General features: G+C 67.3%; 118 protein-coding genes and 1 tRNA gene (1 of these 119 cut by a window edge). 58 read left to right on the top strand and 61 right to left on the bottom strand.

Annotated features, from left to right (window positions below):
- Positions 1-156 precede the first annotated feature (156 nt).
- Positions 157-627 carry a MaoC family dehydratase gene (locus tag FCF25_RS03000; protein ID WP_117595308.1) on the top strand — a complete coding sequence of 157 codons (471 nt, stop codon included), beginning with the start codon at positions 157-159 and terminating at the stop codon, positions 625-627.
- On the opposite strand, the gene FCF25_RS02995 is transcribed toward FCF25_RS03000, so the two are convergent.
- Together FCF25_RS02995 and FCF25_RS02990 are read right to left on the bottom strand one after the other, a co-directional pair.
- A complete protein-coding gene (locus FCF25_RS02995) occupies positions 624-968 on the bottom strand; it encodes a hypothetical protein (protein ID WP_137047289.1) in 345 nt (114 codons plus the stop codon). The genes FCF25_RS03000 and FCF25_RS02995 overlap by 4 nt on opposite strands.
- 57 nt (positions 969-1,025) lie before the next feature.
- Positions 1,026-1,259: a hypothetical protein gene (locus FCF25_RS02990; protein WP_137047288.1), complete on the bottom strand. Its 234-nt coding sequence runs from the start codon at positions 1,257-1,259 to the stop codon at positions 1,026-1,028.
- A gap of 244 nt (positions 1,260-1,503) precedes the next feature.
- Here FCF25_RS02990 and FCF25_RS02985 point away from each other — a divergent pair, with 244 nt between their 5' ends.
- The 3 genes from FCF25_RS02985 (at position 1,504) to FCF25_RS02975 (ending at position 3,421) form a co-directional block, all read left to right on the top strand.
- Complete coding sequence (locus FCF25_RS02985) at positions 1,504-1,818, top strand: MTH1187 family thiamine-binding protein (RefSeq protein ID WP_117594689.1); 315 nt, start codon at positions 1,504-1,506, stop codon at positions 1,816-1,818.
- 169 nt (positions 1,819-1,987) lie between these two features.
- Complete coding sequence (mch, locus tag FCF25_RS02980; protein ID WP_117594688.1) at positions 1,988-2,929, top strand: methenyltetrahydromethanopterin cyclohydrolase; 942 nt, start codon at positions 1,988-1,990, stop codon at positions 2,927-2,929.
- 3 nt (positions 2,930-2,932) lie between these two features.
- Positions 2,933-3,421, top strand: a complete 489-nt coding sequence (locus FCF25_RS02975; protein ID WP_137047287.1) for a hypothetical protein — start codon at positions 2,933-2,935, stop codon at positions 3,419-3,421.
- A 16-nt stretch (positions 3,422-3,437) separates the two neighbouring features.
- Here the strand turns inward: FCF25_RS02975 and FCF25_RS02970 are convergent, their stop codons facing one another.
- Both FCF25_RS02970 and FCF25_RS02965 read right to left on the bottom strand, forming a co-directional pair.
- Positions 3,438-3,785, bottom strand: coding sequence for a hypothetical protein (locus FCF25_RS02970; protein WP_137047286.1), 348 nt, complete (start codon positions 3,783-3,785; stop codon positions 3,438-3,440).
- A gap of 113 nt (positions 3,786-3,898) precedes the next feature.
- Entirely contained in the window at positions 3,899-5,560 is a 1,662-nt protein-coding gene (locus tag FCF25_RS02965; RefSeq protein WP_137047285.1) for a GTPBP1 family GTP-binding protein, read from the bottom strand.
- Positions 5,561-5,602: 42 nt separating this feature from the next.
- Here FCF25_RS02965 and FCF25_RS15925 point away from each other — a divergent pair, with 42 nt between their 5' ends.
- Positions 5,603-5,737 carry a hypothetical protein gene (locus tag FCF25_RS15925; RefSeq protein ID WP_256360029.1) on the top strand — a complete coding sequence of 45 codons (135 nt, stop codon included), beginning with the start codon at positions 5,603-5,605 and terminating at the stop codon, positions 5,735-5,737.
- A 37-nt stretch (positions 5,738-5,774) separates the two neighbouring features.
- Here the strand turns inward: FCF25_RS15925 and FCF25_RS02960 are convergent, their stop codons facing one another.
- Entirely contained in the window at positions 5,775-6,275 is a 501-nt protein-coding gene (locus FCF25_RS02960; RefSeq protein ID WP_137047284.1) for a J domain-containing protein, read from the bottom strand.
- Between the two features lie 109 nt (positions 6,276-6,384).
- On the opposite strand from FCF25_RS02960, the gene FCF25_RS02955 reads away from it, so the two are divergent.
- From FCF25_RS02955 to FCF25_RS02950, 3 genes are all read left to right on the top strand, one after another.
- Complete coding sequence (locus tag FCF25_RS02955; RefSeq protein ID WP_137047283.1) at positions 6,385-6,573, top strand: hypothetical protein; 189 nt, start codon at positions 6,385-6,387, stop codon at positions 6,571-6,573.
- Positions 6,570-6,707, top strand: coding sequence for a hypothetical protein (locus tag FCF25_RS15480; protein WP_168191195.1), 138 nt, complete (start codon positions 6,570-6,572; stop codon positions 6,705-6,707). Before FCF25_RS02955 ends, FCF25_RS15480 begins: the two co-directional genes overlap by 4 nt.
- A 105-nt stretch (positions 6,708-6,812) precedes the next feature.
- A complete protein-coding gene (locus FCF25_RS02950; RefSeq protein ID WP_137047282.1) occupies positions 6,813-7,454 on the top strand; it encodes a hypothetical protein in 642 nt (213 codons plus the stop codon).
- 45 nt (positions 7,455-7,499) lie between these two features.
- On the opposite strand, the gene FCF25_RS02945 is transcribed toward FCF25_RS02950, so the two are convergent.
- The 3 genes from FCF25_RS02945 to ppc form a co-directional block, all read right to left on the bottom strand.
- Positions 7,500-8,645: a glycoside hydrolase gene (locus tag FCF25_RS02945; protein WP_174786366.1), complete on the bottom strand. Its 1,146-nt coding sequence runs from the start codon at positions 8,643-8,645 to the stop codon at positions 7,500-7,502.
- A gap of 137 nt (positions 8,646-8,782) precedes the next feature.
- Positions 8,783-9,580: an orotidine-5'-phosphate decarboxylase gene (gene pyrF / locus FCF25_RS02940; RefSeq protein ID WP_137047281.1), complete on the bottom strand. Its 798-nt coding sequence runs from the start codon at positions 9,578-9,580 to the stop codon at positions 8,783-8,785.
- A gap of 102 nt (positions 9,581-9,682) precedes the next feature.
- Positions 9,683-12,379, bottom strand: coding sequence for a phosphoenolpyruvate carboxylase (ppc, locus tag FCF25_RS02935; RefSeq protein WP_137047280.1), 2,697 nt, complete (start codon positions 12,377-12,379; stop codon positions 9,683-9,685).
- A gap of 250 nt (positions 12,380-12,629) precedes the next feature.
- Here ppc and FCF25_RS02930 point away from each other — a divergent pair, with 250 nt between their 5' ends.
- Positions 12,630-13,466: a ubiquinol-cytochrome c reductase iron-sulfur subunit gene (locus FCF25_RS02930; RefSeq protein WP_117594679.1), complete on the top strand. Its 837-nt coding sequence runs from the start codon at positions 12,630-12,632 to the stop codon at positions 13,464-13,466.
- A gap of 202 nt (positions 13,467-13,668) precedes the next feature.
- On the opposite strand, the gene FCF25_RS02925 is transcribed toward FCF25_RS02930, so the two are convergent.
- The 3 genes from FCF25_RS02925 to FCF25_RS02915 form a co-directional block, all read right to left on the bottom strand.
- A complete protein-coding gene (locus FCF25_RS02925) occupies positions 13,669-13,938 on the bottom strand; it encodes a ubiquitin-like small modifier protein 1 (protein ID WP_137047279.1) in 270 nt (89 codons plus the stop codon).
- A gap of 160 nt (positions 13,939-14,098) precedes the next feature.
- Positions 14,099-15,325, bottom strand: a complete 1,227-nt coding sequence (locus FCF25_RS02920; protein ID WP_254425883.1) for a potassium transporter TrkA — start codon at positions 15,323-15,325, stop codon at positions 14,099-14,101.
- Positions 15,322-16,572 (bottom strand): potassium channel family protein, encoded by a 1,251-nt coding sequence (locus FCF25_RS02915; protein WP_137047278.1) that lies wholly within the window; start codon positions 16,570-16,572, stop codon positions 15,322-15,324. The genes FCF25_RS02920 and FCF25_RS02915 overlap by 4 nt, the downstream gene beginning before the upstream one ends.
- A gap of 116 nt (positions 16,573-16,688) precedes the next feature.
- Here FCF25_RS02915 and FCF25_RS02910 point away from each other — a divergent pair, with 116 nt between their 5' ends.
- Complete coding sequence (locus tag FCF25_RS02910; protein ID WP_137047277.1) at positions 16,689-17,864, top strand: NAD-binding protein; 1,176 nt, start codon at positions 16,689-16,691, stop codon at positions 17,862-17,864.
- A 111-nt stretch (positions 17,865-17,975) separates the two neighbouring features.
- On the opposite strand, the gene FCF25_RS02905 is transcribed toward FCF25_RS02910, so the two are convergent.
- Positions 17,976-18,707, bottom strand: a complete 732-nt coding sequence (locus FCF25_RS02905; RefSeq protein ID WP_137047276.1) for a nucleoside phosphorylase — start codon at positions 18,705-18,707, stop codon at positions 17,976-17,978.
- Between the two features lie 60 nt (positions 18,708-18,767).
- A complete protein-coding gene (locus FCF25_RS02900; protein WP_117595305.1) occupies positions 18,768-19,139 on the bottom strand; it encodes a helix-turn-helix domain-containing protein in 372 nt (123 codons plus the stop codon).
- Positions 19,140-19,253: 114 nt separating this feature from the next.
- Between FCF25_RS02900 and FCF25_RS02895 the strand changes: the two genes are divergently transcribed.
- Positions 19,254-19,775: a hypothetical protein gene (locus tag FCF25_RS02895; RefSeq protein WP_137047275.1), complete on the top strand. Its 522-nt coding sequence runs from the start codon at positions 19,254-19,256 to the stop codon at positions 19,773-19,775.
- A gap of 45 nt (positions 19,776-19,820) precedes the next feature.
- Here the strand turns inward: FCF25_RS02895 and FCF25_RS02890 are convergent, their stop codons facing one another.
- From FCF25_RS02890 to FCF25_RS02880, 3 genes are all read right to left on the bottom strand, one after another.
- Positions 19,821-20,333, bottom strand: coding sequence for a hypothetical protein (locus FCF25_RS02890; RefSeq protein WP_117594673.1), 513 nt, complete (start codon positions 20,331-20,333; stop codon positions 19,821-19,823).
- A 76-nt stretch (positions 20,334-20,409) separates the two neighbouring features.
- Positions 20,410-21,273 (bottom strand): carbohydrate kinase family protein, encoded by an 864-nt coding sequence (locus FCF25_RS02885; protein WP_117594672.1) that lies wholly within the window; start codon positions 21,271-21,273, stop codon positions 20,410-20,412.
- A 92-nt stretch (positions 21,274-21,365) separates the two neighbouring features.
- Complete coding sequence (locus FCF25_RS02880; RefSeq protein WP_137047274.1) at positions 21,366-22,172, bottom strand: DUF63 family protein; 807 nt, start codon at positions 22,170-22,172, stop codon at positions 21,366-21,368.
- A 123-nt stretch (positions 22,173-22,295) separates the two neighbouring features.
- Here FCF25_RS02880 and deoC point away from each other — a divergent pair, with 123 nt between their 5' ends.
- From deoC to FCF25_RS02865, 3 genes are all read left to right on the top strand, one after another.
- Entirely contained in the window at positions 22,296-22,931 is a 636-nt protein-coding gene (gene deoC, locus FCF25_RS02875; protein WP_137047273.1) for a deoxyribose-phosphate aldolase, read from the top strand.
- 2 nt (positions 22,932-22,933) lie between these two features.
- The gene (locus FCF25_RS02870) at positions 22,934-23,686 is read left to right on the top strand and encodes a winged helix-turn-helix transcriptional regulator (RefSeq protein WP_117594669.1); all 753 of its coding nucleotides are present in this window, start codon (positions 22,934-22,936) and stop codon (positions 23,684-23,686) included.
- 279 nt (positions 23,687-23,965) lie between these two features.
- Positions 23,966-26,227 carry an amino acid permease gene (locus FCF25_RS02865; protein WP_137047272.1) on the top strand — a complete coding sequence of 754 codons (2,262 nt, stop codon included), beginning with the start codon at positions 23,966-23,968 and terminating at the stop codon, positions 26,225-26,227.
- A gap of 23 nt (positions 26,228-26,250) precedes the next feature.
- Here the strand turns inward: FCF25_RS02865 and FCF25_RS02860 are convergent, their stop codons facing one another.
- Entirely contained in the window at positions 26,251-27,444 is a 1,194-nt protein-coding gene (locus FCF25_RS02860) for a PQQ-binding-like beta-propeller repeat protein (RefSeq protein ID WP_137047271.1), read from the bottom strand.
- A 135-nt stretch (positions 27,445-27,579) separates the two neighbouring features.
- On the opposite strand from FCF25_RS02860, the gene FCF25_RS02855 reads away from it, so the two are divergent.
- The 4 genes from FCF25_RS02855 (at position 27,580) to FCF25_RS02845 (ending at position 31,413) form a co-directional block, all read left to right on the top strand.
- Positions 27,580-28,830, top strand: coding sequence for a tRNA (N(6)-L-threonylcarbamoyladenosine(37)-C(2))-methylthiotransferase (locus tag FCF25_RS02855; RefSeq protein WP_137047270.1), 1,251 nt, complete (start codon positions 27,580-27,582; stop codon positions 28,828-28,830).
- Between the two features lie 84 nt (positions 28,831-28,914).
- Entirely contained in the window at positions 28,915-29,679 is a 765-nt protein-coding gene (locus FCF25_RS02850; RefSeq protein ID WP_174786365.1) for a hypothetical protein, read from the top strand.
- 67 nt (positions 29,680-29,746) lie between these two features.
- On the top strand, positions 29,747-30,748 hold the full coding sequence (locus tag FCF25_RS15475; RefSeq protein WP_117594665.1) for a hypothetical protein: 1,002 nt from the start codon (positions 29,747-29,749) through the stop codon (positions 30,746-30,748).
- A gap of 71 nt (positions 30,749-30,819) precedes the next feature.
- The gene (locus FCF25_RS02845; protein WP_117595303.1) at positions 30,820-31,413 is read left to right on the top strand and encodes a S26 family signal peptidase; all 594 of its coding nucleotides are present in this window, start codon (positions 30,820-30,822) and stop codon (positions 31,411-31,413) included.
- Positions 31,414-31,490: 77 nt separating this feature from the next.
- On the opposite strand, the gene FCF25_RS02840 is transcribed toward FCF25_RS02845, so the two are convergent.
- Together FCF25_RS02840 and FCF25_RS02835 are read right to left on the bottom strand one after the other, a co-directional pair.
- Entirely contained in the window at positions 31,491-32,423 is a 933-nt protein-coding gene (locus tag FCF25_RS02840; protein ID WP_137047269.1) for a cation diffusion facilitator family transporter, read from the bottom strand.
- Between the two features lie 108 nt (positions 32,424-32,531).
- A complete protein-coding gene (locus tag FCF25_RS02835) occupies positions 32,532-33,071 on the bottom strand; it encodes an HIT domain-containing protein (RefSeq protein ID WP_137047268.1) in 540 nt (179 codons plus the stop codon).
- Between the two features lie 278 nt (positions 33,072-33,349).
- On the opposite strand from FCF25_RS02835, the gene FCF25_RS02830 reads away from it, so the two are divergent.
- Positions 33,350-33,547 carry a hypothetical protein gene (locus tag FCF25_RS02830; protein WP_117594662.1) on the top strand — a complete coding sequence of 66 codons (198 nt, stop codon included), beginning with the start codon at positions 33,350-33,352 and terminating at the stop codon, positions 33,545-33,547.
- Positions 33,548-33,734: 187 nt separating this feature from the next.
- Here FCF25_RS02830 and map read toward each other — a convergent pair whose 3' ends face one another.
- A complete protein-coding gene (gene map, locus FCF25_RS02825; protein WP_117594661.1) occupies positions 33,735-34,625 on the bottom strand; it encodes a type II methionyl aminopeptidase in 891 nt (296 codons plus the stop codon).
- Positions 34,626-34,865: 240 nt separating this feature from the next.
- Between map and FCF25_RS02820 the strand changes: the two genes are divergently transcribed.
- Positions 34,866-36,308, top strand: coding sequence for a hypothetical protein (locus FCF25_RS02820; protein WP_137047267.1), 1,443 nt, complete (start codon positions 34,866-34,868; stop codon positions 36,306-36,308).
- Positions 36,309-36,412: 104 nt separating this feature from the next.
- On the opposite strand, the gene FCF25_RS02815 is transcribed toward FCF25_RS02820, so the two are convergent.
- Both FCF25_RS02815 and FCF25_RS02810 read right to left on the bottom strand, forming a co-directional pair.
- Positions 36,413-37,261 carry an isoaspartyl peptidase/L-asparaginase gene (locus FCF25_RS02815; protein ID WP_117594659.1) on the bottom strand — a complete coding sequence of 283 codons (849 nt, stop codon included), beginning with the start codon at positions 37,259-37,261 and terminating at the stop codon, positions 36,413-36,415.
- A 119-nt stretch (positions 37,262-37,380) separates the two neighbouring features.
- Positions 37,381-38,184: a hypothetical protein gene (locus FCF25_RS02810; protein ID WP_117594658.1), complete on the bottom strand. Its 804-nt coding sequence runs from the start codon at positions 38,182-38,184 to the stop codon at positions 37,381-37,383.
- Positions 38,185-38,605: 421 nt separating this feature from the next.
- Here FCF25_RS02810 and icd point away from each other — a divergent pair, with 421 nt between their 5' ends.
- Positions 38,606-39,865 carry an isocitrate dehydrogenase (NADP(+)) gene (gene icd / locus FCF25_RS02805; protein WP_117594657.1) on the top strand — a complete coding sequence of 420 codons (1,260 nt, stop codon included), beginning with the start codon at positions 38,606-38,608 and terminating at the stop codon, positions 39,863-39,865.
- A 338-nt stretch (positions 39,866-40,203) separates the two neighbouring features.
- Here icd and FCF25_RS02800 read toward each other — a convergent pair whose 3' ends face one another.
- The 5 genes from FCF25_RS02800 to FCF25_RS02780 all read right to left on the bottom strand — a co-directional run bounded on the left by FCF25_RS02800 (position 40,204) and on the right by FCF25_RS02780 (position 43,948).
- Positions 40,204-40,464, bottom strand: a complete 261-nt coding sequence (locus tag FCF25_RS02800) for a lipoyl domain-containing protein (protein ID WP_137047266.1) — start codon at positions 40,462-40,464, stop codon at positions 40,204-40,206.
- Entirely contained in the window at positions 40,461-41,525 is a 1,065-nt protein-coding gene (locus tag FCF25_RS02795) for an alpha-ketoacid dehydrogenase subunit beta (protein WP_137047265.1), read from the bottom strand. The genes FCF25_RS02800 and FCF25_RS02795 overlap by 4 nt, the downstream gene beginning before the upstream one ends.
- Positions 41,525-42,565, bottom strand: coding sequence for a thiamine pyrophosphate-dependent dehydrogenase E1 component subunit alpha (locus tag FCF25_RS02790; RefSeq protein WP_137049341.1), 1,041 nt, complete (start codon positions 42,563-42,565; stop codon positions 41,525-41,527). Before FCF25_RS02790 ends, FCF25_RS02795 begins: the two co-directional genes overlap by 1 nt.
- A 213-nt stretch (positions 42,566-42,778) precedes the next feature.
- Positions 42,779-43,117 carry a cupin domain-containing protein gene (locus FCF25_RS02785; protein ID WP_117594654.1) on the bottom strand — a complete coding sequence of 113 codons (339 nt, stop codon included), beginning with the start codon at positions 43,115-43,117 and terminating at the stop codon, positions 42,779-42,781.
- Positions 43,118-43,147: 30 nt separating this feature from the next.
- Positions 43,148-43,948 carry a YihY/virulence factor BrkB family protein gene (locus FCF25_RS02780; protein WP_137047264.1) on the bottom strand — a complete coding sequence of 267 codons (801 nt, stop codon included), beginning with the start codon at positions 43,946-43,948 and terminating at the stop codon, positions 43,148-43,150.
- Between the two features lie 135 nt (positions 43,949-44,083).
- Here FCF25_RS02780 and FCF25_RS02775 point away from each other — a divergent pair, with 135 nt between their 5' ends.
- Positions 44,084-44,611 (top strand): DUF5817 domain-containing protein, encoded by a 528-nt coding sequence (locus FCF25_RS02775; protein ID WP_137047263.1) that lies wholly within the window; start codon positions 44,084-44,086, stop codon positions 44,609-44,611.
- A 14-nt stretch (positions 44,612-44,625) separates the two neighbouring features.
- Here the strand turns inward: FCF25_RS02775 and FCF25_RS02770 are convergent, their stop codons facing one another.
- Entirely contained in the window at positions 44,626-44,805 is a 180-nt protein-coding gene (locus tag FCF25_RS02770; protein ID WP_137047262.1) for a hypothetical protein, read from the bottom strand.
- A 77-nt stretch (positions 44,806-44,882) separates the two neighbouring features.
- Entirely contained in the window at positions 44,883-46,097 is a 1,215-nt protein-coding gene (gene hmgA / locus FCF25_RS02765) for a hydroxymethylglutaryl-CoA reductase (NADPH) (RefSeq protein ID WP_137047261.1), read from the bottom strand.
- A gap of 102 nt (positions 46,098-46,199) precedes the next feature.
- Between hmgA and FCF25_RS02760 the strand changes: the two genes are divergently transcribed.
- Positions 46,200-47,762 (top strand): amidohydrolase, encoded by a 1,563-nt coding sequence (locus FCF25_RS02760; protein ID WP_137047260.1) that lies wholly within the window; start codon positions 46,200-46,202, stop codon positions 47,760-47,762.
- A gap of 230 nt (positions 47,763-47,992) precedes the next feature.
- Here the strand turns inward: FCF25_RS02760 and FCF25_RS02755 are convergent, their stop codons facing one another.
- Both FCF25_RS02755 and FCF25_RS02750 read right to left on the bottom strand, forming a co-directional pair.
- The gene (locus tag FCF25_RS02755) at positions 47,993-48,802 is read right to left on the bottom strand and encodes a formate/nitrite transporter family protein (protein ID WP_198665713.1); all 810 of its coding nucleotides are present in this window, start codon (positions 48,800-48,802) and stop codon (positions 47,993-47,995) included.
- A gap of 166 nt (positions 48,803-48,968) precedes the next feature.
- On the bottom strand, positions 48,969-49,889 hold the full coding sequence (locus FCF25_RS02750; protein WP_137047259.1) for a helix-turn-helix domain-containing protein: 921 nt from the start codon (positions 49,887-49,889) through the stop codon (positions 48,969-48,971).
- 131 nt (positions 49,890-50,020) lie between these two features.
- On the opposite strand from FCF25_RS02750, the gene FCF25_RS02745 reads away from it, so the two are divergent.
- Positions 50,021-50,284 carry a hypothetical protein gene (locus FCF25_RS02745; protein WP_137047258.1) on the top strand — a complete coding sequence of 88 codons (264 nt, stop codon included), beginning with the start codon at positions 50,021-50,023 and terminating at the stop codon, positions 50,282-50,284.
- 34 nt (positions 50,285-50,318) lie between these two features.
- Here the strand turns inward: FCF25_RS02745 and FCF25_RS02740 are convergent, their stop codons facing one another.
- Positions 50,319-51,287 carry an alpha-ketoacid dehydrogenase subunit beta gene (locus FCF25_RS02740; protein WP_117595300.1) on the bottom strand — a complete coding sequence of 323 codons (969 nt, stop codon included), beginning with the start codon at positions 51,285-51,287 and terminating at the stop codon, positions 50,319-50,321.
- Positions 51,280-52,353, bottom strand: a complete 1,074-nt coding sequence (pdhA, locus tag FCF25_RS02735) for a pyruvate dehydrogenase (acetyl-transferring) E1 component subunit alpha (RefSeq protein ID WP_137047257.1) — start codon at positions 52,351-52,353, stop codon at positions 51,280-51,282. Before pdhA ends, FCF25_RS02740 begins: the two co-directional genes overlap by 8 nt.
- 37 nt (positions 52,354-52,390) lie before the next feature.
- Here pdhA and FCF25_RS02730 point away from each other — a divergent pair, with 37 nt between their 5' ends.
- Positions 52,391-52,777, top strand: coding sequence for a hypothetical protein (locus FCF25_RS02730; RefSeq protein ID WP_137047256.1), 387 nt, complete (start codon positions 52,391-52,393; stop codon positions 52,775-52,777).
- Between the two features lie 27 nt (positions 52,778-52,804).
- Here FCF25_RS02730 and FCF25_RS02725 read toward each other — a convergent pair whose 3' ends face one another.
- Both FCF25_RS02725 and FCF25_RS02720 read right to left on the bottom strand, forming a co-directional pair.
- Positions 52,805-53,110, bottom strand: coding sequence for a hypothetical protein (locus tag FCF25_RS02725; RefSeq protein ID WP_137047255.1), 306 nt, complete (start codon positions 53,108-53,110; stop codon positions 52,805-52,807).
- A 245-nt stretch (positions 53,111-53,355) separates the two neighbouring features.
- Entirely contained in the window at positions 53,356-54,156 is an 801-nt protein-coding gene (locus FCF25_RS02720; RefSeq protein ID WP_137047254.1) for an aldo/keto reductase, read from the bottom strand.
- Positions 54,157-54,275: 119 nt separating this feature from the next.
- On the opposite strand from FCF25_RS02720, the gene FCF25_RS02715 reads away from it, so the two are divergent.
- Positions 54,276-55,604: a trans-acting enoyl reductase family protein gene (locus FCF25_RS02715; protein WP_137047253.1), complete on the top strand. Its 1,329-nt coding sequence runs from the start codon at positions 54,276-54,278 to the stop codon at positions 55,602-55,604.
- Positions 55,605-55,610: 6 nt separating this feature from the next.
- Here the strand turns inward: FCF25_RS02715 and FCF25_RS02710 are convergent, their stop codons facing one another.
- The gene (locus FCF25_RS02710; protein WP_117595299.1) at positions 55,611-56,327 is read right to left on the bottom strand and encodes a PHP domain-containing protein; all 717 of its coding nucleotides are present in this window, start codon (positions 56,325-56,327) and stop codon (positions 55,611-55,613) included.
- Positions 56,328-56,613: 286 nt separating this feature from the next.
- Here FCF25_RS02710 and pyrG point away from each other — a divergent pair, with 286 nt between their 5' ends.
- The 3 genes from pyrG to FCF25_RS02695 are packed head-to-tail and all read left to right on the top strand — an operon-like array spanning position 56,614 to position 59,554.
- Positions 56,614-58,260 carry a glutamine hydrolyzing CTP synthase gene (gene pyrG, locus FCF25_RS02705; protein ID WP_137047252.1) on the top strand — a complete coding sequence of 549 codons (1,647 nt, stop codon included), beginning with the start codon at positions 56,614-56,616 and terminating at the stop codon, positions 58,258-58,260.
- Positions 58,260-59,177: a glutamine-hydrolyzing GMP synthase gene (gene guaA / locus FCF25_RS02700; RefSeq protein ID WP_117594640.1), complete on the top strand. Its 918-nt coding sequence runs from the start codon at positions 58,260-58,262 to the stop codon at positions 59,175-59,177. Before pyrG ends, guaA begins: the two co-directional genes overlap by 1 nt.
- Positions 59,178-59,236: 59 nt before the next feature.
- The gene (locus FCF25_RS02695; protein ID WP_137047251.1) at positions 59,237-59,554 is read left to right on the top strand and encodes a CTP synthetase; all 318 of its coding nucleotides are present in this window, start codon (positions 59,237-59,239) and stop codon (positions 59,552-59,554) included.
- A gap of 7 nt (positions 59,555-59,561) precedes the next feature.
- On the opposite strand, the gene FCF25_RS02690 is transcribed toward FCF25_RS02695, so the two are convergent.
- Complete coding sequence (locus FCF25_RS02690) at positions 59,562-59,927, bottom strand: hypothetical protein (RefSeq protein WP_117594638.1); 366 nt, start codon at positions 59,925-59,927, stop codon at positions 59,562-59,564.
- A 130-nt stretch (positions 59,928-60,057) separates the two neighbouring features.
- Here FCF25_RS02690 and FCF25_RS02685 point away from each other — a divergent pair, with 130 nt between their 5' ends.
- The 6 genes from FCF25_RS02685 (at position 60,058) to FCF25_RS02660 (ending at position 64,304) form a co-directional block, all read left to right on the top strand.
- On the top strand, positions 60,058-60,375 hold the full coding sequence (locus FCF25_RS02685; protein ID WP_117594637.1) for a cupin domain-containing protein: 318 nt from the start codon (positions 60,058-60,060) through the stop codon (positions 60,373-60,375).
- Positions 60,376-60,450: 75 nt separating this feature from the next.
- On the top strand, positions 60,451-61,437 hold the full coding sequence (locus FCF25_RS02680; RefSeq protein ID WP_117594636.1) for a beta-ribofuranosylaminobenzene 5'-phosphate synthase family protein: 987 nt from the start codon (positions 60,451-60,453) through the stop codon (positions 61,435-61,437).
- Between the two features lie 94 nt (positions 61,438-61,531).
- A complete protein-coding gene (locus tag FCF25_RS02675) occupies positions 61,532-62,368 on the top strand; it encodes an HTR-like protein (protein WP_137047250.1) in 837 nt (278 codons plus the stop codon).
- A gap of 39 nt (positions 62,369-62,407) precedes the next feature.
- Positions 62,408-63,181 (top strand): hypothetical protein, encoded by a 774-nt coding sequence (locus FCF25_RS02670; protein WP_137047249.1) that lies wholly within the window; start codon positions 62,408-62,410, stop codon positions 63,179-63,181.
- Complete coding sequence (locus tag FCF25_RS02665) at positions 63,174-63,950, top strand: hypothetical protein (protein WP_137047248.1); 777 nt, start codon at positions 63,174-63,176, stop codon at positions 63,948-63,950. The genes FCF25_RS02670 and FCF25_RS02665 overlap by 8 nt, the downstream gene beginning before the upstream one ends.
- A 30-nt stretch (positions 63,951-63,980) precedes the next feature.
- Positions 63,981-64,304, top strand: a complete 324-nt coding sequence (locus FCF25_RS02660; RefSeq protein WP_137047247.1) for a transcription factor S — start codon at positions 63,981-63,983, stop codon at positions 64,302-64,304.
- A 1-nt stretch (position 64,305) separates the two neighbouring features.
- Here the strand turns inward: FCF25_RS02660 and FCF25_RS02655 are convergent, their stop codons facing one another.
- Entirely contained in the window at positions 64,306-64,902 is a 597-nt protein-coding gene (locus FCF25_RS02655) for an alpha/beta hydrolase (RefSeq protein WP_394347883.1), read from the bottom strand.
- A gap of 76 nt (positions 64,903-64,978) precedes the next feature.
- On the opposite strand from FCF25_RS02655, the gene FCF25_RS02650 reads away from it, so the two are divergent.
- Both FCF25_RS02650 and FCF25_RS02645 read left to right on the top strand, forming a co-directional pair.
- Complete coding sequence (locus FCF25_RS02650) at positions 64,979-65,818, top strand: PspA/IM30 family protein (protein WP_117594630.1); 840 nt, start codon at positions 64,979-64,981, stop codon at positions 65,816-65,818.
- Positions 65,819-65,913: 95 nt separating this feature from the next.
- Positions 65,914-66,960, top strand: a complete 1,047-nt coding sequence (locus FCF25_RS02645; RefSeq protein ID WP_117594629.1) for a hypothetical protein — start codon at positions 65,914-65,916, stop codon at positions 66,958-66,960.
- A gap of 12 nt (positions 66,961-66,972) precedes the next feature.
- Here FCF25_RS02645 and FCF25_RS02640 read toward each other — a convergent pair whose 3' ends face one another.
- The 5 genes from FCF25_RS02640 to FCF25_RS02620 all read right to left on the bottom strand — a co-directional run bounded on the left by FCF25_RS02640 (position 66,973) and on the right by FCF25_RS02620 (position 71,143).
- Positions 66,973-68,016 (bottom strand): dipeptide epimerase, encoded by a 1,044-nt coding sequence (locus FCF25_RS02640; RefSeq protein WP_117594628.1) that lies wholly within the window; start codon positions 68,014-68,016, stop codon positions 66,973-66,975.
- Positions 68,013-69,056 carry a DUF1611 domain-containing protein gene (locus FCF25_RS02635; protein WP_137047245.1) on the bottom strand — a complete coding sequence of 348 codons (1,044 nt, stop codon included), beginning with the start codon at positions 69,054-69,056 and terminating at the stop codon, positions 68,013-68,015. Before FCF25_RS02635 ends, FCF25_RS02640 begins: the two co-directional genes overlap by 4 nt.
- Before the next feature lie 95 nt (positions 69,057-69,151).
- Positions 69,152-70,045 carry a Vms1/Ankzf1 family peptidyl-tRNA hydrolase gene (locus tag FCF25_RS02630; RefSeq protein WP_137047244.1) on the bottom strand — a complete coding sequence of 298 codons (894 nt, stop codon included), beginning with the start codon at positions 70,043-70,045 and terminating at the stop codon, positions 69,152-69,154.
- 102 nt (positions 70,046-70,147) lie between these two features.
- A complete protein-coding gene (locus FCF25_RS02625) occupies positions 70,148-70,492 on the bottom strand; it encodes a DUF5802 family protein (RefSeq protein ID WP_117594625.1) in 345 nt (114 codons plus the stop codon).
- A gap of 117 nt (positions 70,493-70,609) precedes the next feature.
- The gene (locus FCF25_RS02620; RefSeq protein WP_117595298.1) at positions 70,610-71,143 is read right to left on the bottom strand and encodes a peptidylprolyl isomerase; all 534 of its coding nucleotides are present in this window, start codon (positions 71,141-71,143) and stop codon (positions 70,610-70,612) included.
- 506 nt (positions 71,144-71,649) lie between these two features.
- Between FCF25_RS02620 and FCF25_RS02615 the strand changes: the two genes are divergently transcribed.
- Positions 71,650-72,624, top strand: a complete 975-nt coding sequence (locus tag FCF25_RS02615) for a succinylglutamate desuccinylase/aspartoacylase family protein (protein ID WP_137047243.1) — start codon at positions 71,650-71,652, stop codon at positions 72,622-72,624.
- Positions 72,625-72,638: 14 nt separating this feature from the next.
- On the opposite strand, the gene FCF25_RS02610 is transcribed toward FCF25_RS02615, so the two are convergent.
- Both FCF25_RS02610 and FCF25_RS02605 read right to left on the bottom strand, forming a co-directional pair.
- The gene (locus FCF25_RS02610; RefSeq protein ID WP_137047242.1) at positions 72,639-73,907 is read right to left on the bottom strand and encodes an amidohydrolase; all 1,269 of its coding nucleotides are present in this window, start codon (positions 73,905-73,907) and stop codon (positions 72,639-72,641) included.
- 164 nt (positions 73,908-74,071) lie between these two features.
- Positions 74,072-75,133, bottom strand: a complete 1,062-nt coding sequence (locus FCF25_RS02605; RefSeq protein ID WP_137047241.1) for an anthranilate phosphoribosyltransferase — start codon at positions 75,131-75,133, stop codon at positions 74,072-74,074.
- Positions 75,134-75,280: 147 nt separating this feature from the next.
- Here FCF25_RS02605 and FCF25_RS02600 point away from each other — a divergent pair, with 147 nt between their 5' ends.
- From FCF25_RS02600 to FCF25_RS02575, 6 genes are all read left to right on the top strand, one after another.
- Positions 75,281-75,892 carry a GNAT family N-acetyltransferase gene (locus FCF25_RS02600; protein ID WP_168191194.1) on the top strand — a complete coding sequence of 204 codons (612 nt, stop codon included), beginning with the start codon at positions 75,281-75,283 and terminating at the stop codon, positions 75,890-75,892.
- A gap of 119 nt (positions 75,893-76,011) precedes the next feature.
- Positions 76,012-77,118, top strand: a complete 1,107-nt coding sequence (locus FCF25_RS02595; protein ID WP_137047239.1) for an Lrp/AsnC family transcriptional regulator — start codon at positions 76,012-76,014, stop codon at positions 77,116-77,118.
- A complete protein-coding gene (locus FCF25_RS02590) occupies positions 77,115-77,591 on the top strand; it encodes a GNAT family N-acetyltransferase (RefSeq protein ID WP_137047238.1) in 477 nt (158 codons plus the stop codon). The genes FCF25_RS02595 and FCF25_RS02590 overlap by 4 nt, the downstream gene beginning before the upstream one ends.
- Before the next feature lie 64 nt (positions 77,592-77,655).
- Complete coding sequence (locus FCF25_RS02585) at positions 77,656-77,991, top strand: ferredoxin (protein WP_117594618.1); 336 nt, start codon at positions 77,656-77,658, stop codon at positions 77,989-77,991.
- Between the two features lie 86 nt (positions 77,992-78,077).
- A tRNA-Leu gene (locus FCF25_RS02580) sits at positions 78,078-78,162 on the top strand.
- A gap of 121 nt (positions 78,163-78,283) precedes the next feature.
- Complete coding sequence (locus FCF25_RS02575) at positions 78,284-78,478, top strand: hypothetical protein (protein WP_117594617.1); 195 nt, start codon at positions 78,284-78,286, stop codon at positions 78,476-78,478.
- A 434-nt stretch (positions 78,479-78,912) separates the two neighbouring features.
- Here FCF25_RS02575 and FCF25_RS02570 read toward each other — a convergent pair whose 3' ends face one another.
- The 5 genes from FCF25_RS02570 to FCF25_RS02550 form a co-directional block, all read right to left on the bottom strand.
- On the bottom strand, positions 78,913-80,772 hold the full coding sequence (locus FCF25_RS02570; protein ID WP_137047237.1) for an ABC transporter ATP-binding protein: 1,860 nt from the start codon (positions 80,770-80,772) through the stop codon (positions 78,913-78,915).
- A gap of 63 nt (positions 80,773-80,835) precedes the next feature.
- Positions 80,836-82,191 carry an LLM class flavin-dependent oxidoreductase gene (locus FCF25_RS02565; protein WP_137047236.1) on the bottom strand — a complete coding sequence of 452 codons (1,356 nt, stop codon included), beginning with the start codon at positions 82,189-82,191 and terminating at the stop codon, positions 80,836-80,838.
- An 85-nt stretch (positions 82,192-82,276) separates the two neighbouring features.
- Positions 82,277-82,564, bottom strand: coding sequence for a winged helix-turn-helix transcriptional regulator (locus FCF25_RS02560; RefSeq protein WP_117594614.1), 288 nt, complete (start codon positions 82,562-82,564; stop codon positions 82,277-82,279).
- A gap of 134 nt (positions 82,565-82,698) precedes the next feature.
- A complete protein-coding gene (locus FCF25_RS02555) occupies positions 82,699-83,946 on the bottom strand; it encodes a carboxylate--amine ligase (protein WP_137047235.1) in 1,248 nt (415 codons plus the stop codon).
- A 75-nt stretch (positions 83,947-84,021) separates the two neighbouring features.
- A complete protein-coding gene (locus FCF25_RS02550; protein ID WP_137047234.1) occupies positions 84,022-84,405 on the bottom strand; it encodes a hypothetical protein in 384 nt (127 codons plus the stop codon).
- 105 nt (positions 84,406-84,510) lie between these two features.
- On the opposite strand from FCF25_RS02550, the gene FCF25_RS02545 reads away from it, so the two are divergent.
- Positions 84,511-85,011, top strand: a complete 501-nt coding sequence (locus tag FCF25_RS02545; protein WP_117594611.1) for a DUF5813 family protein — start codon at positions 84,511-84,513, stop codon at positions 85,009-85,011.
- Between the two features lie 54 nt (positions 85,012-85,065).
- Here FCF25_RS02545 and FCF25_RS02540 read toward each other — a convergent pair whose 3' ends face one another.
- Positions 85,066-85,296: an Lrp/AsnC family transcriptional regulator gene (locus FCF25_RS02540; RefSeq protein WP_117594610.1), complete on the bottom strand. Its 231-nt coding sequence runs from the start codon at positions 85,294-85,296 to the stop codon at positions 85,066-85,068.
- Between the two features lie 2 nt (positions 85,297-85,298).
- Positions 85,299-85,985, bottom strand: a complete 687-nt coding sequence (locus FCF25_RS02535) for a TrkA family potassium uptake protein (protein ID WP_117594609.1) — start codon at positions 85,983-85,985, stop codon at positions 85,299-85,301.
- 95 nt (positions 85,986-86,080) lie between these two features.
- Here FCF25_RS02535 and FCF25_RS02530 point away from each other — a divergent pair, with 95 nt between their 5' ends.
- Together FCF25_RS02530 and FCF25_RS02525 are read left to right on the top strand one after the other, a co-directional pair.
- A complete protein-coding gene (locus FCF25_RS02530; protein WP_117594608.1) occupies positions 86,081-86,314 on the top strand; it encodes an Lrp/AsnC ligand binding domain-containing protein in 234 nt (77 codons plus the stop codon).
- A 56-nt stretch (positions 86,315-86,370) separates the two neighbouring features.
- Positions 86,371-87,324 (top strand): M48 family metallopeptidase, encoded by a 954-nt coding sequence (locus FCF25_RS02525; RefSeq protein ID WP_137047233.1) that lies wholly within the window; start codon positions 86,371-86,373, stop codon positions 87,322-87,324.
- 28 nt (positions 87,325-87,352) lie between these two features.
- Here FCF25_RS02525 and FCF25_RS02520 read toward each other — a convergent pair whose 3' ends face one another.
- Positions 87,353-88,399: a thiamine pyrophosphate-dependent dehydrogenase E1 component subunit alpha gene (locus tag FCF25_RS02520; protein ID WP_137047232.1), complete on the bottom strand. Its 1,047-nt coding sequence runs from the start codon at positions 88,397-88,399 to the stop codon at positions 87,353-87,355.
- A 138-nt stretch (positions 88,400-88,537) separates the two neighbouring features.
- Here FCF25_RS02520 and FCF25_RS02515 point away from each other — a divergent pair, with 138 nt between their 5' ends.
- Positions 88,538-88,846, top strand: a complete 309-nt coding sequence (locus tag FCF25_RS02515; RefSeq protein ID WP_117594605.1) for a hypothetical protein — start codon at positions 88,538-88,540, stop codon at positions 88,844-88,846.
- A gap of 183 nt (positions 88,847-89,029) precedes the next feature.
- On the opposite strand, the gene tmk is transcribed toward FCF25_RS02515, so the two are convergent.
- Positions 89,030-89,626: a dTMP kinase gene (gene tmk / locus FCF25_RS02510; RefSeq protein ID WP_137047231.1), complete on the bottom strand. Its 597-nt coding sequence runs from the start codon at positions 89,624-89,626 to the stop codon at positions 89,030-89,032.
- A gap of 152 nt (positions 89,627-89,778) precedes the next feature.
- Between tmk and FCF25_RS02505 the strand changes: the two genes are divergently transcribed.
- The 6 genes from FCF25_RS02505 to FCF25_RS02480 all read left to right on the top strand — a co-directional run bounded on the left by FCF25_RS02505 (position 89,779) and on the right by FCF25_RS02480 (position 95,934).
- Entirely contained in the window at positions 89,779-90,672 is an 894-nt protein-coding gene (locus FCF25_RS02505; RefSeq protein ID WP_137047230.1) for a complex I NDUFA9 subunit family protein, read from the top strand.
- 273 nt (positions 90,673-90,945) lie between these two features.
- Complete coding sequence (locus FCF25_RS02500) at positions 90,946-92,127, top strand: tubulin/FtsZ family protein (RefSeq protein ID WP_174786364.1); 1,182 nt, start codon at positions 90,946-90,948, stop codon at positions 92,125-92,127.
- Positions 92,096-92,902 carry a hypothetical protein gene (locus FCF25_RS02495; protein WP_137047229.1) on the top strand — a complete coding sequence of 269 codons (807 nt, stop codon included), beginning with the start codon at positions 92,096-92,098 and terminating at the stop codon, positions 92,900-92,902. Before FCF25_RS02500 ends, FCF25_RS02495 begins: the two co-directional genes overlap by 32 nt.
- 16 nt (positions 92,903-92,918) lie before the next feature.
- Entirely contained in the window at positions 92,919-93,539 is a 621-nt protein-coding gene (gene cofC / locus FCF25_RS02490) for a 2-phospho-L-lactate guanylyltransferase (protein WP_137047228.1), read from the top strand.
- A gap of 224 nt (positions 93,540-93,763) precedes the next feature.
- On the top strand, positions 93,764-94,906 hold the full coding sequence (gene cofG / locus FCF25_RS02485; RefSeq protein WP_137047227.1) for a 7,8-didemethyl-8-hydroxy-5-deazariboflavin synthase subunit CofG: 1,143 nt from the start codon (positions 93,764-93,766) through the stop codon (positions 94,904-94,906).
- A gap of 113 nt (positions 94,907-95,019) precedes the next feature.
- Positions 95,020-95,934, top strand: a complete 915-nt coding sequence (locus FCF25_RS02480; protein WP_117594599.1) for a mechanosensitive ion channel family protein — start codon at positions 95,020-95,022, stop codon at positions 95,932-95,934.
- 31 nt (positions 95,935-95,965) lie between these two features.
- Here the strand turns inward: FCF25_RS02480 and FCF25_RS02475 are convergent, their stop codons facing one another.
- The 3 genes from FCF25_RS02475 to FCF25_RS02465 form a co-directional block, all read right to left on the bottom strand.
- Positions 95,966-96,523: a metal-dependent hydrolase gene (locus FCF25_RS02475; RefSeq protein ID WP_137047226.1), complete on the bottom strand. Its 558-nt coding sequence runs from the start codon at positions 96,521-96,523 to the stop codon at positions 95,966-95,968.
- Positions 96,524-96,542: 19 nt separating this feature from the next.
- Positions 96,543-97,937: a 7,8-didemethyl-8-hydroxy-5-deazariboflavin synthase subunit CofH gene (gene cofH, locus FCF25_RS02470; protein WP_137047225.1), complete on the bottom strand. Its 1,395-nt coding sequence runs from the start codon at positions 97,935-97,937 to the stop codon at positions 96,543-96,545.
- 93 nt (positions 97,938-98,030) lie between these two features.
- Entirely contained in the window at positions 98,031-99,719 is a 1,689-nt protein-coding gene (locus tag FCF25_RS02465; RefSeq protein WP_137047224.1) for a thiamine pyrophosphate-binding protein, read from the bottom strand.
- A gap of 328 nt (positions 99,720-100,047) precedes the next feature.
- On the opposite strand from FCF25_RS02465, the gene FCF25_RS02460 reads away from it, so the two are divergent.
- Positions 100,048-101,064: a phosphoribosylaminoimidazolesuccinocarboxamide synthase gene (locus FCF25_RS02460; protein WP_137047223.1), complete on the top strand. Its 1,017-nt coding sequence runs from the start codon at positions 100,048-100,050 to the stop codon at positions 101,062-101,064.
- A 23-nt stretch (positions 101,065-101,087) separates the two neighbouring features.
- On the opposite strand, the gene FCF25_RS02455 is transcribed toward FCF25_RS02460, so the two are convergent.
- The gene (locus FCF25_RS02455; RefSeq protein WP_137047222.1) at positions 101,088-102,068 is read right to left on the bottom strand and encodes a formyltetrahydrofolate deformylase; all 981 of its coding nucleotides are present in this window, start codon (positions 102,066-102,068) and stop codon (positions 101,088-101,090) included.
- Positions 102,069-102,370: 302 nt separating this feature from the next.
- On the opposite strand from FCF25_RS02455, the gene purS reads away from it, so the two are divergent.
- A complete protein-coding gene (gene purS, locus FCF25_RS02450) occupies positions 102,371-102,625 on the top strand; it encodes a phosphoribosylformylglycinamidine synthase subunit PurS (protein WP_137047221.1) in 255 nt (84 codons plus the stop codon).
- Positions 102,626-102,680: 55 nt separating this feature from the next.
- A complete protein-coding gene (purQ, locus tag FCF25_RS02445; protein ID WP_137047220.1) occupies positions 102,681-103,355 on the top strand; it encodes a phosphoribosylformylglycinamidine synthase I in 675 nt (224 codons plus the stop codon).
- Between the two features lie 115 nt (positions 103,356-103,470).
- Here purQ and FCF25_RS15920 read toward each other — a convergent pair whose 3' ends face one another.
- From FCF25_RS15920 to FCF25_RS02435, 3 genes are all read right to left on the bottom strand, one after another.
- Positions 103,471-103,593 carry a hypothetical protein gene (locus FCF25_RS15920; protein WP_256360028.1) on the bottom strand — a complete coding sequence of 41 codons (123 nt, stop codon included), beginning with the start codon at positions 103,591-103,593 and terminating at the stop codon, positions 103,471-103,473.
- A 213-nt stretch (positions 103,594-103,806) separates the two neighbouring features.
- A complete protein-coding gene (locus FCF25_RS02440; RefSeq protein ID WP_137047219.1) occupies positions 103,807-104,877 on the bottom strand; it encodes an archaeosine biosynthesis radical SAM protein RaSEA in 1,071 nt (356 codons plus the stop codon).
- A 123-nt stretch (positions 104,878-105,000) separates the two neighbouring features.
- The gene (locus FCF25_RS02435; RefSeq protein WP_137047218.1) at positions 105,001-105,429 is read right to left on the bottom strand and encodes a VanZ family protein; all 429 of its coding nucleotides are present in this window, start codon (positions 105,427-105,429) and stop codon (positions 105,001-105,003) included.
- 174 nt (positions 105,430-105,603) lie between these two features.
- Between FCF25_RS02435 and FCF25_RS02430 the strand changes: the two genes are divergently transcribed.
- Positions 105,604-105,625, top strand: partial view of an aldehyde ferredoxin oxidoreductase family protein gene (locus FCF25_RS02430; RefSeq protein ID WP_117594589.1) — the beginning only. 1,910 nt of this gene lie beyond the right edge of the window; 22 of the gene's 1,932 nt are visible here — the first part of the coding sequence; the start codon lies at positions 105,604-105,606; its stop codon lies beyond the right edge, outside the window.

Here is a 105,625-nt window from a genome sequence, read left to right as displayed (position 1 = left end):
GCCCGCCCAGCGACGAGCAGACACCGGGCCGTCGCGGTCCGCGGGGCCGGTCGATGCGGTCGTACGCCAGTCGCGGCGAGGTCGGCGCGACCCGCCGCGACGCCGCTCGTTCGTCGATACCGGAACGGTAATTCCGTCAGCGAACCGTCGTTCGGTATGGAACCCGACGCCGCCACCTCCACCCGACAGTACTACGAGGACCTCGACCCGGCGGGTCGCTGGGAACTGGAGACGGCGACGTTGACGAGAGACGACATCGTCGCGTTCGCCGAGCAGTACGACCCGCAACCGTTCCACGTCGACGAGGACGCGGCGCGCGAATCGATGTTCGGCGAACTCATCGCGAGCGGTCTCCACACCTACTGCGTCTGCAACCGACTGGCAACCGAGGCGTTCTTTCAGCGGGTCGCGTTTCTCTGCGGCCGCGGCCTCGACGACTTCCGGTGGCACCGCCCGGTTCGACCCGGCGACACCCTCTCTGGGTGGGTCGAACTCGGCGAGATGCGCGTCTCCGACTCCGACCCCGAGCGCGGCTACGTCGACGTCGAAATCACGGGCGTCAACCAGCGCGAGGAAGTCGTCATCTCGTGGACCGCACACGCGCTCGTCGCCCGACGGCCGCGTTAACGCCGTTCGTCGTCCGGTTCGAGTCGGTCGTCGAACCCGGATTCGTCGCCAGCGTCGTCGCTCGGGAGCGTCGCGTCCTCGTCGACGCCGAGCGAGAGCGTCTCTCCGGTCTCGATTCGCGCGAGGTCGTCGAGTTCGCAGAGCGATGCGACCGCCGACTCCGGGACCCGCACCAGCACGGCACAAAACTGTAGGTCGCGCTCGACGGTACCGCCGGCCTCCCGAACGGTCGATTCGAACGCGTCGCGGTCCGCGCCGCCGTCGAGTTCGACGACGAGCGTCACCTCCTCGCCGTCGATGGGGTCGTCGCGCATCCGACGCACGGGGTGTGAGAGGTACATACTGAATGCAGTTCGGTCGCGCACAAAAACGAGCCCGGTTCCAGTCGGGCGAAGCGGTCAGTCCTCCGTCCAGTAGTACAGATCCTCGCGCGGCGCGTCGCAGTTCGAGCAGGCGACGGGGAACGCCTCCAAATCACCGGTCTCGCCGCAGCGGTGACAGCGCCAGACGAGGTACGCTTCGCCGAACGCGGAGCTGCTGAGTCGTTCGTTTCTGACGACCGAGCGTCGGGGAATCGCGCCGGCGGCGGTCGAGTCGCTGGTCCGTGTTCGAGATGAGTGAATCGTGTCCATCGGTACCTATACACAGTGTGCGGTGATAAAACGGCGACTCGTCGGAACCGAGGATATCCGAAACGGCTGGAGCAGTGAGAGCGGTGAGAGCGCCCCAGGACGGCCAACTACTCCTCGTCGCGGACTCGACACGGTCACCGTCGAGTTCAACTGCGCTCGCCGGCGCGAGAACGGAAACGAGACCGCTCGGCTCGCCGACGAGATCGACCCGCAAAGTTAGGACGCTGGCTGCAGACCCCCCGGTATGACCGTCATCGCACTGCTGAGCGTCGCACCAGTGACAGAAGAGAGCATGGCCGCCGACGTGGCCGACGCCGTCGCCGCGCTCGACGAGTTCGACGTCGAGTACGAGACGAATCCGATGGGAACCGTCGTCGAAGCCGCGGACGTCGAGACGCTGCTCGACGCCGTCGCCGCCGCACACAACGCCGTCGACGCCGACCGAGTGAGTACGTTCCTCAAAATCGACGACAAGCGGACCAGCGACGAACGAGCGCGGGAGAAAGTCGAGGCCGTCGAACGCGAACTCGGCCGCGAGGCACGAAGCGGAGGCGAGTAGAGCGACGCGCCCGACCGCAGCGTCCGGGGTCGTAGTCCCCGGGGGGTCGGCGTCGTGGTCCCCGATGTCGGCGTCGTAGTTCCCGAAGTCAGCGTCGTAGTCCCCGATGTCGGCGTCGGGGCGACCGCCGACCGCCAAACCCTTTATCCGAATGGGCGCAACCGGAGGTATGGACAGTCTCAATCGGATGGCGATAGAACTCGTCGACGAGGCGCTCGACTTCGCCGACGAGTTGAACGTCGGCTCGTACGAACTGGAGTCGGGCGCGACGGTGCTGGACTTCGGCGTCGACGCCACGGGCGGGGTCGAAGCGGGATTGCTGCTGACGGAGATACAGACCGCCGGGCTCGCCACCGTCCAGACGCGGATGGGTACGGTCGACGGCGCGCCGATTCCGCACGTCGAACTGTCGACGGACCACCCCGCCATCGCGCTGCTCTGTTCGCAGAAGGCGGGCTGGGAGCTGGAGTTCGACCGCTTCGACGGCCTCGGCAGCGGCCCCGCACGCGCGCTCGTCGGCCAGGAGTCGGAGTTCGAGGCCGTCGGCTACTACGACGAGTTCGACCTCACCGTCCTCGCCGTCGAGAGCATCGACCTGCCGGGCGACGAGGTGGCCGAACACGTCGCCGACCTCGCGGAGGTCGAACCGAGCGCCGTCTTCCTGCCGGCGTTCGCCGTCGGCTCCATCGCCGGAAGCGTCAACATCGCGTCTCGGGCATCTGAACTCGCCGTCTTCCGCCTCTTCGAGCTCGGCTACGACCCCCGGGACGTGCTCTCGGTCAGCGGCAGCGCCCCTATGGCACCCGTCAGCTACGACGAGGGCGTGGCGATGGGCCGGACGAACGACGCGCTCGCCTACGGCGGCCAGGTCCACCTGACGGTCCGCGACGAGTTCGACCGCTTCGACGAGGTTCCGTCGACCGCCGCCGACGAGTACGGCACGCCCTTCGAGGACATCTTCGCCGAGAACGACTGGGACTTCTCGCAGGTACCGGTGTCTGCGTTCGCGCCAGCGCAGGTGACCGTCGACGTCGTCGACGGGTCGACGCGCGTCTTCGGCGAGACGGACGAAGACCTGCTCGCGGAGTCGTTCGGCCTCCGCGAGCTCTGAGCCGTGCAGTTCAAACTCGTCCCGCCCGCGCCCGACGACCTCGGCGTCGTCGCCGACGCCCAGAGAGCGGTGCCGCTGGTTCCCGACTCGGAGGACGACTGCTGCGAGCGCCTGATACGTCGCGTCGGCTTCCCGAGTCGAGACGCCGCTCGGACGTGGCTGACGTTCCTCCGGGCGCTGGAACTGGCCACCGAGACGCCGGGCGGCTTCAAGCGGCTTCGGAACGACCCGACGCCCGACCACCTGCGCGACGCGTTCGTCCGCCGCGTGTTCACCGCCGAGGAGTTGCTCGCGGTGCTCGACGACGCCGGAGAGCCGGTGAGCGCCGACGAGGCGTACGACCGCGTCCGCGACCGGGTGCCGCAGTGGGAGCATTTCAAGAACCCGAATCGCTGGGAGGAGATCTGGCGCGAACGCGTCGGCGACGTGCTGGAGTGGTTCGTGCTGCTCGACCTCGCGGAGCGTCGCGAGGACGGCTACGTCCGGAGTTGAACGCCGGCGCGTCGGCTCACGACCGCCGCTGGACGAACACGTCTCCCAGATAGCTCCCCGCGAACGCGCCACCGCCGCCGAGGCCGACCGTCACCGTCTGGCCCACCCCGAGCGCACCCGCCGCGTAGACGGCGACGGTACCGACGACCAGCGCGCCGAGGGAGGCGAGAAACGCCGCGCCGCTGTCGAACGACCCGGGGCTGTCGAACCCGCCGAACGTCTCCGCTCTGAGCAATGGTATCGCCACCGCGACGCCGGCGACGATGGCGAGCGGCCCGTCGAGTCCCGTCGACCCGAGTACCGCCGTGACGATACCCGCCAGCAGCGCTCCCGTGACCGTTAGCACGACCTGTCGCTGTTCCATGCGCCGAATATCCGCTTCGGAGAGAAGGACGTTGCGGGAGCAGCGCCGGCGGGTCGGCGGCCGTTCCACGCGGGTCGGCGGACGTTCCGCGTCAGTCGCCGCGCTGCGCGGGCTCAGTCGTAGTGCACGTCGGTCACGGTACCGACGCCTTTGCTCTGCCCCTCGCGGAAGACGAACCGCTGGCCCTCCTCGATGAGGTACGGTCTGAACTTGAACTCGACGCGCGAGTGGCCGGTGTCGCCGGGGAGGAGACGCCCCTCGTCGGGGTGGAACACCGCCGCCTCGCTGATGGTTTCGAGGTGGATGACGGGTTCGTAGCCCGTCCCGATGCGCGTCGGGTGGTTGAGCACTATCACGTCGGCCTCGAACGAGCGGACGGCCCGCGGGTCGGAGGCCTTCGGGACGAGCACCATCCCGCGCTCTATCTCGGCTTCCTTGACGCCCTTGAGCGCGATGCCGACGATGCGGCCCGCCTTCGCCTCGTCGACGCGGTGGTAGTGCATCTCGATGGAGCGCACCTCCACGTCGCGGAAACTGCCGTCCGGCATCGGCCCGAGCAGCAGTTCGTCGCCCGCTTCGACGGTGCCGGAGTTCACCGTCCCGGAAGCGACCGCACCGACGCCGGTAACGCTGTAACTGCGGTCGATGTACATCCGGAACTGCCCCTGACCGTCGCTCGTCTTCGGGAGCGTCTCGAACAGGTAGTCGAGGTCGTCCAGCCCCTCCGTGGAGACCGCGCTGGTCCGGAGGATGGGGACGACGGAGTCGCTTATCTCCTCGGCGGCGGCGTCGACGCCGTAGCGTTCGACCGCCAGCGGCGTCTTGCCCACGTCGCGAAGCAGTTTCTCGACCTCGTGTTCGACCTCGGCGACGCGTTCGTCGCTGACGGCGTCGACTTTCGTGATGGCGACGAGCGTCGGCAGTTCGGTCGCGAGGAGGATGCCGAGATGTTCGCGCGTCGTCTTCGTCGGCCCGTCGTCGGCGGCGACGACGAGCAGCCCGTAGTCGAGTTTCTGGCCGACCAGTCCCCGGATGGTGGTGCGGAGCCACGGCTCGTGGCCGACGGTGTCGACGAAGGAGACGAGGCGGTCGGCCGTCTCGACGACGCGAGCGCGGTCGCTCTTGCGGTGCGGGTTGCGCATGTGGACCGGACCGTCGTCGTCGAAGCCGTAGACGGCGTACGAGAGGTCCGCCGAGAGACCGCGTTCGACCTCGTGCGGTTGCACGTCGAGGAACCCGCGGGTCCCGCCGTCGCCGTCGTCGGCCTGTCCGGTGACGAGCGAGCCGACGAGCGTGCTCTTCCCGTGGTCGACGTGGCCCGCGGTGCCGACGACGATGTGCTCCTCGTCGGTTTCGAGCATCGCCCCCTCGCGGATGGTGGCGACGCCGACGAGGCCGGCGTCGGGGTCGTCGCCTCGCGGCGTTCCCTCGCCCGACCCGTTCGAGGCGCGTCGCGTCTCGTCGCCGACGCCCCAGGTATCCACGTCTTCGATGTGCGCGCCGGCCTCTTCGGCGAGCAGCGAGAGGACGTCCATCGACTCCGAGAAGGCGCCCGGCGAGATTCCGGCGATGCCGCCGTCGTCGGTGACGCCGACGACGTACGTCGCCTCGCCCTCCCCGGAGAGGACTCGGTGTCGGAGCTGGGCGGCGAGACTCTCCATGCGGCCACCCGAGAGGTGGACCTCCTTGGAGAGCCGTTCTTTGAATTCGATGTACCCGCCTTCTTCTTCTCCGCGCTGTAGGGCCTCTTCGAGGGCGGCCCGGTCGGCGCTCATGGGCGGCGGTAAGCGTCGGTTTGCTAAAACCTTTTTCGTGTCGTGAAAGAGCATACCACGGTCGTCGCGCCGGACGGTGCGGAGTTCTCGAAGTCCGCTGGTGCCGAATCCTCCTTCGAGCGTGCCCTCGGACCCGTTCGATACGTCCGACTCGCGAAGGCGTGGAAGACGAAGTGACCCGACGCGAACCGCGGGACACCGTCGAACGGGCCGCCTACTCGTTCAACGACTCGTACGCCCGGTTCACCCGTCTGAACGACTCCTCGTCGCCGTCTTCGGTGTCCGGATGGACCTCCTTGACCTTCGAGCGGTAGGCGCGTTTCACCTCGGCGGTGCTCGCGCCGGGTTCCAGATCGAGCGCGCGGTACGCCTCGGCGCGGGTCGGCCTCCGCGTCGTCCGCGGTGCGTCGGTGCTCGAACGGCCGCCGGTCCGTCCGCCGCTGCGCCCGTTGCGGCGTGCGCGCCGACGGTTCTCCCGGACGTTCTCGCGGCGCGCACCCGCGCCGAACCCGGACGGTTCTCGACGGACGCGACGAGTGCGCGCCTGTTCGGCGAGTCGGCCGCTCGCCTGGTACCACATGAAGTACGTCGTCGCGCCGAAGGGGACGGCCACGACGAGCAGAAAGAGCGAGTAGCTCAACCCGAGCACCGCGAGGAGGACGGTTATCCCCGCGAAGACGGCGGCGAGTCCCATAACGAGCTGGTCGCGCTCCACAGGGGCGCTACGGACCGCACGGACCTAAGGCTCCCGCCCGGCGCCCGCGGTTCGAGGCGGCGCCGGCGACCTGCCCAGCGCTCAAGTGACTCGCCGTCGTACCGTGCGTATGAGTGTCAGCGGCGTCTGCCAGGTGTGCGAGTCGGCGGAAGCGACGCACACGTGCCCGAACTGCGGCGCGATGGTCTGCGACGAGCACTACGACCGCGAACTGAGCATCTGTGTTCAGTGTGCGGCCGCGGCGCGACAGACCGACGGCGAGACGAGCGAAATCGACCAGTCTGACGTGATGCGATGACCGAATCCGGCGACGACGCGGAGTCGACGGACGGAGCCGAACCGGAGTCGTACGTCTGCGAGTCGTGCGGCGAGGAGTTCGACACCGAGGAGGCGCTCGACGCGCACGTCCGCGACGCCGGGTTGGTCGACTGAGGTCGACGGCTCGCCTCCCCGCGGGAGCGGTAGTCTCGCGATTCGTTCAGTAACATTTTCGATAGTTCCGATACGTTAACTTCACCTCCGTCGTTCTCTCCCACAATGCGCCGAAGGGTCGGACAGTGGCTACCGGTCGTCCTGCTCGGTTTGCTCGTGACGATCGCGGCGGGGTCAGTAGGGACTCCCGTCGCTGCCGACGGCAGGTCGGCCACGGGGCCGTCCGACGTCACCTCCGGGGTGACGCCGATAGATTCGTGCACGACTATCTCGGAACCCGGCAGATACGCGCTCACCGAGGACATCGAGAACGGGGGCGGGACGCTTCTGTCTCGTGCGTGTATCCGTATCGACGCCGGCGACGTCGTCCTCGACGGCGACGGCCACCGCGTCGACGGGAACGGCGTGAGCAACACGACTGGTATCGCCGTCACCGCCGCCGACGCGCGGAACGTCACGGTCACCGACCTCGAGGTGCGCGACTGGCACCGCGGTATCGACTACCGCAAGAGCACCTGCGGACGCATCAGCACCGTCACAGCGACGAACAACACCTACGGACTCTCTCTCGAGCGTGCAGCGGGTATCCGGGTCGCCGACAGCGAACCCCGGAGGAACATCGTCGGCGTCGAGACGGTCCGGTGGGTCAACCGACTTTCCGGCGTGCAGGCCCAGCGTAACCAGGGGACCGACGTCCACCGGGGTTTCCCGTCTCTCCGGCAACTGGTCGCGTGGACTAGATGCTGAGTCGGTGAGACGCACAGACTGCGAGTCGCTCGACTCGAACCTCGATCACTGCTCGGGGGGTTCGCGTGGAACCCACTGCGTCACAGACTCCGCCCACGTGGGCCACTCGGGGCGCTCCTCGGCGTGGAACTCGTCGTCGCCGGACATCGCTTTGAGAGCCCGCGCGTCGTCGAGACTCCACACCGCGCCGTCCTCGTGGAAGACACCGTTGACGACGCCGTTTTTCCGCTGGACGACCACGTAGGCCGGTTTGATCATCAGCGACCAGAAGAAGTTGTCGACGCCCGCACGGCGGATGACGGGTGCGAGCGACGAGTAGTTCGGATACCAGTCGTCGTGTGTCACCTCGCCGGTGAACCCGACGCCCGTTCGAATTCGCTGCCACTCGGAGAACCAGACGGGTTTGTCGACGCGCGACGCGAGTCGATTTGCGTCCGCGAGGAGGTTCTCGATGGTTCCGGGGCGGTTGGCGAAGTTGTAGTGAAACTGGAGGATGTCCGCGCCCCAATCGAGATACTGCGCGTTGTTCGCGAGACTCGTCGACCCGACGGTGAGCGGCACCGACCCGCGCTCTTCGGTGAGCGTTCGAAACATGGCCTCGGCGAACCGAAGCTTCAACGAGGCCCACCCCGGCTCGTTCATCACTTCGATGGCGAGCAGTCGCTCGTCGTCGCGGTAGCGCGCCATGAACCACCGGACGAACCGCCGCGAGTTCTCCCACCGGTCGCGCCGCTCGAGGTGCCAGAGCGCGGGTGACTGAACCGCTGTCGCCGTGAGCGGGTCGGTGTCTTCGAGATTCGCTTCCGTCGGCTGCTGTCCGACGCCCTCGAAGAGTCCGAGGAGGACGCCGATATCGCGTTCGGCCGCCGCGGCGAGGAAGTGGTCGATCGCGCGGCGGTGCGCTTCGGGGTCTTCCATCCAGAACTCGTAGTTCACCCACGTCCGGACGGCGTTGAGATTCAGCGACGCCGCGTACCCGAGGTCCCGCTCGACGACGGCCTCGTCGTAGTCGGCCCACATCTGGTACGTGTTGTACGCCCGTGCCGGGAGATATATCGCCCCGCGGAGGTCGACGGGCGGTCGGAACACGCCCTCTGCGTCGGCCGAGCCGACGAGACAGCCCGCGACGGCTGCCGTCGTCGCCGTCGCTCCCGCCGCGAGGAACTGCCGCCGCGTCTGCTGACGTACCATCCGAGGGCAGTGTACCACGAGCGGTTAATTGACTCTATTGACAGAAATCGGACGGGCGGACGGATACGAGAGCGAGACGTTCTCGAAGTCGGCACAGCATCCAGTCACTTCGGACGGCGGCCGGTCGAGTACCGAGACTACGACCGAAACTCGTTGAGTCGCCGCTTCATCCGCCGCGCGGCGCGTCCGGCGGCCTTCTCGAACCCTTCGCCCTCGCCGGCGAAGATGATGCCGCGCGAGGAGTTGACGAGGCCGACGCCGTCGTCTCGGAGGCCGAACTCCACCGCCGCTTCGGCGTCGCCGCCCTGCGCGCCGACGCCGGGGACCAAGAAGGGAAGTTCGGGCACCTGCTCGCGCAGCGACTCCAGTTCCTCGGGGGCCGTCGCGCCGACGACCAACCCGACGTTGTCGTTGCGGTTCCAGAGGTCGGCGAGCGCCGCGACGCGCTCGTACAGCGGTTCGCCGGTTTCGAGTTCGAGGTCCTGTAAGTCCGCCGCGCCCGGGTTCGAGGTCCGACAGAGGACGAACACGCCCTTCTCCTCCCGCGAGAGGAATGGTTCGAGCGAGTCGCGACCCATGTACGGGTTGACGGTGATGGCGTCCACGTCGTCGAGCAGTTTCGCGTACTGCCGCGTCGTGTTACCGATGTCGGCGCGCTTGGCGTCGAGGAGGACGGGAACGCCCTTCCCCTCGGCGTAGGCGATGGTCTCGCGCAGCGAGCGCCACCCCTCCTCGGACTCGTAGAACGCGGCGTTCGGCTTGTAGACGGCGGCGTGTTCGTGCGTCGCGTCGATGATGCGGCGGTTGAACGCCCACTGCGGCAGCTCCTTCTCCTGCAGGTGTTCGGGGATGCGCGACGGGTCGGCGTCCAACCCCACGGAGACGACGCTGTCGGCCGTCGCGATGCGGTCGGCCAAGCGGTCGAAGAAGTTCATTGGCGGGGCGTCGGACGGAGGGGGGCTAAATGTTGCTCTTCGGCGATTCGTCGACGAACGACGACAGTGTGTCGTCGACACCGGTGGCCGTCGGGGGAGCGACTACCCCGTGTTCTTCATCCCGGCGGCGATGCCTTTCACCGTCAGTCGGAGCGTTCGTTCCTCCTCGGTCGTCCGGTGCGTCTGCGACAGCAGGTGCGTCTGCAGCAGGTTCAGCGGGTCGACGTAGGGGTTGCGGCGGCGGAGGCTCTCGCCGAGCCACTCGCGTTTCAGCAGCGAGTCGCGTTCCGAGACGGAGCGAACCAGTTCGGTCGCGCGGTCGTACTCGTCCTCGATGCGGCCGAAGAACTCGGCGCGCAGCGACGCGTCCGCGAGGTTGGCGTACTCCGCGGCGATTTCGAGGTCCGTCCGCGCCAACGAGAGCGCCGCGTTGTCGAGCGTCGTCCGGAAGAACGGCCACTCGTCGTACATCTCCCGGAGCGTCTCCTCGTCGCCGCCGTCGTCGAGGTAGGCGTTCAGTCCCGTCGCCAGCGCGTACCAGCCGGGGAGGATGCAGCGCGACTGCGTCCACGAGAACACCCACGGGATGGCGCGGAGGTCCTCGACGGTGCGCTCGCCCGACCGGGAGGCGGGACGAGAGCCGAGGTTCAGTTCCTCGATGACCGTGATGGGCGTCGCCTGCTCGAAGTAGGAGACGAATCCGTCGGTCTCCAACAGGTCGCGGTACTCCTCGCGGGCGGCGGTGGACATCGTATCCATCGCGTCGGCCCACTCGTCGGGGACGTGTTCTTTCGGTTCCCGGAGCGCCTCGTAACGCGACCGAATCTGTGCGTCGAGCATCTGTTCGAGGTTGCGCTCGGCGATGCGAGGGTTCGCGTACTTCTCGGCGATGGCCTCGCCCTGTTCGGTGAACTTGATCTGCCCCGACACCGTCTCGTTCGGCAGCGCCAGCATCGCCTGGTTCATCGGGCCGCCGCCGCGGGAGATGGAGCCGCCGCGGCCGTGGAACAGCCGCATCTCCACGTCGTGCTCGTCAGTGATGTCGGCGAGGCGGCGCTGGTTCTTGTAGAGGTCCCAGTTCGCCGCGAGGAAGCCGTTCTCCTTGTTCGAGTCGGAGTAGCCGAGCATGATCTCCTGGAGGCCGTTTCGGGCGGACAGCGCCTGCGAGTAGGCCTCGTTCTCGAACAGCGTGCCCATGATGCGGCGCGCGCCGTTGAGCGCGTACTCGGTCTCCAGAAGCGGAACGATGTCGATGCCGCAGTGGTCGGGTAGCGAGACGACGCCGGCCTGGTCGGCCAGGAACAGCACTTCGAGGACGTGACTCGGTTCGTCGGTCATCGAGATGGCGTAGGTGTCGATGGCGCTGGCGCCGTACTCGTGCTGCCAGTCGCCGAGTTTGCGGAAGCGGCGGAGCACCCGCGCCGTCCCGTCGGAGAACTGCTCGAGGTCGTCGAGGTCCAGCACCGGCTGTTCCTGCAGGACGGCCTCGGTGAGCAGTTCGACGCGCTCGTCTTCGCCCATCGAGCGGTACTCGATGCCCTCGACCGCCAGCGCCTCCGCGATGGCGCTCGTGTGTTTCTCGCGGTGGTCGCGCAGGTCGAGACTCGCCAGGCTGAAGCCGAACGTGTCGACCTGTCGCACCAGCGGTTCGACGTACGCGGAGACGACGCGCTCGGCCCCGTTCAGTTTCAGACTCTGCGCGATGACGTCGAGGTCGGCGGCGAGTTCGGCCGCGTCGTCGTAGCCGTCGGGCCGGACGTCCTCGACGCGTTCGAGGCGCTCGCGCATCAGTTTCAGTTTCTGGCGGTACGGCTCGTCGGGGTAGCGCGTCGTCGCCTCCTCGGCCGTCGCCGGCAGTCGCTCGCGGTCGGCCTCCAGCGACTGCTCGAACGCCGGTCCCACGTCGATACGGCTCCCGTCCTGGCTGAGCACACCGGAGAGCCGCTTGAGCGCGTTGCGGTAGCGGTCGAGGACGACCGAGCGCTGGCGTTCGAGCGTCTCCTCGGTCACGTCGACGGTGACGTACGGGTTGCCGTCGCGGTCGCTGCCGGCCCACGAGCGGAACTCGAACAGTTTCGGCACTCGAACCTCGTCGCCGTACGCCTCCGAGACGATATCTTCGAGTTCGCTGTACACCTCGCCGGTCACGTCGAACAGCGTGTTCTCGAGGTACCACTGGACGTTCCGGGCCTCGTCCGTCGGCTCCGGGCGACGGTTGCGGACCTGCGCCGTCTGCCAGAGGCTCGTCACCTCCGCGTCGACCTCGTGCCACGTCTGTTCCCGTTCCTGGTCGGTGAGGCGGCGCTCGTCCAGCGTCTCCAAGTCGGCCGCGATGGAGCGGAGTTTCGACTTCACCGTCTTTCGGCGGGCCTCGGTCGGGTGGGCCGTGAACGTCGGTTCGACGAGCACGTCGTCGAGGACCCGTTGAACCGTGTCGGGGTCGGCGTCGTCTTCGACGAGGGCGGCGACGGTGTCGACGAGGCTGTCGTCGAGCGTCCCGTCCTGCGACCCGCGTCTGACCGCGCGGACGCGTTCGCGCTCCTCGGCGAGGTTGATGAGTTCGAAGTACGTCGTGAACGCGCGAGCGACGACGCTCTCGTCGCCCGAACGGAGTCTACCGAGCACGTCGTACAGTTCCTGTCTCGACTCGACGTCGCCCTTCCGGTAGCCGATCGCGTTCGTCCGAAGCTCTTCGACCGTCTCGAACGCCTCGGTCGACGTCTGAGCCTCCAGTACGTCCCCGAGCAACGCGCCGAGTTCGCGGACGTCCTGGCGAACCGTCCGGTTGTGCAGGTTCATGCGTACGTGTACGAGTGGCACAGGGTAAAAGTCCGCGACAATCGCCGAAAAATTGCCTCGGAATCGAGTACTATCTTCCATGGTATTCTGTGTTCGTCGCCGAAACGAAGAGAGGGGGAAGAGACGAGAAACGCAACGAGTGATGTCTGACGACGTCGCGGGTCGGTCCGAGTCGGTCCGAGTCGGCGACGACGGCCGCTGCCCCCGCTCACTTCGTCAGTCTTTTTATCGGTCACCCTAAGGGGTAGATATGAGCGAAAGCGACAAGTATCCCGCTGAATCCGGGCGGCGTCGGTTCGTGAAAGGCGTCGTCGGCGGCGCTACTCTCGCGGGCGTCGGGGTCCTCGGGACCACGAGCATCAACGCCGCGACCAACGCCTCGGGTGCGGGTGGCGGTTCGACGCAGGCGTACGCCATCGAGAACGTCGCCGGACCGGCACCGCGCGGGATGCCGCAGATCCCCATCGAGATCGACGACGAGGGTTACATCAAGGGCGTCTGGCCCGAGGTGAAGACCGTCGAACAGAACGGCGTCGAAGTGGAGATCGCCGAGATGCAGCTGGGCGGTACCACGTACACCTCCGAGTGGTTCCAGTACTGCGGCGTCGAGTCGTACGAAGGCCTCAGCCCCTCCTACGAGAGCGACAACTACTTCCTGTCGGGCTCCGCGCCGCCGTACGCCTGGCAGCAAGAGGCGAAGTCCGAGGGCGACCGAATCAACATCAGCGACCTCGACGACTACGAGACGTGGGGCAACGGTATCGGACAGGAAGGTGTCGGTAAGCCGGCCTCCGGTACGTGGCGCTCCGAGGACACCGAAGACGTCATCCCCGTCCAGATGGTTCGGAGCACGCGCATCGAGGAAGCCGCCCAGAACAACCAGTGGCTCCAGGCGAGCACCTCCCAGGGCGTCATCGCGTGGCTCAACAAGTGTACGCACTTCTGCTGCGTCCCCGGCTACAAGACGACGGGGTCGTCGGCGACGTTCGGCGGTGCCAACGGCGTGTACTGTCAGTGCCACCAGTCGGTGTACGACCCGTTCAGCGTCGTCCAGACGCTGTTCGTCGCCCGACCGCGCCCCGAGTAATCGACGCCGAATCCCTTTACGCCCTCTACGCTCTCTACGCTCCCTTCTCTCCGTTTTCTCGAAGCTCTGTAGACGACACTTCGAGGCGAACAGACGGCGCGGCGTTCACACTCTCGAGCGGACGCGCCGCCGACTCACTTCGGCTCGCTTCCGACCGTCGTCGAGTCACGCCGCGAGGTGGTCGTCTCCTCGGGGATACCCGTCAGCCGCCGCTGACCGGCGGAAACAGCGCGAGCTCGTCGCCGTCGGCGACGGGTGTGTCGAGCCCCTCCCCGGTGAAGACGTTCTCGCCGTTTCGGAGGACGTTGATGTGGTCGCGCACCTCGCCGTCGTCGAGGACGCGCGATTCGAGCGCCGGGCGCGACGAGAGCAGTACGTCGAGCGCGTCGCCGACGGTGTCGCAGTCGGCGTCGAGCGAAACGGTCCGCGTGCCGGCCGTCTCCGCGAGGTCTGCGAAAAGCTTCCACTGCATGCGCGCTACTCGCCGCGCAGTCGACATGAGGGTTGCGGGCCTGCGCCGTCGCCGCTCGTAGTCGGGCGTCGCCGTTGTCGGGCGTCGCCGTTGTCGGGCGTCGCTCGTTGTCGGGCGTCGCTCGTGGTCGGTCGCTGTTCGTAGTCGGCCGCCGTCGCGGTCAGTCGTCGCTCGCGGTGCCCGCGGTCGCGCCGACGGTCCGTTCGAGGCGGCGGAGTTCGTCTGGGCGGGCGATGACGTACAGCGTGTCACCGGCGGACAGTCGCCGCGAGCGCGCCGGTATCGCCTCCACCGGGCCGCTCTGCGGCCGGACGGCGACGACCGTCGTGGCGAGGTCGCCGACCGTGGCGTGCGCGCCGGAGTCGGTCTCGGCGACGGAGACGACGCCCATCGTCTCCTCGACCGTCCGAAGCAGCGCCGCGAACTGGCGTTCGACTCCTGGGTCGACCGGGAGCGTGACGAGTCGGTACGACTGCGTCGCGTCGAGACGGTCGACGTCCGTCTCGTCGACGGCGAGCGTCGCCACCTCGTCGGTCGTCGCGCGGAGCTCGCCGGTGAGCACCCGCGCCGGGCCGTCGTCGGCGGCGTGCCACACCTGCACCGTGTCGCCGGGGCTCGCGTCGAGCGACGGGTCGCCGCGGACCGCGACGGCGACGCCGCCGGGCGCGAGCGTCGGTCCGATGCCGGCGAGGCGACTGCCGACGGCGAGATACTCGACGTCGCCGTCCTCCGTGAGGTCGACGTCGACGTGGCCGACGCCGTAGTCCTCGCGGAGACGGGCGACGAGTCGCTCGCGGAGTTCGGCGACGGTGAGTCGCCGGGGGAACAGCAGCGTCTTGCCGGCGAGCGACTCCTTCGTCGCGTCGGCGACGGGGTCGTACTCGTCCATATCCTGGATCTCTTCGGGCAGCGTCACGGAGATGACGCGACCGACGGAGCGGACGACTCGGCCGACGTCGCCCTCGAGTTCGCGGGCCCCGGAGAACGCGGACGTGTTCGCCGCGAGCGTGTCGCCGAGTTGCGCGCCGACGGGAGCCGCAACCGTGGCGGCCGCGAGCGCCCCGAGGTTGAACAGCACGTTGCCGGGGAGAAACAGGTCGTCGCTCCCGCTGCCGAGCGCGATATCGCTCAGTTTGGCCGTGTTGAGGTAGAGCACGACGGCCGAGAGACCGACGAGGACGGTGAGCCCCCGCGGCGGGCGCTCGCGGAAGTACCAACGGTAGCCGAACGCTCCGGCCGCGGCGACGGCGGCGGCGGCGAAGGCGAGTCCGAGAATGTAGAACGCGTCGCCGAGGAAACCGGTCTCGGAACCGAGGGGTCCGTCGGGCGTCCCGGCGAGTTGGAGGAGCGTCAGCGCGGCGGCCGCCGGAGACGCGACGCCCGTCACGCGACCACCTCCTTGAACGACGCCAGCGCGGCGGGCGACCCGACGACGAACAGTTCGTCGCCCGCCGCCAGGTGGGTGTCACCGCGCGGAGCGAAGCGCCACTGGTCGCGACGGACCGCGAGGACGGCGACGTCGTAGGTGTCGCGGACGCCCGCGTCGCCGAGCGTCGTCCCGTCGAGCACGCTGTCGGCGCGAACCGACAGCCGCTGGATGCGCCGACCCGCCCGGCGCAGCAGCGTCGTCAGCTCGAACTCGCGTCTGGTGCCGCGCGAGCGAACGACCGCCTGCGACACGTCCGTCGACAGCAACACCTCCGCGTCGGGGCGGTCGACGGCGACCGTCAGGCGGCCCTCGCCGCCGGCGGCGACGGGGGCCGCGGGGGCGACCGTCGTTTTTTCCTCGCCGTCGCCCTCACCCTCGTCGTCGGACTCGGCGTCGTCGGCGGCGTCGGGCGTCGGCGGACTCGACGTCGACGTTTCCCCGGTCCTCACCGAGACGACCGTTCCGTCGACGTTTCCGTCGGCCGTCCGGAGCGTCACCGACTCCCCGCGGGCGACGCCCGTCGGCACGAGCGTCTCGACGGAGACGGCGCGTTCGCCCGGCGAGAGACGCTTCGAGAGACCGCCGACCGGCGGCGCGGCCGCGAGCGTCGCGCGGGCCTGCTCGTCGAGCGACACCGCCACCTCCGCGAGGTCGTAGTCGGTCCGGAGTCGTTCGGCGAGTCGCGTTTCGAGTTCCGAGACGGGGACGTCCGCCGGGAACTCCCACTCGTCGTCTCGGAGTTCCGTGCGGAGCGCGGGCGAGAGCGGCGGGTAGCCCTCGATGTCGTCGACCTCGCCGGCGACGGTCACCGTCACCCGGCGGCGGCCGCCGACGAACTCGACCACGTCGCCCGAGAGCGTCCGCTCGCGGAGCGATTTGAACGTGATGCGCTTCGGGAGCGTGCTCCCGAGTTTGTCGCCCTGCGCGTGCGCGTACAGCGACAGCATCAGCACGACGAGGATAGCGATCGTGAGCGCGACGCCGTGCTGTCCTTCGGTGAGGCTGTCGTCGGCCAGCGCCAGCAGACCGCCGTTGGCCCCGGCGATAGCGAGCGCGAAGGCGACGACACCGAACCCGGGGATGGAGACGCCGGTGAAGTACTTGAAGACGAAGCCGAGGCCCGCGGAGACCAGCGCGGGGATGATCCCCGTGAGCACGCCGAGGTAGAGGCCCCGGAGCACCTCCACCGGTATCGACTGCACCATAGCCTCGCCACAGGCGGACCGGATAAACCTCTACCGAACCTGTACGTCGGGGGAGGCCGTCCCGCTCCGGCACACTTCGGGCGAATTTATGTGTCGTTGCCGACGAAGGCGGTCGTATGGAGGTGAATCGGGAGCGACTCGGGGCGCGGCTCGCCGTCGTGCTCACGTTCGCGGCGGCGATGCTGTCGATTATCACCGGCGTCGCCGGGTTCGGCATCCTCGGTCTCGACGTGCCGGGAGTCGACGGCCCGCTCGCGGCGTACGTCCCGGCGTTCGTCCAACAGGCGGCCGCGTTCACCGGCGCGTTCACCGGCTTCCTCCTGTTGACGAGCGTGTTCGCGCTCCGCAACGGCCGCCGCATCGGATGGTACACCGCGGTTCTCCTGCTCCCGCTCTCGGCCGCACAGGGGCTGTTGCAGTCGAGTCCGCTCGCGTACCCGCTCGTCGTCCTCTCGCTTCTGGCGCTGCTCGTGGTGCTGACGAACCGCCGGCACTTCGAAACGGCCACCGAGCTGACGACGACGCAGCAGGCGGCGCTGGCGGCTATCGCCCTCGCGCAACTGTACGGCACTGTCGGTACGTACGCCCTCCGAGACGAGTTCGGAAGCGTCGACACCATCGTCGACGCGTTCTACTTCACGCTCGTCACCGCCAGCACCGTCGGGTACGGCGACATGACCCCGGCGAGCCAGGCCGGGAAACTGTTCGTCATCTCGGTGCTCCTCACCGGAACGGCGAGTTTCGCCGTCGCCCTCGGGGCGCTTTTGACGCCAGCCATCGAAGCTCGATTCGCCAGAGCCCTCGGACGCATGACAGACACACAGCTCTCACTCCTCGAAGACCACGTTCTCGTTCTCGGTTACGGGGACCTGACGGAACCGATTATCGAAGAACTGCAGGGAAGATGCGAGTTCCTCGTCGTGACGCCCGACCCCGCCCGCGCACAGGAACTCACGGAGCGCGACGTCCCCGTCCTCACCGCCGACCCGAGCGACGAGGAACCGCTGGTCAAAGCGGGCGTCGCCGACGCGCGCGCCGTCGTCGTCGCGACGAACGACGACGCCCAGGACGCGCTCTCGATTCTCACCGCCCGGCAGATGAACCCCGACGTGACCATCGTCGCGGCCGCCGCCCAGCGCCGAAACATCCCGAAACTGAAGCGAGCGGGTGCGGACACGGTCATCAGCCCCGCCGCGCTCGGCGGCCACCTGTTGGCGGCCTCCGCGCTCGGCGACGAAGGAGCGGAGGACGTCGCCGACAGCGTACTCCACGACCGCTCGGTCGAACCCTGACAACGACAGGCTCGGTCGAACCCTGACAGCGACAGACTCGACGGACCGAGCGTCCTCAGGCGTCGGCTACCGTCGTTTCGGGGAGCGATTCGAAGTCGTGCGTATCGACAGTCACGCGTGCAGCGAGACGACTGCGTCGAGCGTGAGACCGATGGCCCGCTCGACGTTGTTCTTCGCCTTCTCGGGGAGTTCCTCGTCGGAGTCCGCGCCCTTCTGCGTGCCCTTCACGAGGTTGCCGTCGACGGTGCAGATCGCGCCGGCGCGCATCCCCTTGCGGCGCGCGAGCGAAAAGACGGTGGCCGCCTCCATCTCGATGGCGAGGAGGTTCGCCGCGTTCCACTCTTCGACGTACTCGTCGGACTCGTTGTAGAACGCGTCGTCGGAGACGATGGGACCGACGTGGACGTCCTCGCCGTTCGCCTCGGCCGAGTCGACGAGCGCCGTCAGAATCTCGTAGTCGGGCACCGCCGGGTACACCGCCGACTCGTAGCGTTTCGAGGTCCCTTCCTCTTTGGCCGCGCCCGTCGCGACTATCATGTCGCCGATTTCGATGTCCTCCTGTAGCGCGCCGATGGTGCCGACGCGAATCACGGTGTCGACGCCGACGCGCGACAGTTCCTCGACGGCGATAGCGGCGGAGGGACAGCCGATACCGGTCGAACAAATTGTCAGGGGGACGCCCTCGTACTCGGCGTTGACGATCTTGTACTCGCGGTTCTGCGAGACCTCCTCGACGTTCTCGCACTGCTTCGCGATTCGGTCGACGCGGCCCGGGTCACCGGGGACGAGCGCGATGTCGTGTACGTCTCCCTCCTCGACGAGCAGGTGCGGCTGTTTTGCCATATCCGAGGGTCACGGGTAATCGGGAAAAACTGATTGGTCTCCGGTGTCGCCCGCCCGAACTCAGGCGTACCGCTGCAGCAGTTCGCGTTCCTCGGCGATGAGTTCGCTCACGCCGTGGGTCATGATGGCCTCGCCGAGCGCCGTCACCACGTAGTACGAGTAGAGGCCGTCCGTTCCGCGCTCGCGGCGCTTCCGGTTCGCCACCAGCCCCACGTCGACGAGTTTGTCGAGGTGGTAGTGGAGGCGGTTCGAGGGGCTGTCGAGTTTCTCCGACAGTTCGCTCGCGCTCAGCTCGCCCTCGCGGAGCAGTTCGGCGAGCACGCGGTAGCGCGTCTCCTCGCCGATGGCGCGTTGCATGGCGAGGTACTCGCTCAGCGTGAGGACGCCGTCCTCGGGGAGTTCGGGGATGTTGGGAAGTTCGGCTTTGGACATGGCGACCACTTACTGTCTCTACGTAGCGCTTAGTGACACATAACACTTCTTGAGTCAACGTCTCCTGAAACAGCCGCTATTTTTATACCTCGTCCCCGAGAATCGCCGTCAACGATGCGCGACCGCCTCCTCGACACCCTCCCGCCGACGAAATATCGACGGTTCCTCGTCTACATCATGGGCCCGTACAAGGCCCACCGCGGGGAGAACGCCGAGATGTTCGCCTTCCTCGAACTGCTGCGCGACGACCTGCGGGACGTCGGATTCAACGCGTTCCTCGCCACCGACGTCGGCATCGACTTGGACGAGATGGACGCCGGGACGCAGTCGCTTCGGTTCGCCCGCGCGAGCAACGCCGTCGTCTTCGTCGTTCCCGGCGACGGGCAGAATCTCGGCGTCGGTATCGAAGTCGGGGCGGTGTTAGAGGACATGTCCGACCACGCGCGCGAGCGGGTGCTGTTCGTCCACGAGGCGGGCGTCAGAAGCGCGATGATCCGCGCCGTCGCCGACCGGTGGGACGCGACGGTCCGGTCGTACGACGACGAGACGGACCTCGTCGACGGGATTCGACTGTTCGCCCGTGACGTGATGCGCCGGGAGGGCGACGGAGGGCTGCCGTTCCCGCCCGAGGAGTGAGCGTCGGGGGGCGGACATTCGGAGGCGAGCGTCGAGAGGCGAGCGTCACGCGAAGGCCTGTAGAAACGGCGCGACGACGGCTAACGCCGCGCCGAAGACGAGCGAGGAGCGGAGCCACTGGCCGCGAACCGCCGTCGACTGCTCCTCGTAGATACGACCGCCCGCTCGCGGGAGGACGACGTGCGCGAAGAGGCCGTAGATGAACCCGACGACGACGCCCACGGCGACCAGATGCGAGAGGAGGTCGACGCCGCCGAGCGACCACACGGGAGGGACGACCGACTCGCCGACTATCAACGCGAACGCATAGAGCACGCCCGCGAGCATCCCCGCGCCGTGGTGGACGACGGTCGCGTCGCGGAGACTCACCTCGTCGGGCGTCGTTCGACGCAGCACCGAGGCGGCGACGTAGGCGGGCGTAAAGCCGCCCTCCTGTCGACCCATCGGCACACCCATGACGACGGCCGCGACGAAACCCGCCAGCGCACCCAGCACGAGGCGAACCAGCGACGCGGCGCTCTGCGCCGCCGCCGTGTCGAGGGCGATGTCGACGAACATTACCCCGGAAAAGTCCGTGCAGTCGTATAAACGTGCGGGAGACTATCGACGCGTCTGACAGGTGCTCGACGGCGTCTCAGTCGTCGAGCAGTCGGCCGACCGTCCCCCAGTCGAGCGCCGTGCGCGCGCCCGACGACGAGGCGGCGAGCGCGCCGCAGGCGTTGGCGACGGCGAGCGCTCGGTCGTAGCCGTCGCCGTCGAGGCGGCTCGCCAGAAAGCCGGCGGCGAACGCATCGCCCGCACCGGTCGTATCGACGGTGTCGACGGCGAACCCCGGATGGGTGTACGTCTCCGTCGGGGTGCGAACCTCCGCGCCGCGCGGACCGTGTTTCAGCACGAGCGTCCGACCGTTCGGCGAGAGGTCGGCGTCGAGCGCCGCCGCCGCCTCGCGGTCGTTGAGGAACACGATGTCGGCTCCGTCGAGCGCGCCCTCGAAGCCGCGGTCGCCGACGCGTCGGCCCGGGTCGAAACTGACCGGCACGCCGACCGAGTGGGCTCGGTCGACCAGCGTCGCGGCCGTCTCGGGGTCGTGGCTCGTCAGGTGGAGGTGGTCGGCCGCGGCGAGTCGCTCCGGCGCGAGGTCAGTCGCCGAAAACGCCTCGTTGACTCCGTCGCGGCCGAGCACCATCACTCGACCGTCGGCGGCGACGACGAGATACTTCACCGCGGTCGGCCCCTCGGTTCGCACCAGCGTCTCGCAGTCGACGCCCGCGTCGGCGAGCTCCGCCTCGACCTCCGCTCCGTGGCCGTCGTCGCCGACGCTCCCGAAGATGTCGGTCGCCACGCCCAGACCGGCGAGGCCGCCGGCGACGTTCGCGGCGCTGCCGCCGCCCGCGCCGGACTGTGCCTCGATAGCCGCTTCGCCGTCCGGTTCGGGGAGCTGGTCGACGCGGAGCGTCACGTCCCAGTTGACGTGACCGGCGCAGATGACGCGGGGCATGAGACGACTCTCGGTCGGCGGCGAGAAAAAGCCACCCGACGCGGTCGTCCGTCGGCGACAGAAGTGGGCGAAGACGACGAGAAGTCGACGGGTCAGGCGACGGCGAAGAGGACGAGGTTGTGGACCCCCGGCCCGAGACCGACGGCCGCGACGAGCGTCAGGAGCAGAAAGCCCTCGCCGGGTTCGTCGCGGACGTAGTCGGCCATGAGCGAGACGACGACGCCGGCCAGGAGGAGTTTGACGACGACGAACAGCCACCCCGAGCCGATGAGCTCGGCGGTCGGCAACTCGGCGGCGAACTCGAAGATGAGCCGCGACAGCGGCGTCCGCTCGCCGAACGAGAGGACGTCGAGGCCGACGGCCGTCGAGACGCCGTCGAGCGCGTGGCCGAACACTGCGAGCGCGCCGGCCCACCGAGTGACGGCCGTCTCCGGCCGGACGGTTTTCAGTCCGAACCACACTGCTGCACCGAGGGCGAGCGAGACCGCGAGCGCGACAATCGACCAGAAGGGCTGAAACGACCCCGACGAGAGCGCCGCCGCGACGGGTAGCCCCACCGCCGGAACCGCGGCGACGACTCCCGACGCGGCCAGCGTCGTGGGGACTGCTACGTCGGCCGCGTCGGCGACGACCCAGACGCCGCCGGCGACGACGGCGACCGAGAGGTAGACGGAGGGCGTCCCCATCAGCGGTTCGATTACGGGCGGAAGAACCCCGAGCGCGTAGGCGACGTGGAGCGCCGACCCGGTGACCATCCACGGAGCGAGCGCGAGCACGTGGCGGTCGGTGAACGCGGGTCGGCGGCGGTACAGCGCGTAGCCGACAGCGGCGAGACCGACGACGAGCGCGAGGAGGTACGGCAGCGGCGGCAGCGCGAACCCCTCGGGCAACACCTGCATGGGGCGAGGAGTGTGGGGCCGCCGTGAAAGCCTTACCGAACGCAGACGGCCGCGCCGGGGGTGGGCTTCGACGACTGCGCCGGTCTCCGGCGGGATTTTAACGCCCGCCGTCGTGGGACGGCCATGGAGCGCAGCGAACTCGCCGCCCGCATCGACCACACCGTTCTCGGCCCGGAGACGACGCTCGACGACGTCGAGCGCGTTCTCGACGAGGCCGCCGAGTACGGGATGAACGTCTGCATCCCGCCCTGCTACGTCGCCGAGGCCGCCGAGTACGCCCCGGACGTGACGCTGGCGACGGTCGTCGGCTTCCCGCACGGGCAGCACTCGACGGAGACGAAACGCGTCGAGGCCGTCGACGCCTGGGAGCAGGGGGCCGACGAGTTGGACATGGTAATCAACGTCGGCCGCTTGAAAGCGGGCGACGACGACGCCGTCGAAGCCGACGTCGCCGAAGTCGTCGCCGCGGTGCCGATACCGGTGAAGGTCATCATCGAGACGGCGCTTCTGACCGACGAGGAGAAACACCGCGCCTGCGAGACGGCGAAGGAGGCGGACGCCGCGTTCGTGAAGACCTCGACCGGGTTCGCCGAGGGCGGCGCGACGGTCGAGGACGTCGAACTGATGGCCGAGTACCTGCCGGTGAAGGCCAGCGGCGGGGTCGGCAGTTACGACGAGGCGATGGCGATGTTCGAGGCCGGAGCCGAGCGCATCGGTGCATCGAGCGGTACGGCGATTCTCGACGGCGCACCGGAGTGAGAATGGAGGGAGAGTTCCAACTCGACGAGGTCGACCGCCGAGTCATCCACGCGCTGATGGCGGACGCACGTAACACCTCCGCGCCCGCAATCGCCGAGGGACTGGGCGTCTCCGCGGGGACGATTCGCAACCGAATCGCCCGGTTGGAGGACGCGGGCATCATCAAAGGGTACCACGCGCACGTCGACTTCGAGCGGGCCGACGGACGGCTGACGAACCTCTATCTCTGTAACGCCCCCGTCGCCGAGCGGGAGTCCATCGCCGCGAGGGTCCGAACCGTCCCGGGCGTCGTCCACGTCCGGGAGCTGATGACCGGTCGCCGGAACCTCCACGTGCTCGCGGTGGGCGAGGACATCGCCGACCTCCGACGAGTCGCGCGGGCGCTCTCCAGTCTCGGCATCGAGATCGAGGACGAAGATCTCGTGCAGGCGGACACGTATCTCCCGTACGCGGCGTACGAACCCGAAGGCGACGAACACCGGGGAACGCTCTCGGACTTCGTCAGCCTCACCGGCGGCTCCGAGATCGTCGAAGCGACTATCGGCGAGGGCGCGACCATCGACGGGTTGACGCTCTCGGAGGCGGACGAGCGCGGCCTCTTGAGCGGAAACACCCTCGTCATCTCCGTCGACCGCGGCGACACCGTCGTGACGCCGCGAGGCGACACCGTCCTCCGCGCCGGCGACGAGGTGACGCTCTTTTCCCGCGGTGACGTTCCCGACGAGACGCTCGCCGCGCTCCGGAACACCGAGTAGTTCGGAGACTGGAATCGATCGGCGTCGCTCCGAGACGCTCGTTGCTCGAAACGTTACCTCGCTGAGTGGCGACGCAGAGAGTCACACTTTTGTTCGTGTGTAATTTTAGTGCAGATACTTGCAGAGTAGGACATTTATATATTAGATTTTGCATCGAGCAGATGTGAGTCGATTGAATTATGATTCCTCATTCAGAACGGTGCAGTATGAGCGTTCGAATCGAGGGGACGGGCGGAACTAACGCGGAGTCGCCGGGTCGTCACCCGAAGGAGAGACGCGATGGCTGACGAGGAGTTAGCGAAGGACCTGGGGTTGCTGTCGGCGATGACCATCGGCATCGGGACGATGATCGGGGCGGGCATCTTCGTCCTGCCGGGCGTCGCCGCCCAGGAGGCCGGTCCCATCGTCGTCGTCTCGTTCGTCGTCGGCGGGCTCATCGCGATGGTCAACGCCCTCTCCGTGTCGGAGCTCGGTACGGCGATGCCGAAAGCCGGCGGCGGCTACTACTACGTCAACCGCGCGCTCGGCCCGCTGTTCGGCTCTATCGCCGGTCTCGGCGACTGGGTCGGTCTCGCGTTCGCCTCGGCGTTCTACTGTATCGGCTTCGGTCAGTATCTCGCCGAACTCGTCGGCCTGCCCGGGGTCCTCTTCCTCTCGCCGATACAGGTGGGCGCGCTGCTCGCCGGATTCGTCTTCGTCGGCGTCAACTACATCGGCGCGAAGGAGACCGGCGGCATCCAGACCGTCATCGTCTTGCTTCTCCTCGCGATTCTCGGCGCGTTCGCCGTCGCGGGGTGGACGACGTTCGACTACGCGACGCTCGCGGGCGAGGACGGCCTCGCCCCGTTCGGCTTCGGCGCCATCCTTCCCGGCACTGCGTTGGTGTTCGTCTCGTTCTTGGGGTACGCGAAGATCGCGACTGTCGCCGAGGAACTCAAAAACCCCGGTCGGAATCTCCCCATCGCCATCATCGGTAGCGTCGCGCTCGTCACCGTGCTCTACGCCATCCTGGTGACGGTGATGCTCGGCGTCGTCCCGTGGCCGGACCTCAGTCGGGATGCGCCGGTCGCGCAGGCCGCCGAGGTCGCGTTCCCCGGCGGTATCGCCGGCGTCGCGGCGACCGTGATGACGCTCGGAGCGCTGTTGGCGACGGCCTCCAGCGCCAACGCCTCGATTCTCGCGTCAGCGCGCATCAACTTCGCGATGGGTCGCGAGAAGATCGTCACGAACTGGCTCAACGAGATACACCCGAAGTTCGCCACGCCGTACCGCTCGATTCTCGTCACGGGCCTCATCATCGTCGTGTTCATCGCGGCGCTCGGACGGGATTTGGCGGTGTTGGCGAAGGCGGCGAGCGTGCTCCATCTCATCGTCTACGCGCTGATGAACGTCGCGCTCATCGTCTTTCGCGAGTCCGAGGCTATCGACTACGAACCGGAGTTCCGCGTGCCGTTCTACCCGGTGACGCCGATAGCCGGGGCGTTGCTGTCGCTCGGCCTCGTCGCGTTCATGGACGACATCGAAATCGCGCTCTCGGCGGTGTTCGTCGTCGCCGCGGTCGTCTGGTACTTCGTCTACGCGCGCAGGAAAGTCGAGACGGGGGGACTGCTCAGCCAGTACGTGCTCTCGCGCTCCGAGCAGATGCCCGACGCCGCCGTCTCCGCCGCCAGTACGGTCAAACCCGACGGCGGCGACTACCGCGTGATGGTGCCGCTTGCGAACCCCCGCACGGAGAAGCATCTCATCGAGTTGGCGAGTCTGATGGCGACGGCGCGCGGCGGAACCGTCGAGGCCATCCACGTCGTCACCGTCCCCGACCAGGTGCCGCTGTCGGCCGGTGCCGAGCGGATTCAGCAGATAGACGCCGAGTCGTCGAAGTTGCTCGCGGCCGCCCGCGAGAGCGCCGAGACGTTCGGCGCGCCGGTCGAGACGCGGACCATCGTCTCGCACCGCTCCGTCGAGGAGGTGTTCGACGCCGCCCGCGACCACCGCGCGGACCTCGTCGTGATGGGGTGGGGCGGGTCGCCGTTCTGGTCGGCCGGCCGCGTCGAGGGAACGTTCGACGAACTCGCCGGGAACCTCCCCTGCGACTTCCTCGTCCTGAAAGACGAGGGGTTCGACCCCTCCGACGTACTGGTCCCGACGGCGGGCGGCGGCGACTCCGACCTCAGCGCCGAGGTCGCGCGCATCCTCCTCGACCGCGGGTCGAACGTGTCGCTGCTCTACGTCGTCGACGGCGAGGACGAGCGCGAAGCCGGCGAGACGTTCCTCCGCGAGTGGGCCGAAGAGCGCGACCTGGGAGACGCCGAGATTCGCGTCGATTCCTCCGGCGACGTCGAGGGCGCTATCGGCCGCCACTCCGAGGAGATGTCGATGGTCGTCATCGGCGCGACCGAACGCGGCCTGCTCTCGCGGTTGCTGACCGGGTCGCTCGTCTACGACATCGTCGACGAGGTGGAGTGTTCGGTGCTGTTGGCGGAGCGCCCGAGCAAGCGGTCGCTGCGGGAGCGGTTGTTCGGGTCGCGGTCGGACGACGACTGAACGAGACCGGCGTTCGACCGGCCTCAATCGCTCCGTTCCTCGATGGCGTACGCCCGCGAGCTGTCTTCGGTGGTGGTCAGCGCGAAGACAGCGCCGTCGGCGACGGCGAGTCCCTCCTGAACGCCGCCTTCGACGTCGGCGGTCCACCGCTTCGCGCCGAATCGGACGTCGTCGACGCCGACGCCGCCGTCCATCGCGTAGGCGTCCACGCGGTTCTCGCCGCCGACGTAGACCGTGTCGCCCGCGGCGGCGGGTCCCGAGAAGTAGTCGTCGCCCGCCGTCCAACGCGTCTCGCCCGAGGCGGCGTCGACGGCTGCGAGTCCCGAACCGTCGGTCCCGTAGACGGTTTCGTACGTGACGACGAGCGAACTGTGGGCGCTGACGGCATCGCTCTCCCAGCGCGGCGCTCCGGCGAGCGCGCCGGAACCGAGTCGTGCGAGCGGGCCGCCGAACCCCCCGGCGAACACGTCCTCGTCCGTGACCGCGAGCGCTTGTATCGCGCCGCCGAGTTTGGTTCGCCAGTAACCGCGCTCTCCGTACGGGTCGAGCGCGTACACCTCGCCGCCTTCGGTGCCGACCGTCAGGACGCCGACCGATGCGACGAAACGGCTTGCGGAGCCGAACAGGCTCCGTCGCCACCGCTCCTCGCCGGTTCCCGTGTCGAACGCGTAGATGGTTTCGTCGCTGTCGCCGACGAAGAACAGCTCTCCGTCGTGGTCGAGCGTCGGTACCGTGCTGGCGGCGGCGTCGGTCTCGACGGACCAGCGTTCCTCGCCCGATTCGGCGTCGACGGCGAACGCTCGGCCGCCACCCGACGCGGTGTAGACGGTTCCGTCGTGAACCGACGGCGAGCGAAGGTAGTGGTCGTCTTCGCCGCCCGCGCGCCACCGCTCCTCGCCCGACTCCGCGTCGAGCGCGAGGAGCGTATCCGAGCACGGGACGAATACGGCCCCGTCGGCGACGACGAGGCGACCGGTCGGGAGGCCGGGCAGTTCGGTCGACCACCGCACCGTGGGATTCGAGCGCGGGCCGACCGGGTTCGGGTTGTAACTCGTCCACCCGGCGTCGAAGGCGGGTCGCGGCCAGTTCGTCGGCGCGTCCTCGTCGACCTGCCTCGCACCGGCCGCCGAGTCGCGGTTTCCAGCCGCGAGACAGCCGGCGAGACCGAGGGTTCCGGCCGCCCCGACCGCTGCGAGAAGCTGTCGTCTGGAGGGCATCACCGACCGTGCGTCCGGACTCGTGATATATTTTCGGAAGAACAAGGGCGAGCCGAAAGCGGTCGGCGAGCCGATGCACGAACCGCCCCCAATCGTCGCGCTTTTGCCCGCAGACCCGATACAACCCACAAGCGAATGGCCCGGTACCACATCGAAACTTACGGTTGCACGTCGAATCGGGGTGAGAGCCGCCACATCGAGCAGGCGCTGCGCGACGGCGGCCACCACCCCGCCGACGGACCCGAGGAGGCCGACGTGGCCATCCTCAACACCTGCACGGTCGTCGAGAAGACCGAACGCAACATGATTCGCCGGGCGGAGGAGTTAGAGAGGGAGACGGCGGACCTCATCATCACCGGCTGTATGGCGCTCGCGCAGGGCGACGAGTTCCGCGAGGCCGGCATCGACGCCGAGGTGCTCCACTGGGACGACGTGCCGAACGCGGCGATGAACGGCGAGTGTCCGACCGTCACGCCGGACACCCAGCCAGTTCTGGACGGTCAAGTGGGGATTCTCCCCATCGCCCGCGGCTGCATGTCGAACTGCTCGTACTGCATCACGAAGTTCGCCACCGGGCGCATCGACTCGCCGCCCGTCGAGGAGAACGTGGAGAAGGCCCGCGCGCTCGTCCACGCCGGCGCGACGGAGATTCGCGTGACGGGGCAGGACACGGGCGTCTACGGCTGGGACAAAGGCGACCGGAAGTTGGCGGAGCTGCTCGACCGTATCTGCGACATCGAGGGCGAGTTCCGCGTGCGAGTGGGGATGGCGAACCCCGGCGGCGTCCACGGCATCCGCGAGGAACTCGCCGACGTGTTCGCGGAGAACGAGAAGCTGTACAACTTCATCCACCTGCCCGTCCAGTCCGGCAGCGACGACGTACTGGAGGATATGCGCCGTCAGCACCGCGTCGACAAGTTCCTCGACATCGTCGAGACGTTCGACGAGCGACTCGACTACTGGACGCTCTCGACCGACTTCATCGTCGGCTTCCCCACCGAGACCGACCACGACCACGCCCAGAGCATGGCGCTGTTCAGGGAGATTCGCCCGGAAAAGGTGAACATCACGCGCTTCTCGAAGCGCCCCGGCACCGACGCCGCTGACATGAAGGGCCTCGGCGGCACCATCAAGAAGGAGCGCTCGAAGGCGATGTCCGAACTGAAGATGGACATCGTCGGCGAGGCGTACGAGGAGATGGTCGGCACTCGACGGGAGGTGCTGGTCGTCGAGGAGGGCGTCGGCGACTCGGTGAAGTGCCGCGACGGCGCGTACCGACAGATCATCGTCCAGAACGCGTCGGAACGCGGCGTCGAACCCGGCGACTTCTTGGAGGTCGAGGTGACGGGTCACCAGACGGTGTACGCGTTCGCAGAGCCGGTGTGACCGGCGCGAAGAAACGACAGGGCAGTTTTCGACGACATATCTCTCATCAAAATACATTTATAGAGACACGAAAGTGGCCATCCTATGCGTCGATTGGTCCTCGTCGTCTGTCTCGCTGTCTTCCTCACAGGCTGTAGCGCGCTCCCGTTCGACAGCCCGCCGCCCAGCGACGACCGCGCTGTTGCCGCCGTCGAGGAAGTAAACGACACGGTCGCGGGCGTCGAGACGTACCGTTTCGATACGAGCCTTCGCGTCTCCGCGTCGGACGGGGAGCAGTCTCGAACTGCAACCGTCGACGGCACCGGTTCGGTCGACCTCGTGTCGAAGCGAATGCACGCAACGTCGGACGTCGAAGGTGAAACGTTCGACTCCTACGTTACGGAGGGCAAGTCCTATCAAGAGTGCTCCGAACCGTGGAGCGGGTACGCCGTCGAGAACGTCTCGGACTCGGGAGACTGGGCGACCGTGACACCGCTTCACCGCCAGCTCGAACTGTTCGAGCGCTCGAACGTCTACTGGCGCGGAAACCGGACCGTCGACGGGAATCGGACCGTCCTCGTCGTCGCCCATCCGAGCGACGACACCGTCGAGTCGCTCGTGGAGCGTCGTCGGACCGAAACCGCCGGACTGGGCGGCAACTCGTTCGACAACGCGACCGCGCGCCTCTGGATAGACCCCGAGACGAACCGCCCGGTCAAATCCGCCCTCCATCTGGAACTCTCTCGACGGGGTGCAACCGCCACCGCGGATATCGCGACCCGATACGCGGGATACGGCGAGTCAGTGACCGTCACCATCCCGTCGGCCGCCTACGAGAACCAGTACCAACTCGGCTGTCCGGGTTCGTAGACGTCTTCTCCGTCGGCCGGTATCGAGAGAAAGCATTTATCCACGTACGTGACAGTCTGGAGTGACGATGCCCTCCAGACGGACCTTTTTGCGTGCGACGGGACTTTCGGCGCTCGGCGTTGCCGCCGGGTGTACCGCTCCGGCGACCGACGGGAGCGACGGCGCGGACGGTCGTGAGAGCAAGACGCCGACCGAGACCCCGACGCCCGCGCCGAGCGAGACAGCGACCGAGATTCCAGAGAACGAGCCGTTCGTCCTGCCCGAGTCGTCGGTGCGGACCGTCGGTGACGTGCGAATCGCCGTCGCAAATCCCGCCGTCAGAAAGGCGGCGGCCTACGAGTCCATAATGGGTTCCGGCGGCGTGCTCGCTCCCGCCGACCGCCAGTTCGTCGTTGCCGAGGTCCAGCACCGCGACGAAGTGAACCCGAACGCCTCGACGGAACCGCCGTACGACGCCTTCGAACTCGTCGTCGACGGCGAGACGTATCCGACAGTCGAGATCGAGCAGCGAACGACGGGCGCGTACACCACCTCGTTCGCCGACCGGGGCCGGATTCGGTACGACGGGCCGCCGATGCTGAAACCGCGAACGGTCGGCTGGGTCGCTTTCGAGCCACCGTCGCCGCTCGACGCCGACGAAGCCGCTATTCGGTGCCGCCACACTGGCGACACCGCCGGATGGGCGCTGTCGGCGGGTACCGCCTCAGAGCTTGGCCGCCGTGCGCCGACGTTCGAGTTACGCTCGTTCGGCGCCGAACTCGTGAGCGAGGGAGCGAACGTCGAACTCTCGCTCGTCGCCGAGAACACGAGCGACGTCGACGGCGAGTTCCTCGCGGCGGTGTACTGGCCGACGGCCGGTATCGCCGACGACGACGAGTCGACCATCGTCCGCGAAAACGTCGACGCGGGCGGACGCGTCGAGTGGAGCCAACGGTTCAGCACCGAGTACTCCGGCGACGAGAACGGGGAGGTGACGGCGAGCGTCGACGGGATGGTCTCGGCGTCGGAGACGGTGGACCTCGACACCGAAACGACGACCGCGTCGAGCGCGGCGACGGACACCGCGTAACGGCGATTCGCGCAACAGGTCGACTCTGTATCCCGCAACGCTCTTACTCATCGACCTGTTCTCCCAACTGTATGAGCCGCCCCCTCCTCCGCGACGTCCTCCAACCCGTCGCCGTCGTCACGGCGGTGTTTCTCGTCCTCGTGTTAGTGAGCGGCGTGTGGCCCCCGATGGTCGCCATCGAGAGCGGGAGCATGGACCCCCATATGCAGAAAGGCGACATGGTCGTCGTCACCGCCACCGACCGGTTCTCGGGGGGAACCGCCGACGCCGCCGGCGTCGTGACGGCCGACGACGACGGCGACTACCGGCGCTTCGTCGGCGACGGCGACGTGATAATCTACGACGCGCCGAACCGCGAGACGCCGATAATCCACCGCGCGCGCTTCCGCGTCGACGACGGCGAGAACTGGTACGAGCGGGCGAACCGGTCGTACCTCCCCGCCGGTGTCGACAGCTGTGACGACCTTCGGAACTGTCCGGCCCCGCACGACGGCTACGTGACGATGGGCGACGCCAACGGCGTCTACGACCAAGCGAAAGGTATCGCACCCGTCGTCAGGGAGGAGTGGGTCCGCGCGAAGGCCGGCGTTCGGATTCCGTGTCTCGGCTGGCTTCGCCTCGTTGCGGAGGGCTCGGAACCGCTCCGAGAGGTCTCCTGCTGGTGAGCCGCGAAACTCAACCCACCGCAGTTTACTCTTAGCGACTCCGCGTACGCGAGGCTGTGTCGGGGACGGGAGGACGGTCAGCGTCGTCCGTCGACGCCCGTCTCTCCGGCCAGACGGTCGGTCTCGTCGTCTTCTTTCCACTCGCCGAGCTCCTTCGGGTCGACGTGGACGAACACGTCGTCGACCTCCGAGAGCTCCCGTATCGACACGACGATATCCGTCTCGATGTCGTGGGCCTCTCGGACGGTCATGTCGCCTTCGACTTCGATGTGGAGACTCACGTCGATCTCGGGGCCGACGTAGTGAGCGACCACGTCGTGAGCGCCGCGGACGTCCGGATGCGAGAGCGCGCGGCGGATGATCTCGCTTCGGAGGTTCTCCGGCGGCGCACGCCCGACGAGGTAGTTCACGTTGTCGCGGACGATTTCGTAGCCCGTGTAGCCGATGCCGAGGGAGACGACCGCGGCGGCGGCGGGGTCGAGAATCGGTGCGCCGAGTCGGGTGCCGAGCACGCCGACGAGCGCCGCGCTGGCGGTGAGAATGTCGTTTCGGTTGTCGAGGGCGGCGGCGACGAGCGCCGGAGAGTTCTCTCTCTCGCCGACTCGACCGCAGTACCGGTACAGCGCGTATTTCACGACGGCGCTGGCGACGAGCACGCCGACGGCGGCGAGTCCGACCGTCTCGCCGTAGCTGCCGGTGAGCACCGACTCGACGGCTCGCCACAGCACCGCCCCGCCGGCCGCGAAGATGCCGACGGCGACGAACAGCGAGACGAACGGTTCGATCCGTTCGTGGCCGTGCGGGTGGTCGAAGTCCGGCGGTTGCGTCGTTATGTAGAGGCCGGCGAGGACGACGAAACTGTAGACGGCGTCCGAGAGGCTGTTGACCGCCTCGGACCCGACGGCGAGGCTCCCGGTGGTGTACCACGCCGCCCCCTTCGCCGCGGCGAGTGCGAGGTTCGCCACGAGGACGACTACCCCGACTCGCCTGACGACGGCCTGCCGGTCCATCGGTCGTCGTAGGACACCCCCGCTGAAAGAAGCTTTGGAGTGACGGTCTGTGCCGGTGATTCACTCGGCGTCGGGTGTGCCGCGAGGTGTCGGGAGTCCGAGCGGCACTCAGTCGAACCGAACCCGAACCGCGGCGTCGTCGTCCCCGACGGTTGCACCCTCCTGCTGAGAAAAGGCGTCGTGGAGGCGGTCGTAGGTGTCGTCGAGCGCTTCGACGAGCACCTTCGTGTCGCCGACGACGGGCATGAAGTTCGTGTCGCCGGACCACCGGGGGACGACGTGGGTGTGGACGTGGTCCTCGATGGAACCGCCGGCGGCGCCGCCGAGGTTGAGCCCGGCGTTGAACGCGTCGGGGCCGATGGCGGTCCGAAGCGCCTCGAACGTCCGTTGCTTGAGCCGGGCGTGGTCGAGCAGGTCCGCGTCGGAGAGGTCGGTGTACTCGCCGGTGTGGCGGTAGGGGATGACCATCGCGTGACCGGGGTTGTACGGGTAGTTGTTCAGGAGGACGAAACAGCGGTCGCTGCGGGCGACGATGCGGTTCTCTCTGTCCGCGTTCTCGTCGGGGAGCGTACAGAACGGACAGCCGTCGCCGCCGTCGCCGTCGCGCTCGACCCACTCGATGCGCCACGGCGCGAACAGTTGGTCCATAGCACAGTCACAGTCGCCAGTCGCTTAGGCGTACCTCACTGCGGCCGCCGCCGAGCGATAGCGCGGACCAACGTGGTCTCGGCGTCGACGTTCGAGAACCTCTCACACGCGTCGACGCACCGTCCAACACCGTCCTACCCCGTCTGACGGCGCTAAACGGTTTGAACGGTTCCCCCGTTATGTCCGGTTAAAGTCGCCGCGGTCTTGCGATGAACGGTCGAAATGCTGCGGAACGGAGGTGTGTCTTTATTCGTAAATCGCCCATACTGTTGTCCGAAATGGCGACGAAATCCAGACCCGACGGGGTGACGGAGGCGTGTGACCGCTGCGGGAGGGAGACGACACACGACGTCCGTGTCGAAATTCGAACCGAGAGCAAGAAGCGCGAGAACGCGGAGTTCTCGCGCGAACCGTACCGAATCTCGGTCTGCGGCGTCTGCGGCTCGGAGAAGACACAGCGGATGAACAACGCGTGAGGACGGCGGAGCCTACTGAGCCATTCCCTTCACTTCGGTTCGGGATAGCGAACCAGACAGCGACCGCTGACGGGCGACTCGAACGGGCCGAGTCCAGAACCCCGGTCCCCAATGGGCGGCGTCGGTAACGGCGTCGCGTTCTCGTCGGTCGACTGCACGAACGACGCTCGATTCCGCGGCTCTCGACTCAGTCCGTCGTGATCTCGCAGCCGTCCTCGGTGACGATGACCGTGTGTTCGGCCTGGCTGACGAGACAGCCGTCGTCCTCCTTCAGGACGGGGTAGCCGTGGAGGACGTGGTTCTGTTCGAGGCGGCGAATCGCCATGTCCGCGCGCGGCACGTCGAGCCAACGGGCCGCGAAGGGGAGCGTGCGGTAGTTCTCCTTCACGTGGTCGAGCACCTGTCGCGCCTGCCGGTTGCGGACCGAGCGCTCGTTTTCGAGGCTGTAAATCTCCTCTTTCGCGCCTTCGGTCACTTTGCCGCTGCCGTCGGTGGCGAACGGTTCGACGGCGACCACGTCGCCGACTCGGAGTTCGACGCCGCGTTCCGCGCCGCGGTTGGGGATGTTCGGCCCCGTATGGGCGTCCCACTGCTCGACGCCGTGGCCCGAGAGGTTCAAGATAGGCGTGTAGCCGTAGCCGCGGATGACGTCCTCGATCTCCGCGCCGACAGCGCCCGTCTCCGCACCGGGTTCGATGGCGTCGAGCGCGGCAGCGAGCGCCTCCTCGGACGCCTCGACGAGTTCGGGGTTCCCGGTGAGGTCGACGGTGACGGCGGCGTCGGCGATGTAGCCGTCGACGTGGACGCCGACGTCGAGACAGACCATGTCCTCACCGAACTCCGTGTCGTCGTCGCGGGCGGGCGTCGCGTGCGACGCCTCCTCGTCGACGCTGATGTTGACCGGGAACGCACAGCCCGCGCCGTGTTCTGCGATGCGCGATTCGGCGTACTCGGCGACTTCGAGGTGCGTCACGCCGGGTTCGATCATCTCCGCGGACTCGTCCAACACGGTTCGGAGGATGTCGCCCGCCTCGCGGTACTTTTCGACCGTCTCGTCGTCGAGATGTCCGATGCTCATACCCGCAGGCTTTGACCGACCGACGCAAAGAGGTTGCGGGACGAGGGAGCGGCCGACCCCCGAGTCGGCGGTCGCCCTCGACGACGCGCGAACGGTCAAACAGGTCAGTTTCAAGTCAGTAATTAGAGCTTTTCGCAGAAAACCCCGTGACGGGGCACCGATTGGTTGTCGAGATAAGCACCGCTTGTTGGGTAAAAACAGCCGCTCTGGTTTATTATCGAATCTGTAGTGATTAAAGGCGTGAGTTCAACAACCATACGGACGGCCGTCGCGTTAGTGACCGCGCTTCTGCTCGTAACAGCAGGCGTTCAACCCGCGATGGGTGGTGCGGCGACGACGGCAGACGAGGAGGTAACGTTCACCGACGTATCGGTGAGTGAGCTACAAGTCGAGGGCGGGACCGTCGAGAACGTCACAGTCGAGCGGTTGGTTGTCCAAGAAGTGGAGATCGGTGACCAGGGTACCGTCGAACAGGGCGTCTTCGAGGACGTCTCGTTCGACAGTATCGAGGTCAGCGGCGTCTCCATGGAGGACATCGAAGTTCAGGACGACGACGTGAACGAGGCCCAGGCGCGCGGCTACCTCGACTCGAACGAGCAGGTTAGCCAGGTCGTCGTCGGGACGCTCCGCGTCGACACGCTCTCCGTCGGTGAAGTGAACGTCGAGGAAGACCAGACGGGGCTGCTCTCCGGCGACTCCAACGAGAGCGACTCGATGGGTGACTCCAGCGAGAGCGACTCGATGGCGAACGAGAGCGACTCGAGTCAGGCCGGCGACTCCAACGGGACGACGGTCCTCGTGCGCGAGGTCAACGTCGACGAGATGGAAGTCGACTCGCTGACCATCCAGACGCTCCAGCAGTCGACGCCGATGCCGTCGGCGTTCGACGACACGGAGGGTGCGGAGAACTTCTCGCTCGGTGAGAACACCGACGAGGCGCTGCAGGCCATCGACCAAGCGGAGACGGCGGTCGACGACAACCGAGAGCAGCTCACCGACGAGCAGTACGTCCAGCTGAAGTCGGGGCTCGCCAACGTTCGCGCGGCGGTCGAAGACGGTGAGGTGACCGAGGAGGAATCCCAGGAGCTCACCGAGTCGGCCGAGAGCATCCGCTCGACGGTCAACGAGTCCGACGTCTCGGACGAACAGATTCAGGGCGCAGTCGAGAGACTGCCCGAAGACGCCCGACAGGTCGGCTCCGGTACCGGTGACATGGTCGTCATCGACGCCGTCGACGTCGGCACCGTGGAAGTCGAGGAGATGACGACCGGTACCACGTCGGTCCGCGTCGCCTCCGACTGGAACAGTCTCGCCGTCACCGGGGTCGAAGGACCGTCCGAGATTTCGGCCGACGAGACGTACAACGTCACCGTGACGGTGCTGAACCCGACCGACGAGACGACCGCAGACACGGTTACCTACCGCGCCGGTCTCGGTGCACCGACCAGTGAACTGGTCGTGCTCGAACCCGGCGAGACCCAGCAGGTAGAACTCGAAGTTCGCGGCCCGAGTCAGACCGCACTCGAACGGACGAACTCGCCGCAGCACATCGCCACCACGTCGAAGACTACCTACACCGTCCCCGTGAGCGCCAACGACACCGCGCCCGGTAACTCCGGTGACGCTGGCAACGGGAACGGTAACGGCAGCGGTAACGACAGCGAAAACAGCAGCGACAGCTAACTGACGCCCTTCCGTCTCTTCGAGACGGGATTCCTTTTTGACGCCGATTCGTCCGGACAGCGACGCGAACGCGCGCAGTGATGCTGCGACTCTCGCCGCGACGACTATCGCGTCGAGACGCTCGTCTGCATCCCGTCGGTGTTGAACGCGCTTCCGGCGCCGTCGTCGTCGAGGACGATGAGACCCGCCTCGGAGCCGGTGAGTTCGCCGAACTCCGCCATCGCGCGGTCGGCCGCTGCCTGCGCGTCCATCCCGTCTTCGAGGTGGCGCACCGCCCGCCGCGAGAGCGTCGCTTTGGCGATATCTTCGCCCGCGCCGGTCGCGCTCGCGCCGCCGGCGGGCGCACAGTAGAATCCGGACCCGAGCTGCGGCACGTCGCCGACCCGTCCGGCGAGCGCGAACCAGCGTCCGCCGGTCGACGTCGCGGCGGCGAACGTCTCGCCGTCGCCGGCGACGGCCCCCACGGTGTCGTGACCGCCGAACCGCTCGCGGAGCCACTGGAGGTGCTCGCTGGGGCTTCCGTCGGGCGCATCGCTGTCGGCCCAGCGCTCGCGGCTCTCCTCGGTGAACAGGTCGACGCCCGTCTCGACGCCGTAGTCGGCGGCGAGGTCGACGGCGTGGTCACCGACGACGAAGACGTGCGGCGTCTCCTCGGCGACGACGCGAGCGGCGGAGACGGCGTGTTCGACGCCCGGCATGCTCGCCACCGCGCCCGCCTCGCGGTCGCTCGTCATCACGCCCGCGTCGGTTCGAACGACGCCGTCGGACTGGACCGCGCCGCCGACGCCGGCGTTGAACCGCTCGTTCGATTCGAGAACCTTCACCGCTTCCTCGACGGCGTCCAACGGTGTCGACTGCGTTGCGCCGGTTTCGGCCGCTCTGTCGAGCGTCGCCTGCCGAAGGTCGGGTTCGTCCGGAGTGCCACCCGCGCCGCCGTGTACGATGACGTGCATGCCGGCGGGTGCACGCTCTGTACCTAAAAACGCGAGTAAACCGGCCAGTGAGGTATGTGACGCGCTCGGCGGGCGAGAGCGTGAAAAAATCGCGCGGTCGAGGGGGAGCCGGTTCGTCTTCAGTCGTCGTCGGAGCTCACCGTACCGTCGCTGAAGCCCGGCGAGCCGCGACTGGCGCGTCCGGCCCAGTTGCCGATGTTGTCGGCGACCCAGCCGCGCGCGCCGAAGCCGAGCGCGAGACCGACGCCGATGGCGATGGCCGCACCCAGTCCGTAGGCGACGGCCTGCGCGACGATGTACAGCACGCGGACGCTGAAGCCCATCGTGTCGAGGCCGATGACGAGCACGCTGAAGTAGAGGAACAGTCGAACGCCGTCGGCGAGGATGCCGCTGTAGCGCGTCTCGCTCGCCGTCGAACTCTGCTGGACGACGCGGGCGATGAAGTCAGCGACGATGAAGCCGAGGACGATGACGAGCAAGCCCGCGAGGAACGCCGGCAGGTACGAGACGGCCGTGTTGACCCACTGCGAGAGCAGGTTGATTGCCAGCGCGTTCGCCGCCGCGAGGACGGCGAGCAGGTAGATGTAGTACGCCGCGAGTTTTCCGAACGCTCCCGAGACGGCCTGTTCGGTCCCTCCGAGCGCACGGCCGACGGGGGTCCGCAACGCCATCTGATCGATTTTGGCTCTATCGACGACCTCGCGGACGACACGCGCGACGACGCGCCCGACGACCCATCCGATGAGGAGGATGACGAGCGCGCCGATCAACCGCGGGATGAACGCGACTATCGACGAGACGGTGTCCTGGAGGAACTCCGGGACCCCGAGTTGTAGGGCGACGAACAGCGGAACGAACGGGACGAACGCGGCGTTCGTCGAGTGTTCGGAGTCGGTACGTGAATTCGTATCTGGTGTGGACATGACCACGTAACGAGAGGGCCCCGAGCGACTTTAATTCGTTGCTTTGTTATAAGAAATAATAGTACAGTAGTAGCTATCCGAGCCTCGATGTAGTCCCGTCGCCCGAGCCGAACCGCACGTTTCCGGCGAGTGAGCTACCGAAAGCGGTAGAATAGTTATTCGGCGCTTAGCCCACCGGACGAGTCCGGTCCGGGTTTGGGAGTGTCTCCGACGCGGTAACGTTCACGAGAAACGTGAGACTTGACACGCCACTCGGACGGACACTCCGTTTCGAGCGTCACCGGATGCGGCGAGCGCGGTCGACGCCCGGCACGGGGCGACGAGTCGCGACCGAAGGTGCGGCGGTGAGACGGTCAAATATTGCCGCGGGAACTACAGAACGGCAGGCCTTTTACGCTGCCTCGGAAACTCACCGTTGTTCATGAGCTACGACAAAGTCGAGGTCCCCGAGGAGGGCCAGAAGATTACGGTCGCCGACGAGGAAACCGGCGAACTCGACGTTCCGGAGAACCCAATCATCCCCATCATCCACGGGGACGGAATCGGGACGGACGTCGGTCCCGCCGCGCAGAAGGTGCTCGCCGCCGCCGCCGAGGCGACGGGCCGCTCCATCTCGTGGATGCGCGTCTACGCCGGCGAGTCCGCCCGCGAGAAGTACGACGAGAACCTCCCCGACGACACCGTCGACGCCATCAAGGAGTTCAACGTCGCCATCAAGGGCCCGCTGACGACGCCCGTCGGGTCGGGCTTCCGCTCGCTCAACGTCGCACTGCGCAAGAAACTCGACCTCTACGCGAACGTCCGCCCGACCTACCACCTCGACGGCGTTCCGTCGCCGGTCAAACACCCCGAGAAGATGGACATGGTCACGTTCCGGGAGAACACCGAGGACGTGTACGCCGGTATCGAGTGGGAAGCCGGCACCGACGACGTCCAGAAAGTCAAGGAGTTCATCGAAGACGAGATGGGCTACGACTCGACCATCCACGACGGTCCGGTCGGCATCGGCGTCAAGCCCATCACGGAGTTCGGTTCGAAGCGTCTCGTCCGCGAGGCCATCGACTACGCCATCGAGAACGACCGCCCGTCGGTGACGCTCGTCCACAAGGGTAACATCATGAAGTTCACCGAGGCGGCGTTCCGCGACTGGGGCTACGAAGTCGCAGAGGAGGAGTACGACCAGACCATCACCGAGGACGAACTCTGGGAGGAGTACGACGGTGAGCGTCCCGAGGACAAGGTCGTCGTCAAGGACCGCATCGCCGACAACATGCTCCAGCAGCTCCTCACGCGGACGGACCAGTACGACGTTATCGCCACGATGAACCTGAACGGCGACTACATGTCCGACGCCGCCGGCGCGCAGATCGGCGGTCTCGGCATCGCGCCGGGCGCGAACTTCGGCACCGCCCGCTGCCTCGCCGAACCGGTCCACGGCAGCGCGCCGAAGTACGCCGGTCAGGACAAGGTCAACCCGACGGCGATGATTCTCTCCGGCCGCCTGATGCTCGAGTACATGGGTTGGAAGGACGCCGGCCAACTCGTCCGCGACGCCGTCGAGGAGACTATCTCCTCGGGCGACGTAACGTACGACCTCCACCGCCAGATCGAGGGCGGTAACAAACTCGCCACGAGCGAGTTCGCCGACGCCGTCGTCGAGAATATAGAGAAACTCTCGTAGAGAGTTTCTCTGACCTTCGCGGCGGAGCCGCGAAGACATCGAAAAGCTATCGTAGATAGCTTTTCAAGCGCTTGAAAATCACAGATTTTTGAGAACATAGAGAAGCTGTCGTAGACAACTTCTCCGGCTCGCGCGGTTTCACCGCGCGAACATAGAGAAACTCTCGTAGAGAGTTTCGCTGACCTTCGCGGCGGAGCCGCGAAGACATCGAAAAGTTGTCGTAGACGACACTTCGACTACCAGTAAACCGCTGATTTTTGGTGAAACGAACTCGGATTCACACACGAAACAACTTCGAAGAGAGCACCGTGGGTCGGCGAAACCGACCCCACGAGGCTTCAGTTCGGTCGAATCCGACCGAGCACGTCTCCGCGGCGGAACTCGCCGTTCTCGGGAACCGACTGCTCGGCGAGTTCGCCCGACGCGGGCGCGGGCACGTCGATGCTCACCTTCTCTATCTGAATCTCGCAGACGGTGTCGCCCTCGGAGACTCGTCCGCCCTGTCGGACGAACCAGTTGGCGACGACCGCCTCGTCGATATCGTCGGAGTCGTCGGGCCACACGTCCTCGGAGTCGATGGCGACGGCGTCCCCGCTCATTCTTGCGTGCGTCGAACCGCCGCGGCGATGTCGCCGGCGTCGGGGTTGACCTCCTGTTCCAGCGGTCGCGCGTACGGGACGGGGACGTCGGGCATCGCGACCCGTTCGACGGCGTCGAGCTCCGACAGCGCCTCGTCGGCGACGCGGGCGACGACCTCGCCGGTGAGGCCGAACGACCGGTAGTCCTCGTCGACGACGACGAGTCGCCCCGTCTTCCGGACCGACTCCAGCACCGTCTCGGTGTCGAACGGGACGAGCGTCCGCAGGTCGATTACTTCGGCCTCGATGCCGTCGTCGGCCAGCGTCTCCGCCGCGTCGAGCGCCCGGTGGACGTGCAGCCCGAGCGTGACGACCGTCGCGTCGTCGCCCTCGCGCTTGACGTCGGCCTCGCCGAACGGTATCTCGTACGCCTCCTCGGGGACCGCGGTCTTCGGTCCCGGCGGCGACGGCATCCAGCCGAGCCCCATCAGCCGCTTGTGGAACAGGTAGACGACCGGGTCGTCGTCGCGGATGGCGCTGTGCATCAGCCCCTTCGCGTCGTACGCCGTGCTCGGCACGACGACCTTCATCCCCGGCAGGTGCGCGAACGTGCCGTACAGCGTCTGGGAGTGCTGGGCGGCGTCGTTGTACGTGCCGCCGACGGCGGACATGAGCACCATCGGCACGTCGACCGCGCCGCCGCTCATGTACGTGTTCTTCGCCATCTGGTTGTAGATCTGGTCCATCGCGACGCCGAAGAAGTCGACGAACATCAGTTCCGCAATCGGGCGCATCCCGGCCTGCGCGGCGCCGACCGCCGCGCCGAGGAACGCCGTCTCGCTGATGGGTACGTCCATCACCCGGTCGCGGCCGAACTCGTCGAGTAACCCCTCCGTGCTGTCGAAGATGCCGCCGTAGTCGGCGACGTCCTCGCCCATCACGAACACCTCGTTGTCCTCGCGCATCTCCGTCGCGACGGCCTCGACCATCGCCCGGCTCATCGTCAGTTCGCGGTCGCCGGCGTCGGTCGCGTCCGCCGTTCCCGCCTGCTGTGCGCCGCTCTCTCGCTCTTCGGTCGCCATCAGCGCTCACCTCCCATGTCGTCCGCGGTAGGCTCATCCGACGCCGCTCCCCCGTCGGTCGCGGCGGTGGGTCCCGAAGCCGGCGGGTTCGAGAACACGTCCTCGTACGCCTCCTCGGGGTCCGGTTCGGGCTGTTCCTTCGCGAACTCGATGGCGTCGTCGACGCGTCGTTCGGCCTCCGTTCGCAGGTCGTCGAGCGTCTCGTCGTCGACGCCCTCGGCGCGGAGGTCGTCGGCCAGTCTGTCGATGGGGTCGAGTCGCTTCAGGCGGTCGACCTCGTCTTTCGGTCGGTAGCCCTCCGCGTCGCCCATGAAGTGCCCCATGTGGCGGTGGACCTGTACTTCGAGGAGCGTCGGCCCGTTACCGGCGCGGGCGCGTCCGACCGCGTCCGCGGCGGCCTCGTAGACGGCGACGGCGTCGTTGTAGTCGACCCGGACGCCCGGCATGTCGAAGCCCTCGGCGCGTTGCGCGCCGCTCTCGACGTCCGTGACACGTCCTTTCGGCATGCTGATCGCCCAGTCGTTGTCCTCGACGACGAACACCACGGGCAGGTCGTGGACCGCCGCGAGGTTGAGCGATTCGAGGAAGCCGCCCTGGTCTATCGCGCCCTCGCCGAGGAACGCGACGGCGACGCTGTCGGTGCCGCGTTTCTTCGCCGCCAACGCCGCGCCGACCGCGGGCGGGCAGCCCTCGGCGATGATGCCGCTGCACGCGAAGTTCACGTCCGGGTCGAACAGGTGCATGTGTCCGCCCTTCCCCTTGCAGAGACCGGTCCGTCGACCGAATATCTCGGCTGTCATCCGGTCGAGGTCGACGCCTTTGGCGATCGCGACGTGGTGCGGTCGGTGCGGAGCCGTGACGGTATCGTCGTCGCGGAGGTGCGCGCAGACGCCGGCCGCCGACGCCTCGTGGCCCGCCGCGAGGTGGAGTTCGCCCGGAATCGGTCCCGCCGAGATGTCGAACGCCGGCTGTTTGCCCTCCAGATACTCCTCCTGCAGGCGCTCCTCGTAGTACCGCGCGGTCACCATCTCCTCGTACATCCCCGTCAAAGTGTTTCTCGACAACATGTTTCTCCGTTCAGTGATAACACGAACCACGGTATCAACGTTATCTCACCGCGTCGAACTGTCAGACGAGCGTGTACGACGGCGCGAAAAAGCGTGGCGCGAGTCGGGCGCGCCCGTCTCGTCGAGTATCGACCGACTGCGGTGACACGTCGACCGACTGCGGTGAAACGGGCCGGTCGAGACTCCTCACTCCTGCCAGTCGGGGTTCGTTCGAGGCGGACTGAAGATGTCGACGCCGCGGACGGGCTCGTCACCGCGGTTCTCGGCGCCGTGCGGTTCGCCGCCGGGGATGACGTAGGAGTCGCCCTCGGTGACGCGGATCTCCTCCCCGTCGACGACGAACGTCAGCGTCCCCTGCGTGATGTAGCCCGTCTGCTCGTGGGGGTGGTCGTGTTCGGGGACCGACGCTCCGGCGGCGATGTGGAAGTGCTGGACGCTCATCTCCTCACCCGCGGCGAGTTGCGCGAGGTGAACGTCGGGTACGGCTTCGGTCGTCTCTACGTCGGACAGCGACAGTCGTTCCATAGACTGTGACTGCGCGCCGACCGAATAAAGCTAGCGCGGCGCACGGAGTTCCGCGTACGGCGTCGGCCGTTCGATGACGACGTTGACCACCGCGCCGAGGAGAACGAGGACGCCGCCGAGATAGAGCCACGTCACGAACAACAGCACCGCGCCGAGGATACCGTAGGCCTGGTACTGCGAGGCGTTCTGCGCGTAGTACAGAAACGCCAGTTGGAGGAGAATCCACCCGCCGGCGGCGACGACGGTGCCGGGGATGACGTGTCTGAACGTGACCGGAACCGGCGGAAGGATGTAGTAGATGGGAAGAAGGACGAGGACGAGCAACACGAACAGCGACAGCGTCGTCACGAACGTCGGGTAGGGAATCGAGAGGTCGACGAACGTGACGACGACGCCCGCACCGACCATGAGGGCGATGGCGACGAGGACGACACCGAGAACGAGCAACCCGTCGAGCAACCGTCCGAAGAAGCCGATGGAGTGAAAACTGCCGTACACCTCCCCGAACGCCTTCGAGAGTCCGCGAAACATCTTCAGCGCGCCCCAGAGCAAAAATCCGAGACTGGCGAGACTCGCCCCTCTACGGCCCGCGGAACTGGTCAACGCCTGTTCGAGCACCTGTCGCCCGCTCTCGGAGACGTACGCGCTCACCCGGTCGAGTAACTGCATCACGACCTGTCCCTCGCCGACGAACGTCGCGAGTACGAACACGAGAATCGCAAGCGGGATGAGCGACTGTAGCGCGTAGTAAGCGAATCCGGCAGCGAGAAACGCGATATCTCGGTCCCGCGCGACGCGGACGACGGTTCGCAGCGTACTGGTCAGTCCCACGTAGAGTCACTGCTCACGGACACACTGCAACGGTTAGGAGTAAATCGTTTCTCCACGCCGTCTGTGACTGTCTTCGCAGCCGATAACTCTCGGGCGAACAGTAGATTCAAACCCGTCGCCCGACCACAGCGAGATATGTACGCCGTCGTCGGCTGCAACGGCTGTTCGAACATCTGGATTCTCGAAAATCCGCGCGAGCAGGCGTCGGCGCAGTGTTCTCGCTGCGGCAAGCGCCACCAGACGAAGAAACTGCGGAAGATGTACACCGCCGAGGACCACGACGCCGCCCGGCAGGTTCGCTCGGCGATACTCGCGGAGAAACAGGGCGCGTCGGAGGCGTTCTCGACTCTCGACTCGGTGTCGGAGATGGAGACGCAACTCGACGACGCCCACATCTCCGACCGCGAGTATCTCGAACGGTCGGGCCTCGACGCCGACGAAGTCGCCGCCGCGGGCGACGAGTCGTCGCCGTCCGCCTCGTCGAAATCGCGGCGCGAACTCGTCGAAGACGCGGTAGCAGAGCAGGACCGACCCACCGAGGAGGAGGTCGTCAGTTACGCCGCAGAGCGTGGTGTGCCCGGAGAAAAAGCACGAGACATCTTGGAGAAACTCGCCCGTCGCGGCGAGGTGTCGGAGAGCGGCGGCCGGTATCGGTCGCTCTGAGCCCTCCGAGAGACTCAGAGTTCGGTGCCCAGCGCGAGCACCCCGCCGACGACGAAGAAGATGATTCCGGCACCGACGCCGAAGTCGCCGAACGCGAGCGCACAGAACAGGCCGACGGCCGCGAAGTAGAGTCCCAAGAGTACGGTGCGAATGTCGTCGAGCGCGCTGAGAACGGCAACTCGTTGTGAAGCCATAGTTCGATTGTGGGCGTTCGCGGCTTAATTCCACCTCAGCTCACGTTTCAAATCTTCGGTGGTGGCTCCCGACCGACTTACCGGCCCAGTTCCTCGTGCGCGCTCGACAGATGTCGCGACCCGAGCGCCGCGAGCAACGAGAGTTCACCCGCGAGCGACCCGACGGCGATGGCCTCGGCGAGAGCGTCGGCGTTCGCGCCCGCCGGGTCGCCGCCGCCGCGGACGCCGAGGATGTCCAGCCCTTCAGATTGCGTCGGTAACTTGGTGCCGCCGCCGACGGTACCGACTTCGAGACTCGCCAAGGAGACGGAGACGTAGAGGTCTCCGTCGGGCGTCGTCTCCGCCGTCGTGATGGCGTTCGACCCTTCGACGACCTGCGCGGCGTCCTGCCCGGTGGCGAGGAACATCGCGGCGACGACGTTGGCGACGTGGGCGTTGAAGCCGAGGCTTCCGGCTTTGGCGCTGCCGACGAGATTCTTTCGCGTGTTGATTTCGGCGATGGCTTCGGGCGTCGTGTGGAGTCGCTCTTCGACGGTCTCTCTGGGTATTGTCACGTCCGCCGTGACGCTCCGACCCCGGCCTTCGACGGCGTTTATCGCCGCCGGTTTCTTGTCGGTGCAGAGGTTGCCCGAGAGCGCGACGAGCGACGCCGTCGTTTCCGCTTCGACCACGTCGCAGGCCGCCTGCGTGGCGATGGTGGCCATGTTCATCCCCATCGCGTCCTTGGTGTCGTAGCGGAAGCGCAGGAAGACGGAGTTGCCGACGACGTACGGCGTCACGTCGAGCAGTTCGCCGTGGTTCGTCGTCTCCTCGGCCGCCTCCTTCAGCGCCGGTTCGTTGTCGCGGACCCACGAGACGAGCGCCTCGGCCTCTACGATGTCGGCGACGCTGAACACCGGTGCGCGGGTCATCCCGGATTTGGTGACGCGCGCTCGTGCACCACCTGCGCCGTCGACGACGGAGAGGCCGCGGTTGACCGATGCGAGAAGTGCCCCTTCGGTCGTCGCCAGCGGGAGGTAGCGCTCGCCCGAGAGCGCGCCGCCGTCGACGGTGACGGGACCGGCGACGCCCATCGGAATCTGGGCCGCACCGACCATGTTCTCGATGTTCGGGTCGGCCTGCTCGGCCGGGAATCCGTAGTCGCCGACGGCGTCGAGCGACGCACCCGACTGTGCTTCGACGAGGAGTCGACGCGCCGCCGACGCCGTGTCGGCGTCGGCGTGGTCTTCGAGTTCGTGGAATCTGAGGTCGCCGTCGCGGACGCGGTCGGCGAGGGCTTCGGCGTCGGTCATGCTGTGTCGTCCTCGCGGCGGTCGCTAAGGACTGTCGGTTTTCTCCACCTCCGAAAAGCCGGTTCCCGAACGGTTTTGCCAGTTCCCCACCGCAGAGCCACCATGACCGACGCAGCAGACCTCCTCCTCGTGAACGCGGAGGTCCACAGCCTCGCCGGCGCCGACGGAACCACCGACGGTGACGCCGACGAGGTGTACGAAGCGCTCGCCGTCCGAGACGGCCGAATCGTCCGACTCGGAACCACCTACGACGTGGAGTTCCTCGCCGGTGCCGAGACCGAGGTCGTCGACCTCGACGGCCGGGTCGTCCTCCCCGGCTTCGTCGACGCGCACGTCCACCTCTCGATGACCGGGCGCTACCTCGTCCACGCGAACCTCTCGGGGGCGTCGGGGCCGACGGAAGCCGTCGACCGCCTCCGCGAACGGGCCGACGAGGTCGGCTCCGACGGCTGGATTCAGGGCTACGGCTACGACGAGAGCACCTGGGACGAGTCGCGCTACCTCACCCGCGAGGACCTCGACGCCGTCTCCGACTCCCGGCCGGTGGTCGCCTTCCGCGAGGACATGCACGTCGCGTCGCTGAACTCCGTCGCTCTGGACCGCTGCCGCGACGGGATGCCCGACGACGACATCCACACCGAAGACGGCGACCCCACGGGCGTCGTCGTCGAGGAGGCCGTCGACCCGGTGTTCGAGGCCGTCGAACCCGGCCCCGAGGAGATGCGCGAACTGTTGACCGCGGCCCAGCGCCGCGCGAACGAACTCGGTGTCACGGGCGTCCACGACATGGTTCGCCACTCGTACGCGCCGCAGGTGTATCGGGAACTGGACCTCGCCGACGAGCTCTCGCTCCGGATACGACTCAACTACTGGGCCGACCACCTCGACGCCGTCACGGAGGCGGGTCTGCGGACGAACCACGGCAGCGAGATGGTGCGGACCGGCGCGATAAAGAGCTACACCGACGGGAGCTTCGGCGGCCGGACCGCCAAACTCTCCGAACCCTACAGCGACGACGCGTCGGCGACCGGCCAGTGGGTCGTCGGGCCCGACGAACTGAGCGACATCGTCGCCCGCGCCGACGACGCTGGATTTCAGGTCACGGCGCACGCCATCGGCGACGAGGCCGTCGACGCCGTGTTAGACGCGTACTCTGAGACGGAGAACCCGGGCGAGATGCGCCACCGCGTCGAACACGTCGAACTCGCCTCCGACGAGGCCATCGAGCGGTTCGGCGAGATGGGCGTCGTCGCCTCCGTCCAGCCGAACTTCCTCAAGTGGGCCGACGAGGACGGGCTGTACGACGCCCGACTCGGCGACAGACGAACGGAGACGAACCGCTACCCGGCGCTGCTCGACGCGGGCGCGCCGCTGGCGTTCGGCTCCGACTGCATGCCGCTGGACCCGCTTTTGGGCGTTCACTGGGCGGTCAACGCCCCCGCCGAGAGTCAGCGCGTGGGAGTCACCGAGGCCCTTCGGGCGTACACGCTCGGCGCGGCCTACGCGGGATTCGACGAGAACCGATTAGGGACCGTCGAGGTCGGCAAGCGCGCCGACTTGACCGTCCTCGACGAGTCGCCGTGGGACGCCCCCGACCGGATTCGAGAGATCGACGTGGCGATGACCGTCGTCGACGGCGACGTGGCGTTCGACGGGCGTCGATAGCTTCGGACCCGTACCGGACGGGAGCGGGCGCTCTCGCCTTTCGACTATCGAGCCAAAGCGCTCTTTCACGGGCTTTCCTACAGGAGAGGTGCGGACCGACACTCCGGACCGGGTGCGGCCTGTTCGCCTCGCCTCTCGTCCACGTAAACGCTCTGTCTCCCGTTCCCGCGGACGCTCACCGGGCGACTCCGGGGTCACCGCCCGGCCCCCTCCACGCGGCTCTTCGACCGTTACGCTCGGGTGACGTGACCGTACTTGAGCAGCGCGACGAACACGGAGCCGCCGACGGCGTTACCGGCCGTGGCGAGAACGAGGAATCGCGCGTAGTCCGCGACCGTTATCTCGGGGCCGAGAAACAGCCCGAACAGCACCTCGACGTTGCCCGCGATGGAGTGGGGGAGGTGGAGAAGGCCGATGGCCGCCGTGACGAGCCAGATAATGAGCAGACGGCTCGTCGTGCTCTGGGCGGCGGTGACGAGCCACGAGAGCAGCCCCATCAGCCATCCGGCGAGAATAGCCGACAGAAACATCCCCCAGTTACCGTGGTGGATGAGTTTCTCCGCGACGGTGATGAACGACTCGGGGCGGGCGACGCCGATGCTGGGGATGACGTTGACGACGAAGGCGGTGAACACCAATCCCCCGAGCACGTTACTCACGAGGATTACCGCCCAGAGTCGCCCGAGCTCGGTGAACGAAGCCTGTCCGTCGATGACGGGGAGCACCGCGAGCGTCGTGTGTTCGGTGAACAGCTCCGACCGGCCGAGGACGACGAAGATGAACCCGATGGAGTAGGCGCTGGCGAGCAGTAGCTCGGTCGGCAGGTCGCCGTAGCTGCCGGCCGACAGCGTGAGCACGACGGCCATCAACAGCGGCCCGAAGCCGATGTCGAGTCCCGCCGACAGCCCCGAGAGAAAGAGGCCGTCGAGCTCGCGGTTTATCTCGTGGAGGCCCTCCTCTATCTGCGTTTCGAGGATGTCGCGCGCCGGCGTCTGCCTGCCGAGGAGCCCGACCGGCTCGCCGCCGTCGGGTTCACTCACGGTACCGACCGCCTGCGACGCTGACGAACTCCGAGGTCGATGACGCGTACATACCGGACGGACGGTCGCTTCGTACGTAATTTTTGGCACGGAGCGACTTCTCGGACGACGAACGCGCCGGCCCAGTTCTCTCTCCCGCGGCGGGGCGATTCGTCGCTCTCGGCGGCTATCGCTCCGACGCGCCGACGGGGCGGGCACAGCCGTCGACGTCGAGGACGTTCAGCGAGTCGTCGAGGACGATACACATCGAGTCCCCTCCGGTGGAGATATCGAGTCGGATCTCCAGCGGGTCGCAGGAGACGACGTCGGTTCGCTCGTCGCTGACGCACCACGGGAGCGTCCAGAACGGTCGGGTGCTCAGGTCGACGCCTCGTTCGGCGTGGAACGTCATCACGTCGGCGTTGTCCAGCAGGTTGAGTCCGACCGCCGAGTGCAGGCGATTGTGACACCGGTGGCACTCGTGAGTGACCTGCACGTCGAGTCCCGGGTACGTCGTCTCCCGCGAGAGCGCGGTCTCCATCTTCCCCATGCACTCGGGGCAGACGCCGTCGGCGGCGAGACAGTAGTGGTGGCGGACGTGGTGGTGAAACGCCTGCAGCAGTTCCGCCGGCGTCCGGTCGTCGAGGCCGCCCGGCGGGAACGGGTAGCTGACGTGGACCGTCCCGCAGTCGCCGCAGGCGATGGTGAGTCGCTCCTCGGCGTACCACGCTTGCAACCCGCCGCCGCAGTCGTAGCAGTCGCCGTCGGCGTCGAACGGCTCCAGTTCGGCGCGGTCGGTGAACGTCCCCGCGAAGACGGCGCGGACGACTTTCCAGCCGGGGTACCGGAATGTGTAGCCCTCGTCGGTCCGGCGGACGAAGTGGTCGGTGAGCTTCTTGAGGTGGTAGTTGAAGTGGGCGCTGTCGTCGATGTCGACGCGCTCGTACAGCTCCGAGAAGGAGACGGGTTCCTCGGAGCCGTCCTCGTCCAGGAGCGCCTGGAGAATCTCGATCCGCGTGTCGTTGCCGAGGAGGGCGAACGCTTCGGCGGGGGCGATACCGGCGTCGCTCTCGGGGGCTACCGACTCGTTCCCGGCGGAGTGGCTCATGTCAACACCTTACGATGCCCGGGGCAAAGCCGTTGCGCCCCTCGGAACCGTTACTGAAATTCGCTTCAGCGGAGCGTCCGTCGAACAGTCGGCGAACAGCTATGCGTCTGGGGACTGCCCACTCGCCCGCGATGAGTTCCCCTACCGACGACTCCGACGAGGATGCGCCGCCCGGGTGGACGACCGAAGAGCGAGACGACGACGTCCGTTCGTGGCTCGGACCCGACGAGCGCGTCGTCTGCGCCCGCGAGGGCGACGGATGGAGCGCCTACGCCGTCCCCCGTAGCGAACTCGGCGCGTCGCACCGGACGCCGCTGACCGAGGATTCGACCGGCTTCGACAAGGTACTCTCGGCGGCACGCGACTACATGGAGCGAAACAGCAACGAAGCGTGAACGGGATCGAGAGAGCGCGAGTGAACCGACTGGCTCACTCCGGCAGCGCCCGCTCGATACCGCGTCGAATTCGGTCCTCGTCGGGGACGTAGTCGTCCTCTCTGGCGAACAGCGGGTACGGCACGTCGTAGCCGGTGACCCGCTGGACCGGTGCTTCGAGATAGTAGAGCGCCCGGTCGTTGATTCGGGCGGTTATCTCGGCGGCCATTCCTCCTGTTTTGGGCGCTTCGTGTACCACGACGCAACGGCCGGTCTTGCGAACCGACTCCAGCACCGTCTCCGTGTCGAGCGGGACGATGCTCCGCGGGTCGACCACCTCGACGTTCGCGTCGACGTTCTCGGCCGCGTCGAGCACGCGGTGACGCATCGCGCCCCACGCGACCACCGTCACGTCGTCGCCCTCGCGCACCACGTCGGCTTCGCCGAGCGGGACCGTATACTCACCTTCGGGCATCTCCTCGCGGAACGACCGATAGAGACGCGTCGGCTCGAAGAAGACGACCGGGTCGGGGTCGCGGATGGAACTCGTCAGCAGTCCCTTCGCGTCGGCGGGTGTCGAGGGAACGACGACCTTCAACCCCGGCGTGTGGGCGTACCCAGCCTCGAAGCTCTCGGAATGATGTTCGAGCGCGTGTATACCGCCGCCGTACGGCGCTCGAATCGTCATCGGGCAGTTGAGTTCGCCGCGCGTCCGACTGCGGAGGCGGGAGACGTGCTGTTGTATCTGGTGGAACGCCTGGTGCATGAACCCCGAGAACTCGATCTCGGGGACCGGTGTGAAGCCGTAGACGCCGAGACCGACGCCGAGGCCGACGATTCCCGCTTCGGCGACGGGCGCGTCGTACACTCGGTTCGGATACTCGTCGAGGAGTCCCTGCGTCGCCCGGAAGACGCCGCCGTTTCGACCCACGTCCTGCCCGTAGACGACGACGGAGTCGTCGCGTGCCATCTCCGCGAACAACGTGTCGCGGACGGCTTCGACCAATCGCAGTTTCTCAGTCACGGTCCTCACCTCTGAAGGCCGCACGTTGGCGCTCGACCTCCGGAATGGGCGTCTCGTAGGCGTACTCGAACATCTCCTCGACGTCGACGGCCTCGCGACCCTCGTTCCCCAGTCGGATCTCCTCGCGGAGGTCGTCTTCTATCGACGCTTCGATGTCGGCGATGCGGTCGTCGTCCAGAGTGTCCCGATTGCGGAGGTAGGTCTCGAACCGAGTGAGTGGGTCGCGTGCCTCCCACTCCTCCTCTTCCTCCTCCTGGCGGTAGACGGAGGGGTCGTCGGAGGTTGTGTGCAGAGAGCGGCGGTAAGTCAGCGCCTCGACGAAGACGGGGTCGCCCTCGCGGGCGCTCTCGAGGGCGTCGCGCACTACGGCGTAGGTCCCGAGCACGTCGTTGCCATCGACCTGCACGCCCTCGATGCCGGCAGCAGCGGCTTTCTGGGCTAGCGTCTCCGCCCGAGTCTGCTTGGCGCGCGGGACCGAGATGGCGTACTGGTTGTTCTGACAGAGGAAGACGGTGTGAGAGCCGAAGACGCCCGCGAGGTTGGTCGCCTCGTACACGTCGCCTTCCGATGTCGCGCCGTCGCCGAAGTAGACGAGCGACGCGGCGTCTTCGTCCGCTATCTCCTGAGCCCACCCGAGACCGGCCCCGTGCAGTGCCTGCGAGCCGACCGGGATCGACGGCGGCATGTTCCGACTCTCGCGGGTCGTCGCCGACCCCTCCTCCATTCCCATTGCGTACCACAGGAGCATGTGCGGCGGCGTCCCGCGGGCGAGGTAAGCGGGTGTCTCGCGGAACGAGGTCACCATCCAGTCCTCGTCGGCGAGCGCGTGGGCGCTGCCGACCTGCGCGGCCTCCTGTCCGGTGGCTGGCGCGTAGGTGCCGAGCTCGCCCCGCCGCTGCAGGGCGATAGCCCGTTCGTCGAGTCGGCGGGATCGTTTCATCGTCCAGTACATCTCGAGCAGGTCGTCCTCGGAGAGGTCGGGCTCCAACTCGGCGTCGACGCTCCCGTCGGGCTCCAGCACCTGCACGTGGTCTATCGAGAGTTCGTAGGCTGTTTCGCGTGGCACGGTTGTGCGGGTGTGCAGCGAGGAGCTACTTAGTTTGATGTCGGCCCTCCGACGGGCGAGCGACGACCGTCGAATCGGCATCCGGCGGTGGTTCGCTGTGGTCCCGTTTCTGGTCGGCGCGCTGTTCGCGACTCTCTGGGTCGCGCCGATTCTGGCCGTCCCGGCGTTCTTCGTCGCCCGCGCGGTCAACACCGCCTCGGTCACGCTCGGCAACCAGTATCTGAACGACCGTATCGACTCGGTCGGGCGGGCGACGGTGCTCTCCTCGGCGTCGATGGTCTACTCGCTGGCGGTGGTCCCGTTCGAGGTGGTCGGCGGGGTCGTCGCCGACGCGACGTCTCCGCTCGGCACACTGGCGCTGTTCGGGGTCGTGTTGGTCGTCGGCGCGGCGACGATGCGAGCGCTGGCGCAACCAGTCGCCTGACCGGTCCCGCATCGCCCGTCGATCGATTCACGGTCCGCTCTCGCGAAACACGGCGGCGGCGGTCCGAATCGACTCGCCGCCGAGCGTCGCGACGCCCGCCGCGAGCCCGAGCGTCGAGAGCAGGAGAATCTCCCACGCCGCGAGCGGGTCGCCGCTAGCCAGTCGCGGAAGCGTCGCGCCGAGCAGCGAGAAGAGGAGCGCGACGGCGACAACCGTGCGGGTCTGACCGCGTCTGGCCGCGCTCTCGTCGGTTTCGTCCGTTTCCGTCTCCTCGTCGGCACCAGTTTTCGTCTTCTCGTCAACGTCGGTGCCGCCGTCGGCCTCAGCGTTCATCGCGCACCTCCGGCGGCGCGATGGCGTCTCTCGTGCGGTTCGTCGAAACTCCTATGTCGTGAAACCGTCTGTCTCCACATGCTCAATCCTCTCAAGGGGAACGAGCACCGCGTCGGTGTCCCACCACCGACCACTGCTGATGCTCGTGTTTTACTCAGACGGCTTTGGCTGCAATAAGCGCGAGCCAACCACGGTGAAAGTGGTTGTGCGGTCGAGGCCGCGTCGTAGCTACCCCGTACGGGGCCTCAGACCTGGTTCCACGGCGCGTCGTCGAAGTCGACGATGCGCTCCTCGCGGTCGAGGCTGTCGATGGTCGAGACGTCCTTGTCGTCCAGTTCCAGCGCTTCGGCCTCGAAGTTCTGCCGGATGTGCTCCTCGCCGGTCGCCTTCGGGATGGGCGCGACTTCGTCCTTCGAGAGCAGCCACGCGAGCGCGACCTGCGCGGGGCTCGCGTCGTGTTTCTCGGCGATATCTCGAATCTCGGAGACGTCGGCGACGCCGTTGCGGGCGATGGGACAGTACGCGACCAGCCAGTGGTCGTCCTCGCGGGCGTACTCGCGGAGTTCGTCCTGCTGGAGCATCGGGTGCATCTCGACCTGGTGGGCGAAGATGGGCGCGTCGAGGTGGTCTTTCGCCTCGTCGAGCTGGTCGGGGCGGAAGTTGCTGAGGCCGACGTGCTCGACGACGCCCTCGTCGACGAGTTCGTCCAGCGCGGGCAGCGTCTCCTCGGGGTCGTAGGTGTTCAGCGGCCAGTGGACGTACATGAGGTCGATGGTGTCGACGCCGAGTTTCTCGGCGCTCTCGCGGGTCGTCTCCAGCACGTCGTCGTAGCCGAGGTTTCCGGTGTCGAGTTTCGTCGCGACGAAGAGGTCGTCGCGAGACACACCTGCTGCGTCGATTCCGTCGCCGACGGCCTCCTCGTTCTCGTAGCCCTGCGCGGTGTCGACGTGGCGGTAACCGACGTCGATTGCCGTCTCGACGCTCGTCGCGCACTGGTCGAGGTCTTTGTTCTGGTACGTACCGAGACCGAGTCGTGGGAACTCCATGGGGTCAGTTCGCGGAGACGACGCCAAAATCCTCCGGTCGCGGCAGGACCGTCTACTTCGCGCTCGCCGGGTGAGAGACGCCGCAACGCCCAACAGTCACGGTCCCGTACAGCGACAGTATGTCCGAACTCGTCATCTACGGCTCGTACGGCTACACCGGGTCGCTCGTCGCCGAGAAGGCCGTCGAGCGCGGTCTCGACCCGATTCTCGTCGGGCGAGACGCCGAGGAGGTTACCGCCCAAGCCGACGAACTCGGGGTCCGCGCCCGCGTCGCTTCCCTCGACACCGTCGCCGACCGAATCGACGACGCCCACACCGTGTTGAACTGCGCCGGGCCGTTCTCGGAGACGGCCGAACCGATGGTCGACGCCTGCCTCGACGCGGGCGCGAACTACCTCGACATCACCGGCGAGATACAGGTGTTCGAGCGGCTGAAGCGCCGCGGCCCGGAGGCCGAAGAAGCCGGCGTCACGATTCTGCCCGGAGTCGGCTTCGACGTGGTGCCGACCGACTGTCTCGCCGCTCACCTCGCCGAGAGACTCCCGGAGGCGACGCACCTCTCGCTGGGGTTCGACACCTCGGGGTCGCTGTCGACGGGGACGCTGAAGACGGCTATCGAAGGCCTCGGCGAGGGTGGCGCGATTCGCGAGGACGGAAAGCTCCACCACGTACCGAGCGGGTGGAAGACGCGGGAAATCGACTTCGGCCGCGGGTGGCGCACCGCCGTCACCATCCCGTGGGGCGACGTGTCGACGGCGTACACGACGACGGGCATCCCGAACATCGAGGTGTACGCGGCGTTCCCCGAATCGACGCGGCGGACGATGGAGGCGCAGCGGTACCTCGCTCCGCTGCTGGAGACGAAGCCGGCGAAGCGGTTGCTCAAACGGCTGGCCGACCGCTATGTCGGGAATCCGAGCGCCGAGGAGCGAGCGGACGCGACGGTGTACGTCTGGGGCGAGGCGGCCGCCGACGGCGACGAGCGCGTCGTCTCCCGCCTCCGAACGCCGCACGCCTACGCGCTCACGGCCGAGACAGCGATTCTGTGCGCCGAAAAGACGCTCGCCGGCGACGCGCCGCCGGGGTATCAGACGCCCGCGAGCGCGTTCGGCCCCGACCTGATTTTAGCGGTACCGGGCGTCGAGCGAACCGACGACGACGTTCGAGCGAGCGACGAAGCCGAAGAGTCCGAGAACGTCGACGAAGCCGAGGGCGACGTGAGCGAGATCGAGTCCGACGACGAGACGGCAGAGGGAGTCGACGACGAGGTCATCGAGAAGCGCGAAGTCGTCGAGGAAGCCGACGACGACGCCGCTGTGACGGGCGAGTCGGACGCTGCGGACGAGGAAGAGTCAGACGCTACGGACGAGAACGAGGAAACCAGCGGGGTCGACGCGGAAGCGGACTCGGAGGCGAACTCGGACGACGAGGCCAGACCGGACGAGTAACCGCCGTCAGTCGAACAACCGGACCGGTTCGATACCGTACTCCTCGAAGTACTCCAGCAACACCGGCAGGCGCTCGCGGAGTTCGCGCGGGCGGTGCGAGTCGGTGCCGACGGTGAAACCGACGTCGCGTTCCAAGAGCAGTGCGAGAAGCGGCGGCGACGGGTGGACCTCGCCGTACTCCCGGAGGACGCGTCCGGCGTTTATCTCGGGGACGGTCCGGGAGTGCGCGAACGCGTCGGCGACGCGTTCGTAGTGGTCGGCGGTGGCGTAGCCGCGGAGCGCGGGGTTTCGCTCGACGAGGTCGACGTGGGCGGCGATCTCGAACAGTTCCGACTCGACGAGCGAGACGACTTTCTCGAAGTAGTCGTCGACGTACGCCTGCTGTTCGGCCTCGGATTTCGCCGCGAAGAACCCCTCGGTGTGGACGTTCGTCCCGTCGAGTCGGTGGACGCTCCCGACGGCGTAATCGAACCCGGCGTCGTCGAGGAACGCACGGATGTCGTCCTCGTCGCGCGGGTCGTAGTCCATCTCGACGGCGTCGAAGACGCGGACGTCGAACGACTCGCGGAGCGAGTCGATGGCCGCCCGCCGACGCGGATACGTCTGGTCGAGGTTGAACCCGAGTTCGTAGGTCCGCCGGCGGGCCTGGTCGCGGGTGGAGGCGTTGCAGTGGTCGGCGAACCCGACGGCGTCGAGACCGGCCTCCTCGGCCGCGCGCAGCATCCGATAGAGGAACTTGCCGTCCGAGTACGTCGAGTGAATATGGTAGTCGTGAGTCGGCGGCACGTTCGTCCATAGACGGGCACGCGGATAGACGTTTCTGCTGCCGATTCGGACGCGGTAGTTCGTGCCGAACCCGCAGCGAGCGCGGACGAGAGGACCGCGGAGGCGCCGTCCGCCGTCCGGTAGGTGGCGACTGCGACGCCAATACGGAGCGCGTCTTTGTGGGCCTCTCGCAAACGGTTGCGCGTGACGAAACGTTCTTCAACGGGCCTCGCGCACAGTCGGTATGCCGACGGAACCCGACACGGGCTACAACCCGAACTTAGGGAGGAAGTTCATTTTCGTCACCGGGGGTGTGATGTCCGGACTCGGCAAAGGAATCACGGCAGCCAGCACCGGGCGCTTGCTGTCGAACGCCGGGTTCGACGTCACCGCGGTGAAGATCGACCCCTACCTGAACGTGGACGCCGGAACGATGAACCCGTACCAGCACGGCGAGGTGTACGTGCTGAAGGACGGCGGCGAGGTCGACCTGGACCTCGGGAACTACGAGCGGTTCCTCGGGGTCGACATGACCTCCGACCACAACGTCACCACGGGCAAGACGTACCAGCACGTCATCGAGAAGGAGCGCGCCGGCGACTACCTCGGGAAGACGGTCCAGATCATCCCGCACATCACCGACGACATCAAGCGTCGCGTGCGCGAGGCCGCCGAGGGTACCGACGTCTGTCTCGTCGAGGTCGGCGGGACGGTCGGCGACATCGAGTCGATGCCGTACCTCGAAGCGCTCCGGCAGTTCGCCCACGAGGAGGACGAGGAGGACATCCTCTTCATGCACGTCACGCTCGTCCCCGACTCGAAGAACGGCGAGCAGAAGACGAAACCCACCCAGCACAGCGTCAAGGAACTGCGGAGCATCGGGCTTCAGCCGGACATCCTCATCGGCCGCAACCAGAACCGCCTCGACATCGACACGAAGGAGAAGATCGCGCTGTTCTGCGACGTGCCCACCGAGGCCGTCTTCTCGAACCCCGACGTGGACGACATCTACCACGTCCCGCTGATGGTCGAGGAGGAGGGACTCGACGAGTACGTGATGCAGCGGCTTGGACTCGGCGACGAGGCGCTCCCCGAAGGCGAGCGCGACAACCGCTGGCGCGACCTCGTGACGCGCAACCGGGAGGGATCCGTCGATATCGCGCTCGTCGGCAAGTACGACCTCGAAGACGCCTACATGTCCGTCCGCGAGGCGCTCAAGCACGCCGGCATCGAAACGGGCGTCGAGGTGAACGTCCACTGGGTCGACTCCGACGAGATGCGCGACCACCACACCGAACGCCTGGAGAGCGCCGACGGCATCGTCGTCCCCGGCGGATTCGGCTCCCGCGGCACCAGGGGGAAGATAGCGGCCATCCGCTACGCTCGCGAGAACGATATCCCCTTCCTCGGCCTCTGTCTCGGCTTCCAGATGGCGGTCGTCGAGTACGCTCGCAACGTTCTCGGGTGGGAGGACGCCCACTCGGCGGAACTCGACCCCGACACTACCCACCCCGTCATCGACCTCCTGCCCGACCAGTACGACCTCGAAGATATGGGCGGGACGATGCGCCTCGGCGCGCACGACACCGACATCGAGCCGGGGACGCTCGCACATCGCGTCTACGGTGCCGACACCTGTACCGAACGGCACCGACACCGCTACGAGGTGAACCCCGAGTACTTCTCGGAACTCGAATCCGGTGCCCTGACGTTCTCGGGGAAGTCCGGAAACCGCATGGAGATCGTCGAACTCGGGGACCACCCGTACTTCCTGGGAACGCAGTTCCACCCCGAGTACCGCTCGCGGCCCGACAGGGCGAGTCCGCCGTTCGTCGGTCTCGTCGAAGCGATTCTCGAACAAACTGAGGAAGTCACGGAGGTCGAAGCCTAATGGTCGACACCGACTCGTTCATCGACGAAGCCGTCGCAGAGATCAGAGAAGAAGTGGGCGACGCCAACGCCGTCATCGCGCTCTCGGGCGGCGTCGACTCCTCGGTCGCCGCCGCGCTCGCCTACGAGGCCGTCGGCGAGCAGCTCACCCCCGTCTACGTCGACACCGGCCTGATGCGCAAAGGCGAGACCGAGGGCATCCGCGAAATCTTCAGTTTCATGGAGAGCCTCCGCGTCGTCGACGCGCACGAGCGCTTCTTCGAGGCGCTCTCGGGCGTCGTCGACCCGGAGAAGAAGCGCGAGGTCATCGGCGAGCAGTTCATCCGCGAGTTCGAGCGCGAAGCGAAGGACACCGACGCCGACTACCTCGTGCAGGGGACCATCTACCCCGACCGCATCGAATCGGAGGGCGGCATCAAGTCGCACCACAACGTCGGCGGCCTCCCGGACGTCGTCGACTTCGAGGGCATCGTCGAACCGGTCCGCGACCTCTACAAGGACGAAGTCCGCGAAGTCGCCCGCGCGCTCGATTTAGAGGAGGTCGTCGCCGAGCGGATGCCGTTCCCCGGCCCCGGTCTGGCCGTCCGCGTCATCGGCGAAGTCACACAGGAGAAAGTCGAGGTGGCCCGCGAGGCGTGCCACGTCGTCGAAGAGGAACTGGAGGAGTACGACCCGTGGCAGGCGTTCGCCGCCGTCGTCGGCAAAGGGACCGGCGTGAAAGGCGACAACCGCGTCCACGGGTGGATCGTCGCCGTCCGCTCGGTCGAGAGCCGAGACGGGATGACCGCCCGCGCCCAGGAACTCGACTGGGAGACGCTCCAGCGCATCCAGAGCCGAATCACCGGAACGAACGACAACGTCGCGCGCGTCGTCTACGACGTGACGCACAAGCCGCCCGCGACCATCGAGTACGAGTAACTCGACGAACGCGACTCGACTCGGCCCGCTTCGACAGCCCTTCACACCCCACGTAATCTATGAAAGCGATACTCTGCGGTCCCGACGAGAACGGACTGGCCGACGCCCTCACCGACGAGGGAGTCGAACTCACGCGCATCGACGGCGTCGTCACCCGCCCGGCGCTCGAAGACGCCGGCGTCGTCGACGCCGCCCTCGTCGTCCTCACCGACGTCGCGGAGGCGACGGCGATTCCGCTGGCGAAGGAGCTGAACCCCGACGTGCGCGTCGTCGTCTACGCGGAGCAGTCGCTCCCGGAGTTCGCGAAGGGGCAGGCAGATCTCGCGGTCGACCCGAAACTGCTCTCGGCGTCAGTTGTCGCCGAAGAGCTCGTCTGAGCCGCGTCTACTCCGTTTTCCGCTCCCGTTGTTCGGACACTGCCCGTTTCCCGGCTTCGACGCCGGCGTCGCCGCCGCCTTCGTCGTTGTACGCCCTCGCGAACGTCTCGGCGGCATCGAGCGCCGCGTCGTCGCCGCGTACCTCCGCGAACGGCTCCACGTCGCCGAAGTTCGACGTCTCCTCGCGGGCGACGGCGAGGCGGTAGGTGTCCGTCTCGGCGTGTTCGGTGTTCGGTTCCGACGGCATCGCGACGAGCGTCGCGCCGTGGTCGACGTGCCGGAAGACGGTGACCGGTCGCGGGTCGTACTTCCGGTCGATGAACTCGGGGTCGGACTCCTCGTACCAGCCGTCCGGAATGCGGTCTGTGTCCATCGTGGGATGTACGGGAGCGAGCGAGGTAAACACGGGGGCGGTTCGGGAGCGAGGTACACGCAGGAGCGACTCGGGAGCGAAGCGAGCCAACGACGCCACGCTTATTCGCCACGCCGCCGTCGTCACGGCCATGACACTCGACCGACTCGAAGACCTCGACCCCGCGGACGGAGAACTCGAGACGGCGGAACTCGTCGTCACCGACGACGTGCTCGTGAAGGCGTTCGCGCTCGGTCCCGGCGCGGAACTCTCGCCGCACGAACACGCCGACAGCACGAACGTCTTCCACGTGCTTCGCGGCACGGTGACGGTGGTTCAGGGCGACGACGAGGAAGCGGTCGACGCGCCGGGCGTCGTCCTCCACGAGCGCGGCGTCGTCCACGGCGCGCGCAACGACACCGACGAGACGGCCGTCCTCACCGCGAGTCTCTGCCCGCTCCCGTCGTGAGCGGACGGGGCGAAAACACCGTCCAGCGTTGCCACCGTCGAAATCCCGATACGGCGAGGTTCCCAACGACGTTGCATGACGCGCGTCACCGCCGCCGGGCGACTCCACTTCGGCTTCTGTAATCTGAGCCTCGCCCACGAGCGGTTGTACGGCGCGCTGGGCGCGGCGCTCGACGGGCCCGAACTCGCCGTCGACGTGACGCCCGACGACGCGGTGACCGTCGACCTCGCGGAGCGCGTCGACGCACGGGCCGAGACGATTCACGAGTACGCCGGTCGGGCGACCAGACTGCTCGGCGTCCCCGGCGCACGCGTCCGCGTCGAGTCGTCGCTGCCGCGGCACGTGGGTCTCGGGAGCGGAACGCAACTGGCGCTCTCGGTCTTCGCGGGCGTCGCCGGCGCGTACGACTACGCGCCGGACGTGCGCGAGCGGGCACCGGCGCTTGGCCGCGGCGGTCGTTCGGGCGTCGGCGTCGCCGCCTTCGAATCGGGAGGGTTCGTTCTCGACGCGGGCCACCCGACGGCGCGCTTCACCGCCGACAGACCCGAAGACGGCGAGTGGGCCGTCCCGTCGGTAGCCGCGCGCCACCGAATCCCCGACGACTGGCGGTTTCTCGTCGTGCTGCCCGACGCCGCGCCCGGAAAGAGCGACGCCGACGAGGACGCGAGCATGCGCGCCGCCGTCGAGCGCGCCGACCCGACCATCGCCGACCGCATCTCCGGCATCGTCGTCCGTCGAGTGCTCCCCGCCGTCGCCGGCGACGCGCCCGAGCGGTTCGGCGAGGCGGTGGCCGAAATCGGCCGCCTCAACGGCGCGTGGTACGCCGACGAGCAGGGCGGCGTCTACCGCCCGCCGGTCGGCGGACTCGTCGCGTCGCTCGACGACGCGCCCGCGGTGTACGGCGCCGGACAGTCGTCGTGGGGGCCGGCCGTCTACGGCGTCACCGACGCCGCGCGCGCCGACGCCGCTCGGGAGGCGGGCGAGAAAGCGCTGGCGGCGGCCGGTATCGACGGCGACGTGTTCGTCTCCGCACCGCGGAACGTCGGCGCGCGAGTCGAGTGATGCGTCGGACCACCCGCATCTGACGAGTCGTGTCGTGTCGGGCAACCCGACTGTCCGGCGTAACGACTATCCCGGCGGCCTTCGACGGGCGGCCATGGAGAACCTCCCCTTCGGCATCTCGCGCTTCGACTCCGTCATCGGCGGCGGCGCACCGCCGGGCAACGTCGTCCTCCTGTCGGGCGAGTCCGGGGCGGGTGCGCGGGAGTTCCTGCAGACGAGCGCGGCGATGAACGCGCTGGCGCACGCCGACAACGACTTGTTCGAGCTGTACTACGGCTCGCTTGGCGAGAACACGCGGTTGCCCGACGAAGTTCACTACCTCTCGTTTACGACCGACGAGGAGTACATCGGACGGGAGTTGGCGTACACGCTGGCCGACGACATCGTCGACGCGGCGCTCTCGGAGATTCGGTTCCGGGACTTCTCGCCGGAGTACTTCCAACTGAGTCCGGTCCCGAGAGAGTGGTACGTCGGCGAGACGTCGACGATTCGCGATCTGGGCGCGCGACACAACCGCGAGGACGTGATGGGTGCCCTCGGCGAGTACCTCGGCGAGCACGCGGCCGGTAACCTGGTTCTCGTCGACTCCATCACCGACCTCGTCGGGGCCGTCTCCGACGAGATGGCGTGGTCCGACATCGCGATGGTGATGAAAGGGCTCCGGAAGGCCGCCCACCAGTGGGGCGGACTCATCATCCTGCTCGTCAACGAGGAGACGTTGGGTCCCAAAGAGTTGGGACTGCTGACCGACGCCGCCGGCGGGACGCTCCGCTTCCGGTGGGAGTCGGGCGGGTCCAAGCGCGCCCGGACGATGGTCGTCGAGGAGTTCCGCGGCGTCCTCTCGCGTATCGAGGGCGAGAACATCGTCCGCTTCGAGGTCGAGATAGCGGAGTCGGGACTCGACGTGAGCGACGTCAGAAAGATACGTTGAGCGAACATTTAAGACGCGAGACGCATAGAGCTATTTCAGATGGCTGACGACCGGGCAGAACCGAGCGACGAGTCGGCGTGGAAGTCGACAGCGCCGGTCGGGTCGAGCGCCGAGACCGACGACACCGGAGAGAGTCCCGACACGTCGGACGCGGAGCCGTTCGCCGACCGCTCCGAGGACCGCCCGCAGTCGGCGGACGGCGACGCGACCGCCGAATCGACGCTCGACGCGCTGACGACGCGACTCGATGGCCTCGACGAGCGGGTCGACGGCGTCCAGTCCGACGTCGACGAGAAGATCGGCGACGTCCGCGACCGCGTCGTCCAGGTCAAACGCGAGACGGACGCGAAAGCGCCGCTCGACCACGAGCACCCCGAGATTCGGCAGGCGGTGGCGGAGGCGAGCGCCGACGTGGAGGCGCTGGAACGTCGCGTCGAGTCGCTCTCGGCGGACCTCGACTCGGAACTCGCCGAGCGGGTTGAGACGGCCGAAGAACGGTTGACGACGCTCGCCCGGGTGACGGTCGACCTTCGAGACCGGGTGCAGCGAGCGGAGGCGGCGATAGCCGCCGACCGCGAACTCGACGAGTTTCTCGAATCGGCGCACAGAAACGGCGTGAGCGGAGGCGTCTGCGCGGACTGCGGCGAGACGGTCCACCTCGGACTGCTCTCGTCGCCGACGTGCCCGCACTGCGGCGCACGGTTCGACGGCGTCACTCCGCCGGGTTGGCCGTTCGGGTCGGCGACGCTGACGACCGACGCCGCGAGCACCGCCGAGGACGACCCGACCGGTCTGACAAACTTCGATGTCTGAGGAGTATCCCGACGGCGGGCCGGCGAGGCGTAACGGTGACGACGCCGATTCCGACGACACCGACGACACCGCCGCCACTCACGACACCGACGACACTCGCGACATCACCAATACTCACGACACCGACAACACTGCCGACACCGACGACACTCGCGACATCACCAATACTCACGACACCGACAACACTGCCGACACCGACGACACCTACAACGTCGGCGACACCAACCCGTTCGAGCAGTTGTCGGCCGGCGGAAACACAGACGTCTCGGACCCGTGGGCCGACCTCAAGCCGACGGCCGGCGGCGACGGCGTCGACGCCGGGAGGTTCGACTCCGGGAGCGCAGACGCCGATGCCGCCGATTTCGACTTCTCCGCCGTCGACGAGTGGGCCGACGCCGTCGTCGAAGAGCGTCGGACAGGCCGCCGGACGTGGACCGACGGTGTCACCGTCGGCGAGACCCCCCTCGACGCGCCGGATGGCGACGACACACCCGTCGAGGTCGGCGACGGCGAGACGTACGTCGTCTCGAAGCGCCACTACTGTCAGACCTGCCCGCACTTCGAGTCGCCGCCGGGCTTCGGCTGCGGCCACGAGGGGACCGACATCGTCGAGACGGTCGGGTTCGAGCGGTTCCGCGTGCGGGACTGCCCGATGGTCGACGACGACGGCGGTGCCGGAAGCAGTCGGCGGGCGGCCCACGCCGTCGCCGACGCGCCCGGCGGCGGCCGCGCTCGCCGCGACGCGGAGAGCGAAGACGGCTCCGACTGACCTTTCAGGGCGGAACGAGTAGACGGGGATATGCAGTTCTGCGACGACTGCGGTTCGATGATGATGAACCAGGACGGCGCGATGGTCTGTACGAACTGCGGCGCGAGCGCCGACCGCGACGAGGAGCGCGCCGCCGAGTTCGTCTCCACCGAATCGCAGGCCGACAGCGAGGTCATCGAAACCGAAGAGGGCGCGGACTTCGAGGGGAAACCGACCGCCAACGACGTGACCTGCGACAACTGCGGCCACGGCGAGGCGTGGTACACCATCAAGCAGACGGCGTCGGCCGACGAACCGCCGACGCGGTTCTTTAAATGTAAGGAGTGCGGCTACCGGTGGCGCGAGTACAACTGAGTTAGTCGAACTCCGAAACGAGAAACCCGCTCACCGTCTCCGCCACCTTCGCCGATTGGCCGACGAAGAAGTGGTCGGCCTCCATCTCGACGACGGCACACTCCAGTTCGCGCGCCCTGTCGACGACGGGTTCCCAGTCGGCGGTCGTGTCGCGCGTTCCGTACACCACCTGCACCGGGGCGCGAATCTCGTACAGCGCACCCACCGCGTCGAGGCCGTGTTTCTCGCCGATCTGTGCGGCCGGAGCCAACGCGCTGAGGGCCGCCGGGTCCACCGTGTCGCGGGCCTCGGCCGCGGCGAGCAGCGCGATTGCGCCGCCGAAACTGAAGCCGAACAGGGCGACGGAGTCGTAGCGCTCGGCGGCCCAGTCGAGGGCGTTCAGCGCGTCGGTTCGCTCGCCGCGGCCCTCGTCCCAGTCGCCGTAGTCGAAGCGCAAGCAGTCGACTTCTCTCTCGGTGAGCGCGTCGGCGACGGCGACGAGTCGTTCGTCGCCGCGGTGACCGCGGTGCTGGGGATGCGGCGGGCAGGCGACGACGACGTTTTCGGTCGACGCGTCGCTCGCGTCGAGCGTCGCGCGAACGTCTCTCCCGCCCGGAATCAACACGGTCTTCGAATCTGTCACACGAACTCTTGGCCGCATGAGGTTTTAAGGCCAGCGTACACAAGGAGGAGGTATGGGAATACTCTCGCGGATGTCGTACGTCGTGCGGTCGAAGATCAACGCCCTCCTCAACCGCGCGGAGGACCCGAACGAGACGCTCGACTACTCCTACGAGCAGATGCGCGACGAACTCCAGGACGTCAAGCAGGGTATCGCGGACCTGACGACCCAGAAGAAGCGCCTCGAGATACAGAAACGCCGTCTCGAGGAGAACGTCGAGAAACACAACGAACAGGCCCGCGAAGCGGTGCGACAGGACCGCGAGGACCTCGCGCGGAAAGCCCTCGAAAAGAAGCAGTCGAAGATGACACAGATCGAGGAGCTCGAGGGGCAGGTCGCGCAACTGCAGAACACCCAGGACGAACTGGTCGAGAAGAAGAACCAGTTGGAGAGCCGCATCGAGGAGTTCCGCACGAAGAAGGAGACGATGAAGGCGCGCTACGAAGCGGCGGAAGCGTCCAGTCGCGTCTCCGAGGCGATGACCGGCGTCGGCGACGAGATGGAGGACGTCGGCCGCGCTATCGAGCGCGCCGAGGAGCAAACCGACGAGATGGAGGCGCGCTCGGCGGCGATGGACGAACTGCAGGAGACGGGCGCGTTCGACGACGCGCTGTCGGACAAGGACTCCATCGACCGCGAACTCGACTCGATGCGGAGCGGTGGCGAGGTCGACAGCGAACTGGAGACGCTGAAAGCCGAGATGGGCAAGTCCTCCGGCGAGACCGAGAGCGACACCGCGAGCGACGAGGAGATAGACGCCCAACTCGAAGACCTGCAGTCCTCGGAGACGGACGAGGAGACCGAAGCCGACCTCGAAGAGCTGGAGAACGAAGAGGAGTCGCGCGCGGAGTGACGTGGTAATCCGCCGGGCACCGGATCCCGCAGCGGTTTCCGCGCCGCGGTCGCCGACGACGCGAACACTTTGTACAGCGTGACCGTAATGCGAACATGAGCGACGGCGACAAACCGAGCAACACGATGCGCGAGCGAATCGGCGGCAGTCGCGTCAAACTCTGGCTGTTGATGGACGCGGACCGCTGGTTCGTCACGGGGGGCACGCTGGCGCTGGTGTTCGTGACGCTGGTCGTTCTCGGAGTCGTCGACCCGGCGCCGATTCGCGGCTCGTGGAACGCGAAAGACCCCATCGAGACGGCGTTTCAGGGCTTTCTCACCGCCATCATCACCGGCGTGACGCTCGTCGTCACCATCAACCAGCTCGTGCTCTCGCAGGAGCTCGGGCCGCTCGGCGACCAGCGCGACCGGATGGCCGGCGCGATGGAGTTCCGAGAGGACGTGGAGGAGGTTCTCGGCGTCTCGGCGGTCCCCCCGGAGCCGTCGGCGTTTCTCCGCGCGTTCACCGAGGGGATACGCGAACGTGCCGAGGGGTTGAGCGAGACGACGGACGAGACGAACGGCGAGAGCACCACCGAAGCCGAGGGCGTCGTCCGCGAGTACGTCGAGGGGCTCGTCGACAACGCGAGCGAGGTTTCGGACCAGCTCGAAGACGAACAGTTCGGGACGTTCGACGTGCTGTTCGCCGCGTTGGACTTCAACTACTCGTGGAAGATATACGAGGGACGGCGTCTCCGAAACGAGTACGCCGACTCGCTCTCGGAGCGAACGCGCGAGGAACTCGACGAACTGCTGGAGACGCTGCAGTTCTTCGGCCCCACCCGCGAACACTTCAAGACGCTCTACTTCCAGTGGGAGCTCATCAACCTCTCGCGGACGATGCTGTACACGTCGGTTCCGGCGCTCGTCGTCGCCACGGCGATGATTCTGTACGTCGACAACCCCGGGTCGATTCAGGGATTCACCTTCGGCGTCGACAACCTCGTCTGGGTCGTCTCGGGGGCGGTGACCGTCGCGCTGGTCCCCTTCATGGTGCTTCTGTCGTACGTGCTGCGCATCGCGACCGTCGCGAAGCGGACGCTCTCTATCGGTCCGTTCATCCTCCGGAGCGTCAACCGGAGCGAGGAGTTGGACTGGGAGTGACCGACGAGCAGCCTACCGGGTGAGTCGCGCGCCGGTGCCGGTGTGGCCGGACTCGCCGAGGCGAATCGTCCCCTCCGAGAGGTCGATACCCGCGTACGGGTCGGATTCGAGCAGTAGCGAGCCGTCGAGGTCCGCGTAGTCGAGAAGCGGCGCGAGGTGACAGGCGGCGGCGATGGCGGCGTTCGTCTCGACCATGCAGCCGAGCATCACCTCCATCCCGTGCGCGCGGGCGGTGTGGATCATCCGCGTCGCCTCGCGCAGTCCCCCGCACTTCATCAGTTTGATGTTCGCGATATCCGCGCGGTCGGCTATCCGCGGCACGTCGGGGAGCGTGATACAGGACTCGTCGGCGGCGACGGGGAGCGCGCTGCGCTCGTAGACGTACTTCAGTCCCTCGGGGTCCGACGCCGGGACCGGCTGTTCGACGAACTCCACGTCGTAGCCGGCGAGCATCTCGCTCTTCTCGACGGCCTCGCGCGGCGTCCACGCCTCGTTCGCGTCGACGCGGAGCGTCGCGTCGGGCGCGGCGTCGCGGACGGCCTCGACGAGCTCCTCGTCGCGGTCGGTCCCGAGCTTTATCTTCAGCACGCTGTACCCGGCGTCGACCGCCTCTTCGGTTTTCTCGCCGACGCGCTCGGTCGTGTCGAGACCGATGGTGAAGGAGGAGGTCGGGCAGTCGTCGGCGTCGAGTCCCCACATCCGGTAGAGCGGGACGCCGAGCCGTTTGGCCGCGAGGTCGTGGAGCGCGATGCTGACCGCGCAGCGGGCGGCCGGATTTCGCTCGACGCGCTCTCGCATCCGGCGCTCGATGCGGTCGAACGCGTGAGGGTCTCCGACGCGCTCGACAACGTCGAGGAGCTCCGGAAGCACCGCCTCGACGGTGTCGGCCGTCTCGCCGTAGTGTCTGGAGGGCGCGGCCGCACCCACGCCGGTCATCCCGCCGCCGTCGGTGAGCTTCACGACGACGTTCTCGGCGGTCTCCTGCGTGCTGCGGGAGATGGTGAAGGGGTGTTCGAGCGGGAGTTCGACCCGCTCGAACTCCGAGGTGAGAATCACCGGAGCGCCTCCAGCACGTCGTCGCTCGCGAACCGAACGGGGTCGCTGGCGGGGACGCCGAGTTCGTCCGCGTACGCCTCGACGGCGTCCTCGGCCTCGGCGTCGGACAGCGCCGACGTGTTGAGCGCGCCGGCGACGACCTCGGTCTCGTGGACCGCCGACCCCAGCGACTCGTAGAGGTCGACGTACTCGGAGAGCGGCGGGAGCGAGAACGACTCGTAGCCGTGAATCGCCTCACGACCCGCCTCGTGACAGAGCACGAGTTTGTCGGCCATCGAGCCGTGGAGGATGCCGCAGGTGACCGCCGAGTAGGCCGGGTGGACGATGCTACCCTGTCCTTCGACGAACAGCATCTCGTGGTCGTCGCCGATCTCGAGAATCATCTCCTCGACGGCCCCGGCGGTGAAGTCGCTCACCACCCGATCGATGGGGTTGCCCCACCCCGAAATCATGATTCCCGTCTGTCCCGTCGGGACGAACGCCGCGTCGACGCCCGCCTCCCGGGCGGCCTCGACGAGTTCGAGCGTCGCGGTCATCTTCCCGACCGAGCAGTCGGTGCCGACGGTGAGCACGATGTCGGCCGACACCTGGTCGGCGATCCCCTGTGCGACGGAGAGGTCGGGGTCGGGTTTGCGCACGTCGACGAGGTCGACACCGTGTTCGGCCGCGAGCGCCGCGAACTCCTCGTCGTCTTCGAGGAAGTAGTGGAGTCCGGCGACGATGTCGCAGCCGGACTCGATAGCGGCGCGGACGTCGGGTCGCCACGTCTCGTCGAAGCCGCCGCCGATGGGCGCGATACCGACCAGCAGCGCGTCGACAGACTCGGCGTCCGGCACGTCCTCGAACGAGGCGACGACGGGGGCGTCGGGGAGGTCCGCTCGGTGGTCGCGAACGCGCGTCCCGGCGCGGTCTCGGTCGAGCACGGCGACGATTTCGTCGTTTCCGTAGCGCATTACGCCGGTCGCGGTCTTCGCGCGACCGGGGAACTTCTCGTGTGCGAGAACGACGATACGGCGACTCTCGGTCCCAATATCGGTCATATCGGGGAGCACGCGGCAAGGTGTGATAAATCGGTTGCCAGCGGTCCGACGTGCCGCAACCGGCGCGACACCGACTCGGCGGAGTCAGAGTCGGGTCAGAGTCGGTACAGTTCGGTCGCCCAGAAGTCGCGGAACCCCTCGTCCAGCGCCTCCTCCGGCGCCCCGTTCGCGTCACTGGTCGCGGTCACGTCCACCGCGTCGCGTAACTCGCGGACGACCTCTCGGTCGCCGACGAGAATCGTCGTCCCGGTTCCGCTCTCCTCGATGGCCTCGCGACATTTCTCGACGTGCTCGGCGATTTGGCCGTCTCGGATGCGCTCGAACCGCGCCTGCGAGAACCCGCCCTTCGAGTGTTTCTCCTTCACGTCGCTCTCGAACCCCCGTTCTTGGAGTCGCTCGCGGCCGTCGTACTCGCCGAGCGCGAAGAGGTCCGCGCGAGCGACGGCGAACGCGAACCGGCCGGTCGGCCGGAACCACGACTCCTCGACTCGAAACGAGCCGTCCCACTCGCAGAACGCCTCGGGCGGACGCGGCGGCGACAGCGCCGCGCTCACGAGTCCGGCGTCGTCGGTGTAGACGAGACACGGCGCGACGCGACGGACGAGCGAGGCGTGTTCTCCGAAGGCGTCTTCGACCTCGGCGGGCACCGACTCGCCGTCGACCATCGCGGTGAGCGCGCCCTCGGGGCCGGTCCGGACGGAACCCAGTCGGTCGAGTACCTCGTCGAGACGAGCGCCGCGGAGCGTCTCCGTCCCGCGGAACTCGAGGTCCGCATCCTCCTCGTCCTGCAGGCGCTCGACCCGGTCGTCGAGTTCGGCGATACGGTCTTCGAGGCGGTTGACACGCTCTTCGGCCTCCTGTCGGGCGGTGACGGCGTCGGCTCTGCGTTCCTCCTCGGCGGCGGCGCGGCGTTCGAGGTGGTGGTTTTCCTCCTCCAGTTCCTCGATGCGCCGCTTCAACTCGGCGCGGCCGAGCAACTCGTCGAGCATACCCCGAGAGGGGCGGTCCGGGAACTTCAACTGCGGGGGTCGACGGCCGGCGGCACCGGCGACGAACCGCGTCGGTTGGCGGCTCAGGTGCCAGTCGACGGCTCAGGTGCCGGTCGGGGCCTCGTACCCCGCGTACCGGAGCAGTTCGGTGGCGCGGTCCGCGGCCGCGAGGAACACCTCGCGGGAGTCCGGCAGGTCGTCGGTCGCCATCGACTCGGGGAGGGCGAGCGTTCCCGTCGGTACGTCGTCGTCGCCGAGGACGGGGAAGTGGGTCGTGTGGAGTTTCATGACGAGCGGTGCGTCGAGTCGTTCGACGCCGTCACCGGTGAGGTACAGTTGCTCGTTCATCCGCTCGTGGTCCGCTCGGTGAATCACGGGGCGGTCGCAGTCGTGCGGTTCGACGTACAGTTCACCGAGGTAGTAGCCGCTGGAGAATCGTTCGAACATCTGTGCGTGTGAGTGTCTACCACTCTCGTATATAAGAATTGCCACGAGAGTATATGTAGACGCGCAACCGTACCGTACCGATTCTTAAAAACGTGAGAATCGGGTGTCGGAGCCGACCTATCGGTAGATGGCGACCGATTCGAGAACGACGTCCTCGGTGGGTTTGTCGTTGCGACCGGTCGGCACCGAGCCGATCTCGCGGACGACGTCCATCCCGTCGATGACCTTGCCGAACACCGAGTGGCGGCCGTCGAGGTGCGGTTGGGCATCGAGCGTGATGAAGAACTGCGAGCCGTTCGTGTTCGGGCCGGAGTTCGCCATCGAGAGCACGCCGGGGCCGTCGTGGCCGAGTTCGTCGTGGAACTCGTCGTCGAACTGGTAGCCGGGGCCGCCGCGGCCGGTTCCCGTCGGGTCGCCGCCCTGAATCATGAAGCCCTCGATGATGCGGTGGAACAGCACGTCCTGATAGAGCGGTTCGCCGTCTTTCGTCTCGCCCGTCTCGGGGTCGGTCCACTCCTTCTGACCCGTCGCGAGGCCGACGAAGTTGTCGACGGTGCGCGGGACGCGCTCCTCGAAGAGTTCGACGGTGATGTCGCCGTGGTTCGTCTTGAGTACCGCTGTCGGGTTGTCGGGGTTCTCCTGGTCGGCCATACCCGAGTCGTCGGCTCCGGGGGTGAAAAAGCCCGTTGACGTGGCCTCGTCGGCGGGGTCGTCGTCGAGGTCGGCGGCATCGCCGGAGTTCCCGTCGTCCCGGCCGGTACAGCCGGCGAGCGCGGCACCGAGCGCGAGGGCTGTTGCTCGGAGGGCGTCGCGGCGGGTCGCGGAGCGGCTCATGGAGAAGCGGTCCCCCGAGGGGAGGAAAGTCGTTCGGTGTCGCCGGGGACTACCGACCGAGAGAGCAGGAGAGACGCTTGTCGGGACAGAGGCCGGCTGCAACACGAAGACGCCGGAGAAGAGGGGGTCGACACACATCCGCCGGCTGTGGTGAGGCGGGCCCTCGGTCGGGAAACCGTTCGACTACGTGGCGCGAACGCGCCGACACCGACAGCGTCGACGGTTCGACCGTTCTCGCTGCGAGCCCTCCCCGCCGTCGATTCCCGCCCGCGGACTCGTTCCGTCACCCGCAGATACATCACCCCTCACGCCGAGTGAAAATCATGCACACCGCAGAGCGAATCACGCTCACGCGACTCCCCTCCGGCGTCCCCGTCGAGACGACGGTACACACCTACGAGGGCGACGACGACGGTCCGACGCTGTACGTCCAGGCCGCCCAACACGGCCGCGAGGTCAACGGCACCGAAGTCCTGCGCCGGCTCCACGAGCGACTCGACCACGACGAACTACGGGGGAAAGTAATCGCCGTCCCCGTCGCCGACCCGCTCACGTTCGACCACGTCTCCTACACCACCCCCGAGGTCATCGACTCGGTCAACCCGAACATGAACCGCGTCTGGCCCGGCGACGCAGAGGGGTCGCTCCACCAGCGCATCGCGGCCCGCCTCTGGGAGTACGCCGGCGACGCCGACGCCATCGTCGACCTGCACACCGGTAGTCCCGACATGCTCACCCACACGGTCTACCTGAAGGGCGACGAGGAGTGCCGTGCGCTCGCCGAAGCGTTCGGGACTGACCTGCTCCTCGCCGAAGCCGCCGGCGACGACGCCGACACCGAGTGGTCCGAACGTAACTTCGGCGGGAAGTTCCGCGTCGCCGCCACGCGCGAGGGTATTCCTTCCATCACACCTGAACTCGCGCACAACAAGCAACTAGTCGAACCGGCCATCGAAGCAGGTGTCGAGGGGATGTTCGGCGTGCTCGAACACATGGGGATGCTCGACGGCGAACACGACGGCACGAGAGAGACCGAGTGGGACGGCACCGTCGCACGCAACCACCTCGGCCGCGTGAAAGCCGCCGACTCGGGGCTGTTCCTCGTCGACGACGGCGTCGAACTCGGCCAGTCGGTCGCTTCGGGCGACCATCTGGGTCGCTTGTTCGACCCGACGACGTACGAAGTCCTCCAAGAGGTCGAAGCCGACCGCGATGGCATCCTCTACTCGGTGGCGCTGGAGTCGACGGTGACCGCCGGGCAGACGCTCGTCGGCGTCGCGCTGCTGGACGTGGAGTAACGGAGACGGGCCGCCTAGAGCCCGCGAATCGTCTCGCAGGTCACGTCGACGCCGATGTCGAGCGCGTCCTCGTCGATGTCGAAGTACGCCGTGTGGTGGCCCGCCGGGTTCGACGCGCCGACGCCGACGTACGACGCCGTCCCGCCGTTTCGCTGGACCTCGCGGATGAGGTACGAGGCGTCTTCGCTGCCGCCGAACGGTTTTCTGTCTTTGATTTCGTCGACGGAATCGACACCTGCGGCGGCGGCTTTCACCGCGTCGACCATCTCGGCGTCGTTCTCGAACGTCGTCGTCTTCCCGTAGAGGCTCGTCTCGAACTCGCAGTCGTGCATCGCGGCGGCGTGTTCGACCACTCGGCGCGCCTTTTCGAGCATGTACTCGTTCAGTTCGGCGGTTTCGCCGCGCACTTCGACGCGGAGGCGTGCCTCCTCGCTGATGACGTTCTGCGCGTTCGGCGAGTGGACCTGCCCGACGTTGATGCGGGTCGCGCCGTCGGCGTGCCGGGGGATGGCGTAGAGATTCTGGACCGCCGTGGCGAGCGCCTGCATCGCGTTTCTCCCCTCGTTCGGCGCGCCGCCGGCGTGGGCCGGTTCGCCGAGGAACGTCACGTCGAGTTTCGCGTTGGAGAGCGGGTTGTCGTAGCCCGCGACGACGGTCCCCGTCGCCTCGCCGAGTCCGAGATGCAGCGCGAGCATGTGGTCGATGTCCGAGAAGTGGTCGGCTTCGCTCATCGGTTTCCCGCCGCGACCGCCCTCCTCGGCGGGTTGAAAGAACAGTCTGAGCGTGCCGTCGAAGCCCCCGTTGGCGTCCAGCTCGCGGGCGATGCCGACGCCGATGGCGGTGTGGCCGTCGTGGCCGCAGGCGTGCATCTCGCCGGGGTGTTTCGAGCCGAACCCCTCGCGGGCGGGGCGGTGGTCGTCGTCGGTCGCCTCCTGTCGCTCCAAGGCGTCCATGTCGACGCGGACGCCGACCGTCGGTCCGGTGCCGTCGCCGTACTGTTTGGTGGCGACGAGACCCGAGACGCCTTCCAGTCGGTCGAGATACCGCTCGGGTGCGCCGAGGTCGCGGGCGCGCTCCTCGGCCGCGGAGAGTTCGTCGTCGCCGGGGACGCCCAGTCGACCGTCGGCGTTCACCGCTTCCGGCCCGAGCCGGAGGTCGAAGCCGCGTTCGTCGAGTTCCTCGGCGACGAGTGCGGTCGTTCGGAACTCCTTCCAGCCGGCTTCGGGGTAGGTGTGCAGGTCGCGTCGAATCTCGGTGAGCGAGCGGTCGGTGAGTTGCGCCATGCCTGACCGCTGTCACAGAGTGGCAAAAACGTCGTGTTCTCGGCGGTCGACGGGGGTTTTCCGCGCCACTCGCCGAATCGGGGGCCTGTCCTATCAGCCGACGTGGACAGAACGAGTCGAAGTCACGAGAGAGAAAGCGCGAGGCAGTTCGCGCGCCGTCAACTTCAGAACGCGCGAAGCTCTTCGAGCACCGCCTCGGCGCTGCCGTCGGCGATGGCCTCCCGCGCCATCTCCAGTCCGGTTTCGAGGTCCTCGGCGTCCTCGCGGGCGAAGATGCGGAACGCCGCGTTCACCGCGACGGCGTCGGCGAACTCGTCGTCGCGGTCGCCGGCGACGACCGCTTCGGTTATCCGCGCGGAGTCGCCCGCGACGTCGTCGACTTCGAGGTCCTCGGCGTCGAACTCCATGCCGTAGTTTTCCGTCTCTATCTCGTAATCCTCGAACTCTCCGCCGGTCCACTCGGCGACCTTCGTGTAGCCGGGACGGATGTCGTCGTACCCCTCCATCCCCTGGAACATGATGACCCGGTGGAGGTCGTGGTGTTCGCTCCTCTCGAACGTGTCGGTCACCTTCTTGGCGAACGCGAGGTGGTAGAACGACCCGAGGTGGTAGTCGGCGTTCGCCGGGTTCGCCAGCGTCTCGATGGTGTTGACGAACGTCCGGACGCCCATCATGTCGCGGCGGTCGAAGAGGTCGTCGACCGCCGGGTTGAACGCGGGTTGGTAGTAGAAGCCGAAGCCGGTCTCGTCGACCATGTCGGCCGACTCTCGGGGGTCGAGTTCCGTCCGCACGCCGAGTTCGTCGAGGACGTGCTTGTAGGCGTCCTGTTTCTGCGTCGGCACCCGGTCGCCGGAGTGAGCGACGACGGGCGTCCCCGCGGCGGCGGCGACGACGCCGGCGGCGACGCCGAGAATCGCGGTCCGACCCTTTCCGTCGTAGTTCGCGCCGCAGTCGACGGGGTCGGCGTCGGGTTCGGCGTACTCGACGCGGGCGCACATCTCGTCGGTGTAGGCGGCGAGTTCCTCGGGGTTGTTACGTTTCCAGCGGTTCGCGAGCCAGAACGCTCCGAGCGTCGTGGGATCCGGTTCGCCCGCGAAGATGCGCTGCATCGCCTCGCTGGCCTGCTCGCGGGTGAGGTCGTCGGCCGACTTGTGCCCGGAGCCGCACACCTCCGTCATCAGCCGTTTCAGCGGCCACTCGCCGAATTCTGCTGTCGCGTTCGCCATGTGCGCGGCTTGGGACGGGCGGAGCAAAAACGTCCCGTTCTCGCCCTCGAAGCCGCCGGAGCCGTCGAGGAAAAACTAGTAAACGTTCGTGTAATTCTAGGCGTTGCATAAAAGGGACTGATGTGTGAGGCCGCCGAACGAGAGCACATGCCAGACCTCATCCCGCTCTCCCGACGAAGCCCAGCCCTCGATGCCGCCGTCTCGCTGTACTGGGAACTGTACGGCGACGCCGAGCGCGGATGGGGGAGTCGGGTCGAGGCCGCGACGCAGTTCGAACGACACGCGGAGTATCCGGGGTACCGGGGATTCGCGGCCGTCGAAGCGGACGAGGTGCTCGGCTTCGTCTACGGCTACACGTCCGCGCCGGGCCAGTTCTACCACGACCAACTCGCTGCCACGCTCGGACCCGACCGGACCAGCGAGTGGCTCGGAGACTGCTTCGAGTTCGTCGAACTCGCCGTCGCCGACGACGCCCGTCGACAGGGCCTCGGGACCGACCTCCACGACACTGTCCTCGACGGCCTCGTTCACGAGACGAGCGTCCTCACGACCGGCGTCGAGAACGAACCCGCTCGGAGGCTGTACGAACGGAACGGCTGGCGGACTATCCACGACTCCTTCGAGTTGAACGGCACTAACCCGATGGTCGTGATGGGCCGAGAACTCTCGGAGGAGGACGCGAGACCGCTGGCCGAAACCGTCGGCACGGCGGGGCCGTCGGGGTCCCCGAGCGACCGGCGACGGTCCGGCGGCGACTGAGCGAACGGGACGGAAGCCTCGCGGAGCCCTCCGAGAGAGACCGACGTGGCCCAGAGCCTCCCGAGAGAAACCGACGACAGTCCGAAACTGGTACGTTCGACGCCTCCTAACACCGGGCGATGGGTCCCGTAGACGCCGACTGGCGTGCCGACCTCGACGCCGTCGACGCCGCACTCGTCGACGAGTATCAAAGCGAGTTCCCCGTCGTCGAACGACCGTTCCGCGTCGTCGGCGAGGAGCTCGGCGTCTCCGAAGACGAAGCGCTCTCGCGGGTCGAACGACTCCGCGAGCGGGGCATCTTTCGCCGGTTCGGCGCGGTGCTCAACCCGCCGGTCATCGGGAGTTCGACGCTCGCGGCGGTGAGCGCGCCCGAAGAACGCTTCGACGAGGTCGCAGAGATCATCAACGGCTACCGCCAGGTGAACCACAACTACCGCCGCGACCACGAGTGGAACATGTGGTTCGTCGTCACGGCGGGGTCGCGGGAGACGCGCGACCGAATCCTCGGCGAAATCGAGGAGCGAACCGGCTGTGCGGTGTTGAACCTCCCGATGCTCACCGACTACTACATCGACCTGGAGTTCCCCGTCGTCAACGACGACCGGTTCGCGAGAGAGACGGTTCCGTCTCCGGAAGCGCGGGCGGAGGACCCGCGGGCGGGGGAGCCGCGAACGCGGGAGAACTCCGCGGAGACCACCGTGAGCGCGACGCGCATCAGCGAGGAAGCGACGGGCGGCCTCTCGGCGCTGGAAGCGGCTCTCCTCCTCGAAATCCAGGACGGCTTCCCGCTGTCGGCGACGCCGTACGGGGACGTTGCGGACGCCGTCGACGCCGACGTCGACGACGTGCTCGCTGCGGTTCGACGACTGCTCGACGACGGCTGTATCAAGCGCATCGGCTGCGTCGTCAACCACGTCGTCACCGGCTTCCGGAACAACTGCATGGTCGTCTGGGACGTCCCCGACGACGAACTCGACGCCCGCGGCGAGCGCGTCGGGTCGCTGCCGTACGTGACCCTCTGCTATCACCGTCCGCGACGACCCGAGCAGGGGTGGCCGTACAACCTCTTCACGATGATTCACGGCCGCGAGGCCGACGTCGTCGACGAGAAGATAGACGAACTGGCCGCCGAACACCTCCCGTTCGACCACGAGCGGCTCTACTCGACGGAGACGCTGAAGCAGACGGGCGCCCAGTACGACGAACTGGTGGGTGACGACCGGTGACGGGCGCCGACGAGCGCGTGAAACTGGTCGAGACCGAGACGGAGCGCGCAGACGCCTTCGCCGTCCGCGAGGCGGTGTTCGTCGACGAGCAGGACGTCCCCGAGAGACTGGAGTGGGACGAGTACGACGGCGGGGCGCTGCACTTCGTCGCCTACGACGGCGAGGCCGCCGTCGGCGTCGCGCGCCTCCGCCGCGTCGGTGAGAACGAACGCGGCGGTGTCGCCGACGGCGACACTGCGGCCGTCGGCAAACTCGAACGCGTGGCGGTGCTCGAACCGAGACGCGGCGACGGGTGGGGCAAGCGACTCGTCGCGGCCGCAGAGCGCACCGCCCGCGAGGAGGGGTTCGGAGAACTTCGACTGCACGCCCAGACCCACGTCGAGACGTTCTACCGCGACCTCGGCTACGAGACGACGAGCGACGTGTTCGAGGAGGCGGGAATCCCGCACATCGAGATGGAGAAGTCGCTATAGTCCGGGGTCGGCGCTCGGCGCGGGACCGACAGAGGAAAGGTCGACCTGTCGCTATCTGTTCTCGATGAGCGACGACGGCGTCAAGAAGCCGAGCGAGTTCGGCGGCGAGGGTCCCCCCGTAGCGGAGAAGCCGTACAAGATAATCTTCGAGGCCAACAAGTGCTTCGGGGCGGGGCGCTGCGCGGAAGTGGCCGACAACTGGGAGATGGACCTCGCCTCCGGCCTGGCGAAAGCGAGGTCGTACTACATCGGCGAGGACGAACTCGACGAGAACGTCCGCGCCGCCGAGGTCTGTCCGGCGAAGAAGGGCGACGGGGTCATCCACGTCATCGACCGTCGCACGGACGAGGAGATCGCGCCGAACCCCCACGGCGACGGGACGCTGAGCGTCGACTGGTGAGCGTCGGCCGAAGACGGGCGACCGGAGTTCGGCGCACGACCGCGTACCGAAACCGACTTGCGGGGGACGCCGGTACGACAGTGTGCGCGAGGGTGGCTGAGCCAGGCCAAAAGCGGCGGGCTTAAGACCCGCTTCCGTAGGGATTCGCGAGTTCAAATCTCGTCCCTCGCATCGATTTCTCGCAGAGGACGCGACGACGCTGTAGCGGTGGCGACGCCGACCGAGTCGAAATCGTAGCCAGCTAACAGAACCGAACTTACTCAAGGATGGCTAATGACATCTAATTAGAGCCATGACCGACCTCGCCTCGACCGCCCCGACGCGCTTCGACCTGATACTGTTCGTGATGGGTGTCGCGCTGTTCGGCGGCGGGGCGCTCGGAGCGCTGACGGTCGTTCCGTTCTCTCTGGCCGGCGGTGCCGGGACGGCCGTCGCGGGGGCGGCGATGTTCGAGGGACTCGCTCGGAACCCGCCGACCGAGTCGTAGCGGTCGAGTGCTGCGGTGGGTCGCGTCGGCGGTCGAATACTGCGGCGGGTCGCGTCGGCGGTCGAGTGCTGCAGCGGGTTGCCTCGGCGGTCGAAACTGCGACATCGAACGCCGACCGGCGTCGTCGCTCGTCGAACACGCTCGTTCGAGTACACGCTCGTATCTATCGGTGGCTATCGCTCGTCGGTCGTTGTTTCAGCGAAAGGGGTAAACGCCGCACCCGTGAGAAAAGCAAGGGTGCAGCGTTTGCCGCCCTGAATTGGTCCCCGCTGACGCTTCGGCCCTCCAAAGCGAAGCGTCACCTGAACACAGACTCCCCGCCTACTTAAGCGTGGCGCAGACGGCAGAGGGCGGGGGATGACTGGTCGGTCAGTTAGAGAGTCGTCGGAGCGTGAGTGCCCGCGCGACGGCGTACGGTCCCGCGGTCTGCGAGGTCAGTCGTCCCCGGACTCGGTCGATACCGCCGCCTGCGCGGCCCACAGCGAGGCGTACTCGCCGTCGGTGGCGTGGAGTTGGCTGTGAGACCCGCGCTCCGCGATTCGGCCGTCGTCGAGCACGAGAATCTCGTCGGCGTTCGTCACCGTCGAGAGGCGGTGGGCGATGACGAGCGTCGTCCGGTCCTCCGTGAGCCGTTCCAGCCCGCGCTGGATGCGCCGTTCGGTCTCGGTGTCGACCGCCGACGTCGCCTCGTCGAGCACGAGAATCGGGGCGTCCGCGAGCGCCGTCCGCGCGATGGAGAGCCGTTGCCGCTGACCGCCGGAGAGCTTCACGCCGCGCTCGCCGATTCGCGTGTCGTACCCCTCCGGAAGCCCCTCGATGAACTCGTGGGCCTCCGCGATTTTGGCGGCCTCGACCATCTCCTCCTCCGTCGCGTCGAACGCCCCGTAGCGGAGGTTCTCGGCGACGCTGCCGTCGAAGAGGAACGTCTCTTGGCCGACGTAGCCGACGGCGCCGCGCAACTCGGTGAGCGAGGTCTCGCGCACGTCGACGCCGTCGACGCGGACGGAGCCGTCGTTCACGTCGTACAAGCGGGGGAGCAGTTTCAGAATCGTCGACTTTCCGGCACCCGTCGGTCCGACGAGCGCCAGCGTCTCGCCCGGTTCGACGGCGAAGCTCACGTCCGAGAGCACCTGCTCGCTCTCGTCGTACGAGAACGAGACCGAGTCGTACTCGACGCGACCCGAGACGGCGTCGAGCGAAACGGGGTCGTCGGGGTCGTCGATGCTCGCTGGCATGTCGCGGAGCGCGTAGATACGCCGCGTCGACGCGAGCGCGTTCTCGTACCACTCGACGATGCGGCCCGACTCGCTGACCGGCGCGACGAGTTGCTGGGCGAGTGTGACGAACGTGACGAACGTCCCGATTCGAAGCGCGCCGCTGGCGTACGGCGGCGGGCCGACGACTAGCCAGTAGCCCCCGACGGCGAACGTCGCCAGAAACGTCATCCCGCCGATGAACTGCATCCCCGGTTGGTAGATTCCGGAGAGTTTGATGACGGTAATTATCTGGTCGAAGTACTCCTTCGAGGCGTCGCGGACGCGTTCGGCCTCGTAGCGCTCGGTCGCCGTCGTCTTGATGAGGTCGATGCCAGAAAGATTGTTCTCCAGTCGGGTGTTCATCCCACCGATGCTCGACCGGACGGCCACGTAGACGGGTTCGACGCGCGTCATGAACCAGTAGGTGAAACCCGCGAGCACGGGGACGAACACGAGCGTGACGACGGCGAGTTGCCAGTTGAGGTAGAACAACACGCCCGCGATGCCGAGCACCATCACGAACAGGCGGATGGTGCTCTCCAGGGCGTTGTCGAAGAACACCTCCAGATTGTTCACGTCGTTGTTCAGCACCGACATTATCTCGCCGGTCTGCTTGTCGTCGAAGAACGCCATGTCGAGCGCCTGCATCCGCTCGTAGGTGTCGACGCGGAGGAAGTGCTCGATGCGGTGTGCGAACAGGTTTAGCGTCACCGTCCGCCCCCACGACGCCACCGCGGCGACGACGAACGACCCCGCGATGAGCGCGATAGAGAGCGTCAACTGTTCGGGAACCGTCTCCGGGAGCCACGCCCCGGGGACGAGGGGGAGGCTGTACGCGCTTGGACCCTGGTCGACGGCGTTGAGGGTGACGCCGAGCAGCAGCGGCGGAACGAGGTTCGCCGCGCGAGAGAGAAAACTCGTCAGGACGCCGAGGGTCAGCCACCGCAACTCCGGCACACCGTACTCGGCGAACACCCGCTGTATCGGGCGCTCGACCCGGTCGACGAGGGCCTGAAATGACGTGTTTGCGTCGGTCACTACACGCTACGGGTCACGCAGACGACAAAATCCCATCGCAACCGGCGTGAGAGGTCGGGTTTTCTACTGCTTCGCCGGATGGTCGTCTCGAAGCCGACTCTGCCCCGCGCCCAACACGTTCTCGCGCAGCGTCCCGCCCTCGTACTCCTCGCGTAGCAGCCCCCGCTCGCGGAGCACGGGCACGACGAGGTTCACGAAGTCGTTCAGCGTGCCCGGACGCGAGATCTCCTTGACGTTGAAGCCGTGGACGCCGACCTCCTCGAACCAGTACTGGAGGTCGTCGGCGACCTGTTCGGGCGTGCCGACGACTACGGGAGACGTAGAGCCGAGTCCCGAGAACTCCGCCACCTCGCGGACGGTCCACTCGCGGTCGGGGTCGTTCTTCGTGAAGGCGTTCATCGCGCCCTGAATCGCGTCCGTCTCGATGTGTTCGACCTTCTGGTCGGGGTCTAACTGCGAGAGGTCCATGTCCAGAAAGCCCGAGAGCATCGTGAGCGTTCCCTCGGTGCTGACGTGCTCGCGGAAGCTCTCGTGTTTCTCGCGGGCCAGGCTCTCGGTTTCGCCGACGATGGGGACGATTCCGGGGAAGAAGAGCAAGGAGTCGGGGTCGCGGCCGCGGTCGGCGGCGCGTTCGCGCATGTCCTCGATGTAGCTTCGAGTTCCCGCCTCGGTCGGCTGACTCACGAACACCGCCTCGGCGTTGTCGGCGGCGAACTCGCGCCCGCGGTCCGACGACCCGGCCTGATACAGCACGGGCGTCCGCTGCGGCGACGGTTCGCAACTGTGCGGACCGGGCACCGAGAAGAACTCGCCCTCGAAGTCGATAGCGTGGACCTTCTCGGGGTCGGCGTACATCCCGCGCTCGCGGTCCTGAATCACGGCGTCCTCCTCCCAACTGTCCTCCCAGAGCGCGTAGCACACCTGCATGAACTCGTCGGCGCGGTCGTAGCGCGTCCCTCGGTCCATCCGCTCGTCGAGGCCGAGGTTCTCGGCGGCGCTTTCGAGGTAGGAGGTGACGACGTTGAACGCGATGCGGCCGTCGGTGAGGTGGTCGAGCGTCGAGAGTTCGCGGGCGAGTTGGTACGGGTGGGTGTACGTCGTCGAGCGCGTGACGGCGAATCCGAGATGGTCCGTCACCTCGGCCATCGCGGGGACGAGCGCCTGCGGGTCGTTCGCCGGCGTCTGAATGGCGTTGCGAATCGCCGAATCGCGGTCGCCGCCGTACACGTCGTAGATGCCGCGCACGTCGGCGAAGAAGACGGCGTCGAAGCCGCCTCGCTCGGCGGTTCTGGCGACTTCGGTCCAGTAGTCGCGGTCGGTGTAGCGGTGCGACTGGTCGCCCGGGTAGGTCCACCGCCCCGGCGAGACGTGCTCCACCGAGTTCATCGTGAAGAGGTTGAGATGCATCCGCTCGGTCATTGGCGGACGCAGGGGAGGGAGGGAGTAATAGGTGGGCGATACCGGCGGCTCACGTGGGGTAGCGGTGACGGAGGGCGAGAACCGATTACGACTCGTACTGTCGAATCGCGGCGGCGAACTGCGGGTGGAGATACGGATTGCCGTCGTCGTCGCGCTGAATCAGGGTGCCGCCGTGGACCTGCTCTTCGAGCGTGTCGACGCGTTTGGAGACGGTGCGCTCGGTGTAGCCGGTCGCTTCGGCGAGCTCGTCTTCGGTGAGCGGTTCGTCCGCCTCGGCGAGCGCGACGAGAATCTCCCATTCGGACTTCTTCAGCCGACCGTCGAGTAGTTCGACGAGTCGGTCGACGTTGTTTTGAGCCTCAGTCTCAGCCATACATCGAACAGACAGCGTACTGAGTTGAAATGACTTGTGTGTTGCCGCCGGAAAATCACGTGAACGGGACACATTCGCCGACTCCGCCGGTTCCCCGACGCCGCGCGTCCGCGACACGCGAAGGCGGGCGCGTCTCAGCAGGAGCAGTAGTAGTCGCGTCGGCCGAACTCGGTTCCGAGGAGTTTGGCCGTCGGGGTCGGGTCCGACGGCCGGTAGACGCCCGTCGTCAGCGTCCCCGACGATTCGAACGACCCGGCAACCAGCGCCGCCCAGTCGCCGTCCGACAGCACGTCGCGGAACGAGTCGTCCGTCGAGAGCAGCGTCAGATAGTCGCGGAGGTACACCCAGCGAGCGTCGCCGACCGACTCGGCTGCGCCCGCAACGTCGTACTGTACGTCGTCGACGACCGCCGAGTACGCGGCCAACGGCAGGTTCGCCCCGGCGGCGACGGGCATGGAGATCCACTTCCACGGCCGTGTGTTGATGTCGAGGAGGACGTACTCCTCGCGGTCGGCGTCGTAGACGAACTCGGACTCGCTGATGCCGTGGTAGCCCGTCCGCTCCAAGACCGCCAGCGCGCGCTCGCGGATTTCGGGCCGGTCTGTCGTCTCGACGACGCACGACGTGCCGAACGCCTGCGGGTAGCGGACGCGGGCGTTGCCGACGACCGACAGCGTCTCCCCGTCGGGCGAGATGTAGGAGGCGAGCGACGCGTCGCGGCCCTGCGCGATGTTCACTTTCTCCTGCGCCAGGAGTTCGACGTCGGCCGCTTCGGCGGCTTCGAGCGTCTCGTACAGCTCCTCGCGGTCGTCGACCTCCACGACGTTCGTCCCGAGCGCCTCCTCGCCCTCGCGCTTCAGCGCGGGTTTGAGCACGAACGGGAAGCCAAGCGCCTCCGCGGCGGCGTCGGGGTCGTCTTCGTCGAGCCAGTACGTCTCGGGGTACGGGACCTCCAGTTCCTCGGCGAGGCGGTAGAGCGACGACTTGTCCAGCACGGCGTCGATTCCCTTCTTCTCCGAGAACGGGAGTCTGACGCCCTCGGGCTCGGTTCCCGCGAACGCGTGGACCCACTCGTCCATACAGCCGAAGGCGACGAGGTCGGTGCCCGCGGCGTCGGCGAGCGCTTCGAGGTCTCTCCTGAACCCCTCGCGGTCGTCCAGCGGGTAGGTGACGCGCCCGGCGAAGTCGACGGCGTCCGAGGGCGGCGCGACGCCGTCGCCGGAGCGGTCGAGTGCGACGATCGGAACGTCGTGAGCGTCGAGCGCCCGCGCGACGCTCAGCCCCGTGATGTGCGCGTTGGCGACGACGGCCGGTGGCCGGTCGAACTCCGCCTCGGCGACGGCCTCCAGCAAGTCGTCCGTTTCGAGAAACCGGTCTGCCATGGCCGGTCGTTTCGGTGCGACCGATAAAAGCCCGTCAATAGCGGACAGCGGGACCGATATCTGGGTCGCTCGTCGCTACGGCGCGACGAACGCCTCGCCGTAGAGCGGAATCGTGAAGAGCAGGAGCGCGAGCGCAGCGACGAGAGCGGTCGTGGTGACCACTCGCCGCCCCGTAGAACGGTCGACGTAGGCGACGTACCCGCCGAGGACGACTATCGCGAGTTGCACGCCGAGTTCAACGAACGAGGCGGTGTACCCGAGCACGCCCGGCCGGAGCAGGAGAACCACCATCGCCGCGGAGAGTGCGGTCCCGGCGGCCATCGCTACAGTCGTCGCCGCGCGCCGACCGACGGCCCTCGCGGCAAGCACGGTCAACGCGACGTTGAGGAGGATTCGAAGACCGACGAACGCCGTCAGGCCGAGGGGGTTCGACCACCCCGGGAAGAGCCACTCGAACATCTGTCGACCGAGACTCTCGGACGACGTGTAAATAGGTTGTCGTCACCGCGGCGACGACGTCGCAGACGCGAGTCGCTTTTCTCCCGCGAGCGCCTTCTCCCACCGATGACCGACGTTCCCGACCGCGTGCACCGCGCCTTCCGCGACCACGCGTCGTTCGAGAGAGTGGACGAGACGACGTACGAATCCGTGAAGAGCCCCTTCGAGGGCGTCGTCGAGGTGTCGCCGGGCGAAGACGGCAAAATCGCCTACGACGTGACCGTCCGCGTGCCGATGCTCGACGAGGTGACCGACGACGAGGTCGCCGACGTCGTCGAGGAGGGTTGGTACGAGACGTTCGAGCTCCGCGTCGTCGACGTGGGCGGCGTCACCGCCGTCGAACGCGACCTCGACCCCGCGGTGTCGGAGACGGGCCGCCACGCGACCGTCGAAATGGCGTTCGAGGACATCAACGAGCGTCGCGGCGTCGACGACGCGGGCGCGCTCGTCGACTTCGTCGAGGGGACGTACGCGCAGGGCATCATCCCCGGCTACGACTACACCGAACCGGTGTCGTCGATGCTCTCGCAGGCGTATCAGGCCGGCGGGAGCGACCCCGTCGAGTAGGCGACTCCGTCGAGTAGAAACGAGACGGGCGAACGCGGAGGCCGGTCGCCGCGTTCAGTCCATCGAGATGTACGTCTGCGTATCCTCGACGCCGTCGATGCCCTGAATCTGCGTCGCGGAGATGTTCTTGACCTCCGCGGGCGTGTCGACGGTCACCTTGGCGATGATGTCGACGTCTCCGGCGACGATGTGGGCGTCGACGACGCCGTCGAGCGACGATATCTCGCTGCGCAGTCGTTCGGCTTCGCCGGTGTTCGCTTTCACCATCACGTAGGCGGTGACCACGCTCAGTCACCCCCCACGGCGGCGGCCATCGAACTGTCGCCGACGAGCAGTTGACGCACCTCGTCGAGCACCGAGAAGTCCGCGAGCACGGCCACGCGGTCGCCCGTCTCCACCGAGTCGTCGGGGAGGGGTATCCCCATCGGGTCGCCGTCCTTGCCGAACGCGAGGATGCGCGACTCCGACGGGAGCGCGACCTCGCTTATCGTGTAGCCGTTCATCGGCGACTCGTCGGTGACCGTGATGAGAAGCACCTGGAGGCTCTGGGCGACGTCGGCGATGGCGCGAATCGACCCGCCGAGTAGCGCGTTCTTCGCGCCGATAGCGCCGAGTCGCTCCGGGTAGACGATCTCGTCGACCTCCTGGGCGTACTTCTGGTAGATCTCCTCGCGGTAGTCCTCGTCGATGCGCATCACCGTTCGACAGCCGTGGTGCTTGCCGATCATGCAGGCCGCGAAGTTGGCGTTCAGGTCGCTCGTGAGCGCGCCGAGCGCGTCGGCCTCGTCGACGCCCGCGGACTCCAGTATCGGTTCGCGGGAGCCGTCTCCGTCGACGACCTCGAACCCGCTGGCACGGGCGCGTTCGGCTTGGTCGCCGTCCCGTTCGATGAGCGTCACGTCGTGACCCTCCTCGCGGAGGACGCGGGCGGTTCGGAGCCCGACACGACCGGCGCCAATGATAACAAACCGCATGGGACGGCGTACGTCGGCGGGGGAGAATAACCTTGCCCCGGTCGCGGTCCGCCCCGGGGGAAGGCTTTTGCCACGTTACGGAGTAACACACCACGATGGTTCACGCGTTCATCATGGTGAAAACGGGAGCCGGAGAGTCAGAGCAGTTAGTCGCGCCGATCCGAGACCTCGAACGGGTGACCGAGGCGCACATCGTGGCGGGCGCGTACGACCTCATCGTGGAAGTCGACGCGGAGGAGGTGTACGACGTGCTCAAAACCTCCTCGTCGGGGATTCAGGGGCTCCAGGGCGTCACCGACACGAAGACGTACATCTCGCTCGGCGAGTGAGAGGCTGCGGGAGCCACCGACAACAACTGTTTGAACCGACCCGGCGTACCTCACCTATGCGACTCCTCTTCCGCACGTTCGCGGCCGTGGTGGGACTGTCGCTTCTGGCGTTCTACGCCGTCTTGGCCGTCCTGACGTACCGGTTTCTCGTCCTCCTCTGGTCGGTCCGGCCCGACCCCGCCACGAGCGTCGCCCTCGTCGGCGGCGTCGTCCTCCTGACGGCGTGGGCCAACTACCGCTTCGGCACGTCGAGACTGTTGGCGAGCGTCGAAGCGAGTCGACTCCTGCCCGAGCGCGCGCCGGGGCTCTACCGCCGCCTCGACGCGCTGTCCGAGCGCATGGAGATCGCGACGCCGACGGTGTACGTCGCCCGACTCGCCGCGCCGAACGCGTTCGCCCTCGGCGGCCCGAGAGACGGCATCGTCGTCGTCGACCGCTCGCTGTTTCGGATGCTCTCGGGCGACGAGTTCGAGGCGCTGTTGGCGCACGAACTCGCGCACCTGGAGGGGTACGACGGGTTGGTGCAGACGTTCGCTTTCAGCGCGCTCCGAACCGTCGTCAGCGTGCTCGCCGTCGCGCTGTTACCCGTCGCGCTGTTCCTCGAGGGCGTCGCCCGGGCGACGGCGTGGCTCCGCGGGACGCCGACGGCGACGCCGCTGTCGGACGGCGGGTACGGCGTCGGCGGCGTCGTCACGCTCGTCGCGGTCGGGTTGACGCTGTTCGTCCGGGCGTACTCGCGGCGGCGGGAGTTCGCCGCCGACGACAGAGCCGTCGAGGTGACGGGGCGGCCGCTGTCGCTCGCTCGCGCACTCGAGCGACTCCAGCAGGCGACGGAGTCGCCGCTGAGCCGCTTTTTCGGCCTCCCGACGCCGCCGACCCCGGGGCCCGAAGACGAGACGCGACTCGGCCGATTGCTGTCGACGCACCCGCCGCTGGAGGCGCGTATCGAACGGTTAGTCGAGAGCGCCGAGGAGCGGGACGCGGCGGCGCGGTCGATTCCGATTCGGTGAGTCGGTCGCTCTCGAACCGACGCGAGCGCTATCGGTCCAGTTCCTGGGGGTCGTGGGTTTCGATCGAGCGGTGCATCCGCTCGCGCTGGGCTTCGAGCTCCGGCGGCAGCGACTCGTAGACGAAGTCGAACAGTTCGTCGGGGTCGGCGCGGGGACCGGATTCGGCGACTTCGACCGCCTCGGACAGCTCCTCGTTGGCGTCGTCGTACGCGCTCTCGACGAACTCGTCGTCGACGAGGCCCTCCGCGCGGAGGAACTCCTCGAACCGTTCGAGCGGGTCGCGGATGCGCCACTCGGGGAGGTCGGGGTCGTCGTCGCGATAGACGGAGGGGTCGTCGGCGGTCGTGTGCGCGCCGCGGCGGTAGGTGAGGCTCTCGACCAGCACGGGCGAACCGCTTCGAGCGGCTTCGAGCCCCTGCTCGACCGCCTCGCGGACCGCGAGCGGGTCGTTGCCGTCGACCTGGATTCCCTCGAGACCGTACGCCTCGGCTTTGACGGCGATAGACTCGCTGGCGGTCTGTCGCTCGCGCGGCAGTGAGATGGCCCAGTCGTTGTTCTCACAGAAGAAGACGACCGGCGCGTCGAAGACGCCCGCGAAGTTCAGCCCCTCGTGGAAGTCGCCCTCGCTCGTCGCGCCGTCGCCGAAGCAGACCAACATCGCCTCGTCGTTCCCCCGGTAGTTGCGCGCCATCCCCGCGCCGGCGGCGTGCGGAATCTGGCTGGCGATGGGAACCGCCTGCGGGAACACCGGCACGTCGTGGTCGGAGTGGTACTCGGGGTAGCCGCGCCGGAAGCGGAGGATGTCGCTCATCGGGACGCCGCGGGCGATCTGGAGCGCGTTCGAACGGTAGGTCGGGAAGAGCCAGTCGTCGTCGGCCATCGCGTGGGCCGCGCCGACCTGCGACGCCTCTTGTCCGAGAAACGGGGGATACCCGCTCATCCACCCGCGCCGCTGTAGCGCGAGCGCGCGCTCGTCGAATCGCCGCGTTCGGACCATGTCGACGTACGCCGCCCGGGCGTCGTCGGCCGAGAGCGACGACTCCGAGAGCGACCGGTCGTCGATGAGTCGATGCATGACTGTGCAGTCGGTGATTGTTCGTGATAAAGTGGGTCGGTTTAGCACGGCGACAGTCGGTGCGAATCGGCGTCGTCGTCGTTTCGGCGCTCGCCCCGGTTCCGACAGCCCAAAGAGCGAGCGGCCCGTAGGCGGACCATGGTCTCGGTCCTCGGACTGGTCGTGCTCGGGGTCGCGTTCGTCGCCCACACGTTCGTCGCAGCGGTCATAACGCGATTTCTCCGCCTGCGGTTGGACACGCAGTGGGGGATGGTACTGTACGCCGTCGTCCTCGTTCCGGCCGCACTGGTAGCGCTGACGCTCGTCACCGGACAGCTCGTCTCGGTCGAACTCGGACAGATGGGAACGCTCGGCCTGCTAGTCGGGATGCCGCTGGCGCTCGGATTCACCATCGACGTGCTCTACATGCCCTCGCCCGACGAGTACGACCTGCCCGAGACGCCGTAGCGGTTTCAGACTCGACCGCTCGACCACCCGCTCGCCGAGGTAGTCGCCGCATCCCGACAGAAGGAGGAGAAAGACCACCGCGAGTGAAGCGAGCGGAGGGTATCGCCGCAGACGTCCGAGGCGGAATACACCGACCTGCCGCACGCGAGACGCGACGCCGGGTTCCGCATCGACTCGGTTCGTTCAGTCGCCGCGGGCGTCGACCAACCGGTCGACGGCCTCTTCGACCCGGTCGATGACCTCCTCGGGCGATTTCGTCGCGTCGACGCGAACGAAGCGGTGCCGTTCCGCGTCGATGAGGCGCTCGTAGTTCGCGCGGACCGAGGCGAGATACTCCGTCTGCTCGAACTTGTTGGTCGCGCCGCTTCGCGCCGCCGCCGTCTCCGGGTCAACGTCGAAGTAGATGGTCGCGTCCGGCGGACGGGTGAAAGCGGCGTGGATGCCGCGGATGTACTCCAGGGGACGGTTTATCTCGGACTGCTGGAGTTCGACGGCCTGATACGCGTACCGCGAGTCCGAGTAGCGGTCGGAGACGACGAGTTCGCCGTCGGCCAGCGCGGGTCGAATCACCCGCGAGAGGTGGTCGGCGTGGTCGGCCGTGAAGAGAAACAGCGAGGCCAGCGGGTCGGCGTCGTCGTCGCGGATGGCGCGGTCGACCGCGTCGCCGTACCAGGAGTTCGTCGGTTCGCGGGTGAAGACGGCGTCGGGGTGCGAGTCGTGCAACGCCTCCCACACCGTCGTCTTGCCGCTGCCGTCGAGACCCTCCAGCGTGATGAGCATGTCCGGGTGGTGTCGGTGGCCGCGCTTAAGCGTTGATAGCTCTCCGCGTCGGACGCGACGGGGCGCAAAAACGGTCGATTCGACCGGAAAAACGGCCAACTGGGAGCAAATAGCGCGGTAGCTTTACGTTCAGTCCGTCCGACAGTACGCGCATGAAAGTGCTCGTCGTCGGCGGAACTGGGTTCGTCGGAACGCACCTCGCAGCGGAACTGCTCGACCGCGGTCACGAGGTGACGGTGCTGTCGAGAAGTCCCGAAAGCGACGACCTGCCGCCGGGCGTCGAAACCGCCCGCGGCGACGTGACCGCCTACGACTCCATCGAGGGGGCGTTCGAAGGGAAGGACGTCGCCGTCAACCTCGTCGCGCTGTCGCCGCTTTTCAAACCCAGCGGCGGCGACGAGAAACACTTCGAGGTCCACCTCGGCGGCACCGAGAACGTCGTGAAAGCCGCCGAGGAGCACGGCGTTTCGAAGCTCGTCCAGATGAGCGCGCTCGGGGCGGACCCGAACGGCCCGACGGCGTACATCCGGTCGAAGGGCGAAGCCGAGGACGTCGTGAGGAGCTCCGAGCTCGACTGGGTCGTCTTCCGACCCTCGGTCATCTTCGGCGACGGCGGCGAGTTCGTCCCCTTCACGAAGAAGCTCGCGCCGCCGTACCTCACCCCGCTTCCGGGCGGCGGGAAAACCGGGTTCCAGCCGATCTGGGTCGGCGATATCGCGTCGATGCTCGCCGACGCCGCAGAGGACGACGACCACGTGGGACAGGTGTACGAGATCGGCGGGCCGGAGAAGCTGACGCTCGCGGAGGTAGCGAGGAAAGCCCACGGTGCGGAGGGTCGATCCGTGAACGTCGTACCGGTGCCGATGGGACTGGCCGGCATCGGCCTCGGCATCGGCGGGAAGATACCCGGGTTCCCGATGGGGAGCGACCAGTACCGGTCGCTGAAGTTCGACAACACGACCGACGACAACGACATCGACGCGTTCGGCAAGCGCGCGTCCGACCTGAAGACGCTCGACGCGTATCTCCGCGATTCGTCGCGGTAAACCCCGGTAACGGCGGCTTACTTTCGATATCTTACTCCTTCTGGGTCGGCGAGATGACGGCTGTCTGGTGATTGACACTCGTCCCTAACTGATCCCTTTAATCGTCTCCTTCGCCCGATTTCGGCCGATTCGTCCGCTGTAAGCACTCGTTACCGCCGACACGTTGTCACCGATTATCAAACCTGAATATCACAGTGAACTGACTTTCTACCATCATAAGGCTTATATCGGATTTCGTATTGGCTTTTACACAATGACGAGGGGAGCGAAATCATGAAACTGGCAATGATCGGCTTCGGGCAAGCCGGCGGGAAAATCGTCGACAAGTTCGTCGAGTACGACCAACGACACGGCAGCGATATCGTCCGGGCGGCGGTGGCGGTCAACTCCGCGAAAGCCGACCTGATGGGTCTGACGAACATCCCGAAGGAACAGCGCGTGCTCATCGGACAGTCGCGCGTCAAGGGTCACGGCGTCGGCGCGGACAACGAACTCGGCGCGGAAGTCGCCGAGGAGGACATCGACGAGGTACAGGGAGCCATCGACGGGATTCCGGTCCACGAGGTGGACGCCTTCCTCGTCGTCTCCGGTCTCGGCGGCGGCACCGGCAGCGGCGGCGCACCGGTTCTCGCCAAGCACCTCAAGCGCATCTACACCGAACCCGTCTACGGTCTCGGCATCCTCCCGGGCAGCGACGAGGGCGGCATCTACACGCTCAACGCCGCGCGCTCGTTCCAGACGTTCGTCCGCGAAGTCGACAATCTGCTCGTCTTCGACAACGACGCGTGGCGGAAAACCGGCGAGTCGGTGCAGGGCGGCTACGACGAGATCAACGATGAGATCGTCCGGCGCTTCGGCATCCTCTTCGGCGCGGGCGAGGTCAAGGCGGGGCAGGAAGTCGCGGAGAGCGTCGTCGACTCCTCCGAAATCATCAACACGCTCTCCGGCGGCGGCGTCTCCACGGTCGGCTACGCCTCCGAGTCGGTCGAGGAGGAGCAGTCCGGCGGGCTCCTCTCGCGGCTGACCGGCGGCGGTGGCGGCGACGACACGCTCGACACCGCGCACACGACGAACCGCATCACGAGCCTCGTCCGCAAGGCGGCGCTCGGACGGCTGACGCTCCCGTGTGAGATCGAAGGCACCGAGCGCGCGCTGTTGGTTATGGCGGGTCCGCCGCGGCACCTCAACCGGAAAGGAATAGAGCGCGGCCGCAAGTGGCTCGAGGAGCAGACCGGGAGCATGGAAGTCCGCGGCGGCGACTACCCCGTCACCGGCAGCGGCTTCGTCGCGGGCGTCATCCTGCTTTCGGGCGTGACGAACGTCCCCCGAATCAAGGAGCTCCAGCAGGTTGCCATCGAGGCGCAGGACAACATCGACGAGATCAACCGCGAGAGCGATACCAACCTCCAGAACCTGGTCAACGATGACGAGGACGAACTTGAATCGCTCTTCTAAACTCCTCGCGCTCGTCGCCTGTACGCTCCTCCTGTCGGCGTTCGCCGCCCCGGCGGCCGCCGTCTCGGTCGCCGAGGAGGACGCGCCGGCGGAGGGTGAGGTCGGCGAGCAAGTGAGCGCGACGGTGACGCTCGACGAGCTGTACAAGAACCCGCAGTGGAACACGTGGTCGGTCACCGGGCAGACGAATCTCACCGACGTGACGTGGACCGTGACCTACTACGACCAGACCGGGTCGAAGGTCGGCAGCGACGAGTTCGACGGCCAGAACTTCTCGGGCGCGACCGTCTCCTCCGACGACGGCGTCAGCGAGGTCGACGTGAAGGTCACCGGTACGGTGCCGGAAGTGACCGAGTACCAGTACGAAGAGGAACAGTCGTTCCTCCTCATGGGCCTCTCGCAGTCGCGCAACGGCGGCGCGAGCAACGCGATTCAGTCGTGGGAGACGCACCACTACACGACCGAGAGCGCCGACGCGCGCGCGGCCATCGAGAACGCCGAGGCGGCCATCGAGAGCGCCGGCGGCGCGGACACCCAGCAGGCCGAACAGTCGCTGACGCAGGCGATCCGCGCGTTCGACGGCGATAACCCCGACTTCGACCTCGCCACCGAACTGGCGAACGAGGCAGAACAGCAGGCCGGCTCCGCCCAGCAGTCGAGTCAGACGATGCAGATGGCGATGTACGCCGTCGGCGGACTCGTCGCCCTGCTCGTCGTCGCGGGTGGTTTCTTCTGGTACCGGTCGAACCAGACCACCTACGATAAACTGGGATAGCCCCCTCTCTTCTCCTATGACCGTTCTCGTTCCCTACGCAGCAGCGCGTCCGAAGACGCGCCTCGCCGACGCGCTCGACCCGGCCGAGCGGGAGTCGTTCTCGCGGGCGATGCTCGCGGACGTCGTCGACGCGGTCGTCGACGCCGGCGTCGAACCGACGGTAGTGGCGACCGAGTCGGTCGAACTCGACGCCCGAGCGTCCGTCGTCGTCGACGACCGACCGCTCTCGAGGGCGGTCAACGACCGACTCGCCGGGGCGGAGGAACCCACGGCCGTCGTCATGAGCGACCTCGCGCTCGCCACGCCGCGCGTGCTCTCCCGACTTCTCGACGCCGGCGGCGACGTCGTCGTCGCCCCCGGACGCGGCGGCGGGACGAACGCGCTCGTCGTCCGCCACCCCGCGTTCCGCGTCGACTACCACGGGACCTCGTACCTCGACCACCTCCGCGTCGCCCGCGACGTCGGCGCGAGCGTCCGCGAGTTCGACTCGATGCGACTGTCGACCGATATCGACGAACCGGCCGACCTCGTCGAGGTGTTGCTCCACACCGACGGCCGGGCGCGCGACTGGCTCCTCGACGCCGGGTTCGAGGTCGACGCGCACGACGGTCGCGTCGGCGTGCGACGCGAACGTTGAAATACGAGCGCGCGACCACCTTCCCGCGTGACCTGAAACCGGTCGCGAGGGAGTCGAGGCGGTCGTGCGGCGAACCCCTCGCGGTACCGAGAACGACCGAGGCTCGCCGCCTGTTCGCCATCTTCGCGCCGTGGCTCCGTCCCGCGCCGAGCCTTCGACGCCGCGTCGGCCGCGGGTTGCCGGGGAGTGGTACGTTTTTGTCCGCCGACGTACCACGCCTCAACGTGTTCCCCGCGGCCGACGAGTACGACGTGGACATCGCCGTCGACGAGGACGAGGTAGCGCGCCTGCTGTCGGTGACGCCCGACGACGCGGAACCGGCGCCGGCGCTCACCTACGCGCGGAACGTCTTCCTACCGCTGACGACCGCCTGTCGCTACACCTGCACCTACTGCACGTACTACGACGTCCCGGGGCAGGCGACGCTCATGTCGCCCGAGGAGATTCGAGAGACGCTCCGGATGGGTGCCGACGCCGGGTGTACGGAGGCGCTGTTCACCTTCGGCGACAAACCCGACGCCCGCTACGAAGCCATCCACGACCAACTCGACGAGTGGGGCTACGACTCGATTCTCGACTACCTCTACCGCGCCTGCGAGATCGCGCTCGAGGAGGGCCTGCTGCCGCACTCAAACCCGGGCGACCTCACCGAGTCGGAGTTCGAGCGGCTACGCGAGGTCAACGCCTCGATGGGTGTGATGCTGGAGACGACCGCCGACGTGGCCGCGCACTCCGGAGCGCGCCGAAAGACGCCCGGCCAGCGCCTGAACACCATCCGAGCCGCGGGTCGCGCGAACGTCCCGTTCACCACCGGCCTCCTCGTCGGCATCGGCGAGACGTGGCGCGACCGCGCCGAGAGCCTGCTCGCCATCCGCGAGCTCCACGAGCGCCACGGGCACGTCCAGGAGGTCATCGTCCAGAACGTCGTCCCGAACGAGCGCTCGGACTACGAGACGCCGAGCGTCGAGGCGATGCGCCGCGTCGTCGCCATGGCGCGGGTCGCGCTCCCCGAGGAGGTGTCGGTGCAGATTCCGCCGAACCTCTCGCCCGCCCGCGACCTGCTCGACTGCGGCGTCGACGACCTCGGCGGCGTCTCCCCGGTGACGGACGACTACATCAACCCCGACTACGAGTGGCCGGCGCTCCGGGAACTTCGAGACGTCGCCGACCACGGCGGCGTTCCGCTCCGGGAGCGACTACCGGTGTACGAGCGGTTTCTGCCGTCGACGCTTCGCTCGTCGAGCGTCGACGACGAACCGGGGCGGTTGGACCCGACGGGAACCGAGTGGCTCTCGGCTCGTATACTGGATGCGATGTGCGCAGACGACGACGCCGGGCGGCGGTACCGGGCGCTCCGCTCCCAGTGACCGAACCCGGACCGTCAGCCGCGACCGACGTACAGGAGGGGGCGAAACCGGTTCCGACGCGAGATTCACCCCCAAGGAGTAATGACGCGAGACCGCGAAAGTGACCGTGAACTATGTCGTTTCAGTCAGTCGCCTCGGTCGTCTTGCAGGGAACGATTCCGATAGAAGGGATCACACTCGGTGAAATCGTCCAGCAGTATCTCGTCCCGGTGATACTGTTCGTCCTCGGCGTCGTCGTCACGCTGATTCTCGGCCGGGCCGTGCTCGTCCCGCTGGTCGACCGCGTTCTCAGACAACAGGGCCACGACGAGACGGTCCGTACGCTCGCAGACAGTGTCATGGCCGCGGTCGTCTGGGTACTGGCGCTCGCCGTCGGCCTCATGCTGGCCGGCTTCGGCACCGTCATCGCCGCGCTCGGCGTGTTCGGCGGTGCGCTCGCGCTCGCCGTCGGGTTCGCCGCCCAAGACCTGATCGGCAACTTCGTCGCCGGAGTTTTCATCCTCAAGGACAAGCCGTTCGAAGTCGGCGACTGGATCGAAGTCGGCGACATCACCGGCCGCGTCGAGGATATCGACCTCAGAGTGACGCGCGTCCGGACGTTCGACAACGAGCGTATTACGGTTCCGAACGGTGAACTCGCCAACAACCCGCTGAAGAACCCCGTCGCCTACGACCGCCTCCGGCAGCAGTTCGTCTTCGGCATCGGCTACGGGGACGACATCGACCACGCGAAGGAAGCGATTCTCGACGAGGTCAACCGAGTGCCCGAAGTGCTCGACGACCCCGCACCCGACGTCCGCGTGACCGAACTGGCCGACTCCTACGTCGGCCTCAACACGCGCTTCTGGGTCGACGAACCGAACCGCTCTGACTTCGTCCGCATCCAGTCCGACGTCGTCCAGAACGTCAAAGAGCGCCTCGACGCCGAGGGAATCGACATGCCGTACCCGTACCGTCAGCTGACCGGCAGCGTCGACGTCGACGGCAGCGTGACGACGCAGGACGCACAGACGCCCGCCGACGACTGAGCGTCGGAGCGGAACCCCCCACTTCGACCACTCACTCGGCCAACCACGGCGCGAGGTCGGGCACTCGCTTTCTGACCGCGGCGTAGACGACGGCGACGACGAGCACCGCCACCGTGAGCAGTCGGACCGGCCCCTCGAACAGGAAGAGGCCCGGAAGCGAGAGCAGAACCGTCAGCAGCAGGTCCTCGGGCGACCCGTCCCATCTGACGAGTCGCTTCGGCGGAAGCCAGCGGCCGAGCGGGTGGACGAACACCGCGTGCTCGGAGGTCATCTCCCACGGCCGGAGTTCGTTACCGCCGCAGAACCAGTCGGCGACGGAGTGGACCGCCGCCGAGAGGAAGAAGAAGAACGCGGCTATCGTCGCCGACGACGGGACGACCGCGGCGAGCGCGGCCGCCGGAATCACGACGGCCCAGTAGTAGACCGGAAAGTGCAGCGTCTTCCGGTGGACGCCGACGAACAGGTCGAGGTCCGGAAAGACGCCGCCGGCCATCGCCGCGAGCGCGACGAGCGCCGCGAGTTCCGGCGCGAGAACCGTGAACGGCGCGGCAATGACGACGCCGGTGGCGACGTGGGTCGGACTCATCATCGTTCGAGGCCTCCGCTCACTACCTCGACTCCCGCGACCGCTGTCGGTCCAGCATCGGCGTTCCGTCGGCGCGCGGGCCGAGCATCGGGCCGTGCGGCCCGGCGTCGGGGTCGATGCGGCGGCGCGTCCGGTAGTCGGTCGAGCGTTCGACCGGCGGGCGACCGATGGCCGACAGCATCTCGACGTAGTCGTCGAACGAGCGGAACTCGCCGTACTCGCCGCCGGCGCGTTTGGTGATCTCCTCGGAGAGAATCGTCCCCATGAAGTCGTTCGCGCCGCAGTTGAGCAGTTTGAGCCCCTTCGCGTCGCCGTACTTCACCCACGACGACTGGACGTTGTCGACGTTGTCCAAAAAGAGGCGAGAGACGGCGACGAGCAGTTCGTCCTCGTCGTCGGAGGCCCCGCCGGTGACGACGCCGCGCTCGTACAGCGGCGTCTGCTGGTGGACGAACGAGAGCGGGACGAACTCGGTGATTCCGCCGGTTCTGTCCTGGAGGTCGCGGACGCGCTTCAGGTGCATCACGCGGTGCATCTCGTTTTCGACGTGGCCGTACATGATGGTCGCCGTCGCGTCCAACCCGACCGAAATCGCGCCCTCTATCGCGTCGACCCACCCCTGCGAGTCGATTTTGCCGGGGCAGATGACGTCGCGCACCTCGTCGACGAGAATCTCGGCCGCCGTTCCGGGTGCGGAGTCGAGACCGGCGTCGCGGAGTTTGAGGTACACCGACTCGTAGGACCAGTCGGTGCCGCGGCGGGCGTGATACGCCTCCTCGGGCGTCATCGAGTGGAGGTGGACGCCGCCGACGCTCATCGCCTCCATCTGTTCGAGATACGTTCCGGGGTCCGTCTCGTACCGTTCGGGCGGCTTGTAGTTCACCGTCCGCGCGGCGTCGTCGTAGCCGCGGAGAATCTCGTGGTGCTCCTCGTCGAGCGCGAACGCCGGGTGGAGTCCGGAGACGGAGGTGACCTCGTAGATGCCCATATCGAGCGCGTCCTCGACGACGGCTCTCGATTCAGCGGGCGTCTTCGTGAATCCGCCGTGGTCGGCGCCGGAGTCGGTCTCGAACGCGTGCGAGCTGTTCTTGAAGTTACAGAACAGACAGCCGGTGTTGCACGCCGTCGTCACGTTGTTGTTGAGGTTGGCGACGAACGTCACGTCCTCGCCGACGACCTCGGCGCGGCGGCGGTCGGCGGCCTCCAGGACGAGTTCCTTTCGCGCCGTGTCGATACCCTCCGAGTCGGTGCCGGTCGTCAGCAGTTCGACGCCGTCGTCGACGGTGAGTCGCTCCCCGTCTCGGGCTTTCGCCAGCGCGTTCTCGAACGACTGGTCGGTCTCCGGCACGTGTTCGAAGTCGAACGCCGTCGGTCCGGTCGGACCGCGTCCGGCGTCCGGCGCTGGCGCGTCGCTCATACGCAGACCCACCGGCGCGACCAGTAAAAGTCAGGTGGTCGTCGGCAACTCGGGCGGGGAGCGCGATGCCCACGTTCGGGGCGGCGACCGCCCTCAGTCGTGGACGAGCACGTCCAGCACGTCCGGTCCACTCCGAGAGACCGCCTCCCGAACCGCGTCTTCGATCTCTTCCCGCGAGTCGACCAACTGCCCGCGAGCGCCGTGACTCTCGGCGTTTTTCGGGATGTCGACCGGCGGGTCGAAGTCCATCCCGACGAACTCGTAATCGCCCTCGTCGCCGCCGAACAGGCCGAGCGCGTTGTCCTTCAGGATGCGGTAGTTTCGATTGTCGGAGACGACGACGGTGAGGTCGAGGTCGTACCGCGCCGCCGTGTACAGCGTCTGCGGGTAGTAGAGGTACGAGCCGTCGCCGATGAATCCGAGAACCGTCCGGGGGTCGTCGCGCTGGCTCTCGGCGACGGCGGCACCGACCGCCGCCGGGAGCCCGTAACCCAGCCCGCCGCCCTTGTTCGAGACGTACTGTTCGGGCGCGAACGGCCACCGCGTGAGCATCACGTACTTCGAGGTGATACCCTCGTCGACGACGTACGCGTCGGGGGCGGCGGCCCGAATCGCGTCGACCAGTTCGGCTTTCGAGGCTCGTGGGTCGTCGGCGTCGCCCGTCCCGAGCGAGCGCGTCCGATGTTCGACCGCCCGTTTCGTCGCGTCGACGCGGCCGAGTCGCGCCTCGCGTTCGCCGTCGTCGACCCGCTCTCCGACGCGCCCCGCGAGGTCCGAACAGACGGAGCCGACGTCGCCCACCACGGCCGCGTCCGCGGGCTGATTCTTCCCGAGTTCCCACGCGTCGGGCCCGAGGTGGATGCACGTCGCGTCGTCGGGCACGAGCGGTTCCTCGTGACGCGTCAGCGTCGTGTGCGTCGAGACGCCCGCGAAGACGAGCGTGTCCGTCTCCATCAGCGTCGACGCGAGTCCCTCGTCCGGCGGGACGTGAGACACCCACTGCGGGTGGTCGCCGGGGAAGTTCACCTCGCAGGAGAGAATCTCGCCGTGGACGCGGGCACCCGCCGCCTCCGCGAGTTCGACGACCGCGTCGACGGCATCGGTCCCGGCGCGAGCGACCTCGTCGCCGACGACGAGCACGGGGTCGTCGGCCCCGGCGAGCAGGTCGGCGGCGCGCTCTATCTCGGCGGAGTCGCCCCGGCCCGCGGTCGGAATCGGTCCCAGTCGCTCGGGGTCTGCGTCCGTCTCGGCCATCATCACGTCGAGCGGCAGCGCGAGGAACACCGGGCCGGTCGGCGGCGTGAGCGCGACGCGGAACGCCCGGCGGAGCATCGTCGGGAGCGCGGCCACGTCCAGCACCTCGTCGGACCACTTGCAGAACTGGTCGGTCAGTTCGCGGAGGTCGCCCGAGAGGATGGGCTCCTCGTGGCGGAAATCGGTGCTGTGGTTGCCCGCCGTGACGACGAGCGGTGCCCCCGCGACGCTCGCACCGTAGAGGTTGCCGAGGCCGTGAGCGAGTCCGGGAGCGACGTGGAGGTTGACGACGCCGACCGGTAACACGTCGGGATCGCGGTGACCGTGGTACCGTCGGGTGCTGGCGTATCCGGCGGCCGCCCCGACGGCGACGTCCTCGTGGAGACCGAGTACGTAGTCGAGGTCGCTGTCCTCCAGCGCCCGCATCACCGGTAGTTCGGTCGTCCCGGGGTTACCGAAGAGATGCGTGACACCGTACTGTTCGAGCGCGTCGACGAAGAGGTCCGCGCCGGAGTAGCCGTCGCTCATACGGTAAGCGTGTGGTCCCGAGGCTAATACTCTCGGGTGCCGGTAGCGTCTCACACACTCCCGACGTTTATCACCGATGACGGGGCCAGACCGCTCGTGAGTTAACGAACTACCGCGAGTCGGTCGAGGCTGGTGTGCGACGCACCGCTCGCGGACGGAGACGGGTCGCCTGTTCGCAATCGACACAGCGATAGCGACGCGTGTTGTCACAGCACGTTTTCGAGCACACGTCGAGACAACACACAAACGTGCGCATTTCGGACTCCACTTCCTCTCGAATCAGCACAGAAGTGAAAGTTACTTACCGTGCGCCGCCGCGTGTTCAGCTATGACGAGCGTCAAGGAGTTCCGCGTGGCCGAGGAACCGACGGCCGACTCGCTCGGACGGGGGAGCTTCGTCTTCACCGACGACTACTCCGTCTTCGACTGGGGGAAGATGCCCGACGAGATACCGGGGAAGGGAGCGAGCCTCTGTACGATGGGCGCGTACAACTTCGAGTTACTCGACGTCAACCACGTCCCGACGCACTACCGTGGCGTGGTCGAAGGCGGCGAGGAGGTCGAACTCGGCGAGACCACCGAGCCGCCCCGCGAGATGGCTATCGACCTCGTGCAGGTGCCGAACCTCCGATACGACGACGGCTACGACTACGACGGGTTCTACGACGCCGTCGGGGACAACTACCTGATTCCGCTCGAAATCGTCTTCCGGAACACGGTTCCCGTCGGGTCGAGCCTCCGCTCGCGCGGCGACCCCGCCGACTACGGCCTCGACTACGACGGGTGGCCCGACGAAGTCGTCGACCTCCCGCGGCCGGTCGTCGAGTTCTCCACCAAGTTCGAAGAGCGCGACCGCTACCTCTCGCGGGACGAGGCCGACGATATCTCGGGACCGGCCGATATCGACCGCCTCGAAGAGTTGGCGCTCGCGGTGAACCACATCCTCACCGACCGCGCCGAGCAGACGGGGCTGGTCCACGAGGACGGCAAAATCGAGTGTCTCTACCACGACGGAGCCATCAAAGTCGCCGACGTCGTCGGGACGTTCGACGAGAATCGGTTCAGCTACGACGGCCAGGAGATGTCGAAGGAGGTCGTCCGCCAGTACTACAAGCGCGAGCACCCCGAGTGGGTCGACGCCGTCGGCGACGCGAAAACCGAAGCGGACCGCCGCGACGACCCCGACTGGCGCGCGTTGTGCGACGCCGAGCCGCCGGTGCTGCCGGATTCGGTCGTCGAAACTGTCTCGGAGATGTACGCCGCCGGGACGAACGCGTACACGAACTTCGACTGGTTCGACGCGCCGGAACTCGACGAAGCGGTCGACGCGGTGCGGAATCTGTGACGAGGCGGAGAGAAGAGACGACGTCAGTCGTCGCTCGGTTCGTTCGGCTCGGCCGGTCTCTGCAGCGACTGCGGCAGTTTCCCGTCGACGGGGCGGTCGGGGTTCGCCGCCTGCGCTTCCTTCGAGAGGCCGAGTTGGTAGTCGATATCCTCGTCATCGCGGAGACTCGTCCGGCCCCGGTGGACGCTCAGCGCGTCGCCGAGATGTAGCTTCACCGCTTCGAGGAGCGCGTCGGCTTCCAGCGGTTGCCCGCGCGCTTTGATTTCGTCGACCGACGCGTCGTCGGGTACGTCGAACGCGCGCTGGGTGATGATGGGCCCCTGGTCGAGGTCGGTGGTCACGTAGTGGGCGGTGACGCCCGCGATTCTGACGCCGCCTTCCTTCGCCTGGCGGTAGGCGGCCGCGCCGGGGAACGAGGGAAGGAGGCTCGGATGGATGTTGATGATGCGGTCCTCGTAGCGGAAGACGACGTTCGGCGAGAGGATGCGCATGTAGCGCGCGAGAACGATGAGGTCCACGTCGTACTCGTCGAGCAGTTCGAGCAGTTCGGCTTCGTCGGCTCCGCCTTTCTTGTCGCCGATGTCGTGGAACGGGACGTTGTAGTGGTCGGCCAGCGGCTGGAGGTCGTCGTGGTTGCCGATGACGACGCCGATCTCGGCGTCGAGTTCGTCGTTGGCCCACGCCTCGAACAGCGCCTCCAGACAGTGCGACTCCTTCGTCACGAGCACGGCGAGGCGCTTCGTCTCGCGGTCGGACGGAAACCGGACTTGGATCTCGACGCCGAGCTCGGTCGCCAGTTCGTCGAGCGTCGAGCGGAGCGTCTCGGACGTGCACACCATCTCGCCGGTGTCGGCGTGCAGCGTCATCCGGAAGATTCCCTCGCGGACGGCCTGGTCGATATCTTCGATGTTGATGCCGCGGTCGAATAGAAGCGACGTGATACGCGCGACGAGGCCCGTCTTGTCCTCGCCGATGACGGTGATTTCGGTCAACTCACGGGTCATACTCTCATCACCAAGAAGCCGGGAGTGAACACGTGGTAATGTGGAGCATAACTGAGGATACGTCTTCCGTTCGTGGCAACAACGCGAGAGGAAGTGACCCGTTACCGCCACCCCAGATGACTCGTACTGACCGAATTTGGCGAGAGCGGAGATTTTCGAATCGACGGTCGTGAGCTACCGGCGTCGACGAACACGCGGACGCGGCGGGACGTCGACCCACCACAGACGCCGAGATATACACGAACTTGGTTATCGACGAGTATCCAAAAGCCATTTTACCCACGACCGCGCAGAGTCGGACGATGACCGCGTACACCGCGACGGTGACCGTCAGACTGAAGCGCGGCGTGTTGGACCCCGAGGCGGAGACGACAAAGCGTGCGCTCGAACGGCTCGGCTTCGAACTGCAGGGGCTCCGCTCGGCGGACCGCTTCGAGGTGGACGTCGACGCCGACTCCGCGTCGGACGCCGAGGAACGCGCCGACGAGATGGCCGAGCGACTGCTCGCAAATCCGACCATCCACGACTACGACGTGGTAGTCGAGGAAGCCGAATGAGCGTCGCAGTCTCCGCGACTCAGACCGTCGTCTACCGCCACGGGAGGCGGTTCCGGTGACGGTCGCAGTCGTGCAGTTCGGCGGGTCGAACTGCGACCGCGACGCCGTCGCGGCGCTCACCCACCTCGGTATCGACGCCGAACGCGTCTGGCACGAAGACGGCCTGCCCGGGGACGCGACTGGCGTGATGCTACCGGGCGGGTTCTCCTACGGCGACTACCTCCGCGCGGGGGCGATGGCCGCCCAGTCGCCCATCATGAACGAGGTCCGCGACATCGCCGAGCGCGGCGTTCCCGTCTTGGGCGTCTGCAACGGCGCGCAGGTCGGCTGCGAGTCCGGACTGACCGACGGCGCGTTCACGACGAACCGGAGCGCGCGGTTCCAGTGCGAACGCGTCCACCTGCGGGTCGAGAACGCCGAGACGCCGTGGACCGCCGCCTACGACGAGGGCGAAGTCATCGAGGTGCCCATCGCCCACGGCGAGGGCCGGTTCGAGATCTCCTCCGAGAAGTACGAGACGCTCGACGCGGCCGACCGCGTGCTGTTCCGGTACTGCGACGCAGACGGCAACGTCACCGACGAGGCGAACCCCAACGGCTCTACGGGCAACGTCGCCGGAATTCTCGGCGAGAGAGCGAGCGTCGCGGTGTTGATGCCGCACCCCGAGCGAGCGACGCTCGCCGACGTGGGAGGGACCGACGGCGCGGGAATCCTCCGTGGGTTCGCCTGAACGGTCGACCGGCGACCGTCCGAGCGGCGAGAAAACAGGCGGAGGGGCCAGTCGGGGGGGCGACTGCGGCAGCGCTGTGGCTCCGTCGAGAGACGGAGTAGAACGGGTCGAGCGCCTACGTCGTGACCGGCACCGGCGAGTCGGTGGATATCCAGCCTTCGACGTTCTGGTCTTCGCGTATCTCCAGCCAGCCGTCGGAGCAGTATATCGCCTTGTAGCTTCCTTGCGTCTGTTTCATGGTCGGACTGGTCGAGACGGCGACTGGGCGGCGCTTCCCGCCGGGTGGCCGCTCGACTCCTACCTGGACGCTGCACGGCATCGGGTATCACTATGAGCGGCCTACGCGGGCGTAAACGGTCGCTTACAGCGATGTGTCGGCCGGCTATCGAACCCGGCCAAAAGAGAACGTACGCCGACGTCGTCTGCGCTTCTGGCTTCGCCAGCCGTCTTCTCAGTTCGCTAACGGCATCGCGTAGCTCGTCTCCTCCTCGACGACGGCGCGCCACGTCGCCTTGCAGTCGCAGTCGACCTGCTCGAACACGGAGGGGTCCTGTCGGAGGTCGAAGTCCTTGATGGCTTTCTGGACGAGGTCGTCGCACTCACCGCAGTTGTGCGGGCCACGGTCGGAGCCGTGTCCGACCGGGTCGGAGACGACGATGGCGTCGGCGTCGGCGGTGTCGCGAAGCACCTCGGCGACCGACCAGAGCCACGGCGGCCGGTAGCCGCCGCGGAAGTGGAGCTCGTCGACCATCGTGTAGCGCTGGACGTTGCAGGGGTTCATCGAGACGGTGTGAGCGTACTCCGCGCAGCGACGGACGGAGGATTTCATGTCCTCGATGGCCTCCGACTCCGAGAGGAACGGCGGCTTCATCAGGAGGTAGGCTTTGATGCCCGCACCCGCGGCGTCGGCTTCCTCGCTGGCGGCGACGAAATCGTCGAAGGCGAAGTACTTGTTCACGCAGTCGCGGCGGACGCGGTCGGTCGCGGTTTCGAGACCGACGGCCACGTCGGTGTCGAGCCCCCGCGAGACGAAGTCGTCGAGTTTCTCGCGGTCGACGAAATCGGGCAGCGACTCGACGACGATGCGCTCTCGGTCCGAGAACGTCTCCGCGATGGCGTCCCGCGTCTCCGCCGGTACCTCGCGCTCGTCGAGGAACGACCCGGAGGTGTATATCTTGATGAGCGGCGACTTCCCCTCGGCGTTCTCCGCCTCGTGGTCGAGACAGACCTGTATCTGGTCCATCAGCGCCTCGTGTTCGACCGTCCCGCCTTCGACGGACTCGGCGACGTAGCCGCACATCGTACAGCCGCCGGCGCGCGCCCACCGACAGCCGCCGGTGTTGAGGATGATGGTCAGAGACTGGTAGACGCCGCTCGGCGTGTTGTCCTCGTCTATCCAGACGCGGGTCGGTTCGTGCGGGTCGTAGTGTTTCTCCTTGAGGCCGCGAATCTCGCGCATCACCTTGTTGTGCGCGTCCATTCCGCGTCCCCGCTCGTACACGTCGGGACTCGGCTCGCTCATTGGTGCGACTCGGCGACGGGCGCGTAAAGCCGCTTCGTCTCCCCCTCGGCCGACGGCGGCGTCACCGCATCGCGGCCGCTGTCGTCAACTCGACGGCGGCGAGTCACCGACGACTCGCCGCGGTCAGTCGCGTCCGACGGCCGACGCGAGAGCGAACGCGAAGAGCAACCAGAGCCCTGCACCGAGTGCCGCACCGACGCCGTTCGCGGCCGCGTCGAGGAGGTCGAACTGCCGGGCGGGGACGAACGCCTGGACGAGTTCGACGCAGAATCCGTAGGCCGACCCACCGAGGAAGCCGCCGAGGGCCGCGCGCCGGAACCGCGGTGCGAGCGCGTGCGAGAGCGTCCCGGCGACGGCGGCGTACGCCACGGCGTGTAACCACTTGTCCGCACCGACGAGTCCGAACGGTCCGAGCGTCGGGACGCCGTCGCCCGGCGGGGTGACGACGGAGGCGGCGAAGACGCCGCCGGCGACGACGAGGACGGCCGCCCAGCGGAGACGGGGTGAGAGGAACGTGGAGCGTGCTACGGTTCTCGGCGGTGCCGAAGACATCGCTTCGGAGTGGTCTCGCCGCTCGAATAAGGCTCCCGCTCCGCAGCCGACGTGTCGAGATGCCTGACGCCGCCTCGGAGAGACGGGGACCGCGACGTGAGTAACTAAATGTGGTTACATCGGCGCGACAACAGCTAACGAAGTGGGGCCCCATTATAATCATAGTACCTTACAATGACCGAACTCGGCGGATTTC

It is taken from the genome of Haloprofundus sp. MHR1, from assembly GCF_005155585.1.
Taxonomy (GTDB): Archaea; Halobacteriota; Halobacteria; order Halobacteriales; family Haloferacaceae; genus Haloprofundus; species Haloprofundus halophilus.
The sequence above is the reverse complement of the archived record's forward strand: the minus strand, read 5'-3'. Positions and strand labels throughout refer to the sequence as shown.

Bases quoted from the DNA above. Each gene is read 5' to 3' on its own strand.
- FCF25_RS02890 (WP_117594673.1), bottom strand. From the start codon at position 20,333: ATGTTCGTCGACATCGCCCTCGACACGGCGGCGGCGCAGAGCGCCGCG.
- FCF25_RS02480 (WP_117594599.1), top strand. From the start codon at position 95,020: ATGTCGTTTCAGTCAGTCGCCTCGGTCGTCTTGCAGGGAACGATTCCG.
- guaA (WP_117594640.1), top strand. From the start codon at position 58,260: ATGGTCGACACCGACTCGTTCATCGACGAAGCCGTCGCAGAGATCAGA.
- FCF25_RS02785 (WP_117594654.1), bottom strand. From the start codon at position 43,117: ATGGAACGACTGTCGCTGTCCGACGTAGAGACGACCGAAGCCGTACCC.
- FCF25_RS02585 (WP_117594618.1), top strand. From the start codon at position 77,656: ATGAGCGACGACGGCGTCAAGAAGCCGAGCGAGTTCGGCGGCGAGGGT.
- cofC (WP_137047228.1), top strand. From the start codon at position 92,919: ATGACCGTTCTCGTTCCCTACGCAGCAGCGCGTCCGAAGACGCGCCTC.
- purS (WP_137047221.1), top strand. From the start codon at position 102,371: ATGACCGCGTACACCGCGACGGTGACCGTCAGACTGAAGCGCGGCGTG.
- FCF25_RS02905 (WP_137047276.1), bottom strand. From the start codon at position 18,707: ATGGCAAAACAGCCGCACCTGCTCGTCGAGGAGGGAGACGTACACGAC.
- FCF25_RS02790 (WP_137049341.1), bottom strand. From the start codon at position 42,565: ATGTACGAGGAGATGGTGACCGCGCGGTACTACGAGGAGCGCCTGCAG.
- FCF25_RS02635 (WP_137047245.1), bottom strand. From the start codon at position 69,056: ATGACCGATATTGGGACCGAGAGTCGCCGTATCGTCGTTCTCGCACAC.
- FCF25_RS02600 (WP_168191194.1), top strand. From the start codon at position 75,281: ATGCCAGACCTCATCCCGCTCTCCCGACGAAGCCCAGCCCTCGATGCC.
- FCF25_RS02645 (WP_117594629.1), top strand. From the start codon at position 65,914: ATGAGCGACGGCGACAAACCGAGCAACACGATGCGCGAGCGAATCGGC.
- FCF25_RS02725 (WP_137047255.1), bottom strand. From the start codon at position 53,110: ATGAACGCTGAGGCCGACGGCGGCACCGACGTTGACGAGAAGACGAAA.
- FCF25_RS02895 (WP_137047275.1), top strand. From the start codon at position 19,254: ATGCGCGACCGCCTCCTCGACACCCTCCCGCCGACGAAATATCGACGG.
- FCF25_RS02965 (WP_137047285.1), bottom strand. From the start codon at position 5,560: ATGAGCGCCGACCGGGCCGCCCTCGAAGAGGCCCTACAGCGCGGAGAA.
- FCF25_RS02850 (WP_174786365.1), top strand. From the start codon at position 28,915: ATGCGTCGATTGGTCCTCGTCGTCTGTCTCGCTGTCTTCCTCACAGGC.
- FCF25_RS02455 (WP_137047222.1), bottom strand. From the start codon at position 102,068: ATGACCCGTGAGTTGACCGAAATCACCGTCATCGGCGAGGACAAGACG.
- FCF25_RS02695 (WP_137047251.1), top strand. From the start codon at position 59,237: ATGAAAGCGATACTCTGCGGTCCCGACGAGAACGGACTGGCCGACGCC.
- FCF25_RS02870 (WP_117594669.1), top strand. From the start codon at position 22,934: ATGGAGGGAGAGTTCCAACTCGACGAGGTCGACCGCCGAGTCATCCAC.
- FCF25_RS02810 (WP_117594658.1), bottom strand. From the start codon at position 38,184: ATGTCCACACCAGATACGAATTCACGTACCGACTCCGAACACTCGACG.
- FCF25_RS02910 (WP_137047277.1), top strand. From the start codon at position 16,689: ATGGAGGTGAATCGGGAGCGACTCGGGGCGCGGCTCGCCGTCGTGCTC.
- FCF25_RS02830 (WP_117594662.1), top strand. From the start codon at position 33,350: ATGGCGACGAAATCCAGACCCGACGGGGTGACGGAGGCGTGTGACCGC.
- FCF25_RS02855 (WP_137047270.1), top strand. From the start codon at position 27,580: ATGGCCCGGTACCACATCGAAACTTACGGTTGCACGTCGAATCGGGGT.
- FCF25_RS02515 (WP_117594605.1), top strand. From the start codon at position 88,538: ATGGTCTCGGTCCTCGGACTGGTCGTGCTCGGGGTCGCGTTCGTCGCC.
- FCF25_RS02800 (WP_137047266.1), bottom strand. From the start codon at position 40,464: ATGAGCGGGGACGCCGTCGCCATCGACTCCGAGGACGTGTGGCCCGAC.
- FCF25_RS02595 (WP_137047239.1), top strand. From the start codon at position 76,012: ATGGGTCCCGTAGACGCCGACTGGCGTGCCGACCTCGACGCCGTCGAC.
- FCF25_RS15920 (WP_256360028.1), bottom strand. From the start codon at position 103,593: ATGAAACAGACGCAAGGAAGCTACAAGGCGATATACTGCTCCGACGGC.
- FCF25_RS02925 (WP_137047279.1), bottom strand. From the start codon at position 13,938: ATGCAGTGGAAGCTTTTCGCAGACCTCGCGGAGACGGCCGGCACGCGG.
- cofH (WP_137047225.1), bottom strand. From the start codon at position 97,937: ATGAGCGACGCGCCAGCGCCGGACGCCGGACGCGGTCCGACCGGACCG.
- FCF25_RS02575 (WP_117594617.1), top strand. From the start codon at position 78,284: ATGACCGACCTCGCCTCGACCGCCCCGACGCGCTTCGACCTGATACTG.
- FCF25_RS02475 (WP_137047226.1), bottom strand. From the start codon at position 96,523: ATGATGAGTCCGACCCACGTCGCCACCGGCGTCGTCATTGCCGCGCCG.
- FCF25_RS02465 (WP_137047224.1), bottom strand. From the start codon at position 99,719: ATGAGCGACGGCTACTCCGGCGCGGACCTCTTCGTCGACGCGCTCGAA.
- FCF25_RS02630 (WP_137047244.1), bottom strand. From the start codon at position 70,045: ATGCTCGACGAGTTGCTCGGCCGCGCCGAGTTGAAGCGGCGCATCGAG.
- FCF25_RS02770 (WP_137047262.1), bottom strand. From the start codon at position 44,805: ATGGCTTCACAACGAGTTGCCGTTCTCAGCGCGCTCGACGACATTCGC.
- tmk (WP_137047231.1), bottom strand. From the start codon at position 89,626: ATGCTCATCACGCTGGAGGGTCTCGACGGCAGCGGCAAGACGACGGTG.
- FCF25_RS02970 (WP_137047286.1), bottom strand. From the start codon at position 3,785: ATGGAACAGCGACAGGTCGTGCTAACGGTCACGGGAGCGCTGCTGGCG.
- FCF25_RS02840 (WP_137047269.1), bottom strand. From the start codon at position 32,423: ATGGACCGGCAGGCCGTCGTCAGGCGAGTCGGGGTAGTCGTCCTCGTG.
- FCF25_RS02955 (WP_137047283.1), top strand. From the start codon at position 6,385: ATGAGTGTCAGCGGCGTCTGCCAGGTGTGCGAGTCGGCGGAAGCGACG.
- deoC (WP_137047273.1), top strand. From the start codon at position 22,296: ATGGAGCGCAGCGAACTCGCCGCCCGCATCGACCACACCGTTCTCGGC.
- FCF25_RS15480 (WP_168191195.1), top strand. From the start codon at position 6,570: ATGACCGAATCCGGCGACGACGCGGAGTCGACGGACGGAGCCGAACCG.
- FCF25_RS02710 (WP_117595299.1), bottom strand. From the start codon at position 56,327: ATGCTGCGCGCGGCCGAGGAGGCCGGTCTCGACGCCGTCGGGTTCGCC.
- FCF25_RS02990 (WP_137047288.1), bottom strand. From the start codon at position 1,259: ATGGACACGATTCACTCATCTCGAACACGGACCAGCGACTCGACCGCC.
- FCF25_RS02815 (WP_117594659.1), bottom strand. From the start codon at position 37,261: ATGCACGTCATCGTACACGGCGGCGCGGGTGGCACTCCGGACGAACCC.
- FCF25_RS02565 (WP_137047236.1), bottom strand. From the start codon at position 82,191: ATGACCGAGCGGATGCATCTCAACCTCTTCACGATGAACTCGGTGGAG.
- FCF25_RS03000 (WP_117595308.1), top strand. From the start codon at position 157: ATGGAACCCGACGCCGCCACCTCCACCCGACAGTACTACGAGGACCTC.
- FCF25_RS02660 (WP_137047247.1), top strand. From the start codon at position 63,981: ATGCAGTTCTGCGACGACTGCGGTTCGATGATGATGAACCAGGACGGC.
- ppc (WP_137047280.1), bottom strand. From the start codon at position 12,379: ATGAACCTGCACAACCGGACGGTTCGCCAGGACGTCCGCGAACTCGGC.
- FCF25_RS02845 (WP_117595303.1), top strand. From the start codon at position 30,820: ATGAGCCGCCCCCTCCTCCGCGACGTCCTCCAACCCGTCGCCGTCGTC.
- FCF25_RS02690 (WP_117594638.1), bottom strand. From the start codon at position 59,927: ATGGACACAGACCGCATTCCGGACGGCTGGTACGAGGAGTCCGACCCC.
- FCF25_RS02535 (WP_117594609.1), bottom strand. From the start codon at position 85,985: ATGCGGTTTGTTATCATTGGCGCCGGTCGTGTCGGGCTCCGAACCGCC.
- FCF25_RS02495 (WP_137047229.1), top strand. From the start codon at position 92,096: ATGACGAGGACGAACTTGAATCGCTCTTCTAAACTCCTCGCGCTCGTC.
- FCF25_RS02625 (WP_117594625.1), bottom strand. From the start codon at position 70,492: ATGTTCGAACGATTCTCCAGCGGCTACTACCTCGGTGAACTGTACGTC.
- FCF25_RS02750 (WP_137047259.1), bottom strand. From the start codon at position 49,889: ATGAGCCACTCCGCCGGGAACGAGTCGGTAGCCCCCGAGAGCGACGCC.
- FCF25_RS02505 (WP_137047230.1), top strand. From the start codon at position 89,779: ATGAAAGTGCTCGTCGTCGGCGGAACTGGGTTCGTCGGAACGCACCTC.
- FCF25_RS02525 (WP_137047233.1), top strand. From the start codon at position 86,371: ATGCGACTCCTCTTCCGCACGTTCGCGGCCGTGGTGGGACTGTCGCTT.
- FCF25_RS02860 (WP_137047271.1), bottom strand. From the start codon at position 27,444: ATGCCCTCCAGACGACAGCTTCTCGCAGCGGTCGGGGCGGCCGGAACC.
- FCF25_RS02685 (WP_117594637.1), top strand. From the start codon at position 60,058: ATGACACTCGACCGACTCGAAGACCTCGACCCCGCGGACGGAGAACTC.
- FCF25_RS02665 (WP_137047248.1), top strand. From the start codon at position 63,174: ATGTCTGAGGAGTATCCCGACGGCGGGCCGGCGAGGCGTAACGGTGAC.
- FCF25_RS02950 (WP_137047282.1), top strand. From the start codon at position 6,813: ATGCGCCGAAGGGTCGGACAGTGGCTACCGGTCGTCCTGCTCGGTTTG.
- FCF25_RS02440 (WP_137047219.1), bottom strand. From the start codon at position 104,877: ATGAGCGAGCCGAGTCCCGACGTGTACGAGCGGGGACGCGGAATGGAC.
- FCF25_RS02670 (WP_137047249.1), top strand. From the start codon at position 62,408: ATGGCTGACGACCGGGCAGAACCGAGCGACGAGTCGGCGTGGAAGTCG.
- FCF25_RS02680 (WP_117594636.1), top strand. From the start codon at position 60,451: ATGACGCGCGTCACCGCCGCCGGGCGACTCCACTTCGGCTTCTGTAAT.
- FCF25_RS02520 (WP_137047232.1), bottom strand. From the start codon at position 88,399: ATGCATCGACTCATCGACGACCGGTCGCTCTCGGAGTCGTCGCTCTCG.
- mch (WP_117594688.1), top strand. From the start codon at position 1,988: ATGGACAGTCTCAATCGGATGGCGATAGAACTCGTCGACGAGGCGCTC.
- FCF25_RS02795 (WP_137047265.1), bottom strand. From the start codon at position 41,525: ATGGCGACCGAAGAGCGAGAGAGCGGCGCACAGCAGGCGGGAACGGCG.
- FCF25_RS02555 (WP_137047235.1), bottom strand. From the start codon at position 83,946: ATGGCAGACCGGTTTCTCGAAACGGACGACTTGCTGGAGGCCGTCGCC.
- hmgA (WP_137047261.1), bottom strand. From the start codon at position 46,097: ATGACCGACGCCGAAGCCCTCGCCGACCGCGTCCGCGACGGCGACCTC.
- FCF25_RS02530 (WP_117594608.1), top strand. From the start codon at position 86,081: ATGGTTCACGCGTTCATCATGGTGAAAACGGGAGCCGGAGAGTCAGAG.
- FCF25_RS02675 (WP_137047250.1), top strand. From the start codon at position 61,532: ATGGAGAACCTCCCCTTCGGCATCTCGCGCTTCGACTCCGTCATCGGC.
- FCF25_RS02915 (WP_137047278.1), bottom strand. From the start codon at position 16,572: ATGGTGCAGTCGATACCGGTGGAGGTGCTCCGGGGCCTCTACCTCGGC.
- icd (WP_117594657.1), top strand. From the start codon at position 38,606: ATGAGCTACGACAAAGTCGAGGTCCCCGAGGAGGGCCAGAAGATTACG.
- pyrF (WP_137047281.1), bottom strand. From the start codon at position 9,580: ATGAACTTCTTCGACCGCTTGGCCGACCGCATCGCGACGGCCGACAGC.
- FCF25_RS02460 (WP_137047223.1), top strand. From the start codon at position 100,048: ATGACGAGCGTCAAGGAGTTCCGCGTGGCCGAGGAACCGACGGCCGAC.
- FCF25_RS02745 (WP_137047258.1), top strand. From the start codon at position 50,021: ATGAGTTCCCCTACCGACGACTCCGACGAGGATGCGCCGCCCGGGTGG.
- FCF25_RS02865 (WP_137047272.1), top strand. From the start codon at position 23,966: ATGGCTGACGAGGAGTTAGCGAAGGACCTGGGGTTGCTGTCGGCGATG.
- pyrG (WP_137047252.1), top strand. From the start codon at position 56,614: ATGCCGACGGAACCCGACACGGGCTACAACCCGAACTTAGGGAGGAAG.
- FCF25_RS02715 (WP_137047253.1), top strand. From the start codon at position 54,276: ATGTCCGAACTCGTCATCTACGGCTCGTACGGCTACACCGGGTCGCTC.
- FCF25_RS02720 (WP_137047254.1), bottom strand. From the start codon at position 54,156: ATGGAGTTCCCACGACTCGGTCTCGGTACGTACCAGAACAAAGACCTC.
- FCF25_RS02620 (WP_117595298.1), bottom strand. From the start codon at position 71,143: ATGGCCGACCAGGAGAACCCCGACAACCCGACAGCGGTACTCAAGACG.
- FCF25_RS02835 (WP_137047268.1), bottom strand. From the start codon at position 33,071: ATGGACCAACTGTTCGCGCCGTGGCGCATCGAGTGGGTCGAGCGCGAC.
- FCF25_RS02610 (WP_137047242.1), bottom strand. From the start codon at position 73,907: ATGGCGCAACTCACCGACCGCTCGCTCACCGAGATTCGACGCGACCTG.
- FCF25_RS02615 (WP_137047243.1), top strand. From the start codon at position 71,650: ATGCACACCGCAGAGCGAATCACGCTCACGCGACTCCCCTCCGGCGTC.
- FCF25_RS02435 (WP_137047218.1), bottom strand. From the start codon at position 105,429: ATGTCTTCGGCACCGCCGAGAACCGTAGCACGCTCCACGTTCCTCTCA.
- FCF25_RS02550 (WP_137047234.1), bottom strand. From the start codon at position 84,405: ATGTTCGAGTGGCTCTTCCCGGGGTGGTCGAACCCCCTCGGCCTGACG.
- FCF25_RS02500 (WP_174786364.1), top strand. From the start codon at position 90,946: ATGAAACTGGCAATGATCGGCTTCGGGCAAGCCGGCGGGAAAATCGTC.
- FCF25_RS02650 (WP_117594630.1), top strand. From the start codon at position 64,979: ATGGGAATACTCTCGCGGATGTCGTACGTCGTGCGGTCGAAGATCAAC.
- map (WP_117594661.1), bottom strand. From the start codon at position 34,625: ATGAGCATCGGACATCTCGACGACGAGACGGTCGAAAAGTACCGCGAG.
- FCF25_RS02545 (WP_117594611.1), top strand. From the start codon at position 84,511: ATGACCGACGTTCCCGACCGCGTGCACCGCGCCTTCCGCGACCACGCG.
- FCF25_RS02605 (WP_137047241.1), bottom strand. From the start codon at position 75,133: ATGGCGAACGCGACAGCAGAATTCGGCGAGTGGCCGCTGAAACGGCTG.
- FCF25_RS15475 (WP_117594665.1), top strand. From the start codon at position 29,747: ATGCCCTCCAGACGGACCTTTTTGCGTGCGACGGGACTTTCGGCGCTC.
- FCF25_RS02945 (WP_174786366.1), bottom strand. From the start codon at position 8,645: ATGGTACGTCAGCAGACGCGGCGGCAGTTCCTCGCGGCGGGAGCGACG.
- FCF25_RS02930 (WP_117594679.1), top strand. From the start codon at position 12,630: ATGAGCGAAAGCGACAAGTATCCCGCTGAATCCGGGCGGCGTCGGTTC.
- FCF25_RS02560 (WP_117594614.1), bottom strand. From the start codon at position 82,564: ATGGCTGAGACTGAGGCTCAAAACAACGTCGACCGACTCGTCGAACTA.
- FCF25_RS02995 (WP_137047289.1), bottom strand. From the start codon at position 968: ATGTACCTCTCACACCCCGTGCGTCGGATGCGCGACGACCCCATCGAC.
- FCF25_RS02760 (WP_137047260.1), top strand. From the start codon at position 46,200: ATGACCGACGCAGCAGACCTCCTCCTCGTGAACGCGGAGGTCCACAGC.
- FCF25_RS02880 (WP_137047274.1), bottom strand. From the start codon at position 22,172: ATGCAGGTGTTGCCCGAGGGGTTCGCGCTGCCGCCGCTGCCGTACCTC.
- FCF25_RS02775 (WP_137047263.1), top strand. From the start codon at position 44,084: ATGTACGCCGTCGTCGGCTGCAACGGCTGTTCGAACATCTGGATTCTC.
- FCF25_RS02885 (WP_117594672.1), bottom strand. From the start codon at position 21,273: ATGCCCCGCGTCATCTGCGCCGGTCACGTCAACTGGGACGTGACGCTC.
- FCF25_RS02985 (WP_117594689.1), top strand. From the start codon at position 1,504: ATGACCGTCATCGCACTGCTGAGCGTCGCACCAGTGACAGAAGAGAGC.
- FCF25_RS02730 (WP_137047256.1), top strand. From the start codon at position 52,391: ATGTCGGCCCTCCGACGGGCGAGCGACGACCGTCGAATCGGCATCCGG.
- FCF25_RS02900 (WP_117595305.1), bottom strand. From the start codon at position 19,139: ATGTCCAAAGCCGAACTTCCCAACATCCCCGAACTCCCCGAGGACGGC.